We start from the raw sequence: 101,305 nt of genomic DNA on the forward strand, positions 1-101,305 counted from the left end.
CACCGGCATCGAGCTCGCCCGGGCGATCGGGCTGACCCAGCGGGCATTCAGCCGCCGGTACCGCGGCGACATCGAGTGGTCGGTGAACGAGCTCTCCTCGCTCGCCCAGGCCCTCGGCCTGACGTTCGCGGAGCTCACGGAGCACACGCCGCTGGTGGCGGTCGGCCCGACGCCGACGCCGGGCGGTGATGATCGGTACGCCATCAGGGACTCGAACCCCGAACCCGCTGATTAAGAGTCAGCTGCTCTGCCAATTGAGCTAATGGCGCCCGGTGAAGCGAGAAGAACGATACCAGCGTGGGAGCCTCGGGAAAAATCGGCGGGGGCGGGTCGTCGACCTACAGCGACGCGAGGACCGCCTGGGCGGCGTTGTGGCCGCCGATGCCCGACACCGCCCCGCCGCGACGGGCGCCGGAGCCGCACAGCAGCACGGCGTCCAGGTTGGTCTGCACGCCCCACTGCTGGGCCGGGGTCTCCAGCCGCGAGCGGTTCGGTGCCCAGGGCCACTCGAGGTCGCCGTGGAAGATGTGGCCGCCGGGCATGGCCAGGTCCGCCTCGATCTCCTGGGGGATCTTGGCCTCGATGCACGGGTTGCCGTGGGCGTCGCGCGCCACGCACGTCTCGATCGGCTCCACGAGGTGCGCGTTGAGCGCGGCGATCGCGCGGGTGACCGCGGCCGCCTTCGCGGCGCCCGGGTCGACGTCGAAGAGGGACGTGGGGGTGTGCAGGCCGAAGTACGTCAGCGTGTGTCGGTCCTCGTCCGACGCGCCGAGGATCGACGGGTCGGTGAGCGAGTGGCAGTAGACCTCGCCGGGCAGTGTCGACGGCACCCGGCCCGCCGCGGCCTGGGTGTACGCCGTCTCCAGCCGGCTGAACTCCTCGGCGAGGTGCAGGGTCCCCGCGAAGGCGACCTCGGGGTCGCGACCCGAGCGGAGCTCCGGCAGCCGGTCGAGCAGGAAGTTGATCTTCAGCTGGGACCCCACCGGCTTGGCCGCCGGGTCCTCGGGCCCTCCGAGCAGGATGCCCAGCACCCAGGGTGCGACGTTGGCGAGCACGAACCGCGCCCCCACGGTGTGGTCGCGACCTCCGTCGTGCCAGGTCACCTCCGCGCCGCCGTGGCCGTCGGGGGAGGTCCGGATGGCACTGACGCCGGCCGAGGTGGCGATCTCGGCTCCGCCCTCGACGGCTGACCGGGCGAGCGCGTCCGTCACCGCGCCCATGCCGCCGACGGGGACCCGCCACTCGCCCGTGCCGTTGCCGACCAGGTGGTAGAGGAAGCAGCGGTTCTGGATCAGCGTCGGGTCGTGGAGCGAGGCGAAGGTGCCGATGAGCGCGTCGGTGCCGACCACCCCGCGGACCAGGTCGTCGCGGAAGCGCCGCTCGATCGCGGCCCCCAGCGGCTGCTCGACGACGTCGCGCCAGATCTCGGGGTCGACCCGATCGCGGATCGCGCGCTCGGTCGGCAGCGGGTCGAGCAGCGTCGGCGCGACGACCTCGGCGAGGCGGCCGACGCCGCTGTAGAAGTCGCTCCAGGCGGCGTACTCCTCGTCGCCGCCGGTCAGCTCGCGGAACGACGCCCGCGTCTGCTCGCCCTCGGACCGCTCCACGAGCAGCCCACCGGCGACGCCCTCGCGGATCCAGGGGGAGTACGACGCGGTCGTGCGTGAGGCCAGGGCGATGTCCAGCCCGAGGTCGGCCATCAGCCGCTCCGGCATCAGCGAGACCAGGTAGGAGTAGCGCGAGAGGCGGGTGTCGTGACCCGCGAACGCCTGGGCGGAGACGGCCGCGCCGCCGGCGTGGTCGAGCCGCTCCAGGACGAGCACGGACAGCCCGGCCCGGGCCAGATAGGCGGCGGAGACCAGCCCGTTGTGGCCGCCGCCGACCACGACGACGTCGTACTCCCGGCGGGCGCTGCTGCGGTCGATGTTCGTGTCGCTGGTCACCGACCCACGGTAGAGGACTAGCCCAGTGGACTAATCGGGGGCGACGAACCGCCAAAATGTGCCCCGGTCCCCAGGGTGGGGTGTGTTTGGATCGAGGCGACGTTCTCGCGCTCAGGAGGGTGCGCAACAACAGTGATTCGGTCCTCAGGAGTGCGTCTCGCGCTGCTGCTCCTGGCCGTCGGTCTCTTCGGGGCGACTGCGGTCTGGGCTGCCCCCGACGACGGATGGGTCATCGGCATCTGGCCGGTCGGCCTGGCGACCGGTGCTGCCCTGCTCGCGGGCCGCCGCCGGATCCTCGCCGTGCTCGCGGCCGTGCTGGCCCTCGCCTTCGTCACGATCGCCGTGGACCGACCGGTCGAGGTGGCGGCCGGGTACGCCGTCGGGATCGCCGCCGAGACCGCCCTCGTCTGGTGGCTCCTCACCCGCGGTCGGAGCGGCCCGGCGAGCCTGCGCAGCGACCACGACCTGCGGGTCTACCTCGGTGCCTCGATCGCGGGCGGAGCGGTCGCCGCCGTCGCCGGTGCGCTCACCGCCGTCCTGGCCGACTGGGGCGCCCCGGGGCTCGTCGCGCTGGCCCTGGGCGCCGCCCACCTCGCCAGCCAGCTCTGCCTGATCCCGCTCTTCTCGCTGCTGCCCGACCACGGCGCTTCGGCGGGTACGGGTGAGCGCGTCCTGCAGTGGGTCTCGATCGTCGTGGTCACGCCGCTGGTGTTCCTGCCGCACGACTTCCCGTCGCTGGTCTTCCTGGCGGTGCCGATCCTGGCCTGGAGCGCCTTCCGGATGGCGCCCGTCGAGGCGCTGCTGCAGATGATCGCCGTGCTGGCGTTCGCCATCTCCATGACCACCCTCGGGCTGGGGCCGTTCGCCGAGGTCCCGTCCGAGTACGGCATGTCCGTCGACGCGCGCGGCATCCTGCTGGCCACCTTCGCGACCACCTGCGCGGTCATCGTCGTACCCCTCATGCTGCGAGCCGGCGTCCACATCGAGACCGCCAGGAACGCGGCGGCCGAGCGGGACCGGATGCGCAACGTGGTCGACGGCACCCAGGGCGTGGCGATCATCGGCACCGACGACGCCGGGCGGATCACGCTGTTCAACCCGGGTGCCGAGCGGCTGCTGGGCTACAGCCGGTACGAGGTCATGGGCCTGCCCACCCGCTTCCTCCACTCCGACGAGGCGGTCGCCCGCAAGGCCGACGAGCTGGGCGTCGAGCACGACTTCTCGAAGGTCGCCCACACGATCATGGACCGCGACCTGGTGGCCACCGAGATGGGCTTCCTGCGCAAGGACGGCGAGGAGCGCAGCCACGCGATGACGCTGTCGCGGATCGCCGACGAGCGCGGTCACGTCATCGGCTACGTCAGCACCTCGGAGGACGTCACCGAGCGGCTGCGCACCCAGAGCGCGCTCGAGCAGGCCGTGGAGCGGCTGCGGGAGGTCGACGCCGTCAAGGACGCGTTCGTCTCCAGCGTGAGCCACGAGCTGCGGACCCCGATCACCAGCATCCTGGGCTACCTCGAGATGCTCGAGGACGGCTCGTACGGCGACCTCAACCAGGCGCAGCGCGACGCCGTACGGCGCGTCTCGAGCAACAGCGACCGGCTGCTCGGGCTCATCGACGACCTGCTGACCCTGTCCCGGGTCCAGGACTCCGGCCTCGGTGGTGCCGAGCGGGCCTTCGACCTGCGCACCGCCGTCGAGGGCGGCTACTCGGTGGTGGCGCCGGTCCTGAAGTCGCGCCGGCTGGAGATGCGCCTGGACCTGCCCGAGGAGCCGGTGCCGTTCCACGGCGACCGGGACCTCATGGAGCGGGTCGTGGTCAACCTGGTCGGCAACGCCGTGAAGTTCACCCCCGACGACGGCGCGGTCGCGGTCGAGCTGGAGGTGCTCGGCGACTTCGCGGAGCTCAGCGTCGCCGACACCGGCATCGGCATCCCGATCGCCGAGCAGTCCCGGCTGTTCACCCGGTTCTTCCGCTCCGAGCTGGCGCAGAAGAACGCCATCCAGGGCAGCGGCCTCGGGCTGTCCATCGCCCGCGGGATCGTCGAGAAGCACGGCGGCTCGGTAGCCGTGACCTCGGCGGTCGGGGAGGGCACCACGTTCCGGGTCCGGCTGCCCGTCGTCACCTGAGGAACCCCGTGAGTTAGGGTCACCTAACATGGCTCGGATCTACCGCGACGCCCAGGGCGTCCCTCACGTCCGGGCCGCCTCGCTCGCCGACCTCGCCTTCGCCCAGGGCGAGGTCACCGCCCGGGACCGGGCGTGGCAGCTGGAGTTCCTGCGCCGACGCGCCACGGGTACGACGGCCGCCGCCTTCGGACCGCACGCGCTCGCCTGGGACCGGTTCGCCCGGCGTACCCGGATCGTCGACACCGCCCGGCGTGCCCATGCGGCGCTGTCCCCGGAGAGTGGGTCGTTCGTGGCGTCGTACGTCGACGGGGTGAACGCCGGCCTGCGCGCCGAGGCGCCGGAGTTCGAACGCGTCGGCATCGGGGCCGACCCGTGGGAGGAGTGGACGCCGCTGGCGGTCTTCCTCGCCCAGCACCTGCTCTTCGCCAGCCTGCCGGGGAAGCTGTGGTCGCACCGCGGCCGCGCGGTGCTCGGCGAGGACGCGTCGCTGCTCTCCCACGAGGGTCCGCTCGGTAGCGGCAGCAACGCCTGGGCCGCAGCCGGCGGTCGCACCGCGAGCGGTCTGCCGCTCATCGGCGGCGACCCGCACCGGGTCATCGAGGCGCCCGGCGTCTACCAGCAGGTCCGGCTCTGCTGCGAGGACCCGGAGGACGCGTTCGACGTCGTCGGCTTCGCCTTCCCCGGGGTGCCCGGCGTCCAGCACTTCGCCCACGCGGGCCAGGTGGCCTGGGCGATCACCAACGCGATGGCCGACTACCAGGACGTGTACGCCGAGCGCCTGCGCCGTACGTCCGGGGGCGTGGAGGCGCTCGGTCCGGAGGGCTGGGAGCCCGCGGCGGTCGATGCCGATCAGATCGAGGTCGCCGGCGCTCCGGCGGAGGAGCTCGAGGTCGTCGTCACCGCGCGTGGCCCCGTCTTCGAGGGTGGCCCCGACGACGGCTCCGGCCTCAGCCTCCGCACGGCGTCGCTCGTGCTCGGGGACCTCGGCTTCGACGCGCTGCTCCCGCTGCTGCGGGCGCGGACGGTCGACGACGTCGACCGGGCGCTGGACACGTGGGTCGAGCCGGTCAACAACGTCGTCGTCGCCGACACGGCAGGCGCGGTGCGGTACCGGATCGCCGGCCGCATCCCGGACCGCGACGACGCGAACCGCCGCGGCGTCGTCGATGCCGCCGACCCCGGCGCCGCGTGGCGCGGCTGGCTCACCGACCTGCCCCGCCACGACGTGCCGAGCGACGGGCACGACGTGACCGCCAACGAGCGCCGCGGCCCGGAGAGCGACCCGATCGGCACGACCTTCGCGCCGCCGCACCGCGCCCGGCGGCTGCACGAGCTCCTGGACGGTCGCCGGGACCTGACCGTCACCGACTTCGCCGGCTTCCTCGACGACACCCTCGCGCCGTCGGCCCTCGCGCTGCGTGAGCTGGTCCGCGACGCGGAGCCGTCCGGTCCGGGTGCGGTGGTCCGGGCCGAGATCCTCGACTGGGACTGCCGCATGGACGCGACCTCGGTCGGCGCCGCCGCCTTCGCCGCCTGGCGCAGCGCGCTGGTGGTGCGGCTGGCCGCCGAGCCGGTCTTCGCGCCGCTGCTCGAGGAGGCGCACGACCGGGTGTTCGCGCCGTGGCTGGACGCCGCCGGGCGGATCGGCCTCGCGCTGGAGACGCTGTACGACGCGGGCGCGCCGTACGGCATCGACCTGCGGGCGCACGCGGGCGCCGCGCTCGACGACGCCGCCGGGCACCCTGCGACGTGGGGGACGACCCACGTGGTCACGCCCGCCCACGCCTTCGACGTGGCGAGCCTGGATCTCGACCCGCCACCGGTGCCGCCGCTGCCGGTCTCGGGCGACATCGACTGCGTGCGCTGTACCGGCTCGGTGCCCGGGCTGACCGACGCCTGCTTCCGCGGCTCGGTCGCCCGCTACGTGTGGGACCTCGCCGACCGGTCGAGGTCGGCCTGGGTCGTCCCGCTGGGCGCCCACGCCGACCCCCGCAACCCGCACCACCACGACCAACTCCCGCTCTGGGCGGCTGGCGAGCTCGTGCCGGTCGTCATCGACTGGGACCAACTCTCGGAGGAACCATGACCCTGCTCGCCGACCTCACCGTCGACCGCTTCGACCCCGCCCGCGACAGCGAGCTGCTGCACTCCTGGGTCGTCGCGGACCGGGCGCGCTTCTGGATGATGCAGGAGCACACCGTCGAGGAGGTCCGCGAGATCTACACCTGGCTCGACGAGCAGCCGACCCACCACGTCTACCTGGTCCGTCGCGACGGCGAGCCGGTCGCGCTCTACCAGGACTACGAGCCGACCGCCGAGGAGATCGGCAGCCGGTACGACGTCCTGCCCGGCGACCTGGGCGTGCACTTCATGCTCGCCGAGGCCACGGTCGCCGAGCCCCGGTTCACCGCCACCGTGGTCGGCTTCCTGCTGGCGCGGGTCTTCGCCGACCCCGCCGTGCAACGGCTCGTCGTCGAGCCGGACGTTCGCAACGCCAAGGCCGTCGCGCTGGTGAAGCGGCTCGGCTTCGAGCTCGGCCCCGTCGTGGAGCTGTCCACCAAGCCCGCGCAGCTGGCGTTCCTCACGCGGGCGGCGTACGCCCAACGGCTGCAATTGCAGCCGTAGAACACGTTGGAGCGGCCCGGCCCGGTGCTACGGCCGCAATTGCAGCCTCCGGACACCCCGCCGCGACCCGCCCTACGAGCCCAGCGTCTTCTCGAAGAACGCCTCGGCATACGGGTTGTCGTTGTACCGCTCGATCTCCCGGTAGCCCGCCCGCTCGTACACCGCGACGGCCTCGGTGAGCGTCCGGTTGGTGTCGAGGCGGACGACGTCGTACCCCAGCTCGCGCGTCTCGGTCTCCAGACGCCGCAGCATCCGCGAGCCGAGGCCGGCGCCGCGCCAGGCGTCGTCGACCCACATCCGCTTGATCTCGCCGACCCCGTCGGCGATCCGCTGGACGCCGCCGCAGGCGACCGGGGCGCCGTCGCTGACCGCGACCACGAACGTCCCGGTGGGTGCCGCCATCGACGACACGTCGTCGGTGGGGCCGGGATCGAAGCCGCCCGGGAAGCGGCGGTCGAGCTCGTCGAAGTAGCGCCCCATCGCGAGCCGTGCCGGGGGAGCGGTCGGATCGACGGCGTCGAGTGACACCGTCGCCGCGCGGACCAGGAGGTCGGCGGTCGCGAGGGCGTCGGTGAGCCGGCTGCGCTGGCGCTCGGTGAGCGGCGCGAGGAGCCGGGCGGCGAGCTCCTCGGAGCGGTCGTCCAGCGTCCGCAGGGTACGGCGACCCGCCGGCGTCGGCGTGACCCTCCGCTTGCGCCGGTCGGCGGGGTCGGCCGCGACCGTGACGAGCCCGTCGGCCTCGAGCCGGCGCAGCACCCGGCTGAGGTAGCCGGAGTCGAGTCCGAGCCGCGCGCGCAGCTCCTGGACGCCGCAGCCCTCGCCCGCCTCGAACAGCACCCGCGCCGTCCCGAGTGGAATTCCGAGCCCCAGGAACGACTCGTCGAGCGCCCCGATGCGCTGGGTGTAGCTGCGGTTGAACCGGCGGAGGACGGCGGTGGCGTCGGACATGTCTCTGACTGTAGTCAGACAATCCCGGAAGGTCACTAGGATCGGGGTGTGGCGACGACACTCCCGCTCTGGCTCGACACCCCGCTCCGCCCGGCCCCGCGCCCGCCGCTGACGGGGGAGCACGAGGTCGACCTGCTCGTCGTCGGCGGCGGATTCACCGGTCTCTGGACCGCCCTGCGCGCCGTCGAGCGAGCCCCGGGCACGCGGGTCCTGCTCGTCGAGGCGGACCGGATCGCCGAGCACGCCACCGGCCGCAACGGCGGGTTCTGCGAGGCGAGCCTGACCCACGGGGAGAGCAACGGCCGTACCCGCTGGCCCCAGGAGTACGACGTCCTGCACGAGCTCGGCCTGCGCAACCTCGACGCCATCGAGGAGACGGTCGGCCGCTACGACATCGACTGCGGCTTCGTCCGCGGCGGCGCGCTCGCCGTCGCCACCCGTCCACACGAGGTCCAGCACCTCGAACCCGGCACCCCCGGCTTCCTCGACCGGGCGGAGATCCGCGCGCTGGTCGACTCGCCGACGTACCTCGCCGGACGGCACACGCCCGACGAGTGCGCGCTGGTCGATCCCGCGCGACTCGCATGGGGACTGGCCGACGCCGCCGAGCAGCAGGGCGCGGTCCTCGCGGAGGGCACCCGACTGCTGACCCTGACGGCGCAGCGCGACGGGGTCGAGGCGACCACCGGCGGCGCGACGGTGCGTGCCCGGCGGGTGGTGCTCGCGACCAACGTCTTCCCCGGGCCGCTGAGGCGGCTGCGGTACGCCACCGTTCCGGTCTACGACTACGTGCTCGCCACCGAGCCGCTCACGGACGACCAGCTCGCCGCGATCCGCTGGGACCCGGCGGTCGGCATCTCCGACTCGGGCAACCAGTTCCACTACTACCGGATCACCCCGGACCGCCGGATCCTCTGGGGCGGGTACGACGCGATCTACCACTACGGCCGCTCGATCGAGACCCGGCACGAGGACCGCGCCGCCACCTACGACACGCTTGAGCGCAACTTCGCCGCGACCTTCCCGCAGCTCGCCGGGATCCGGTTCACCCACCGCTGGGCCGGCGTGATCGACACCTCCACCCGCTTCTGCGCCTTCTTCGGTACGACGCACCGCCGGCGCACGGCGTACGCCGCCGGCTTCACCGGTCTCGGCGTCGGTGCTTCCCGGTTCGCCGCCGACGTGCTGCTCGACCTCCTCGACGGCCGCCCGACCGAGCGGACCCGGCTGCGGATGGTGCGCCGCCGCCCGATGCCGTTCCCGCCCGAGCCGCTCGCCTGGATCGGCATCCAGCTCACCCGCTGGTCGCTCGCGCGCGAGGACGCCACCGGCCGCCGCAACCTGTGGCTGCGCACCCTCGACCGGTTCGGCCTCGGCTTCGACTCCTGAGGCGTGTTCGTCGGTCGAGTGGCGAGCGCCAGCGAGCGCATCGAGGCCCGGGCGGCCGCGACGACCGCCGGGTCACGGAGCGCAGTAGACCGATCGTCGCGCCGTGACGCCGTCGACGGTGAGCGCGACGTCGTAGGTGACCCCACTGGGCAGATCCGGCCACACGCTGCCCGCGGGGTCCTGAAGTCCTCGCGGGGGAACCGTCTGGTCGAAGTGGATCTGACCATCCAGTCGGGTCGTCACACGATGGGGCTCGAAGGAGACCAGCATCAGGTCGCCGGCGTCGTTGCGCAGGGTCAGGGCGGCCTGGATCCGTGTCCGTCGGGTGCGAGGGTCGCACGCCGCCTCGATGTACAGGCCGATGACCGGCACGAGGAGGTGGACGACCGTGCTGCTCCCGTCCTCCCTGGTGCGGACGGCGTCGAACATGAAGACCCCGTTCTCGGTGGGGACGCCGGACAACGTCCCGTCGGCGGCCAGGCTCAGCCCTCGCGGGAGCGAGTTGGGATCCACCGTCCAGGTGCCGGTCCCCGAGAAGCCTGCTTCCAGCGTCGTCCAGTAGCTCGGCGTGGTGCCGGCGCCGGTCTGCACCATCAGTGCGTCCGGCGTCCTGAGGTACTGGGGCTCGGCGACGCGGAGCGTGAGCCGCTTGGTGGCGGTGTTGCCGAACCCATCGGTGAAGGACACCGTGAAGGTCGACGTCGACGCCAGGGTCGGCAGCCCGGAGATCGTGCCGGTGTCGGGGTCCAGGTTCAGTCCCGCCGGGAGCGTCCCGTCCGTCACCGCCCAACGGCCGTGGCGGTTGTCGGCCGTGGCCAGGCGCTGCTGGTAGAAGGTACCGGGGGTGCCGTCGGGGAGAGCGGAGGTGGTGATCTCCGGCCCATATCCGGGTGGCGGTTCCCAGGCGATGCTGCCGGAGGCGATCTGGTAGTCGGGTGGTTCGAGCACCAGCAGTCGTTCACTCTCCCACCCGAGTGGACCGGCGTCGATCGAGGCGTAGCCGCGGATCCTGCCCTTCAGCGACCAGTCCAAGGAGCCCGCGCGACTGCCTGCCTGCAGGTTCGCCGAGGCGATCAGGGAAGCCGGCAGCGACGCCTTCGGCCCGGCGAGGCCATAGGCCTTGACCGAGATCTCCGGAGTGAGGCTTGCCGTGGCCTCGACCTCACCGGAGAACGTCGGCGGTCGGTAGGAGATCGTGGGGGAGGGCGGGTCGAAGACCTTGCTCACGGTGCCGCGGTGGTAGGACAGCCCCGCGGCCGCATGGGCTTCCTGGTGCCAGTGCGTGCCGAAGTCTCCGGTCGCCTTCACGTCAGCACCGACGAGGACGTTGAGCTCGGGGACCAGGACGAGCGGGAACACGCCACCGATCGTGACCGTGATCGCGGGGAGGGGACGGTGCAGCAGTGTCTGAGGGGCGAAGGCGCACTCTCCGCTCCCCGTCACCGTGGCCGAGATGTCCGCCGACTGGTCGACCCGGGCGACGACGTGTGCCTCCTGGAGGCCGTGATCGGCGATCACCATTCCGAAGTCCAACGTGGGGTTGATCGTGAACGTGGCCGCCAGCTCACCGGACAGCCCGGCAGAGCAGCTGATGTTCTTGGTCAGACGCCTGTTCTCGACGGTCTTGGCGACGGTGAGCGCTCGAGCGGACGCAGGGGCCGAGGCCGTCGTCAGAGCGTCACTGATGCTCACTCCGGTCGGGTCCAGTCGGACCCAGTCCGGACCGGCGCCCCCGGCGGGTACTCGTCCGAACCCTCCGTGCGGCAGATGGGAGGTGATGCCGACAGCGCCGACGTCGCCCTCGCAGAGAACGAAGATGCTGCCGGAGCAGTTCGAGACGGTGCTGGCCGCGTGTGCTCGCGCTCGGGCGAGTCGCTGCGGGGTCTCCATCTCGACGTTCGTACGACGATCGTGCGGTCCCAGCGCCAGCAACGACCGGGCGTTGCGGAGGCGTTCGGCGACGACCGCGCGCGCTGCCGAAGCCGCTGCCTCGGTGAACCGGATCTGGATGACCCCTCCGGGGAGCGTCTCCACGCCGGCGATCTCGGACGGGTCGAGCACCGCCGTGCTGTCCGGGATGCTCACGCCGTAGTCGATGGTCAGTGTCCGCGCCTGTCCCGCCCGGACGGTGGCTCGCTGCGTCGGGTCCACGGCATGGATCGTCTGCGCGCCTTGGGCGACCGGATCGGCGGCGACCTCCCACGCGCCGAGGGCAGCATCTGGGAACACCGTGGTCCGGTCGATGGTGCGAACCTGCCCGTGGGGCGAGGTGACGGTGACGGCCGCTCCGGACGGCGCGTCGACGAGCACGACGCGCAAGGACGCGGGTTGCGGATGCCCGGCAGGAGGGGCGACGGGCGGCGGCTTCGGGGACACGCGCAGCTTGACGGAGGCGCTGACGACCTTCTTCGCGACGCTCCCTGCCCGGGACTTGTGCCGGGGCAGCACCGCTCGGTAAATCGCTGTCCGAGGGGGTGCGATCAGTCGGAGGGTGAGCTTGCCTCGACGCGAGATCTTCCCGGACGCGACCGTCTTCCATCTCGCCTGCGCGCGGACCTGGAGGAGTGCCGGGCGGCGCTGGCGGGAGGGGGATCCGATCCTCGCTTTCAGCCGGCTCCCGGCTGTCACCGTGCTCCGGGACAGAGCGAGGGAGACTCCGCGCCTGGTGCGCTCCGTCGCCGCGGCTGACTCCGTCAGGCTTGTCATGCCGATCCCACCGGACTCGACCGCCTCGACCGTCGGCGATCTTGTGGGTTCGCCGACGGCTTCGGCTCGCGACGTGACGTCCAACGAGGCCACCATCGCCACTGCTGCGATGCCGGCGATCGACCTGCGAAGAACGCCCGCACGCGCGCGGTCGTGTGCCCTGTCGGTCAACGCTTACCCCCACGCCTCGGCCGAGATCTCCGGGCCAGTATGTCGTCGGGCCGACGGCCATGTCAGCGCATTGCCAGCACGGGAGACGACGGGTCTGTACGCATCGTCGCGCGAGGACGCCACCCGTCGCCGCCACCCGTGGCTGACCCCTCATCGCCGACCCGGCGTGAATGTGGTGCCGACCCGGCGCGAACTCGCGCCGGGTCGGCGGAATGCATCGAGCCCCTGACCTGTCTCCAGGTCAGGGGCTCGGATGTCTGGGGTGAGTAACGGGACTTGAACCCGCGACATCTGCGACCACAACGCAGCGCTCTACCAGCTGAGCTATACCCACCATGTCGGTCCGGCGGGCCGGACCGGAGAGAAGTCTAGGGCAGTCATCCCTCAGTCGTGGAATCGGGACCCGTGAGGCCGGTCAGCGAGCCGCCGTGCTTCTCGGCGATCGCCCGAGCGGTGTCGCTGTCCGGGCCGGGGGAGGGCTGGAAGACGGCCTCGCGGTAGTAGCGCAGCTCCTCGATGCTCTCCTGGATGTCGGCGAGCGCGCGGTGGTTGCCGCGCTTGGCCGGGGCCTGGAAGTACGCCCGCGGGAACCAGCGCCGCGAGAGCTCCTTGATCGAGGAGACGTCGACGATCCGGTAGTGGAGGAACTGCTCGAGGGTCCCCATGTCCCGGGCCAGGAAGGAGCGGTCGGTGGCGACGGTGTTGCCGGCCAGTGGCGGGCGGCTGCCGTCGGGGCAGTGCTCCTTGATGTAGGCCAGGGTGCGCTCCTCGGCCTCGGCCATCGGGACGCCGTGCTCGAGCTCGGCGAGCAGCCCGGACTTCTCGTGCATGGAGCGCACGAAGTCGCCCATCTGGTCCAGCGCCTCGGCGGGCGGCTTGATGATGATGTCGACGCCCTCGCCGAGCACGTTCAGGTCGAAGTCGGTGACCAGGGCGGCAACCTCGATGAGGGCGTCCGCCCCGAGGTCGAGCCCGGTCATCTCGCAGTCGATCCAGACCAGTCTGTCGTTCACGAGGAGCCACCCTAGGTCATCGAGAGTCGGGACTTTCGCCTCTCAGTCCCGACTCAGGCTCTGCCCCTAGGCTCGTGCCCGTGAAGGAGTGGATCGGCCTGGCCGCGCGACTGGTGATCGGTGGCGTGTGGATCTGGGCGGGCGCGCTCAAGCTGGGCGACTCCTACCAGAGCGTCCAGGCGGTGCGCGCCTACGACCTGCTCCCGGAGAGCCTGGTGGAGCCGGTGGGCTACCTGCTCCCGGTGCTGGAGGTCGTCGTCGGTGCGGCCCTCGTGCTCGGGGTGCTGACCCGGGGCGCGGCCGTCATCTCGGCCGTGCTGTTCGTGGTCTTCATCATCGGCATCGCCAGCGCGTGGGCCCGCGGGCTGCAGATCGACTGCGGCTGTTTCGGCGGCGGCGGCTACAACCCTGACGCCTCGTCGCAGTACCCGTGGGAGATCGCCCGCGACGCCGTCCTGCTGGCGGGCTCCCTCTACCTCGTCCGGTGGCCGCGCACGCGGTTCGCCCTGGACGGCCTGCTGTTCCGTCCCCTGACTCCCGTCAACTGACCCGCCCGCAAGAACCCAGGAGCGAGACCCGATGTCGAAGAAGAGTGCCCAGGCGAGCCGCACCGAGCGCGCGGCGGCCGCCGTACGGGAGCAGCAGCGCGAGGAGGCCCGCCGCCGCAACCTGATGGTGGGCGGCGTCGTCGGCGTGCTCGTCGTGGCCCTGGTCGCGGGGTTCTTCTGGATGCGCTCCAACGACTCCACGAACGACGTCTCGGCGCCGGCCGCGGGCTCCGAGCACGGCCTCACCTTCGGCCCGGACGACGCGCCGCACGAGGTGATCATCTACGAGGACTTCCACTGCGTGCACTGCGCGGACCTCGAGGAGCGCTCCAGCGACGACCTGACCGCGTCCGCAGAGGCCGGCGACGTCCGCGTCGAGTACCGCCCGGTCAGCTTCCTCACCGAATACTCCCTGCGGGCGGCCAACGCGTTCAAGGTCGTGCTCGACGAGGCCGGACCCGACGTGGCCAAGCGCTACCACGATCTGCTCTTCGCGAACTACGACGAGGCCTCCGGGAGCGAGGACGGTCTCGACGACGACACCCTGGTGAGCCTGGCCGTCGACGCGGGCGCCGACGAGGACGCCGTACGCCCCGGCATCGAGGGCCTCGCGCAGCAGGAGTGGGTCGACGCGGCCACCCAGGCGGCCACCGACGCCGGAGTGCGGGGTACGCCGACCGTGCTGCTCGACGGGGAGCCGGTCAGCGGCAGTGCCGAGGACATCGCCAATTCGCTGCGGGAAGCCCTCGGCTGACACGCTGCCGCGGGTGAGCAGGAGCATCGGCGACTTCATCCGCGGCCTCCCGAAGGCCGAGCTGCACGTGCACCACGTCGGGTCCGCCTCCCCGCGGATCGTCCAGGAACTGGCCGAGCGCCATCCCGGCACGGTGCCGACCGACCCCGACGAGCTCCGCCGCTTCTACGAGTTCCGCGACTTCGCCCACTTCATCGAGGTCTACCTCTCCGTCGTGGCGCTGGTGCGCACCCCGGAGGACATCCGCTACCTCACCTACGAGATCGCGCGCGAGATGGCGACGGAGCAGCAGCTGCGGTACGCCGAGCTGACGTGTACGCCGTACACCTCCGTGCGCCCGGACGACGACACGCTCGGCATGCCGATCGAGGCCTACTCGGAGGCCCTGGAGGACGCCCGGGTCGCCGCCGAGCGGGACTTCGGTCTGGTGCTGCGCTGGATCTACGACATCCCGGGGGAGTCGGGGCTGCCCGCGGCCGAGGCCACGCTGGACTACGCCCTGCGCCACGCTCCCGAGGGCCTGGTGGCCTTCGGGCTGGGCGGTCCCGAGATCGGGGTGCCGCGCCCGCAGTTCCAGCCGTACTTCGACGCGGCGCGAGCGGCCGGACTGCGCAGCGTCCCGCACGCGGGCGAGACCACGGGGCCGGAGACGATCTGGGACGCGCTGCGACTGCTGGGCGCGGAACGGATCGGGCACGGCACCTCGGCCGCCCAGGACCCGGAGCTGCTCGCGCACCTCGCCGCGACCGGCGTACCCCTGGAGGTGTGCCCGTCCTCGAACATCGCGACCCGGGCGGTGGCCACGCTCGAGGAGCACCCGATCCGGGCGTTCCGCGACGCCGGTGTGACCATCTCGATCGGCTCCGACGACCCGCCGATGTTCGGGACGACGCTGAATCGGGAGTACGCGATCGCCGCCGATCTGCTCGGCCTCGACGAGGACGGCGTCGCGGACCTCGCCCGTGCCTCCGTGCGGTCCTCCTTCGCCCCGGACGACGTCAGGACGCGGGTGCTCGGCGAGATCGACGCGTACGCCGCCGGCTGACGCTGGCCAGGACCCTGGCCAGGACGCAGCAGGCCCCGCACACTCATACTGTGCGGGGCCTCGTCCTTCCTACCGCGTCGGGCCCGTCCGATCGGGGAGGCGCGGCGCGCTCCCGCATGTGAGGATGCGCGCATGTCCCAGTCCCGACCCGTCCGCGTGGCGGTGGTCAACGACTACGAGATTGTCGTGGCCGGTATCGCCTCGCTGATCGCGCCGTACGCCGACCGTGTCGCCGTCGTCGAGCTCGACGCCGGCCTGCCCGTGGTGAGCGACGTCGACGTGATCCTCTACGACACCTTCGCCCAGGTGCAGGGCGACGGCGTCGACCTGGAGGACCTGGTGCGCGACAGCACCGCGCGGGTGGCGATCTTCAGCTGGAACACCGACCGGGACCTGGTCCAGCGGGCGCTGGCCCGGGGCGCGGCGGCGTACCTCTCCAAGGAGCTGGGCGCCGACCAGATCGTCGAGGCGCTGGAGCAGGTGCACGCCGGCGAGCTGGTCGTGCCCGCGAGCGTCGGGCACATCGAGCACGTCAACGGTCGGTGGCCCGGGCACGAGTTCGGCCTGACCGCGCGGGAGGCGGAGGTGATCGCGCTGATCACCCAGGGCCTGAGCAACCAGGAGATCGCCGAGCGCTCCTACCTCAGCATCAACTCGGTCAAGACCTACATCCGCACGGCGTACCGGAAGATGGGCGTGAGCCGGCGCGCCCAGGCCGTGGGCTGGGGCGTGCGGCACGGCTTCGAGCCCGACCGCGGCCGGAGGATCAGGCCGGAGGCGTGAGCGCCGTGTGCCGGGTGCGCAGCACGTAGTCCTTCGCGGGTCCCGTGCTGTGCCAGGTGACGGTCCAGCTCCGCCCGTCGGGGGCGACGTCGATGCGGCCCCGGTAGTGGTCCGGCGAGCAGGGGTGGTCGACCTGCTCACCGACCGTCCAGGGGTGGAAGACCCGGCCGTCGGAGAAGTGCACGACCCAGTCCCCGGTCACCTCACGGCGGACGTCGAGGGTCCGCTCGACCGGCACCTCGTGCCCCGTCCAGCGCATGGTGCCCTCCTCGCTCCACCGGACGTGGTCGTCCGCGAGCTGCGTGAGGGTGGCCGTCCCGTCGACCTGTCGCGTCTCACCGGCGAGGCGGTCGTCGACCTCGCGGCTCAGTGCCCAGATGCCGAGCAGGTCGGTGGGCGCGATGCTCTCTGCCACGTCCTCGACCCTCTCACGACCGGCCGTCGCCCTGGATTACGCTCCGGGGATGAGCAGCCCTGTGCGCGTCGCCGTCGCGAACGACTACGCCGTCGTCGTGGCCGGGGTAGCGGGCGCGCTGGCGCCGTACGACGACCGGGTCGAGGTCGTCGAGCTCGACAGCGGCGTCCCGCTCGTGACGCCCGTCGACGTGCTTCTCTACGACACCTTCGGCCAGGTCCAGGCGGACGGCATCGACGTCGAGGAGATCGGCGGCGGGCTGGCCACCCGGGTGGTGGCGTTCAGCTGGAACGTGCAGCCCGAGCTGGTCAAGCGCGCCTTCGAGAGCGGGGTCTCGGGCTACATCGCCAAGTCGGTGACGGCCGAGGAGCTCGTCGAGCTGATCGAGCGGGTGCACGCGGGGGAGCAGGTCGCTCCGGACGTCGACGAGGCGGAGGAGACCTTCGGGACCTGGCCCGGCCGGGAGTTCGGCCTGACCGGCAGGGAGGCCGAGGTGCTCGCGCTGATCACCCAGGGCTACAGCAACGACGAGATCGCCCGGAAGGTCTACCTCGGCGTCAACACCGTCAAGACCCACATCCGCAAGACCTACCGCAAGATCGGCGTCAGCCGGCGGGCGGAGGCGGTGCTGTGGGGCATCGACCACGGGATGCGGCCCGACCGGGAGCGGCGGATCCGCGAGCCCTGAGCCCGTGGCCGGTGCTCCCGAAGTCGACCAGGTTGATCGACTATCCTCGGTGTCATGACCGTCCAGGCCGTGCCGATCCCGTCGTACGACGACGTCCGCGTCGTCGTCCCCGCCCCCGATGCCGGTCCCGGCAACTGGGCGGGGGCGGCCAGTGCCGTCCTCGTCGACGGCGTGTTCTGGCTGACCTGGCGCGTCCGGCGTCCACTCACCGACGGCCGCGGTGTGGCCGTCCAGGTTGCGCGGTCGCTCGACGGCGAGACCTTCGAGGTGGTGACCGAGGTACGCCGCGAGGACTTCGGCGCCGAGTCCTTCGAGCGGCCGGTCCTGGTGCCCGTGCCGGGCGTCGGCTGGCGGCTCTACCTCTCGTGCGCCACGCCGGGCTCGAAGCACTGGTGGGTTGACAGCCTCACGGCCTCGACGGTCGAGGGCCTGTCGACGGGCGAGCGGGCCGTGGTGCTCGCGGGGGACGACCGGGTCGCCGTCAAGGACCCCGTCGTCGAGCCCTCGCCCGACGGTGGCTGGGACATGTGGCTGTGCTGTCACCCGCTCACGGACCCGGGCCACGAGGACCGGATGACCACGCGGCACCTGACCAGCCAGGACGGCCTGGCGTGGACCGACCGGGGCGAGGTGCTCGCGGGCCGGCCCGGGCACTGGGACGCACGTGGCGCGCGGGTCACCGCCGTCGTCGGCCGCGACCCGCTGACCGTGCTGTACGACGGCCGCGCCGACGCCGCGTCGAACTGGTACGAGACCACCGGGCTGGCGCGCTGGGACGGTGAGCGCCTGGTGGCGGACGACGCCGTGGGCGCGATCGTCTCGCCGCACTCCGACGGGGCGTTCCGCTACGCCGCCGCGGTCCCGCTACCCGACGGGCGCACGCGGTTCTACGTCGAGGCCGCGCGCCCCGACGGCGCGCACGACCTGGTCACGCTGGTTCGCTGACCGCCTGCCGGCGCTCGAGGAACGAGCCGCGGCTCTCCCGCGAGAGCCAGTCGCCGAAGTCCTCGCCGGTGAGCTCGGCCAGCAGCGCGATGTCGTCGGCGAAGTGGGGGAGCAGCCGCTCGCGGGCCGCCGCGTCCAGCTTGGGTCGGTGGGCCTCGGGACCGCCGCTGAGCCCCGCGACCAGGGGCACGCTGGCCCGGCGCCACACCTGGGGCGGCGCGAACCGCCCGAGCTGCGCGCCCGCCCGCACGACCGGTCCCAGCACGCGGGGCCGCCAGCCGGGCTCGACGTACGCCCGGGCGTTGTCGCGGGGGATCTCGTCGACCAGGCCCGGCGTGATGCCGAGGAAGGCGCAGGTCCGGTCGACCGCGGCGCGGGGGTCCTCGACCAGCTCGCGGTAGCGCAAGACCAGCACCCGCTCGCGGTCGACGTGGCGGTAGAGGTGCTGGAGCTGCTCGCCGTACCGCCCGAGGCCGGTGTAGCGCCAGAACGGCGCCCAGCCCGCCGCCATCCGGTCCTGCTGGCGCGCGAAGGCCTCCTCGAAGTCGCCGACCGGCTCCAGGCCGTCGCACCACAGGTGCATCCAGTTGCTGTAGGCGCGGTCGATCGGGTCGCGCACCACGGCGATCAGGCGTACGTCGGGCAACCGCTCGGCGATCCTCAGGTGGGCGCTGCGGCTCCACAGGTAGAACGGGGTGCTCTCCCCGCGCAGCTGGTCGGGACCGGCGCCCTCGAAGAGCCGTTCGTACTGGTCCCAGCGCCAGACCCACTCCTGCTGCGAGTGCCGGTCGCCCGGCCCGCGCCAGTCCGGTGGCGGCGCGTCGTCGCAGAGGAAGTACTTGGGCTCCTTCGGCGTCGTCGTGAACACCTCGGGGTGCTGCCGCAGGGCGGCGTGGAGCGCGGACGTCCCGGCCTTCGGCGCGCCGATGACGAGGAAGTCGGGCCGGGGACTCCGGATCATTCCCCGAGTGTACTTACTTGATCTATCTGCATGACTTTTGTCTGGACCGGACCTGCGGCGGCGTCACGCCGAGCGCGGGGCGTACATGATCACCGCGACGCCCACCAGGCACACCAGCGCGCCGGCGACGTCGTACCGATCGGGGCGGAAGCCGTCGAAGGCCATGCCCCACGCCAGCGAGCCAGCGACGAACACCCCGCCGTACGCCGCCAGGATCCGGCCGAAGTTGGCGTCCGGCTGGAGCGTCGCCACGAATCCGTAGATCCCCAGCGCGATGACTCCCGCACCGATCCAGGCCCAGCCCCGGTGCTCGCGCACGCCCTGCCAGACCAGCCACGCGCCGCCGATCTCGGCCACCGCGGCCGCGAGGAACAGGGTGATCGAGCGCAGGGTGTCCATGGGCGGCATCGTCCCAGGTCTCCGGGTCGGTCCTGCGGGACGACCCGGCTTCACGCATGGCGCCCCCGACAGGATTCGAACCTGTGACCGGCGGATTAGAAGGCCGCTGCTCTATCCAGCTGAGCTACGGAGGCGGAGGATCGGATTTAAAGTTGGTAGAACCGTCGGGATAACACCCGTGGGGTCCACTGACGTGCTGAGCCGATCCGCGGGTCAGTCTAGGGGGCTCACGGGTGCTCGCTGCTGCGCCCGGCTCAAATTCCTCTGCGCGACCCAGCAACCGACGGCTGGGAACTACGATGCGGGTCTCGGCTCCGACCGCTGGGCGGGCAGGGCCGCGACTGGGACCCCATGGGACGTCCAGATCTGGATCTGGCGGACCTAGTGGCCAGGTATGCCAGCCTTCCCGCCCGCCGGGTGGACGCCCGCCCTGGTCCAGGTTTGGGCTGCTCGCTTGGATCTACGCGGCGTTGTGGCGAGAACTTGAAGGCTCTGCGACACCGGCTGCCGGCGCACGGGAGACGCCGGCTCCCGATAGAGTCCGTCGACGAGCAGGCCCTGATCCCGACCAACTCGTACGAAAGGGGCACGACGGAAGGGGATGCAGCGTTGCCAGCGTCAGTCGGGCAGCAAGCCGCCGCCCTGTTCTCAGCGGCGACCTTCAGGCCAGTACTGGCAGGGAGACCTACAGAACGCATCGACCGCCTCGTCGAGAGTCTTCGTTCTGAGATCACCCCCAGCGCGAAAACCAACGGCGAGGTAATTGACCAAGCATACCGGCACCTCGCGGCGCAATACCGGAGTGAGTACGTCTACAAGAACCTGATTGCGAGCAAGATGCTCGTGGGGCGCCATCGAGCGGCCAATGCCGCACTCATTCATGAGTTTCGCGTAGGTGATGCTGTAGCCGATTGCGTCATGATCAACGGCGCCGCCACAGTATATGAAATCAAGACGGAGTTGGATAACCCCGACAAGTTGGTTCGTCAACTGGCCGAATATTTCCGTGCCTTTCGGTTGGTGAATGTCGTCGTTCATTCCTCGGACGCTGACAGGTACTTGTCTCACCTGGCGCACGACCCGACGGGCATCATCGTGGTCGGATCCAGGCGGCGGCTCTCCATTGCGCAAGAGGCGAAGCCGTTCGACGGCGAACTGGACACGCGAGTGATGTTCAACGCCCTCAGGCAGAGCGAGGCCGCCTATGCTCTCGCCGCCTGCGGCATCGAACCACCAGAGGTGCCCAATGGGGTGCGCTACTCCCAGTACCTAGAGCTCGCTAGCTCGATCCCGCCATCCGTGTTCCAGGTGGCCTTCGCGGCGGCGCTCAAGATCCGGCGCATCAAAGCGGTCGAACTTCTGAGAGAACCGCGGTACGAGACTCTACGATCTCTCGTAGTCCAATTGAACCCGACGCCGCAGCAGGAACAGCGTTTGCGCGCGTGGCTGACGAGAGACGTGCGATAGCTATGTACACCCCATACCTGCGTGGCAAGCAGTACGAGCTGCTGGCACTGAAGGAGCGAGCTGGACTCCTCGGCACAAGCGGCTCGATCGTCCCCATCATCGAGCCAGTCAGAGAGCCCGACGGCGGGCTGGACCGATGCCTGAACTCTTTGCGCGAAGCTGCGGTCGAAGTCGTCCTGGTCGCCAACCCCCGGGTCGGGGCATTGTCCGGTGCTGGGATAGCGACCAGCCTGAGTGAGTATGTGCAGCATCAGCGCGACGTGCGGTGGAACTTCGGACTTCTAATCGACGAGTCCACGGACGTCCGCGCACTATTAGCCCAGTATGACGCGTTGCTGCCAGCGGAGTCGGAGCTTACGCTAATTCATCGTGGAGTTAGCAGTGATCCGGACTTCCTTCGCAGTGAGAGCCGTCGGCTCGGGCGCAAGTACGACCTCGTGGACGACTCCTTGCGGCAGCGACATTTTCGACAGTTCCTAAGGGAGTCGATTGGGATAATTCTGCACGACGGATTCCGCGCAGAGGAGCGAAACTCGGGCTATTTGGCGCGCGAAGAAGGCGTGTTCACTGAAGACAATCTTTATTTTCGCGAGGAAGGTTGGGGCGGATTCGGCGACTACCTAACAATAGGTTCAGGATGGACCGAAGGTGGGTTCACTCCCAGGGCTGTCGCTATCCACTGGACCTATCAACCAAGTCCAGGCGCCCCAATCATGATTCGCCACTTCACCTCCCAGTCGAACGGCGACACTGCAAATGTCGGCGGGAAGTTTCTCGAGGCGTGCAGTAAACTTGTTCGCTTTTTGGATGAGCGCGATCTACGTGGACCGGCGGCGAACACCATGCGTCAACACCTAGAATCGCAGACTTACCCGGGTCTTGGCATCGTCAAGAAACTCTCCGTTCAGAATCACCTCGAGTTGATGGCTGCCGTTCTCGCGGGCTCGGCATGAGAGCCTGCCAAGCTTGCTTCGCAGCGTCTACGTGGACAGCCAATGCATCGCCCCCGGAATCGTCACCAGCCAACTGCGACTTCGGGCACGGGTACTCGGCGCAGACGTGGCCGACAACCGCTTGGGTCGACAGCATCAGCGGGCTCCTGGCCGTCTACCAAGACTCGTCCGACGCTGACGCCGAGGAGATCGAAGACTGCATACAACGGGATTGGGGCATATTCAGCCTGTCCCCGGAACATGTCAGAGCGTTCCTTTCGTCCGCCGTCCCCGGGCATCGACTCCTGGCAGAGGGAGTTCGAGCTCGACTGAAGACCGCTGGTGGCGAGACCGCCGGCACGGACCATCTGACTTCATGGTCCGCATTCTCAGAAGAGATTCGTAAGCGGAATCGCTACTTCCCGAAGACCGTGCCGGATCTCTCGCTACTTGCACAAGTCCTCGGTGACAGCGTCTGCCGTATCGACGTGGACATCGACCTCTACCGAGGGCGCCTCTTCGAAGGGGAGGCGCCGACAATGTCGGAAATGGGAGCCCCGCCGGCAGAAAAGGCGGCGGCGGGGAGGGCGAACCCAGTCGGCATTCCCTATTTGTATCTTGCGTACTCGCGAGAGACATGTCTATACGAGGCGCGGGCGACCACACTGTCGAAGTTGGCGGTCGGGCGCTTCCAGCCGACGAGGCAACTAAGCGTCCTCAACCTGGCGGACATCGAACCGCCTGATTTCTTTTCGCTGTTCGAGGTTGAGTCGATCGAAGCTCAGATATCTCGGGCCGCATATCATCGCTATTTGACTTCTCTCGGCGAGGAGTTGCGAAAACCGATCCGGTCGTCCGACCGTTTGACGGACTACATTCCAACTCAGTATCTGTGCGAGATGGCGAAGTCGATTGGCTTGGACGGAGTGCTTTATTCGAGCTCGCTTGACCCCGCAGGTCGCAACCTAGTTCTATTCGACGTCCAGTCCTGTGAATGTGTCGCCGAACCCGAGATCATCGAAGTGACCGCAGTGAGTTTGAACTGGCACATGGTCCCGTCGCTGTAGGCGCCACGCACCAAACGGAATCTAAAATCGACTTCTGTTTGCGTCTCTCTTCTTGCTTCGTCCGCTGCCGTGGATTCGGAGTACTAGCTAACGTTCAGGCGGCGCGGGCGACGGCGGCCCCGCGGTCGTAGAGGTGGCTGGCCTTGACCTTAGCGATGATTTTGCCGCGGGGGTCGAGGACGTGGACCTTACCTTCGCAGAGCATGTCTTCGTTAATGGTGTTCTTGAAGTCTCTGAGCATGTTGTGGGTCTTGCCGCCGTGAATCTTCTTGGCTGCCTTGAAGCTCTCGGTCTGGCGCAGGACGCGGTAGGGGCGGGTGAGGGCGAGGCTCTTGGCCTTCACATCGACGTCGGCGACGCCGGCGCGACGAAGGAAACGCTCGATGGCGGGTTTGAGCGACGCAGAGCCTTTCTTCGTGCCGGGGGCGCCGCCGGTGTAGGTCAGCCGCTGGGGTCCGTCGGGCATGCCGGCGAGGACCCGGGCGAGGGCGTTTGCGCTGTGTTCTTCGAGTTCGATAGTGCGCGGGGGCCAGCCCCAGACGGCCTAGGCCCTGATGGTGTGGGGCGTGTGACGGTCGTCGAGCTGGTTGGTGGTGAGGTCGCAGCTCTCCATGGTGCGGATGCCGGCTTCGGCGATTAGGTAGGCGGCGATGGGCAAAGGCAGCACCATCTCGCAGAGATCCCGCCACCGCGCTTGAGGTGCACTCTCCGGCCGATGAGCGCGCGCTAAACGACCCGAGTCAGACGATTCGATTCCCCACCTTGCGTGCTCAGGACTACGCAAAGGACGGTCATCCTCGGCCTATGCCACGTCAGGCGGTTCAGGGCGCTCGGGCGGCTCATCAGGGGCGGCGTGCTCCGCAGGCAACTGTCTCAAGGTGTCTCTGATCTGCTCTTGCACCGCCCCCACGGAGACACCGAACATGCCCTTCCCGGACTGGAGCAGGTCGATGATCTCTTCACTGCTCGTCGTCTCGTAGACGGATTGGCCGTCGCTCATGAGCGTCACGCGCTGTAGAGCCTGAGTCGGATGCGCTCGCAGGTGAACGACGGCTGTCCGGATCTGTTGCAGGCTGATCCCTGCATCCAGAAGGCGCTTGATGACCCGCAGCAGAACGACGTCCAACTCGCTGTAAAGGCGCTGCGAGCCCGGCGCTCCTCGCGCTGGCCTTACGGTGGGTTCGACCAGACCGGTGCGTGCCCAGTAGTCGAGTTGCCGGTAGGTGATGCCAGCCGCGTTGCAGGCAGTCGGCCCGCGATAGCCGAGGTCTTGGCCGGAGGACGGGCCTTGCTCGACCGGGCGGTGGGCGAGTTGGCCTTGCCAGTCGATAGGGCCTTGCAGTGCATCGCGACGTCTCTCTAGCGCCAGGTGGGGTGCTTCGCCGCTCTCTTCGGCCTTTTCTACGTCGTTCAGGGCAACTTCGATGGCTTGGTTGACGCCGATCTCTCGCCCGGCATCGAAAGCCTCCGCTACGACCTCCTCGTAGCTTGCGTCGAGTTTGGTGCCTGCGATCTCAAGGTTCAGTGGCACGCGCTGGATGAACCCCAGGAGGCAGAACACGCCACCGAACGCGATCAGGGCGGCACTGGCCGCGCCGGTCCCGACGGTGAATGTCGCTGCGATCCCCGTTGCGAAGAGGGCTCCGCCAATCGTCCAGCACACGACCACTTCCCGCCGAGACAAGGGCCTGGACGTGACCCTGCGCTTGGGCGCCGGATCCGGAGCATCATCGACCATGCCGTGCAAAGTACGGGAGGATGTCTGGATGGTGTAGGTGAAGCGGCGTGCAGGCTTGGCCATCGGCATCCGGACGCACGCTTCTGCGGCCGGGAGTGCGGTCCACTGTCGCTAAAGCTGCGACAAGAACAATTTGCCCGAAGCGGTTCCACGGAAGCGCGCGCAGCCGGGGCGCCGAGAGTTGGCGGGGAGGGAAAGACCGGCTGAGCACTCGGACCCGCGTTCCTAGCTGAAAGGCGACCTTGCGGAGACAGCCCCTCGTGAGCTGCTCTGCCCTCTCCGGCTCCGCTCGGGCCCGGCGGCACTGTCAGGTCCGGGAGCCTGATCAGGTCGTCGATGATGCCCCGCACGAGGCCACCCGCGTAAGCAACGGTTCTCACGAGCGGGTAGCCGGTCGCTACCGAGCCGGGACCGAACGTGACCGTCACGGTCTCGGTGAACCCGGCGGGACGGGGCGCCCGTTTGGGCTCTGCGCTTCGATCACCACTTCGCCGGGCCACCATGCGGGCTGATCCTCGCCGATCCAGTCGACGACTCCGCCCGCAATGACCTGAATCTCGCGGTGCTTGCCGTGATTCCACAACTGGTGGAGCAACAGCACGCTGCTCGGATGGAGATGGGGTTGCTCACCTCGGATGAACTCCCGAACCGGAGGTTTCAGCCAGCGAATGGCCCTCTCATCCGTAGGTGACAAGGTTTTGTCCTCGGTGATCGGGAAGTAGCAGGCGGAACAACTCGTTGCAGTACTTCGACGCGAAGGCCTTAGAAGCAAGGAGGCCCAGGTCCCGACGAAGTGCCCCAGTCCGTAAGTCAAAGACAACAGGCGTCGGTAGAGCCACACTGACCAAGTGACTCGAACTGACGTTGACAACGCCCCCGACGACATGCGCATTGTCGGCATCGAGGCAGTGGCCCCGGAGTGGGTGGAAAGGGTCATCGAGCTCGGCGACGCCAACCGGGACCGCCTAGGTCCGATGCCCTATTCCGGCTTCAGGGAGGCGGCAACGAACGGCAACATCGTCCTGGCCCTCCGAAACGACCCCGACGGGACCGAAACCCTGGCCGGCTACTGCCTGTATGCCCCCACAGTCCGGGCCGACTGGTACGCCCGAATCGCGCACCTGTGCCTGACGGACGACGCGCGGGGTTCTGGCGTAGCTCGACGACTCATCGACGCGGTGATGGACCGTTGTCCTGATCGGCTCGGTCTGCGGTTGAAGTGCCGAGACGACTGGGAGGCGGCAAAGAAGTGGCCGAGCCTCGGATTCGAGCCCGTGCGCCGGAGAACGGGTCGAGGCAAGACCCGAGAGCCGATGACGGAGTGGGTCAAGCAGAACGATTCAGTCGCGAACCTGTTGTCGCTGCCGGGGGAAGACCCTGATCAACTTCTGGCCGGGGTCGACAACAACGTGTTCTGCGACCTGTACGGCACCTCATCGAAGCGGCGGCAGCGGTTCTCGGGCACCGTCGCACTCCTGGCTGCATCAGAGCAGATTCGTCTTGCGAGGCCGTTCACGCTGACCCAGGAACTGAACAGAACCGCGAACGAGCGTGAGCGGGACGCTCTGTTGCACACTGCGGCCGCGAGCGGGATGAAGGTCCTCAACGGTGACCGCGCCGAGATCCGGGAGCTTCGCGACGAACTTCTGAGGGCCGTACCCGTCGACGTTCTTGTCAACGACGACAGTCTGAGCACAGACGCGTTGCTTCTGGCCGAGACCATCGTTGGGGGTGCGGACTTGTTCGTCACCCGTGACAAGAACATTGTCACCTACCTCGGACCGACGGCCGCCGAGGGGAGAGACTTCGCAGTCCTGTATCCCGACGAACTTCCAGCGTTCATCGACCGCCGGGCCGACGCTGCCAGCTATTTACCCGCGCAGCTGGAAGAGACGCAGTTCCAGGTGACGCGAGGGGACGCTGCGACCTGGAACCCAGAGAACCTCAGCAGCCTCCTCGACAACGAATCAGGCGAACGGAAGGTCAGCTTCAGGGCCCTCATCAAGTCACTCGCGGAACGGACCGCCGGGACCGACGGCCGCCAGGTGATGCTCACCCCCACTGGAGACGTCCTCGCCATCTGGTCCGCCGAACCAAATGACTCCACCCTGGAGGTGTCGCTCCTTCGCATCCAACGTGGACCACTGCTCCCCACGATCGCCCGCCAGATCTCCCGAACCCTGCGCCGGAGAGCTGCAGCATCAAATCTCACCACCATCCGACTTACCGACACGCATCTTCCCGCAGCCATCGCCAGCGAACTCGACCGAGACGGTTTCAGAACCGACCCCGCGACCAACAGCCCAGTCGCAACAGTCCTCACAACCATCGGCACCTGGGCCGAGGTCCGGACTGCCGCCGAAGCAGTGCCCGAGTCTGGCTTCGTCCTTCCTGCCCGCCTCGGATCGACAGCAGAAGCATCAGAGTACGAACGGCTCCTCTGGCCCGCCAAGGTCCTCGATTCCGACCTGCGGACCTACATCGTGCCCATCCGCGGAGTCTTCGCCGACGACCTTCTTGGACACGTACCAACTCTCCTTGCCCGACCCGCCGAGCTCGGCCTGTCCCGCGAGCACGTCTATTACCGCAGCGGACAAAGCCGACCCGCGGCCCCTGGTCGCATCCTGTGGTACTCCAGCGCCCGCGACCAAGAGCTCGTCGCTTGTTCCAGGCTCGTCGAGAGCGTCACCGGTAGCCCCGAGGTCCTCCACCGGGAGTTTGCCAACATCGGCGTCTTCGCCCTTCAGCAGATCCGAGCGATCGCAGACAAACGCGGCAAAGTGAACGCCCTACGCTTCTCCGACACCGAAATCTTCGCCCGCCCCATCCCCCTAGCACGGGTCCAGGAACTGTCGGGAGGCACTGCTAAGTTGACGCTTCAGTCGCCATCCCCGGTCGACTCCGCGTGGTTCAAGAGGCTGTACGAGGAGGGGGTTCGCCGATGAGAGTCCTCCGAGTCGCCCAAGGAACCGTGAAGGCAATCGAGGCCAGCCTTCGGTCGGCGACCGCCTCCACCGAACGCGAACGTCGGACGACGGGCAAGGCAAGAACTGCACCGGCCGCGACTGAGTACGCAGTCGAAGAAGTGCCTGAGCGATCACTCTTCATCTCTGTGAAGCCGCGGTACGCGGACGCCATCCTCGCGGGCACCAAGACCGTGGAACTACGCCGCACCCGACCCAACCTGCCTGACGGTTCCCTCGTCATCCTGTACTCCTCCACGCCGACCCGCGCTGTCGTCGGCTGGGCACACCTCACCGGCGTACGCGTAGGCACCCCGACCGAAATCTGGGCCAAGTACGGCACCAAAGCAGCCATCGACGAGCCCGACTACGACGCCTACTTCGACGGTACCGATCAAGCCTTTGCTCTCGAACTGAACAGCGTTGTCGCCGCCGTCCAACCCATCCCACTCGACACCATCCGTTCCATCGGCATCCAGCCCCCGCAAAGCTGGCGATACGTCCCAGCTGACGTCACCACCCAAATCCAGGCATCAGCACTCGCCTGAGCCGCAGGTCCGGAGGGACAGTTGGCAGCCTGGTCTTCATCTACCTTCCAGCAGCAGACGGTCGGTTCGTGTCCTTGAGTTGGCCGATCCAACCGTGAAGGCCGCCGGCCGAGACGCCTGGAGCGAGTCGACCGCGGCTCCTGACAAGCCTCGGCTGCAGGTCAGGCGCCTCCAAGCCGTCATCCCGATCAGTCGGCGTGGTGCGACCTGACAGGCCCGTCGCTCGCTGGAGCAACAGGGGCGGACGCGCCTCGCGGCCGGCATCAGGCACATGTAGCAACGGCCGCGTTCCAGATTTTCCGCAATGGCGTTCCCCATTCGAAGTAGGAACCCAACCGAACTGGATCGTTCTCGCAGGTCAGAACTGGATTTCCTACGCTCCTCGGAGGCGGGACGGCAGACAATACCGGCGACGGAACCGCTGGTACGACGGTCCTGGGTTTTGGTGCGCAGCGGGCCGATCCCAGGTCCTGCGGGCGCCTCGGTAGGCTCCCGTCGATGTCGCGCATCCTGCTCCGAGCCGGGAAGAGCCCGTTCCAGGTGCTGAGTCCCGAGCGCAGCCTCGCCGTCGGGCGGGTGGGGGTGTTCGGCGCGAACTCCGGCAACCTGCTGTTCTCGTCGGCGGTGCACCGCACGGTGAGCGTGCCGGGGGCGGAGGTCGTCACCGACGGGTTCGTGCTGCAGAGCCTCAAGCGCGTCCCGCGCACCGCGGCGTACGTCGACGAGCGCTTCGACCAGCTGGTGCTGCCGTTCGCGAACGCGTTCCGTGCGGGCTTCACGCGGCAGCTCGACACCTACTCCGACCTCATCGAGCGGCTGCGCGTCCCCGTCGTGGTCGTGGGGGTCGGGGCGCAGATGGGCTTCCACGCCGACCGACCGGAAGCGGGATCCGACCTCGACGCGTCGGTGAGCAGGTTCGTACGTGCGGTGCTCGACCACTCCGCGTCGATCGGCGTACGCGGGGAGCGCACGGCGGCGTACCTGGCGCGGCTGGGGTTCTCGGCACCCCACGTCGACGTGATCGGCTGCCCCTCGCTGTTCACGGACGCCGACGGCTTCCGGGTGGAGCCGCGCGAGGTGGACGCGTCGAGTCGCATCGACCTCACCTACACCTCGGGGCTGGAGTCGCTCGTCGAGCGCAGCGCCGCCGACTACCCGCGCCTGGAGTTCGTGGCCCAGGAGCACCACCGGCTGCGGCTGCTCCTGCAGGGCCTCGATCCCGAGGGGTACGACGGCCGCGGACTCCTCGGCTCGGGGCACCGTCTCTACCGCGAGGACCGCGTCCGCTTCTTCGTCGACGCCCGCACCTGGGTCGACCACCTGCGCGACTTCTCCTTCGCGTTCGGCACCCGCATCCACGGCTCGATCGCGGCGATCCTCGCGCGCGTGCCGGCCGTCGTGCTGTCGTACGACTCCCGCACGCTGGAGCTCGCGCAGTACCACGGCATCCCGTACCGCGACTTCCACGCGCTCCCCGACGACGTCACCGTCGAGGATCTCGTCGCCGGCACCGACTACTCCGCCTTCAACGCCCGGTTCCCCGAGCTGGCGGCGCACTATCGAGCGTTCCTCGAGACGAACGGCATCGAGCACATCTGGTCGCCCGGCGCCGCGAACCCGGAGTACGACGCCCGCCTCGCGGCCCTCGACCTGCCCGGCCCCGTCGGCGTGGCCGGCGCGTCGGACCGGACGCCTCCCCTCGAGCCGATCGGGCACAGCGCCGTCTCCGAGCTCGTCGCGCTCCGCCGGGCGGAGAAGGCTCCCTGACTGCGCAGGGAGGCTTGACATTCCCATAAAAGGTGAAGGATCTTTCACCTGTTATGAGAACGAGTCCACCGGTGCTGCTCCCGATCCTGCGGTCCCAGCTCCAGGGCGAGGTGCTGGCTCTGACCTACCTCAACCCTGACGCCGAGTACAGCATCACGGAGCTGGCGAAACTCATCGGGGCGAGCGTCAAGAGCACCCACCACGAGGTGTCCCGTCTCGTCGACGGAGGGCTGCTCCTCGACCGCAGGCTGGGCACGTCCCGGATGGTGAAGGCGGCGCCGGACACGGTGCTGGCCCGACCGTTGACCGATCTCCTGGCTGTCACCTACGGGCCGCTTCCTGTCCTGACCCGGGCTCTCGCGACCGTGCCCGGGATCGACCTGGCGTTCATCTACGGCTCCTGGGCGGCGCGCTACCACGGTGAGGCTGGCCCGGTGCCCGCAGACGTGGACGTCCTCGTCGTCGGGACTCCGGATCGTGACGACCTCGACGATCAGGCGCACGAGGCCGAGCGGATCCTCCGGCGCGAGGTGAACATCCGCAGGGTCCGACCTCAGGCCTGGTACGAGTCGGACGACCCGTTCCTGAGCACGGTGCGGACGCGACCGATGGTGCCTCTCGCGATCAAGGCCGATGGGAGTGACCAGTCGTGAGGTGGAACCAGGGTCGGAACGAGATCGAACAGATGCTCACGAACGGCGAGCTGGAGCGGGTGCCGCCGAGTCGAGCGCACGCAGACCGGTTGATGGCGCAAGCGGGTCGGCACGTCACGTCGGCAGAGACGATCTGCGAGTCGGATCCCGAGGGTGCCTACGACACGCTCTACGACGCGGCGCGCAAGTCCCTGTGGGCCATCCTGGCGAACGAGGGACTGCGACCGACGACCAAGGGCGGTCACCTGGCGGCGTACCAGGCGGTCCGGGCGCAGCTGGATCCGCCCTTGGGCCAGCAACTGCGCCCGTTCGATCGAATGAGACGTCACCGCCGCGACGCCGAGTACCCCAGCGTCGACACCCCCGAGCTCACCGCAGACGACGTCCGCGACGACCTGCCTCTGGTGCGGTCGATCCTGGAGATCGCCGGGGGAGTGCTCGACACCATGCCGGTGTACTGACCGGCAGGTACGACCGAGGTCGGGTTACGAACCGCTCGACCGGTCGGGCCATGCCCTCTTTCGGGGAACTCCCCGCCCGATCCCCGCCTCACCCCGTCCCGGCGGCGCAGTCTCCGAAGAACGGAGCGGCTGACCGGACGGGGGCGGGATGGGACGGGGGGATCCTGAGGACCGCCGACGCGACCGCAAGGCGCTGGTGGGGCTGCTGATCTGCGCGGGCGCCATCGCCCTCGTCGTGTCGGGCACGCTCGTCTGGGCGCAGTCGAAGATCCCCGACGTCCGGCACACCGAGCCGGCGTTCGTGGGACTGGAGAACCGGCCGCCGCGCGCGCCGGGCCCGGCCGGGGAGGCCGTCAACATCCTGCTGCTGGGCACCGACCGGCGCTCCGACGTACCGACGACCGGCGACGCGGCCGAGGCCGAGGCCTGGGTGGCGGGGGAGCAGCGCTCGGACACGATGATGCTGGTCCACGTCGCCGCGGACCGGCGCTCGGTCCAGGTGGTCTCGCTGCCGCGCGACTCCTGGGTGCCGGTGCCCGGGCACGGTCGCGCGAAGATCAACGCGGCGTACTCGCTGGGCGGCCTCCCGCTGGCGGTGGAGACCGTGGAGACGCTCACCGACGTGCGCGTGGACCACGTCGCGGTCGTGGACTGGGACGGCTTCCGTGCCCTCACCGACCTGGTGGGCGGCGTCCGCGTGCAGGTGCCCGAGACGGTGACGGACAGCATCCGCGGGATCACCTGGACGGCGGGCGAGCACCTGCTCAACGGCGAGCAGGCCCTCGCGTACGTCGGCCAGCGCTATGGGCTGCCCGGCGGGGACCTGGACCGCGTCCAGCGCCAGCAGGCGGTGCTGCGCACCCTGATGCAGGACAGCCTGCACGCGGAGATGCGCTCCGATCCCGACCAGGTGGCCCACTTCGTGTCCGCGGTCCTCGAGCACGTCGCCGTCGACGAGACCTGGTCGCTGGCGGGGATCCTCGGGTTCAGCGCCTCGCTGCGCAACCTGCGCAGCGCCGACATCCGCTACCTGACCGTCCCGGTCGCCGGCCTCGGCATGGTGGGGGACCAGTCCGTCGTGCACCTGAACCGGCGGCTGTCCGAGCAGCTGTGGACGGCGATCCGCGACGACGTGGCCGGGTCGTGGCTGGACGCCCACGCCGACCTCGAGACGGGGGACCGGATCCGCTGAGCGCGCTCCCGGTCCCCGTCCCGGCCGGGAGAGGTCAGCGGCGGACCTTCACCGCCACGGTGGTCTTGCTCGCCGCGACGGTCGCGCTGCCGGCGTACGACGCGGTGTAGCGGTGCTTGCCGGGCCGCTGCCTCTTCAGCGTCAGCGTGGCCCGGCCCGCCTTCAGCGTCGCCCGGCCGACGACCCGCGATCCGTCGCGCACCGCGACCTGTCCGCTGACGCCGGGCGCCGCGACCTGGACCGCGAGCCGCACGGTCCGGCCCTTGACCTTCCCGGTGGCCCGGGTCGTCGAGGCGTGCTGCGCTCGGGCGGTCGGGGCCGAGAGCGCCGTCCCGGTGAAGCCGGATGTCTCGCCCGCGTCGTCGGGGGCCGAGGCGGAGACCCGCAGCCGCAGGGTGGACCCGGCGTCCGCGGCCGTCACGACGTACGACGGCCCGGTGCCCACCACCGTGCTGCCGCGCAGCCACTCCACGCGGAACGACATCCCGGCGGCGAGGTTCCAACGGCCGGTGCTCGCGCTCAGCCTGCGTCCGACGAGAGGGGCGCCGCCGATCGCGGGGCTCGTGCGAGCCCGCAGCGAGGAGTCGAGCGCGACGTCCGCGACGGCGAACTCGCCCGGCCGGGGCACGACCAGCCGGGCCTCGGCGGGCGTCGACGCGTCGGCGTACCACTCGCTCACGTGGCCGTCCCAGCTGGTGAAGCTCAACAGGTAGGGGACCCCGGGGCGCAGCTCGTCGATCGAGTACCGACCGCCGTAGTACGTGCTCTCCTCGTCGACGTAGCGGCCCGAGACGTCGTTCACCGTCACGGTGACGTCGTCGAGCGGCTGGCCGGCCGCGTCGGTCACGACGCCCCGGATGCCGCCCCACGGGCGCACGGTCACGTCGATCCCCTCGGTGACCTGGCCCGGGGTGACGGAGACGGGCGTGGCCGTCCGGGACGTGGTCCCGCCGTGCCAGGCGTCCTGGAAGGGCAGCTCGACGTCCTGGGTGCGCGAGTCCTGGACCTCGATCTTGTACGACCGCGGTCCGGTCCGGTCGAGCTCCGTGAAGTAGTAGCGGCCGTCGCGGTCGGTGACGGCCCACCCGGCCTGGCTCTGCGGCTCACCGTCGGAGAGCAGCCCGTAGGCGCGCACCTCGACGCCCATGGCGGGGCGGCCCTCCTCGTCGCGGACCACGCCGGTCAGGTCGTACCCGGCCGGGGCCGGGCGGACGCCGCCCGAGAGTCGGGCGTCCGGGACGGTCACGGCAGCGCTGCCGGCCACGGTGACCGGGGTGCTGGCGTCCCCGGTCGCCGCGTCGCCGAGCCACTCGGTGCCGTACTCGCTGTACTCGTCGGCGAAGCGCAGCCGCCACGATCCGTCGTGGAGCCGGGGTACCGCGTACGCACCCGAGCGGTCGGTGTAGTCGCTGGTGACCGTCCGGCCGTCGACGTCGTACGCCGTCACGAGGACGCGGCGCAGCGGCTTCCCGGCGTCGTCGGCGACCCGACCGCTGATCGATCCGCCCGCGGTGACCGTCAGGTCGCCCACGGAGACGTCCGCGGTCCGGTCGAAGGCGATGGTGCTGGCGGCGGCGTGGCTCGGAGAGTCGGCGACCCACTCGGCGGCGTACCGCTCGCGGTAGTCCCAGAGCTGGATCTTCCAGTCGCCGGCGGGCACGGAGAACCGGAACGTGCCGTCCGGGCGGGTGCCGTAGCTGTAGGCGCCGCCGTGCGGTGCGTTCGCGGCGAACGCCCGGACCTCCATGCCGGCGACCGGCCGGCCCGCGGCGTCCACCACCCGGCCGGTGATCGCCGGGGGCGACTCCAGCACGACCGGGTTCAGAGTGACGTCGGTGTCGGTCACGGTCACGGCCGTCGACGTGTTCCAGTCCTGGGTGTCGTCGTAGTACTCCCAGCGGCTCGAGTCCTGCGCGTCGACGACGTGAAAGCGGTACTGGCCCGGGGCGAGGGCCAATTGGATCCTGCCGTCGACGATCGGGTCGGCGAGGAAGGTGTTCCAGTAGGTGCCGGTCAGGCGGGACACCGAGACGGTGCCCTCGACAGGGCGGCCCTGGCCGTCGGTGACGGTGCCGGTCACGGCGTGCTTGCCGGGCTCGGTCTCGGCGACCGCGACCTGGGCGGGTGCCAGCGCGGCGGAGGCGCCGAGCACGCCGGAGAGGGCGAGGGGGATGAGGAGTCGTCGTGCGTTCACGGCGGGGAGGTTGGCACGGCACGCGTCCCGCGCGCTCGATCATTTCGTCCCGTTCGACCGGGCGATCCCGCCGGGACCCCCTGTCCGCCCAGGTCAGGGCAGGTGCCGGCCCATCCACTCCTCGACGTCCGCGGAGGTGCGGGGAAGCGCCGCGGAGAGGTTGCGGCTGCCGTCGTCGGTGACGAGGACGTCGTCCTCGATCCGGATGCCGATGCCGCGCAGCTCCTCGGGGACGAGCAGGTCGTCCTCCTGGAAGTACAGGCCGGGCTCGACGGTCAGCACCATGCCCGCGGCGAGGTCACCCTTGGCGTACGCCTCCGGCGCGGCCCGGCCGCAGTCGTGCACGTCCATGCCGAGCATGTGGCTGGTGCCGTGCAGGGTCCAGCGCGCGTAGGTGCGGTTGTCGGGGTCGAGCGCCTCGGTGGCCGGCACGGGCAGCAGGCCCATGCCCTCCAGCCCGTGGGCCAGCACGGTCATCGAGGCCCGGTGGATGTCCGCGAAGGGTACGCCGGGACGCACCGCGTCGATGCCGGCCTGCTGGGCGGCGAGGACCAGGTCGTAGAGGTCGCGCTGGACGCCGGTGAACGTGCCGTCGACCGGCAGCGTGCGGGTGACGTCGGCGGTGTAGAGCTGGCGGCCCTCCACCCCCATGTCGAGCAGCACCAGGTCGCCGGGCGTGATCGCGCCGGAGTTCTCGGTCCAGTGCAGCGTCGTGGCGTGCGAGCCGCCGCCGACGATCGAGTCGTAGCCGATGTCGTTGCCCATCGCCCGCGCCCGGCGGAAGAAGGTCCCCTCGATCCAGCGCTCGCCGTACTCCAGGACCTGGGTCCACTCGCGGACGCTGTCCTCGAAGCCCAGCGTGGTGACGTCGCAGGCCTGCTGGAGCTGCTCGATCTCCCAGTCGTCCTTGACCAGCCGCATCTCCGAGACGACGCGTGCGAGGTCGTCGTCCAGCCCGGCGTCGGCGGCCAGCAGCCGGTCGACGTGGGTCGACACGCCGCGGTGCACGCGCGTCTTCGGCGGCGCAGAGCGGCCGAGGTCGTCGGCGAGCCGGTCGACGTGGCGGACCTCGATGCCGAGGGAGTCGGAGAGCTCGCGGGCCGAGGGGCGGCGTCCAGCCCACAGCTCGCCGTACTGCCGGTCGCGGAAGAACTCGTCGGTCTCGCGCGAGGAGCGCGGCCGGGCGTAGAGCACGGCCTCGCCGTCGGTGAGCACCAGGACGGCGTCGCTGGTCTGGTTGCCCGTGAGGTAGGTGTGCGCGGTGTCGGAGCGGAAGCGGTAGTCGGTGTCGTTGGCCCGGGGCTTGTAGGTGCCGGCGGGCAGCACCAGCCGCTCGCCCGGGAACAGCCCCGCGAGCCGGCGGCGGCGCTCGGCCGCGCGGTCGGCGACGGCCTGGCGGGGGAGGTCGAGCTCCCGGTCGCCCCAGCCGGTGCGCATGAACCGCGAGTAGGCCTCGGGGACGGCGGGGTCGTGCGACTCGGTCTTCGGCTCGGTGCTCTCGGGCGTCGTCTGGTCGCTCACCCTCGACACTGTACGCCGGGCAGCACGCGCTCCGACCTGCTCGAACGTTAGGCTGCGCCCGTGCCAGGAGCCCGTCGAGACAGCATCGCCTTCACGGTTCTCGTGACCGTGTTGGTGATCGGCGGCGCCGGCGTGATGCTGCTGGTGATCGCCCTGTCCGGCGCACCCGGGACGCTGCTGCTGGCGACCGCGCTGGCCGCGCTGCCCGTCATCCCCCTGGTCTGCTGCTACCTGTGGCTCGACCGCTACGAGCCCGAGCCCCGTCACCTCCTGCTGGCGGGACTGCTGTGGGGCGGCTTCGTCGCCACCGCCGCCGCGATCCTGATCCAGGGTGTCGGCGGCCTCGTCGCCGGCTTCAGCGAGGACGCCAGCCTCGCCGTGGTGGCGCCGGTGACCGAGGAGCTCAGCAAGGGCGCGTTCCTCGTGCTGCTCCTGTGGTGGCGCCGGGCCGAGCTCGACGGGGTGCTCGACGGCATCGTGTACGCCGGCATGGTCGGCATCGGCTTCGCGTTCACCGAGAACATCCTCTACCTGGCGGCGGCGTACAACGGGACGGACGGCACCGGCCCGGGCGGCACCGAGGCGCTGACCGCGACGTTCGTCGTCCGGTGCCTGTTCAGCCCGTTCGCGCACCCGCTGTTCACGACGTTCATCGGGATCGGCGTCGGCGTCGCGGTCGCCTCGCGCAGCAAGGCCGTCCGTTTCCTCGCGCCGCTGCTCGGATACCTCGTCGCCGTGGTCACGCACGGGATCTGGAACGGGGCCACGATCTTCGGCTTCGGCAGCTTCGCGCTCGTCTACCTCGTGCTGATGCTCCCCGCCCTGGTGGGCCTGGCCTGGTTGGCCGTCTGGGCGCGGCGCTCCGAGCGCCGGATGCTCGCCGCCGCGCTCGACGACGCCGCACGCCGGGGCCTCATCCCCGGCACCGACATCGGCTGGGTCGTCGACCTCCGGGCCCGCAAGCTCGCTCGCGCCCACGCCCGTCAGGTCGCCGGCCCGAGCGCGGAGCGCGCCATGCGGGACTACCAGCAGGCGGCCATCGAGCTCGGCTTCCTGCACCATCGCTTCCTGCGCGGGACGCCGCCACCTGACTTCGCGGTCCGCGGACAGGACTACATCGCGAGGATCGGGGCCACGCGCCCCTTCATCGCCTTCCCCGGACAGGTGGTACCCACCCGATGACCGCTTCTGAGGAGACCACGGGCACCGGCGCGCAGATGCTGACCGCGCTGGTTCGGCTGCGCGGCGCGCTGCAGGCCGCCGAGCTGCCGCTCGAGGTGCCCGGCGTCGACGAGCAGCGGGCGTCGCGCTCGCAGTTGGTCGACCAGCTGGAGGACTACGTCATCCCGCGGGTGATGACGGTCGAGGCGCCGCTGCTCGTCGTCGTCGGCGGCTCCACCGGCGCCGGCAAGTCGACCCTGGTGAACTCGCTGGTGGGACGCCGGGTCACCGAGCCCGGCCTGCTCCGACCGACCACGCGCTCGCCCGTGCTGGTCCACCACCCCGCCGACGCCGAGTGGTTCGGCCAGGACCGCCTGCTGCCCGACCTGCGTCGCGTCGCGAACCCGACCAACGACCACGACGCCCTGCAGCTGGTGGCGGCCGACACCATCCCGCCCGGCCTCGCCATCCTGGACGCGCCCGACGTCGACTCCGTCGAGGAGCCCAACCGGATCCTGGCCGGCCAGCTCCTCGCCGCCGCCGACATGTGGCTCTTCGTGACCTCGGCCGCGCGCTACGCCGACCAGGTGCCGTGGGAGCACCTCAACGCCGCGGCGCAGCGCTCCGCGGCGGTCGCGATCGTCCTGGACCGCACTGCTGCGGACGCCGTCCAGACGGTCTCGACCCACCTGGCCCGGATGCTGGCGAGCCGGGGCCTGAAGGACTCGCCGCTGTTCATCGTCCACGAGGGACCGATCGACGAGGACGGCCTGCTCCCCGCCGACTACGTCGCCGACATCCGCGGCTGGCTCGCGTCCCTCGCGGTCGACACCGGCGCCCGGGACGGCGTCGTCCGGCAGACCCTGGAAGGGACCATCCGCTCCATCACCCGCACCACCCACCCCGTCGCCGACGCGGCCGCCGACCAGGTGGTCGAGCTCGCCGCGCTGCGCGCCGACGTGGCGGCGGCGTACGACGACGCGGCGACCGCGCTGGCGACCAGGTCGGGCGACGGGACCCTGCTCCAGGGCGAGGTGCTCGCGCGCTGGGAGGACTTCGTCGGCACCGGCGAGCTGCTGCGCAGCCTCGAGGACAAGGTCGGCTGGCTGCGCGAGCGGGTCGTGAACGCCGTCAAGGGCAAGCCGCAGCAGGCCGAGCGGGTGACGGTCGCCATCGAGTCCGGGCTGGAGAACCTCATCCTCTCCGAGGCCGAGGCCACCGCCGCCGCGATCGCCGAGCGCTGGCGCGCCCGGCCCGCGGGCGCCGGCGTGCTGGCCGGTGCGCCCGAGCTCGACCGGGCCTCGCGCGAGCTGCGCCGTACCGCCGAGCGCGCCGTGCGCGAGTGGCAGCAGGACGTCACCGAGCTGGTCCGGATCGAGGGCTCCGGCCAGCGCACCGCGCGCTTCCTGGCGTACGGCGTGCAGGGCCTGGCCGTGGCGCTGATGGTCTCGGCGCTGGACCAGGCGTCCACGCAGCCGTCCTCCGAGGCCGGACGGCGGCTCCTCGAGGCGGTCTTCGGTGCCGAGTCGGCGGCCGGGCTGGTGGCGCGGGCGCGCGACACCCTGGAGTACCGGCTCGGCGACCTGGTCGAGGTCGAGCGGCGGCGCTGGACGGCCGCGCTCGACGCCGTTCCGGTCAGCGCGGACGCCGACGCCCAGCTGCGCCAGGCTGCCCGTCGGGTCGACGACGTCCGCTTCGCGAGGGCCGCACGCAGCGGAGGGGGCACCGAGTGAGGTGCTCCGCCCGCGAGGAGTCCGGGCCGAGCCTCTAAGGTGAGGCCACCACTGTCGTACCTGGGTTGGAGAAGATGACGTCCTTGCTGGAGGGTGCGAAGGAGCTCTTCATCCGGGGCACCGACATCGGCGCCCGGATCGAGGGCCTGGAGTCCGCGGCCCGTGCCGCGGCCGGCCGGCTCGACGAGAAGCTGGTGACCGAGGCGGGCGGCGTCGCCGATCGCTCCGCCGGCCGGCTGAAGCTGTCCGCCGAGCACACCGTCGTCGCCATCGCCGGCGCGACCGGATCCGGCAAGTCGTCGACGTTCAACGCGCTGACGGGCCTGGAGCTGTCCGCGGTCGGCGTACGCCGTCCCACCACGTCGTGGGCCACGGCCTGCGTGTGGGGGAGCGACGGCGCCCGCGAGCTCCTCGAGTGGCTCGGCATCCCCGACCGGCACCAGACGACGCGCGAGTCGATGCTCGACACCCGCCGCGAGGACAACTCCCTCGACGGCGTCGTCCTGCTCGACCTGCCCGACCACGACTCGACCGAGGTCTCGCACCACCTCGAGGTCGACCGGCTCGTGGCCCTGGCGGACCTGCTGGTGTGGGTCCTGGACCCCCAGAAGTACGCCGACGCCGCGATCCACGACCGCTACCTCGAGCCGCTGAAGACCCACGACGAGGTCATGGTCGTGGTGCTCAACCACATCGACTCCGTGCCCGAGGAGCGCCGTCAGGCGATGCTCGACGACGTACGCCGGCTGCTCGACAACGACGGCCTCGCCAAGGTCCCGGTGATCGCGATCAGCGCCCGTCAGGGGATCGGCCTCGACGAGCTCCGCGCCGAGATCGGCCGCCGGGTCGCCGAGAAGAAGATGACCCGCACCCGCATCGAGGCCGACATCAAGGCGGCCGCCGGCCGTCTCGACGAGGCGAGCGGAAACGGGCCCGTCCGGCCGCTGTCGGCCGAGCGTGCGGCGTCGTTCCAGCAGGCGCTGGGCGAGGCCGCCGGCGTGCCGACGATCGTCGAGGCCGTCGAGCGCTCGACCCGGATCCGGGCCGTCCGGGCGACCGGCTGGCCCGTGGTCTCGTGGATCTCCGGTCTGCGCGGTGACCCGCTGAAGAAGCTCGAGCTCGACCTCGGGGAGTCGGCCGGGCGCCTCTCCGGCAGCGCCACCGCCGCTCCGACGTCGGTCTCCGTGCAGCGCGCGCGGGTCGACACCGAGGTCCGCGCGCTCGCCGACGACGCCTCCGCGGGCCTCGGCGCGCCGTGGGCCGCCGCGGTCCAGCGGGCAGCCGTCTCGCGCATCCCCGAGTTGGGTGACCGGCTCGACGCCACGCTCGCGGCGACCGACCTGAGCCGCAACCGGCTGCCCGGGTGGGTCGGCCTCGTCCGGGTCCTGCAGTGGCTGCTCCTGCTCGGGGCGATCGGCTGCGGGGTGTGGGCGGTGCTCGACGCCACCGGTGTCACGGGTGCCGCACCGGAGGTCGGCGGCTTCGGCGTACCTCTCGTCGCCGCGGTGGCCTGCCTGGTGGTCGGCATCGTGCTGGCCCTGGTCTGCCGCGGAGCGGTCGCCGGCGCGGCGCGCGAGCGTGCCGAGGCGGTGCGCACGCGCCTGGAGGGCTCGATCTCCGAGGTCGCCACCGAGCTGGTCGTCCGACCGGTCGAGCAGGAGCTCGCGGCGTACGCCGAGCTGCGCGCGGGAGTCGACCGGGCGCTGCAGTAGCCGGTCGTCGGGTCTCGCTCGGGCCGTCTTCCGTCCACAGGAGTCGCTCCTGCGGTGTCGTCCCCAGGGTCCTCCCGATCGCCGTCGGCTGTCGGTGCGGCACCGAAGGGTCGGTGCCACCCACGGCCGCGACGGGCGGCTGCGACCAAGGAGAGCCCCATGACCGACACCTTCGTGACCCTGCACGGCTGGCTCGGCGGCGACGTGCAGGTCCGCCAGGCCGGAGACGCCCAGGTGGCGAGCTTCCGGCTCGCGTGCACCCCGCGCCGCTACAGCCGCCGCACCGAGACCTGGAGCAACGGCCCCACCCAGTGGTACTCCGTGAACGCCTGGCGCGTCCTCGGCGAGAACTGCCGCGACTCGCTGCGGCGCGGTGACCCGGTCGTCGTGCACGGCCGCCTCGAGGCCCAGGTGTGGGTCAACAACGCCGGCGTCGAGGTGACCTCGTTCGTCGTCGAGGCCACCAGCGTCGGCCACGACCTCAACCGCGGCGTCAGCCGCTTCGCCAAGACCGTCCGTGCGGAAGCCTCCGGGGGTGGGACGGCGGCGCCGTCCGGCGCCCAGGAGCACGAGGCGGACGAGCCTCGCGAGGAGAGCACGGCGTCCGCGGCCTGAGCGGCCGGCGACGGCCGGGGCACCCGCTCCGGCCGTCGCCTCGAGGAGCAACTAGGCTCGGGGACCATGGCGGAATATGTCTTCACCCTGCGCAACGTGCGCAAGGCCCACGGCGACAAGGTCGTCCTCGACAACGTGACCCTGTCGTTCCTGCACGGAGCGAAGATCGGCGTCGTGGGACCCAACGGCACGGGCAAGTCCTCGCTGCTGCGGATCATGGCGGGCCTCGACAAGGCCAACAACGGCGACGCGATCCTCGACCCCGGCGCGACGGTGGGCATGCTCCAGCAGGAGCCGCCGCTGACCGAGGGCAAGACGGTCCTGGAGAACGTCGAGGAGGCGGTGGCCGAGACCAAGGCCAAGATGGGCCGCCTCGACGAGCTCTACATGATGATGGGCGACCCCGACGCCGACCAGGACAAGGTCGCCGCCGAGGCGGGCGACCTGCAGACCGAGCTCGACGCGGCCAACGTGTGGGACCTCGACAGCCGTCTCGACCAGGCGATGGACGCGCTGCGCTGCCCGCCGCCGGACGCGATCGTCGACAACCTCTCCGGTGGTGAGCGCCGCCGGGTCGCGCTGTGCAAGCTGCTGCTCCAGCAGCCCGACCTGCTGCTCCTCGACGAGCCCACCAACCACCTCGACGCCGAGTCGGTGCAGTGGCTCGAGGGTCACCTGAAGACCTATCCGGGCGCCGTCCTGGCCATCACCCACGACCGGTACTTCCTCGACAACGTGGCCGAGTGGATCCTCGAGCTCGACCGGGGCAAGACGCACCCCTACGAGGGCAACTACTCGACGTACCTCGAGACCAAGAAGGAACGGCTCAAGATCGAGGGGCAGAAGGACGCCAAGCGCGCCAAGATGCTCGAGAAGGAGTTGGAGTGGGTCCGCTCCAACGCCAAGGCCCGCCAGACCAAGAGCAAGTCGCGACTCGCGCGGTACGAGGAGATGGCGGCCGAGGCCGACCGGATGCGCAAGATCGACACCTCCGAGATCAACATCCCGGCCGGTCCCCGGCTCGGTGACGTCGTCCTCGAGGCCGACCACCTCACCAAGGGCTTCGAGGGCCGCACCCTGATCGACGACCTGTCGTTCTCGCTGCCCCGCGCCGGCATCGTCGGTGTCATCGGCCCGAACGGCGTCGGCAAGACCACGCTTTTCCGGATGATCACCGGCACCGAGCAGCCCGACGGCGGCACGCTCAACGTCGGCCAGACGGTGAAGCTCTCGTACGTCGATCAGAGCCGCGGCGGCATCGACCCGGAGAAGAACGTCTGGGAGGTCGTGTCCGACGGCCTGGACTTCATCAAGGTCGCGAACTTCGAGATGAACTCGCGCGCCTACGTCGCCTCGTTCGGCTTCAAGGGTCCCGACCAGCAGAAGAAGGCCGGGGTCCTCTCCGGTGGTGAGCGCAACCGTCTCAACCTGGCCCTGACGCTGAAGATGGGCGGCAACCTGCTGCTCCTCGATGAGCCCACCAACGACCTCGACGTGGAGACCCTGTCCTCCCTCGAGGACGCGCTCCTGGACTTCCCGGGCTGCGCCGTCGTCACGTCGCACGACCGGTGGTTCCTCGACCGCATCGCCACCCACATCCTCGCCTGGGAGGGCAACGAGGAGAACCCGGCGCAGTGGTTCTGGTTCGAGGGCAACTTCGCGGCGTACGAGGAGAACAAGATCGAGCGCCTCGGCATCGAGGCGGCCCGCCCGCACCGGGTCACCCACCGCCGCCTCACCCGCGACTGACCCACCGCACCAGCCCCCGCCGAGTCGGCAGTAGTTGCGCGTCGAGTCGGCAGAAGTTGCGCGTCGAGTCGGCAGAAGTTGCGCGCCGAGTCGGCAGTAACTACTGCCGACTCGGCGATGTGGGCTGTTCTGCTCGGGACGCTGAACGGGTCTCGACCCGCGCGTCACGGCTTCGCAGGCTCAGCCGTGGCGCTCGCTCGACCCGCTTCGGTGCGAGCCGCTGGCGCGTCTCGCCTCAGCGCATCTCCATCTCGGGATGACCGGCGACGAGGTTGTCGGAGACGGCGTCCATGACCCGGCCCAGGGCGGCGAAGTCCTCGCCGGGGACCAGGTCGACGAGGTGGGCGCGTACGCCGGCCACGTGGATGTGCGCGGCCCGCTCGAGCAGGTCGCGGCCCTGGTCGGTGAGCCCGCAGACGATGCCGCGTCCGTCCTCGGGCGAGTTGGTACGGCGGACGAGCCCGGCGTGCTCCATCCGGCTGACCGTGTGGGTGACCCTGCTCCGGCTGTGCGCGAGCGCGTCGGCGAGCTGCGCCATCCGCATCCGGCCGTCGCGCTCGGAGAGCCGGACCAGGATCTCGTACTCGACCAGCGACAGGTCGAAGGAGCGGCGCAGGTCGTCGTCGAGGCGGTCCAGGAGCAGCGTCGTACCCATCAGGTACGCGCGCCAGGAGCGTTGCTGTTGGTCGTCGAGCCACCGGGTTCCCGAGCTCGTCGGTGTATCTGCCACCCGTGGAGTCTATGTCCGAGTGTCCCCGGCGGCTGGTAGACCGTTCTCGTGACGGAGCAGCGGATCGACCGGAGGCACGTGCTGCGGTTCCGCGCGCGAGCCCAGGACCTCACCCGCTCGGGCGAGGCGGGCGACACCCGGGTGCTCGACCTGGGCGTGCAGGACACGGGTCCGGACGGCTCGCGCTGGGCGCTGGAGCTGCGGGGTGTGCGCCCCGACCCGGACGACCTCGTCCTGGCCTGGACCCTGCGCGGTGCGCCGCATGCCTACCGGCGCTCGGAGGCGGCGGAGGTCGCGGCCGCCACGGCTCCGCTGAGCGAGGCGGACGCCGCGAAGCGGGTCTTCGACGCCTCGCGGCCGCTGAAGGCCGCCGGCATCCCCGTGCTCGACGCACTGGCCCACGTGGCCGACGAGATGAGCGAGATCGTGGGCGATGGCGCCGTGGTCAAGGGCGAGATGTCGAGCGCGTTGTCCGCGCGCCTCGACGCGCCGTACCTCCGTGAGTGCAGGCCGTGCCAGGCGATCCACACCTACGAGCAGCCGTTCCGGCTCGCGGCGCTGCAGGCCGGTCTCGAGCTCGAGCCCGGCACGTCACCGCCGGTGCTGCGCCGGATCCCGGGGTGGCGAGGCCCCGCCGCGCAGGTACCGACCCACCTCGACCCGATCCGCGCCGTACTGCGGCTCCTCGGCCCGTCGGACCCGAAGCTGGTGGCGGGCTACCTCGACGCGCCGGTCCGCGAGGTGAAGGCGCACTGGCCCAGCGACGTCGTGCCCGTCGAGGTCGACGGCGCGCGGCTGGACGTGCTGGCCGAGGACCTCGACGCGCTCGCCGACCCGGGGGAGGCCTCGGGAGTGCGGCTGCTGGGTCCGTTCGACCTGTTCCTGCAGGGGCGCGATCGGGCGCTGGTCGTGCCCGACGAGAGGTCCCGCAAGGACCTGTGGCGCACGCTCGGCCGCCCCGGCGGGCTGCTGGCGGGCTCCGAGGTGGTGGGGAGCTGGCGGCCGCGCTCGGCAGGCAGGAAGCTTCGTCTCGCCGTCGACGTCTGGGACGGCGGCGACCGCCCGGCCGGACTGGACGAGCAGGCAGAACGCCTGGCCACCTTCCGGGGCCAGGCGTTCGCGGGGTACGTCAGCGACTGATCAGATCAGCTCACGCCCGCTCCAGGATCATCGCCATGCCCTGACCGCCGCCGACGCACATGGTGATCAGCCCCGTGGTCTTGTCGTGCCAGTCGAGGCTGTTCAGCATCGTGTTCTGCAGGCGCGCCCCCGTCATGCCGAAGGGGTGCCCGACGGCGATCGCGCCGCCGTTGACGTTCAGGCGGTCGAGGTCGATGCCGAGGTCCTGGTACGACGGCACGACCTGGGCGGCGAAGGCCTCGTTGATCTCGACCAGGTCGATGTCACCGATGCTCATGCCGGCGTGCTTCAGCGCGTTCTTGGTGGCCTCGACCGGGCCGAGCCCCATGATCTCGGGGGAGAGGCCCGAGACGCCCGTGGAGACGATCCGGGCGAGCGGGGTCAGCCCGAGCTCGGCGGCCTTCGTATCGGACATGATCACGACGGCGGCGGCGCCGTCGTTGAGCGGGCAGCAGTTGCCGGCGGTCACGACGCCGTCGGGGCGGAAGACCGGCTTGAGCTGGCTGGCGGCCTCGAGGGTGACGCCGGCCCGGGGACCGTCGTCGGCGCTGACGACCGTGCCGTCGGGCGTGGTGACCGGGGTGATCTCGCGCTCCCAGAACCCGGCCGCGATGGCCTTCTCGGCGAGGTTCTGCGAGCGGACCCCGAACTCGTCGAGCTCCTGGCGGGACAGGCCACGCAGCTTGGCGACGTTCTCGGCGGTCTGGCCCATGGCGATGTAGGCGTCGGGGAGGAGGCCGTCCTCGCGGGGGTCGTGCCAGTCGGGGGTGGTGGTGCCGTCGCCGGTCGCCGTCGCCTTCGTGCGCTCCTCGGCGTCGGCGAAGAGCGGGTTCTTGGTGTCGGGCCAGTGGTCCGAGGTCCCCTTGGCGAACCGGGAGACCATCTCGACGCCCGCCGAGATGAAGATGTCGCCCTCGCCGGCCTTGATCGCGTGGAAGGCCATCCGGGAGGTCTGCACCGACGAGGAGCAGTAGCGGGTGATCGTCGCGCCCGGGACCTGGTCGAGACCCATCAGCACGTTGACGATGCGCGCCATGTTGTTGCCGGACTCGCCACCCGGCAGGCCGCAGCCGAGGTAGTGGTCGTCGATCGTCGTCGGGTCCAGCCCGGGGATCTTGTCGAGCGCGGCCTGGATGATCGTCGCGGAGAGGTCGTCGGGCCGCAGGTCCTTCAACGACCCCTTGTTCGCGCGGCCGATGGGCGAGCGGGCGGCGGAAACGATGACTGCCTCGGGCATGGATCACTCCTGGTGGACGACTGCGCACGACGGCGCACGACTGCGGACGAGTGGGTCGCTGGTCACCATAACGGCACCCGGAGCGCGCCGACCGCTGCTCACTCGAGTGCCAGGGACCCCAGGGTCTGCTCGAGCGCCCGGCCCAGGAACCCGGCGCGATCGGCTGCGGGACGGAGCAGCGCGGCCAGCAGGATCCCGTCGAGGGACGCGACCAGCCAGGCGGCCCGTTCCGGCCCGTGGTCCTTCCCGCGCGCCCGGAGGATCCCGTCGACGACGTCGACGAGGCCGTCGCGCGCCGCCGCGAGGACCGCCGCGAGCTCGGCGTCGCGGGTGGCCTCGATCGTCAGCTCCTGCCGGGCGAGCAGCATCTCCGGGTGCTCCAGCCACCCCAGGAACATTCGGGCCACGCCGTCGACCTGCCGGGTCGTGTCGCCGTCGTGGGGCAGGCCGGCGAGCTCCGCAGCGAGACGGTCGACGTCGGCGGCCAGGTTCGCGGCGACGTACTCGGTCAGCGCGGTGAGCAGCGCCCGGCGGGTGCGCAGGTACGCCGAGCAGGTGCCCTGGGGGAGCCCCGCCTGCCGGTCCACCGCGCGGTGCGTGAGGCCCCGGAGTCCCTGCTCCGCGAGGACCTGCAGTGCGGCGTCGAGCAGCGCGCGGCGGCGCGGACTGAGCTCGGCGGGGCGGTCGGGCATCTCGCGGCTCCGGTGGTCGGACGTGTGGGCGGGGACACTACCGCGCCTCTTGCGCGGCCGGACCCTCCGGCGTAGTTTCTACAGATGTAGAGATTCTACAGATGTAGAAAGGACTCGTCATGTACGACATCGCCACCCCCGCTGTCCTCACCTTCCTCGTCGGCTTCGCCGTCCTCGCCATCGCCGGTCTCGTCGCCCTGGCCGCCGGCGGCACCGCGCTGGTCGCCGAGCTCCGCGGCGAGCGCCGGGTCCGCGTCGCCCGCCACGAGAGCATCGCGACCCACTACCTCGGTCTCGCCCGCAGCCACTGAGCGGCGCCGGCGCCCGCTCTGGCAGCATCGGAGGGTGCGCCATACGTACGAGTGCCCTCTGCGGTGGGCCGACATGGACCTGCTCGGGCACGTCAACAACGTCGTGTACGTCGACTACCTCCAAGAGGCCCGCGTCGACATGCTGCGCACCCACCGGCCGGCGCGTCCGGCCGGTGAGCTGGTCGACGGCCTGGTCGTCGTCCGGCACGAGGTGCAGTACCTGCGCCCGCTGACCTTCAGGTTCCGGCCCGTCCTCATCGAGTGCTGGGTCACCGAGATCCGGGCCGCGTCGTTCACGATGGCCTACGAGATCTACGACGCCGACCCCGAGCAACCCTCCGGGCGGACGGTGTACCTGCGGGCCAGCACCGTGCTCACGCCGTACGTCTTCTCCGAGGAGCGGCCGCGGCGACTGAGCCGCGACGAGCGGGCCGTGCTGACCGACTTCCTCGAGCCCGTCGAGCCGAGGCCCCGGCCCGAGCCGACACCGCTGCGCACCAGCGACACCGGGCACTACGCCGTCGCGGTGCGCTTCTCCGACGTCGACGTCTACGGCCACGTCAACAACGTGAAGTACTTCGAGTTCCTCCAGGAGGCGCGCATCGCGCTGATGTCCCGGCTGTGGGGCGAGGATTGGGGCGCCGCCGGCCGGGCACAGGTCGTGGTCGCGCAGGTCGACGTCGACTACCGGGTGCCGATCCTCTTCCGCCCCGAGCCGTACGACGCCTGGACGTGGATCACCCACGTGGGCCGGACCTCCGCGGTGGTCGAGTCGGAGATCCGCGACGGATCGGTCGTGCTCGCGCGGGCCCGCGTCGTCCTGGTCTTCTTCGACCCGGCGACCCAGCGGGCGACGGTCCCGGTGCCGGCGGTGCGGGACCCGCTCGTCGCCTTCGCCGAGCTCGGGTCCTGAGCCCCGCCTACTCCAGCGTGTTGACCATGAACTGGGCGGCGTGTGTCGCGTAGTCCCAGAACTGCGCGTCCTGCTCGGGCGTCAGGTCGGCGGCGTCCAGGCCGGCCCGGAAGTGCTTCAGCCAGTGGTCCTTGGCCTCGGGGGTGACCGCGAACGGCGCGTGCCGCATCCGCAGGCGCGGGTGGCCGCGCTGTTCGGAGTACGTCGACGGGCCGCCCCAGTACTGCACCAGGAAGTCGCGGAAGCGCTCCTCGGCCGGCCCGAGGTCCTCCTCGGGGTACATCGGGCGCAGCGCCTCGTCGCCCGCGACGCCCTTGTAGAACGTCGCGACGATCAGACTGATCGTGTCGTAGCCGCCGATCTCGTCGTAGAAGGTGCTCACACGTCCATTCTCGCAACGGCCCCAACCGGGGGCGACGGCGGCGTGCAAGACTCGCGGCGTACGCACGTCAGCACATCCACGAGGAGTGATCTGCAGATGCCCACCACCCGTCAGGCGACCACGAACTGGGAAGGCACCCTCTTCGAGGGCTCCGGCAAGGTCACGCTCGAGTCGTCCGGGATCGGCACGTACGACGTGTCCTGGCCCTCGCGCGCCGAGGCCGCGAACGGCAAGACCAGCCCCGAGGAGCTCATCGCCGCCGCGCACTCGTCCTGCTTCTCCATGGCCTTCTCCAACGGCCTGGCCAAGAACGACACCCCGGCCACCTCGCTGAAGACCACTGCCGAGGTCGAGCTGACCCCCGGCACCGGCATCACCGGGATCAAGCTCACGGTGGTCGGCACGGTCGACGGCATCTCCGAGGAGAAGTTCGTCGAGCTGGCCCAGGCCGCCAAGGAGGGCTGCCCGGTGAGCCAGGCGCTCGCCGGCACCACCATCACCCTGGACGCTTCGCTCGCCTCCTGAGGAACCCGCACGCACAACGCCGAGCCGGCGTGAGTGTGGCACCGACCCGGCGCGAACTCGCGCCGGGTCGGCACCACACTCACGCCGGCTCGGCGGTTTCCGGGGGGAGGGTCAGGAGGTGGGGGAGTCCTCGGACTCCGCTGCGGCCCTGGTCTCCTCGCGGTGCCAGACGACCCGCTGTGCGAAGGGGATCTCGATGCCCTCGTGGTCGAAGCGGGCCTTGATCCGCTGACGCAGGGCACGGGCGACGCTCCACTGCTCGTTGGGCAGCGTCTTGATCAGCACCCGCAGGTGCACCGCGTCGGCGGCCAGCAGCTCGACGCCGGTCACCTCGGGCTCCTCGATCACCACGCCCCGGAACTCGTCGTCGTTCCACAGGTCGTGGGCGATCTCGGCGAGCACCTTCTGGACGCGGACCAGGTCCTCGCCGTACCCGACGGAGACGTCGACGACGGCGCGGGACCAGTTCTGGCTCATGTTTCCGACCCGCATGATCTCGCCGTTGGGGACGTACCAGACCGTGCCGTTGAGGTCGCGCAGCCGGGTCACCCGCAGGCTCACGGCCTCGATCGTCCCGGTGGCCTCGCCGACGTCGACCACGTCGCCGACGCCGTACTGGTCCTCGACGATCATGAAGATGCCGGACAGGAAGTCCTTCACGAGCGACTGGGCGCCGAAGCCGAGCGCGAGGCCGATGATGCCGGCGCTGGCGATGATCGGGGCGATGTTCACGCCCAGCTCGCTGAGCACCATGGTGCCGAACATGGCGACGAGGACGCCGGTGATGATGCTCTTCAGCAGGTCGCCCATGGTCTTCGCGCGCTGCACGCGCCGCGTCGAGGTGGTCACGTCCCGGGCCAGCGAGCCCTCGCCGCCCGACGGGCGGTGCCGGGTGAACCGGCCGCCCATCCGGTTCGGGAGCACGCCCTCCTCCGCCCGCAGGACCAGCCGGTCGACGAGCTTGTGCAGGACCCAGCGGATGATGAGGCCCAGCAGGACGAGGCCGGTGATCGCGAGCGGCGTGCCGATCAGCACGTCGGCGACCTCGGCGACGGTGTCGTTGCCGGTCCAGTCGAGGGCCGCGTTGCAGACCTGCTCGCCGTCCGCGCAGGGGTCAGTGGTCAGCGCAAACATGCGCTCCAGTATTCACATCGGGCAAGGGTGGGCCGAACCGTCCGTGTGCTCGCGAGCACCGACCGATATCCTGCTCGCGTGAGCACCCAGCCCGTGACCTCCCGCACCGTCGCCACCGTCCGTCGTACGACGATCCTCCTCGGCAGCTCGGCCGCGCTCCTCGCGCTCGCCGGCCCCGCGAGGGCGGACGTCGCGGAGGGGTGGTCGGACCCCGCGCCGGTCGACGGCGTCGAGGCCCTGCTGCTGCTCGGTGGGATCCCGCTCGCCCTCGGTCTGATCATCATGGCGATGGTCTACGTGCCGGCGATGGTCCGCGGGGAGCGGATCGCCCCGAACGCGCCGCTGGTCGAGAACCAGTGGATCGGCGGCCCGCGTCAGGGCACCGCCGAGCTCGCGGCCCCCGACGGCGCCGACTCCCAGGCGGGTGGAGCCAGTGCCCGCTGGTGACCCGTTCACCAAGTCCGAGCGCTTCGCGCTCGACGACGCCATCCGCAAGGCCGAGCAGCAGAGCCGGCTGGAGTTCTCGGTGTTCGTCGGGAACGCGGAGGGCGACCCTCGGGCGTTCGCGACCAGCCTGCACAACTCGCTGGTCGTCCCGACGCGCAGCATCCTGATCATGGTGGACCCGACGCGACGGGTCCTGGAGGTGGTCACGGGCGGCTTCGTCCGCCGTACCCTCTCCGACGCCGAGGTCGAGCTGGCCGTGCTCGCGATGCAGTCCGAGTTCGTCGAGGGTGAGCTCGTCGGCGGCCTGCTGCGCGGCATCAGCCTGCTCGCCGAGCACGCCCGCGCCCCCGAGACGCTGCACGCCGGTCCCGAGCAGGGCTGAGCCGGAGCCGACCCGTTCCGGGCAACGGCCGGTCAACAGTCTCGCCACGGTCTTGCCACGCCCGATCCACACGGGCGTGATCGGGCTCACAATCGATCCGTCGGCGCGGACGGACCGCGTTCGACCCTCAGATCCCGTCCGGTCCCGCCGGAGGAGCGCGTGCCCGAGCTCGTCCTCGACAAGCGACGCCGGCGGCGGCCCCGCCCCTGGCGTGTGCTCGTCGCCGTGCTCGCGGTCCTGGCGGCCCTCGGCGTCCTCGCCCTGGTGCTCCCGGAGCCGTTCGGGGGCCGGCTGAGCGGGGCCACGGTCGCGGGCAGCTCGATGGCGCCGACCTACGAGGACGGTGACGTCGTCGTGGTCTGGCGCGCCGACGACTACCGGCCCGGCGCCGTGGTCGCGTACGCCGTCCCCGCGGGCCAGGTGGGCGCGGGCGGCACCGTCGTGCACCGGGTGATCGACGAGACCGCCGCGGGCTACCGCACCCAGGGCGACCACAACCTGCGCCCGGATCCCTGGGTGGCGCCCGACGGTGAGATCCGTGGCCGGGTCGTCTGGTCCGTGCCGAACGGGAGGGTCGTGCTGCCCCGGGTCGCCGGGGCGTCGGCGCTCGTCGCGGTCGCCGCGCTCGTCGTCCTGGTGGTACGCCGGGTCAGGCGGCGCCACCGAGCCGCGCCGTCCCTCCCGACCCGCCCGGACTGACCACGGGGGCAGTCCGGACGGGTGGGACGGGTGTCAGGACCGGGCGTCGAGCTCCTGGGCGGCCAGGGCACGCGCCACGTCGGCGCGTCCTTCGCGCACGTACCGCTTCGCGCCGGCGGGAGCGGGGGAGGACTCCAGCCACGCGTCGACCCGGTCGAGGAGCTCGCGGCTGGCCAGCGGCTTCGGGAAGATGAACTCCAGCGCCTTCGCCGCGCGGTGGGTGCCGAGCTGGTCCCAGGCGGACTCGGCGGCGGCGAGGTACCGCTCGACGTACGGCGCGAGCACGGCGTCCTGCCGCGGCCGCTGGAACGACAGCACCACCGAGAGCGCCGTCTCGTTCGGGGTGGACGGGTCCTCCATGGCGATCCGCCAGGCCTCGGCCTTGGTCTCGGCGGTCGGGATCGCGGCCCGGGCGCCCGCGGCGTGCTCCTTGCCGGAGATGGTGTTGTCCTGCGCCAGCTCGTCCTCGATCCGGGAGCCGGCCCGGTCGTTCGCGGCCAGGCCGGTGATCAGCGACCAGCGCAGGTCCTGGTCGACGGCCAGCCCCTCGAGGACCAGTCCGCCGTCGAGCAGCGCCTCGAGGTCCCCGATCGCCTGCTCGCTGTGGGCCGTGGCGGCGTAGCTGCGGACGAAGGTGAGCTGCTGGTCGCTGCCCGGCTCGGCGGCCAGGGCCAGCTCCCGCAGGCCGGACTCCCAGCGCGCGGTCAGCTCGGCGCGCCGCGCCGGGGCGGAGTACGACGACACCGTCTGCGCGGCGTACGTCGGGATCCGGCTCACGCCCCAGGCGTCGGTCTCCTGGCCGATGTTGGCCAGCACCAGCTCGACGAAGTCCGTCGCCCGCAGCTCGGCGTCGCGGGTCATGTCCCAGGCCGCGCCCCAGATCAGCGCGCGGGCCAGGGAGTCGTCGAGCTTCGAGAGCCCGGCGACGGCGGTGGCGAGCGAGCGCTCGTCGAGGCGGATCTTGGCGTAGGTGAGGTCGCCCTCGTTGAGCAGCAGCAGGTCGGGCTGCCGGACCCCGGCGAGCTGCGGCACCTCGGTGCGCTCGCCCTCGACGTCGATCTCGAAGGAGTCGCGTCGGACCAGCTTCCCGCCGGCCTCCTCGCCGGCCCAGTCGTAGAGACCGACGCCGATCCGGTGCCGGCGCAGGGTCGGCCAGTCGGGGTGCGCGGACTGGAGGACGGCGAAGCCGGCGAACGTGCCGTCCCCGGCGAGCTCGAAGGACGGGGTCAGCGTGTTCACACCCGCGGTCTGCAGCCACTCGGTGGCCCAGCCGCTGAGCTCGCGGCCGGAGGCCCTCTCGAGCGCGGCGAGCAGGTCGGTGTACTCGGCGTTGGCGAACGCGTGGTCCTTGAAGTACTGCCGCAGCCCCGCGAGGAACGGCTCCAGACCGACCCAGGCCACGAGCTGCTTGAGTACCGACGCGCCCTTGGCGTAGGTGATCATGTCGAAGTTGACCTCGACCGCGTGCAGGTCGTGGTTGTCCGCGGCGATGGGGTGCGTCGAGGGCAGCTGGTCCTGGCGGTAGCCGGTCTGCTTGCGCGCGTTGGTGAACCCGGTCCAGGCGTCGGTGAACTCCGAGGCCTCGACCTCGGCCCAGTAGCAGGCCCACTCGGCGAACGACTCGTTGAGCCAGAGGTCGTCCCACCACTTCATCGTCACGAGGTTGCCGAACCACATGTTGGCCATCTCGTGCAGGATCATCGAGGTGCGGAACTCGTAGAACGACTGCGGCTGGCGCGAGCGGGGGAGGTACTCGTCGCGGATGGTCACGCAGCCGGCGTTCTCCATCGCGCCCATGTTGTACTCCGGCACGTAGAGCTGGTCGTACTTCCCGAACGGGTAGGGGAAGTCGAACTGCTCCTCGAAGAACGCGAAGCCCGCCTTGGTCAGCTCGACCAGCGCCTCGCGGTCGAGGTGCTCGACGAGCGACTGGCGGCAGTAGTGGCCGAGCGGGATGTCGCCGTGCTTGCCGTGGTAGACGTCCTGGACCTCGTGGTACTCGCCCGCGACGACCGCCGTGATGTACGTCGACATCGGCTGCGTGGGCTCGAAGCTCCACAGCGCGACCCCGTCGGAGACCGGCGTCGGCTCCGGGGTGGGGGAGTTGGAGACGACCTTCCAGTGCGCCGGCGCGGTCACGCGGAACGTGAACGGGGCCTTCAGGTCGGGCTGCTCGAAGGTGGTGAAGACGCGTCGGGCGTCAGGAACCTCGAACTGCGAGTAGAGGTAGACCCGGTCGTCGGCGGGGTCGACGAAGCGGTGCAGCCCCTCGCCGGTGTGGGAGTAGGTGCAGTCGGCGCGCACGACCAGCTCGTTGTCGGCCTGCAGGCCACTCAGCGTGATGCGGCTGTCGGCGTACGCCGTGGCCGGGTCGATCGACTCTCCGTTGAGCGTGATCTCGTGGATCGTCGCGTCGACCAGGTCGGCGAAGGTCGCGGCACCGGGCTCGGTGCTCGTGAAGCGGATGGTGGTCGTCGACCCGAAGGTCGTGGCGCCGGTCGTGAGGTCCAGGTCGATGGAGTACGACACGACGTCCAGGAGGGCGGCGCGGGTGGCGGCCTCGTCCCGGGTGAGGTTGGTTCCAGGCATGCGCTGCATCCTGCCACCGGCCCGGCGCGCGGACCCAGCGGCCACCCTCGGCGCCGGCGCGTCCGGCATGTGGACAGTCCGGATGGCGACCATCGCGAGGCCCGATTCGCCGGAAAGTCTCGGCGTGTCGCGTGGACAAGCAAACGAATTACATGATTGTAGTTCTCGTTCGGCGTGTCGCGCTTGACTTTTTTCACTATGGTTCTCCCGTGCATCACCAGTCACAGGAGCCACGGCGGTTCCACCTCACCGCCGCGATCGGCCTGCTCGCACTGCTCGGTGGCCTGCTGGTGCTGCCCTCGGCGCCGGCCACGGCGGCCTCGACGTACCTGTGCACCGGCTACTCCGGGTGCGCCAACGCCGGCTACTCCCACGCGGGCTACCGGGCCGCGCGCACGACCATGTACTGGCAGATGTACGCCGGTCACAACTGCACCAACTACGCGGCGTACCGCGTGGTGAAGAACGGCATGCCGAACAAGCGGCCGTGGACGGGCAACGGCAACGCCAGCAACTGGGGCGTCGCGATGGCGCGGATCACCGACACCAAGCCGATGGTCGGCGCGATCGCCTGGTGGAAGGCCAACGTGCCGGGAGCCGGGTCCAGCGGCCACGTCGCGTACGTCGAGCAGGTCGTCTCCGCCTCCGAGATCGTGGTCTCGGAGGACAGCTGGGGCGGCGACTTCCACTGGCGCCGGATCACCAAGAGCGGCAAGGGCTGGCCCAGCGGGTTCATCCACTTCAACGACAGGGTCCTCGCCTCGACGAGCCCGCCGACCGTCGCCGGCACCCCGAAGATCGGGACCACCCTCTCGGCGAACCAGGGCGCGTGGAACCCGGCCGCGACCTACAGCTACCAGTGGGCGGTCGAGGGCAAGCCGATCGCCGGTGCGACGGCCCGGACCTACACGCCCACCGCGGACGTGCTGCGCAAGCCGCTGAGCGTGACCGTGACCGCAACGAAGAACGGCTACCAGCCCGGCCGGGCCGTCGCCAGCACGGGCGCCGTGGCCCCGGGCTCGATGGCCAACCCCGTCGCTCCGGTCATCAGCGGCACCCCGCAGGTCGACGAGGTCCTCCAGGTCTCGCTCGGCACCTGGAGCCCGGCCCCCGTCACCAAGGGCGTGCAGTGGTACGCCGACGGCGTGGCCATCCCGGGTGCGAAGAGCTGGTCGCTGCCGCTGACCCAGGCCTTCATCGACAAGCGGATCACCGCCGAGGTCTCGGCGCGCGCGACGGCGTACAACCGGGGCACGGTCAGGACCGCCGCGACCACGCCGGTCCTCGCGGGCGTGATCCGGGAGGTCACGCCGTACACCCTCGCGGGGGCGGCGGGCCACGGCCGGGTGCTGACGGTCAGGCCGGGCACGCTCGAGCCCGCCGACTCCACCGCGACGTACACGTGGCTGCGCGACGGGGTGCCGATCCCGGGCGCGACCGGTGCGACGTACCGGCTCGCCGCGGCCGATGTCGGCAAGCGGGTCACGGTGCGCCTCGACGTCGTACGCCGCAGTTTCCGCAGCCTCAGTCGCGTCATGACGGTCGGCAACGCGAAGGTCACGACCCGACCGACGGTGAAGGTCAAGCCGGTCGGGAAGCCCGGCCGCGCGATCGTCACCGTCCGGCTGCGGGCGCCGGGGATCGACCCGTTCACGGGGCGCGTCTCCGTCCGGATCGGCTCGCGCACCGAGGTGGTGCGCATCGTCGACGGGAGGGCGCGGGTGGCGTTCACCGGCCTGCGTCCCGGGGTGCAGAACATCCAGGTCCGCTACACGGGCACGAAGGTGATCAAGTCGGTCAAGGGCAAGAGCAGGGTCCGGATCCCGAAGGGCTGAGCCGTCCGGCAGACTGACCGCGTGCGGGACACCCGTCGGGACCTCGTCCCGCTTCGCGAGGCGACCCGGGCGTGGTTCCGGATCTCGCTGCAGACCTTCGGCGGGCCGGCGGGCCAGATCGCCGTCATGCAGCGCGAGCTCGTCGACGAGCGGCGCTGGCTGGGCGAGCGGCGGTTCCTGCACGCGCTGAGCTACTGCATGCTGCTGCCCGGACCGGAGGCCCAGCAGCTGGCCGTCTACTCGGGCTGGCTGCTCAACGGCTGGCTCGGCGGGCTCATCGCGGGTGTGCTGTTCGTGCTGCCGGGCGTCGTGGCCCTGCTCGGCCTGTCGTGGCTGTACGTCGCCCACGGTGACAGCGTCATCGTGACCGGCCTCTTCCTCGGCCTGGCCCCGGCGGTGCTGGCCGTCGTGGTCCAGGCCGTGATCCGGATCGCCGGCCGCGCGCTGCGGCGGCGGAGCCTGGTCGCCCTGGCGGTCGCGTCGTTCGTCGCCATCGCCGTGCTCGGCGTCCCGTTCCCGCTCGTCGTCCTGGGCGCCGGCATCGCGGGTTGGCTGATCGGCCGCCATGGGGCGCTGGAGGAGCAGTCCGAACCCGACGACGGACCGCCGCCGCTCGTCCCCGACGACGCCCTGCACCACGTGGCACCGACCTGGCGCCGCAACGCCTGGGTGCTCGGCCTCGGGTTGGCGGTCTGGGTGGCCCCGGTGCTGGTCGCGGTGCTGCTCACCGGACGGAACAGCGTCTACACCGACCAGGGCGTGTTCTTCGGGGGCCTGGCACTGGTGACCTTCGGCGGCGCGTACGCCGTGCTGTCGTACGTCGCCCAGTCGGCGGTCGAGACGTACGGCTGGCTCTCCGCCAACGAGATGGCCAAGGGGCTCGCGCTCGCCGAGTCCACGCCCGGGCCGCTGATCATGGTCGTGCAGTTCGTGGCGTTCCTCGGCGCCCACCGCGATCCCGGCGGGATCGACCCGTGGGCGGCGGCGGTGATCGGGTCGCTGCTGACGGTGTGGGTGACCTTCGTGCCGAGCTTCCTGTTCATCTTCCTCGGTGCGCCGTACGTCGAGCGGCTCCGCGGCAACCGCGCCCTCGCGGCGGCCCTCGCCGGCGTCACGGCGGCGGTGGTCGGCGTGATCGCGAACCTGGCGCTCTACTTCGCGGTCCACACGCTCTTCGCGGAGACCTCGCGGATCGGCGGCGAGCATCTCGGGCTGCTCGTGCCCGTGTGGTCGTCGTACGTCTGGCAGGCGCTGGCGGTCGCGGCGATCGCCCTCGTGCTCGTCCTGCGGCTGCGCTGGTCGGTGCTGCGCACCCTCGGCTGCTGCGCGCTGCTGGGGCTCGCGCTCCAGCTGACGACCTGAAGGAATCGGCACCTCGGTCCGGTTGTTGACTGTGACCATGACGAAGACCAACGCCGACTTCTGGTTCGACCCGCTCTGCCCGTTCGCCTGGATCACCTCGCGGTGGATCCTCGAGGTCGAGAAGGTGCGCGACATCGAGGTCACCTGGCACCTGATGAGCCTGGCCTACCTCAACCAGGACAAGGACATCTCCGACGAGTACCGCGAGCTGCTCAAGGACGCCTGGCAGCCGGTGCGCGTGGTGATGGCCGCGGAGCAGCAGCACGGCAAGGAGGTGCTGGCGCCCCTTTACACCGCGCTCGGCACCCGCAAGCACGACCAGGGCGGCACCTACGACCGCGCCACCATCGAGGCCGCGCTCACCGACGCCGGCCTGCCGACCTCGCTGGCGGACGCGATGGACGACTCGTCGTACGACGACGCGATCCGCAAGTCGCACCACCTCGGGATGGACCAGGTCGGCGACGAGGTCGGCACCCCCACGATCGCCATCGAGGGCACGGCGTTCTTCGGCCCGGTGCTCTCCTCGATCCCGCGCGGCGAGGAGGCGGGGAAGATCTGGGACGGTGCGGTCGCGTTGGCGTCGTACCCGTACTTCTTCGAGCTCAAGCGCTCGCGCACCGCACCCCTCGACTTCAGCTGAGTCGCCGAGTGCCGCAGGATGGGGCGGCATGCGGCTCTCGGGAATCGCCCTGTCCATGCTCACCGTGCTCGCGCTGCTGAGCGCGCCACCCGCCGTCGCGCACGGCCCGGCCCCGGAAACTCCCGCGGTCGGGGCGGTGCGCGTCGAGCCGTTCTCGATGGTCGGCGTCAGCTGGCGTGGCGGCGGTACGCCGGACGCGGAGATCCGCACCCGGAGCGCCGACGGGTGGAGCGGCTGGACGCACCTGCACCCGCTGACCGACGGCCCCTCGGCCGCGGCGGCCGAGGCGACCGGCGTGCGCGGCACCGAGCTGCTGTGGGTCGGGCCCTCGGACGCCGCCCAGCTGCGCACCACGGGGCCGGTCCCGGCCGGCCTCGACCTCGTCCTCATCGACCCGGGCACCCGGCCCGCCGACAGGGCGAAGGCTCCCGCGGCGGCCGGGGCCGCCCGGGTCGCCGCGCGGACGAGGGCGAAGCCCGACCGGGCGCCGCGCCCGCGCATCTACGCGCGCAGCGACTGGGGCGCCGACGAGGGCCTGCGCAACGGGTCGGTGCGCTACACCAACCGGCTCCGGCAGGTGCACGTCCACCACACGGCGACCGGGAACGGCTACTCGCGCAAGGACGTGCCCGCGCTCATCCGCGGCATGTACCGCTACCACACCCAGACCCTCGGCTGGTTCGACCTGGGCTACAACTTCCTGGTCGACCGGTTCGGCCGGGTCTGGGAGGGCCGCTCGGGCGGCCCGTCGAAGCTGGTGCAGGGGGCGCACACGCTCGGCTTCAACCGACGCTCCGTCGGCATCGCGGTGATCGGCAGCCACGACGACAACCGCGCCTCCGACCGGTCCCTGCTGATGGTCGCCCGCCTGGCCGCGTGGAAGCTCGACCGCTACGGCCGCCGGGCGACCGGCACGGTCGTGGTGGGCTCCGACGGGAGCGACAAGTACCGGCCGCGCCAGCGGGTCCGGCTGCCGGTGATCGACGGGCACCGCGACACGAACGACACCGCCTGCCCCGGCGACCGGATCTACCGCCGGCTCGGCGAGATCCGGCGCGTGGCGCAGCGGCGGATCAACCGCTTCTAGGAGCTGGTCACCGCGACCGACGTCGCCGCGGTCGCGGCGGCGATGGCCGCGATCGAGGCGCTGATCGCGTCGCGGACGGCCTTCGCCGCCCACGCCCCCTCGGCGACCGCCTTGGCCCGCTTGCGGACCTCGCGTGCGGGCAGGCCCTGGTGGTCGACGACCTTGTGCGCCCTGTCGATCGCCGACAGCAGCGCCACCAGGGCACCGGTCCGCTGGTCGGGCTCGACCCCCTGGACGAGCGTCGCGGCGAGGCGGCGTCGTACCTCCTCCTCGTGGCGGGAGTCGGCCGCGGGCCAGCGGGTTCGTGGGAACAGGCCGAGCACCTTGCTCTCGCGGCGTTCCAGGAGGCCACGCTCGACCAACCGGGCGGCGAGGGTGTCGCGCGCGCCCTTGCCGAGCCGGTCGACCAGCTCCTGCGCCGAGCGCGGCTTCTCCGCGACCACGTCGTACGCCGCCCGCAGCGCCGCGTCCTCCGGCGGGTGCCCGGTGACGTGGACCTTCGCCGAGCGCCACACGCCCTGCTTCTCCTCGACCTCGGCGGCGCCGGTGGTCGCGAGCTCGATCAGCAGCGCGCCGCCCAGGACGGTCTGGGGGTACGCCGTGCCGTTCAGCGCCCCCGACTCGTCGTCCAGCAGCAGCAGGAGCAGGTCCTCCGCGATGAGCGTCATGTCGGCAACCCTAGGATCATCGCCATGACCCACGTCCTGTCCGCCGTCGCCTGGCCGTACGCGAACGGCCCGCGCCACATCGGCCACGTGGCCGGTTTCGGTGTGCCCTCCGACGTCTTCAGCCGCTACATGCGGATGGCCGGCCACGACGTCCTCATGGTCTCCGGATCCGACGAGCACGGCACGCCGATCCTGATCGCCGCCGACGAGGCCGGGCTGACCCCGCAGGAGCTCGCCGACCGCAACCACCGGATCATCGCCGAGGACCTGGCCTCGCTCGGCTGCACCTACGACCTCTACACGCGCACGACGACCCGCAACCACCACGCGGTGGTGCAGGAGCTGTTCCTCGGCGTCTACGAGAACGGCTACTTCGTCGAGCAGACGACGCACGGCGCGATCTCGCCGTCGACCGGCCGCACCCTGCCCGACCGCTACATCGAGGGCACCTGCCCGATCTGCGGGTACGACGGGGCGCGCGGCGACCAGTGCGACAACTGCGGCAACCAGCTCGACCCCGCCGACCTGAAGAACCCGCGCTCGAAGATCAACGGCGAGACGCCGGAGTTCATCGAGACCCAGCACTTCTTCCTCGACCTGCCGGCCCTGGCCGACGCGCTGAAGGAGTGGCTCGACGAGCGCGAGGCGACCGGCCTGTGGCGGCCCAACGTCATCCGGTTCAGCCAGAACATCCTGAAGGAGATCCGCCCGCGCGCCATGACGCGCGACATCGACTGGGGCATCGCCGTACCTCTGGACGGGTGGCGGGAGAACCCCACCAAGAAGCTCTACGTCTGGTTCGACGCGGTGATCGGCTACCTGTCCGCCTCGATCGAGTGGGCGCGCCGCTCCGGTGACCCGGAGGCGTGGCGTCAGTGGTGGAACGACCCTGAGGCCCTGTCGTACTACTTCATGGGCAAGGACAACATCACCTTCCACAGCCAGATCTGGCCCGCCGAGCTGCTGGCCTACTCGGGCAAGGGCTCGCTCGGCGGCACGCCGCGGCAGTACGGCGAGCTGAACCTGCCGACCGAGGTCGTGTCGTCGGAGTTCCTGACGATGGAGGGTCGCAAGTTCTCCTCGTCGAAGAAGGTCGTCATCTACGTCCGCGACCTGCTCAGCCGCTACCAGGCCGACGCGTTCCGCTACTTCGTCGCCTCCGCCGGCCCGGAGAGCCAGGACTCCGACTTCACCTGGTCGGAGTTCGTCCGCCGTACCAACGACGAGCTGGTCGCGGGCTGGGGCAACCTGGTCAACCGCACGGCCAACCTGATCGCCAAGAACTTCGGCGAGATCCCGCCGGCGGGCCCGCTCACGGCGGAGGACGAGGCCGTGCTCGCGGTCGCCGAGAACGCCTTCGGCGTCGTCGGCGACCTGATCGCCCGGCACCGCCAGAAGCAGGCCGTCGGCGAGGCGATGCGGGCGGTCGCGGAGGTCAACAAGTACGTCTCCGACACCGAGCCGTGGAAGATCAAGGACGACCCGGAGCGCCTCGGCACCGTCCTCCACGTCGTCGCCCAGTGCGTCGCCGACCTCAACATCGTGCTGGCGCCGTTCCTCCCGTTCGCGGCCAACGAGGTCGACCGCGCGTTCGGCGGCGCCGGCGACATCGCCCCGATGCCACGCATCGACGAGGTCGACGACCTCGACGGCGGCGCGCCGTACCCGATCATCACGGGGGACTACGCCACCGCGGTCACCTGGGAGCGCCACCCCATCAAGGTCGGCACCCCCGTCGCCAAGCCCACCCCGATCTTCACCAAGCTCGACCCCAAGATCGTCGACGAGGAGCTCGCCCGCCTCGCCTGACGCCGGTCGAGGTGTGAGGCGCCAGCGCCGCCCCACCCCCACGCTGGTCGAGGTGCGAAGGACGAAGTCCTGAGCCTCGAAACCCGGCGAGCCGAGAATCAGCACCAGGTACGACGGGCGCCGACCGTGACGCTGGTTGAGGTGTGAAGGACGAAGTCCTGAGCCTCGAAACCCGGCGAGTCGAGAATCAGGGTTGGGTACGGCGCTGGGTTGCGGTCTCCGTCCAGCACGCGGCTGCTTCAAGGATCACAGAGATAACGGGGTCACCGTGGGCGGCACTCGTCGTACCTGGTCGCGGTCACCTGCGGGTTGGCGGCTGCTTCGGGTCAACCGCTGTGGTCACCGCTGCGGAGAACCCGTACGACGACGCGTCAGTGACGCTGGTTGAGGTGCGAAGGACGAAGTCCTGAGCCTCGAAACCCGGCGAGCCAAGAGACGGCGCCGAGCGAGCGCACCCGTGGCTGTGGGCGAAGAACGCGGGCTGTCGGTGCCCGCGCCTACCATCTTCGTATGGCCACTCGGGAACTCCACGACTGCGACAACGCATCCGCGTTGCTCGCCTACGTGGGCACCCGCCGCACCGTCGCAGCGCGAGCCGAGGCCGACCAGCTCGCCGCCGCCGTCGCCTGGGCCGGCATGCACGCCACCGACTCGCACGACGAGGCCGCGACCCTGGTCCCGGGCGCCGAGGACGCGCTGACGATCGCCGGCGAAGGCGCCCCGCTGGTCGCGGAGTTCTGTGTGTTGGAGTTCGCCGCCGCGCTCGGGCTCTCCTCCGATGCTGGCCGGATGTATCTGGGTGAGGCGGTCGAGCTGGCCCACCGCCTCCCGCGGCTCTACGCCAGGGTCCAGTGCCTGGACCTGCCGGTGTGGAAGGCGCGACGGATCGCCAAGTCCACCGTGGACCTCCCGATGGCTGGTGCGGCGTATGTCGACGCGCATCTGCAGGCGGTGGCGCACAAGGTGTCGATCGCCCAGCTTGACCGCACGGTCGAGGAGGCGCGGGTCCGCTTCGACCCCGACGAGGCCGAGGCTCGCCGGATCGCGGCCCAGGAGGGACGGCACTTCGACATCGAGACCCGCCAGGTCTCCTTCGACGGTTGCGTCGACGTGCACGGCACGTTGGATCTGGCTGACGCGCTCGATCTGGAGGACGCGGTCGCGCGGCGGGCGCATGACCTCAGTGCCCTGGGTCTGGACGCGCCGTTGGACGTCCGCCGCTCCATCGCGGTCGGTGACCTGGCTCGCCGTCAGCTCTCGCTGGACCTCGCGGCCGCCGACCCCGAGGATCGGCCCAGGGCCCGCCAGGTGCTGCTGCACGTGCACCTCTCCGAAGCAGCGCTCTCTGGTGGTAGCACGGATCTGGATCTGGCGCGGGTGGAGGAGACGCGCTCCTTCGTGTCGGCCGAGCAGGTCAAGTCCTGGTGTGCGAACCCGGACACGCAGGTGGTCGTGAAGCCGGTCATCGACCTGGCCGAGCACGTGCACGTGGACGCCTACGAGGTCCCGGATCGGCTCCGTGAGCGTCAGGTCCTGCTGCAGCACACGTGCGTGTTCCCCTGGTGCCAGAGACGAGCCCGCCGCGCGGACTGCGACCACATCGACCCCGCCGCCCGTGGCGGACCGACGTGCGACTGCAACATCGCCCCGCTGTGTCGACGACATCATCGCGGCAAGACGCACACGAGGTGGCGCTACGACAAGGTCGACGACACGTCGTTCGTGTGGCGAAGTCCGAACGGACTGCTCTTCCGGCGCGACCACCACGGCACGACCGAGATCCAGCCTCGACCCTGACGGCTACCAGCCCTCGGGGCCTCGGGCGCGCCCGAGGGCCAATCCACCCATTCGGCGGACAGCGGGGCCGCCGCTCTCGCACACTCCTGGTTCACCACCTGGAGGAGTCCCATGCAGCAGCACGCCCAGCGCACGCCCCGAAGCATCGCCACCGTCCTCGGGCTGGCGCTCGCCGCCACGCCGCTCGTCATCGTGACCACGTCGACGACGGCCGAGGCCGCGAAGCCCCGGACGTTCGCGAACTGCGACGCGATGCACCGCGTCTACCCGCACGGCGTGGGCAAGCCGGGGGCGCGGGACAAGACCTCCGGCAAGCCGGTCACGAGCTTCAAGCGCAGCAAGGCCCTCTACAAGGCCAACAAGAAGAGCGACCGCGACAAGGACGGGATCGCCTGCGAGAAGGCCTGAGCCGGGGAGCCGGCTCAGTCGGTGAGCGAGCGCGAGCCGGCGACGTCGTACTCCGCCACGGACGCGGCGAGCAGCGCTGCCTGCTGATCATCGGAGGGACCCGAGCCGCGGAAGGCCTCGACGTCGGCACCGCGTCTCCCAGCGTTCGTAGACGTTGACCCGTCCGTCGTCGAGCAGGTCGGGCGAGACGGCGAAGTCGAGGCACCCCGGGGCGGAGCGCGCGAGCTCGACCACGTGGCGGCAGCCGTCGACGTACGACGCCCGCTCGGCCGGGTCGACGATCAGATGGCCGGAGACGATGAGCATGCGGTTGCTGACCTGGCTGCGTCACCAGACTCATCGCACGCGGAGTGGGCGACGACCGGCCCGCCTGCTCGGACGGCGACGGTCGGCTCTCTAGACCAGTGCAACGCCCAGCCGGTCCGCCGCGTACGGGTGATGTGGAGACCGCGGAGGAGCCCAGCGTGACGTCCGAGGTGCCGCCCGACTTCGAGACCTGGGTGAGTGCGCGCGGGCCGGCCTTGCAGCGCTTCGCCCACCTCGTGACCGGGGCCTCCGACGCGCCGGACCTGGTCCAGGAGGCGCTCTCGCGTGCGTACCCGCGTTGGGCGGAGCTCGCCCGCACCGACACCGTCGAGGCGTACGTCCGGCGCAGCATCGTCAACGCCTCGGTCTCCGGCTGGCGCAAGACCCGGCGCCTGGTCGCCGTCGAGGACACCGAGCCGCACGTCCGCACGGCCGGCCCCGACCCGGCCGTCGCGGTGACCGACGCCGACCACGCCTGGCGGCTCTGCGCCGAGCTCCCCGTGACCCAGCGTGCCGCGGTCGTGCTCCGGTTCTACGAGGACCTGTCCTTCGCCCAGATCGCGCTGATCCTCGACTGCCCGGAGAGCACGGCTCGCTCCCACGTCCATCGCGCCGTCGCCGCGCTCCGCACCCGGCTCGAGCAGGAGAACACCGATGACTGAGGACCGCGCCGAGCAGGCCTTCCGCGACGCCTTCGCCCAGCACGCCGACGACCTGGTGACGCCTGGGCTGTCCGCCGTACGCCGGCGGCGCCGGTGGCCGGTCGTGGCGGCCGCCGTCGCGGTGCTCGCGCTGGTCGGCGGTGTCGGGATCGTGGCGGCCCTGCGGGAGGATCCGGTCACCAGGCCGGCGAACGAACCTGCGCCCGCGCCGGAGAAGGCCGACGTGCTTCCCGCAGCGCCCGACGGCTGGCGCTGGGCGACGTGGCGCGACCTCGCGGTGCAGGTCCCGGCGTCCTGGCGGGATGGTGGGGAGCCGAAGGGGGACTGGTGCGCGGATCGACCGAGCCTGCCGGTGAGTCACGCCGGCCCCTACGTCAGCCGTGGGAACTCCACGGTCACACTCGCGATCGGGTGCGGTCCCGAGGAGGAGCCGGCTCCCGAGGTCTTCGGGCCGGCCCCGCTCCGGCTGATGCAGCCCCACCTGACCCTGACCGAAGCTGGCGAGATGCCCGACGGCGATACCAGCCATCGTGGCTGGGTGGCTTCGTTGCACACCGTCGGCGGCGTCCAGCTGCGCCTCTACCTCGACGACACCGACCCGGCCTCGGCGCGGATCGCCCGGCGGGTGCACGCCTCCACCCGGACCTTCTCCACCGACGACCACGGGTGCGACGTGACCTCGCCGGTCCAGGCGGAGGCGCCGGTTCGGCCGGCCGAGGCCTTCGATGTCGCCACCGTGGCGCGGGTCGACTCGATCTCCGTGTGCCAGTACGACCGGCTCCGCGGCCTCGACGCCCCCGCGCTCATGGGCTCGCGCCGGGTCGAGGGCTCCGAGGCGGATGCGCTCCTCGCGGCCATCCAGGCGGCTCCCCTCGGAGGCGGCCCCGATCGGCGCAGCTGCCCGGAGGACGCGTACGGCGACGACGCGCTCGCCGTACGCCTGCACCACGACGGGACGACGGACGACCTGCACATGTACTACGACAGCTGTCGCGACAACGGGTACGACGACGGGACCTCCCGCCGCGAGCTCACGGCCGGTAACTGCTCCGCGCTGTTCGACGGACCCGTGGTCGCCCTGGTCTACATGTCCGAGCTCCATCGGCGCTGCGGGCGCCGGTAAGACGCTGCCCTAGTCTTCCGGCCATGCCCGCCGAGATGTACCTCCCGACGTTCTACGTCGCCCAGAAGTTCGCGATGACCTCCAACCAGTACCGCATCTTCGCTGCCAACCCCGACGGCAGCTTCGGGCAGCTGATGGGCTTCGCGCAGCAGAAGCGGATGGCGTTCAAGGAGGAGGTCACGTTCTACGCCGACGAGGCCAAGACGCGGGCGGTCTTCAGCTTCAAGGCGCGCAAGCGGATCGACCTGAACGCGGGCTACGACATCTTCGACGAGCGGGGCACGCAGCTCGGGTTCTTCCGCAAGGACTTCGGCAAGAGCCTGATGCGCTCGACCTTCCACCTCGAGGGTCCGGGGTACGCCGGCTCCGGGCAGGAGCGCAGCCAGGGCGTGGCGATCATCCGCCGGTTCACCGACCTTCCGTTCCTGCCGATCCACTTCGACTTCGTCGACCCGGGCGGCCAGGCGATCCTCGGGGTCGAGCGGCAGGGCTCGGTGCGCGACAAGTACACCGTGCACGTCCCGCACCCGGAGGTCGACTTCCGGGTCGCCGCCTCCGTCGCGGTCGGCCTCGACGCGCTGATGCAGCGCTGATGCTGTTCCCCGAGGCCCGCCGGGCGATCGAGTACGCCGCGGGCGACCTGCCCGTCTTCGACCCGTCGTTCGACATCGCGGCGGAGCGCGAGCGAGCCCGCGCGGAGGCGCTCGCCGCGCCGCGTGAGGACGTCAACGAGGTCCGCGACCTGGACGCCGACGGGGTCCCGTGCCGGCTCTACCGGCCGGCCGGCGCGCGGCCCGGCGTCGTCGTCCACCTGCACGGCGGCGGGTTCGTCCTCAACGACGTCGAGGTGCACGACGCGAGCGCCCGCCGGCTGGCCAACAGGTCCGGCCTCGCGGTCCTGAGCGTCGAGTACCGTCGTCCGCCCGAGCACCGCTTCCCGGCCGCGCCCGACGACGTCGACACGGTCCTCGGCTGGCTCGACCGGCACGCGCCCGAGCACGACCTCGGCGGTCCGGCGTACGCCCACGGCGACAGCGCGGGCGCCAACCTCGCGCTGGTCGCGGCGTTGCGCCATCCCGGTCGGTTCGCCGCCGTCGCGCTGATCTACCCGTTCCTCGACCCGACCGCGTCGTTCGAGTCCTACGAGAGCGCCGCCGACGGCTTCGACCCGCGCGAGGCCGCCTGGTACTGGGAGCAGTACGCCGGCCCCGGCGCCGACCTGACGGACCCGGACCTGGCCCCGTTGAACTCGGACCGCCTCCACACCCTGCCGCCGACGCTGGTCGTCACCGCCGAGCACGACCCGCTCCGCGACGAGGGCGAGCACCTCGCGCGGCTGCTCGCCGAGGCCGGCGTCGAGGTGACCGCGACCCGCTACCTCGGACAGGTCCACGGCTTCTGGCGTCACGACGCGGTGTTCCCCGCCGCCGAGCCGCTGATGCGGCAGGTGGCCGGCTTCCTCGACCTCCATGTCGGGTCCGCGCGAGGCGACTGAGAGAATCGCGCCCATGCGCGTGCACCTGGGCTCCGACCACGCCGGCCTCGACCTGAAGGACCACCTGGTCCGCTGGCTGACCGACCACGGCTACGAGCCGGTCGACCACGGCCCGTTCGTGTACGACGCCCTCGACGACTACCCGGTCTTCTGCCTGCGGGCGGCCGAGGCGGTGGCCGCGGAGCGCGCCGCCGGGCAGGACAGCCTCGGCGTCGTCATCGGCGGCTCGGGCAACGGCGAGCAGATCGCCGCCAACAAGGTCGTCGGCATCCGCTGCGCCCTGGCCTGGTCCGAGGAGACCGCCGCGCTGGGTCGCGAGCACAACGACGCCAACATCGTCTCGGTCGGCGGCCGGATGCACTCGCTCGACGACATGACCCGCTTCATCGAGGTCTTCCTCACGACCGACTTCACGGGCGAGGAGCGCCACGTGCGTCGCATCGGCCAGCTCGGGTCCTACGAGCAGACCCGCGAGCTGCCCGCGCTGCCGGAGTCGGCCGTCGGTCGCGGCCCCGATGCCTGAGGGGCACACCCTCCACCGCCTCGCGGGTGAGCTCACCCGCACCTTCGCCGGTCGCGTCGTACGGGTCGGCAGCCCCCAGGGCCGGTTCGCCGACTCCGCCGCGCTCCTGGACGGCCAGGTGCTCGAGGGCGCGGAGGCCTGGGGCAAGCACCTGTTCGTCGAGTTCCCAGCGGAGCGGTTCGTCCATGTCCACCTGGGTCTGTACGGCAAGTTCGACGTCCACGACGGCGTCGAGGAGGGCCCCGACCCGGTCGGACAGGTGCGACTGCGGATCGTCCGCTTCCAGACCACGGGAGCGGCGGCGTACGCCGATCTCCGCGGCGCCACCGCCTGCGAGCTGCTGACCGCCGAGCAGCGGGACGCGATCGTCGCCCGCTCCGGTCCCGACCCGATCCGCCCGGACGCCGACCCGGACCGCGCCTGGGAGCGGATCCGGCGCAGCCGGGTCACGATCGCCGGGCTGCTCATGGACCAGGCGGTGCTGGCCGGCGTCGGGAACGTCTACCGCGCCGAGGTGCTGTTCCGGCACCGGATCGACCCCTTCCGCCCCGGCAACACCCTGCGCCGCCCCCAGTGGCAGGCCATGTGGGACGACCTGGTGGAGCTGATGGCCGAAGGTGTGCGCACCGGCCGGATCGACACCGTGCGCCCCGAGCACACGCCCGAGGCGATGGGCCGCCCGCCGCGCAAGGACGACCACGGCGGCGAGGTGTACGTCTACCGCCGCCACGCCCAGCCCTGCCTGGTCTGCGGTACCGCGGTGCGGACCGAGGTGCTCGCCGGGCGCAACCTCTTCTGGTGCCCGCGCTGCCAGCGTCGGCACCGGCCCCGGCAGTAGGGTTGTGCGCACCCACCGACCACGAGGACCGGCGATGAACGCGGCGTACGACACCCTTCGGCCGGCCCGTTCCACCGCGCTGGGCCGGCGTTGGCGCGCGTCGTACCGCGGCGGCTTCGTGCGCGAGTACCGCCTGGTCGCGGCCCTGATGCTCCTCACGCTGCTCATCAACATCGGCGTCGCCTACGCGCCCGCGGCGTTCCCCTTCACCGCGCTCATGGTCCCGCTGCTGGTGGGCAGCCTGCTGCTCGGCCCGCGTCAGCTCCAGTGGTTCGTGATCTGGGTGATGCTGATGCTGATGGTCGCCCTGCTCAACCAGGAGACCCTGACCGCCCGGATCGTCGGGGCGACGGCCATCCAGTTCCTGATGGGCTTCATCGTGCTGCTGGCCTCCTTCCGGCGGACCCGCCTCGGCGTGGGCGGCGTGATGGGGGAGTCGATGCTGGTCGACCTGCGCGACCGGATCCTCAACCAGGGCGGCATCCCCGACCTCCCGCACGGCTGGTACGTCGAGTCCGCGCTCCGCTCCGCGGGAGGTACGCCGTTCGCGGGCGACTTCATGGTCGCCACCCAGCCCGTGCCGGAGCGTCTGGAGGTCGTCGTGGTCGACGTCTCGGGCAAGGGGGAGCAGGCCGGCACCCGGGCGCTGCTGCTCTCCGGCGCGTTCGGCGGTCTGCTCGGCGCGCTGCCCCCGGACCAGTTCCTCGGGGCGGCCAACGACTACCTGCTCCGTCAGGACTGGGAGGAGGGGTTCGCCACCGCCGTCCACCTCAGCCTGGACCTGCGCAGCGGCGACTTCGAGATCCGCACCGCCGGGCACCCACCCGCCGTGCACCGGGTGAAGGGATCGGGACGGTGGTCGGTGCTGCAGACCGAGGGGCCGATCCTCGGGCTGATGGTCGACGCCCGGTTCGGATGCGCGAGTGGCACCCTGAGCCAGGGCGACGCCGTGCTGCTCTACACCGACGGGATGGTCGAGGAGCCGAGCCGCGACATCGATCTCGGCATCGACCGGTTGCTGGGGGAGGCGGAGGGCCTGCTGCGCGGCGACTTCACCGGTGCGGCCGCGCGGCTGGTCGACGCCCTCGGGTCGCGCAACGACGACCGGGCGATGCTGGTGGTCAACCGGACCTGAGCGGACCCGGGGGAGCCGGGCCGTTTGGGGCGGAGCCGGGCTCGTGTGGCAGGATCTGTCCGATTCCCGGTGGCCGTCACGACGGTCTCCGGAGTCCGCGGGGGCGCAGCCCTCGTGCGCGCGGATGTAGCTCAATGGTAGAGCCCCAGTCTTCCAAACTGGCTACGCGGGTTCGATTCCCGTCATCCGCTCCAGGCGGCTCGTCGGGCAACCGGTGGGCAACTTGGCGGGGCGTAGCGTAGTGGCTAGCGCGCCTGCTTTGGGAGCAGGAGATCGCAGGTTCGAGTCCTGTCGCCCCGACGTACCACCCCACCATCCACCAGCAGTAGGAGAAGACCTGTGAAGAGCGCCGTCGAGACCTTGAGCCCCACCCGGGCCAAGCTGACCGTCGAGGTGCCCTTCGAGGAGCTCAAGCCGAGCCTCGACGCGGCGTACAAGCAGATCGCCCAGCAGATCAACGTCCCCGGCTTCCGCCGGGGCAAGGTGCCCCCGATGGTCATCGACCGCCAGGTCGGGCGCGGCGCCGTGCTGGACCAGGCCATCAACGACGCGCTCCCGAAGAAGTACGTCGAGGCGCTGCAGGCCAACTCCCTCGAGCCGCTCGCGCAGCCCGAGGTCGAGGTGACCAAGCTCGAGGACAACGAGGTGCTGGAGTTCACCGCCGAGGTGGACGTGAAGCCGACGATCGAGCTGCCGGGCTACGAGGGTCTGGCCGCCGAGGTCGAGGACGCCGTCGTCACCGACGAGGACGTCGACCAGCAGATCCAGTCCCTCCGCGAGCGCTTCGCCACCCTGGCGGACGTCGAGCGCCCGGCCGCCGACGGCGACTTCGTCGTCCTCGACCTCAAGGCGACGAAGGACGGCGAGGTGCTCGAGGGTGCCGAGGTCGCCGGCATGTCGTACCAGGTCGGTCGGGGCGGCATGCTCGACGGACTAGACGAGGCCCTGACCGGCATGTCCGCCGGCGAGGAGAAGACCTTCTCCTCCGAGCTCGTGGGCGGCGACCTGGTCGGCGAGGCCGTCGAGGTGCTGGTCGCCGTTTCGCAGGTCCAGGAGCAGGAGCTCCCCGACCTCGACGACGACTTCGCGCAGCTGGCCTCGGAGTTCGACACCGTCGCCGAGCTGAACGACGACATCCGGGTCCGCCTCGCCAACGGCAAGCGCCTCGAGCAGGCCGCCGCCGCCCGCGACGCCGTCCTGGAGGTGCTGCTCGACCAGGTCGAGGTGCCGCTGCCCGAGACCATCGTCGCGGACGAGCTGAACGCCCGCCGCCAGAACGTCGAGCAGCAGCTCGCGATGGCCGGCATCACCATGGAGAAGTACCTCGAGGACGAGAACCAGACCGTCGAGGAGTTCGAGGCCGACCTCGAGCGCCGGGTCCGCGACGCCGTCGCCGCCCAGTTCATCCTCGACGAGATCGCGAAGAAGGAGGAGCTCGGCGTCGACCAGCAGGAGCTCTCCCAGCACCTCGTCCGCCGCGCCCAGCAGTCCGGTCAGGACCCGCAGGAGTTCGCGAACCACATGTTCGAGCACAACCACATCCCCGACCTCGTGCAGGAGATCCTGCGCGGCAAGGCGCTGGCGACGATCGTGGAGTCCGCGGTCGTCAAGGACGCCTCGGGCAACGCGGTCGAGCTGAAGAACCTGCGCCCGGACGGCACCATCGGCGAGCCCGAGGCGGAGGCCGCCGAGGCTGCCGAGGGCGACGAGACGGCCGACGAGAAGGCCTGAGGCCGGCCCACCGCTTCAGAGGGCCGAGCCGGCGCGAGTTCGCGCCGGCTCGGCCCTTTCGCTTTGGTCCGGTCGCCTCCGGGGCGGGGAAATCCGCTGTTGGCGAACAGCCCGGGATTGTCCGTGGAAGTGTCGGCCCCACGGGCTAGGGTCGCTGCGTGACCCAGTACTCCAGCGACTCGCTCGACCACCGGATGGGTGGTGGCGGCCTCAACGTCCTCGACGACCACATCTACCAGCGTCTCCTGCGTGAGCGGATCGTGTTCCTGGGCTCGGAGGTGCGCGACCAGAACGCGAACGCGATCTGCGCCCAGCTGCTGCTGCTCTCCGCCGAGGACCCCGAGGCGGACATCTTCCTCCACATCAACTCCCCGGGCGGCTCCGTGGACGCCGGCATGGCGATCTACGACACGATGAACTACATCCCGAACGACGTCGCCACGGTCGGCATGGGCCTGGCCGCGTCGATGGGCCAGTTCCTGCTGTGTGCCGGCACCAAGGGCAAGCGCTACGCCCTGCCCCACGCGCGGATCATGATGCACCAGCCCTCCTCGGGCATGGGTGGCTCCGCCTCCGACATCAAGATCCAGGCCCAGCAGTCCCTGCACATCAAGAAGGTGCTGCTCGACCTGATCGCCGAGCACACCGGGCAGCCGATCGAGCAGGTCATCGCCGACGCCGACCGCGACCGGTGGTTCACCGCCGACCAGGCCCTCGAGTACGGCCTGGTCGACCAGGTCATCAAGAGCGCCCGCGAGGCCGCCGACGACGGCCGCCCGGCCCACAAGAAGGACTGACCCATGGCTGACATCACCGCGCCCGGCGGCCTGGCGCCCACCGGCCCCGCCGCCAACTACTACATCCCGCAGTGGGAGGAGCGGACGTCGTACGGCTTCCGCCGCATCGACCCCTACGGCAAGCTCTTCGAGGACCGCATCATCTACCTCGGCACGCCGATCTCCGACGACGTCGCCAACGCGGTCATCGCGCAGCTGATGTGCCTGGAGTCGATGAACCCCGACCAGGACATCCAGATCTACATCAACAGCCCCGGCGGCTCGTTCACGGCGCTGACGGCGATCTACGACACGATGAACTTCATCAAGTGCGACGTGCAGACGGTGTGCATCGGTCAGGCGGCCTCGGCCGCGGCGATCCTGCTGGCCGCCGGCACCCACGGCAAGCGCCTGGCCCTGCCGAACAGCCGGATCCTGATTCACCAGCCCTACACCGAGGGCACGTTCGGCCAGACCTCCGACATCGAGATCCAGGCCAACGAGATCCTGCGGATGCGCGAGCTGCTGGAGAAGATGATCAGCGACCACACCGGCCGGGACGCCGACCAGGTCAGCCGCGACATCGAGCGCGACAAGATCCTGACGGCGGACGCCGCCGTCGAGTACGGCCTGATCGACTCGGTCGTGGAGTCCCGCAAGGGCACTCCGGCGCTGAGCCGGTCCTGATCATTGCCCCGTGTCGGCCCCCGCAGGGGGCCGGCTCGGGGTACCGTCGTGAACAGTTTTTTGCACCTTGTCGAGTGGAGGATGACCTGCCGTGGCACGTATCGGTGACGGTGGCGACCTGCTGAAGTGTTCGTTCTGCGGGAAGAGCCAGAAGCAGGTCAAGAAGCTGATCGCCGGTCCCGGCGTCTACATCTGCGACGAGTGCATCGACCTGTGCAACGAGATCATCGAGGAAGAGCTGAGCGAGGGCACCGAGGTCAGCCTCGACGAGCTGCCCAAGCCCAAGGAGATCTTCGAGTTCCTCAACTCCTACGTCATCGGGCAGGAGCAGGCGAAGAAGTCCCTCGCGGTCGCGGTCTACAACCACTACAAGCGGGTGCAGGCCGGCCTCCAGCCCGTGTCGGGCAAGCACAGCAAGGAGGAGGTCGTCGAGGTCGCCAAGTCGAACATCCTCGTGATCGGCCCCACCGGCTGTGGCAAGACCTACCTCGCGCAGACGCTGGCGCGGATGCTCAACGTCCCGTTCGCGATCGCCGACGCCACGGCGCTGACCGAGGCCGGCTACGTCGGTGAGGACGTCGAGAACATCCTGCTGAAGCTGATCCAGGCGGCCGACTACGACGTCAAGAAGGCCGAGACCGGGATCATCTACATCGACGAGATCGACAAGGTGGCCCGCAAAGCGGAGAACCCCTCGATCACGCGCGACGTCTCCGGCGAGGGTGTCCAGCAGGCGCTGCTGAAGATCATCGAGGGCACGACCGCCTCGGTGCCGCCGCAGGGCGGGCGCAAGCACCCGCACCAGGAGTTCATCCAGATCGACACCACGAACATCCTCTTCGTGGTGGGCGGCGCCTTCGCCGGCCTGGAGCACATCATCGAGCAGCGGGTCGGCAAGAAGACGCTCGGCTTCACCGCCGAGGTCCGCGGCCAGGCCGAGAAGGAGGCCGAGGACCTGCTCGCGCAGGTACGCCCCGAGGACCTCACCAAGTTCGGCCTGATCCCCGAGTTCATCGGCCGGCTGCCGCTGATCGCCAGCGTCACCAAGCTCGACCAGGCCGCCCTCGTGCAGATCCTCACCGAGCCCCGCAACGCGCTGGTCAAGCAGTACCAGAAGCTCTTCGACATCGACGGCGTCGACCTGGAGTTCAGCGACGACGCCGTCGCGGCGATCGCCGACCAGGCGATGGAGCGCGGCACCGGGGCGCGTGGTCTGCGCGCGATCATCGAGGAGGTCCTCCTCCACGTGATGTACGACGTCCCCTCCCGCGGCGACGTCGCCAAGGTGGTCGTGACCCGCGAGACGGTCGTCGACAACGTCCCGCCCACGCTGATCCCGCGGGAATCGAAGCCGAAGAAGAAGTCTGCTTGATCCAAGGTCGGCGAAGCCGCCCTTGATCAAGCAGACTTCTTGATGGTGGTCGAGCGAGGCGCACGGCTGAGCCTGCGAAGCCGTGACCGCCGTGTCGAGACCCATCTGGTCTCGCGTGCGCCACTGCTCTGATCCTTCGACCGGCGCCGAGGGTCTCGATACGCTCGCTGGCCCTCGCTACTCGACCAACGAGATGGCCGCTCGCTACTCGACCAGCGAGTGAGCCGGCGCGAGGGGTCGCTCGACGCCCGGGGCGAGCAGGGGAGTGGCGATCTGCCACATCTCCTCGGTCAGCGGCGTGGGGCGCAGGGTCTGCGGGTGGAGGTTGACCAGGACCCGGCTGCCCTCGGCGTGCCGGACCGTGTGGTCGGCCGAGAGCACCTCGAAGCGGTAGGTCACGCTCGACCGGCCGGCGCGGTCGACCCAGAGGTGCACGTCGACGTCCTGCACGCCCACGACGGGCAGGTGGTAGGTCAGCTCCAGGGCGCGGATCACCTGCACGGAGACGGTGGGGTCGGTGACCCAGCCGGCGTCGGTCCAGTAGTCGAGGACCGCGTGGTCGAAGAGGACGGCGTACCCGGCGTGGTGCAGCATCCCGAACCCGTCCAGGTCGTCGAGGTAGACCCGTTTGCGGATGACGACGCCCGCGGAGGTGTCGAGGGTGGTCATGTGCGCTCCCAACTATGCGTTCGATCGGTCGTATTGTCGGAAGCGTACGGCGCCCGCGATCTTTGCGTCCAGTCGGACGTATAGTTCGGGCATGAGCGGTGAGCAGTCGGACGGGCGACGGGCGCGTGGGGACGCCACCCGGCGGCGGGTCGCCCACGAGGCGGCGATGGTCGCCACGGTCGAGGGGCTCGACGCGATCACCCTCGGGTCGCTGGCCGAGCGCACCGGCGTCAGCAAGAGCGGCATCCTCACCGTCTTCGGCAGTCGCGAGGCGCTCCAGGTCGCGGCGGTCGCGCAGGCCCGGCACATCTACGTCGAGGCCGTCGTCCGCCCCGCGTGGGGACGGGAGCCCGGCTCGGACCGCCTGTCCGGTCTCGTCGAGGCGTGGCGGGAGTACGTCCGGGCGGAGGTCTTTCCGGGCGGCTGCTTCGTGGCGGCGACGACCGCCGAGTACGGCCGCCGGTCCGGCCCGGTCGCCGACGCGGTGCGCGGGCTCAAGCGCGAGTGGCTCGACCTGCTCGAGGCCGAGCTCGCTGCGGCCGGGTCGCAGCAGCCCGTCGACGACGCGTTCCGGCTCGACGCCTACCTCGACGCCGGCAACACCCGGCATCAGCTCTGGGGTTCGTCGTCGGACCTGACCGAGGTCGACCGGGCCTGTCGGCTGGCGCTCGCGGTGATCCCCGCGGACGTCTGAGCGGCGCACTGGTCTGGACCAATCGGCGTTCGGAGGGTCCCCAGGTCGCGTTGACTGGGGTCGGGGGCCGTCTGCCGACCACAATGTCCGAGACGGTGATCATGGGTCGGGGAGAGGTGTGGGGACAGTGAGCAAGGAGCATCGACGGCCGCTGCTGGCGTTCGTCGTGCTGCTGGTCGCCTGCGTGATCGTGGTCGTGACCGGGTTGCGGAGCGAGGCGTTCCGAGGTCTGCTCGGCCGGGGTACGGCGCCCGTCGTCGTCGCCGGCAGCACGCTCATGCCGGACGTCCGTCCCGACCCTTCGCGCTCGGCGCCCACCGAGACGCGGCGCGGCGTCGCGCCCGAGCCGTCCGTGCCCCCGCGCGCCTCCACGCCGGCGCCGCACGCCGAGCGGGCCCCGGCCCCGACGCGGCCGCCGCGGGCGAAGAAGCCCAGTCGAGACTCCACGCGGTCGAACCTGTCGTCGGCACCGGCCGAGACGGCTCCGGCAACGGCGGTCCCGCCGCCGGCCGCGAGCACCGGTTCCCCGTCCCCGGCGGGTCCGAGTCACAGCCACGACCACGATCACGGCGACCGAGGCCACAGCGGCGACCGAGGCCACAGCGGTCCGCAGGGCAGCGGCAAGCAGGCCGGGCCGAACCGCGGTGCCGGACGTGGCGACGACCGGAACACCTCAGACCACGGGTACGGCGGCGACGACGATCGCGGGAGCCACGGCCATCGTGACCGCGACGCCCGCCATCGGGACGACTCGCGCCGGGGTGACCACGACCGCTGGGGTCACCACCGGGGCGACCGTGACCGCCGGGGCGACTCGCACCGCGGCGACCGCGGCCGGGGCGAGCACCACCGAGGCGACCGCGGGCACGGCCGCGACCACGGGGGACGCGGCCGCTCCTGAGCCTCAGGCCCGGAGGGCTCAGCCCTCGGGCGTGACCTCCGCGAGCTCGGCCTGGACGTCGAGTTCCTGGCCGGCGTCGTCGGCGACGGTGAACACCAGCTCGCCGGTGATCTTGCCGGTCCGGCGCAGGTCGTCGGCGGCCAGCTCGGCGGCCCGCACGAGCGCCTCCGGGCCGGTCACCTCGACGCGCGACAGCTCCGCGCGCATGGAGACCTTGGCCTGGGACTTCGCGCCCCGGATGCCGACGAGCACGGCCGCGACCGCGTCGACGGTGCTGGGGTCGGCAGCGGCGGCCGAACCGAGGTCGAGCTCGGTCGGCCAGGAGGCCCGGTGGATCGAGCCCTCCTGCCACCACGACCAGACCTCCTCGGTGACGTACGGCAGGAACGGCGCCAGCAGCCGCAGCTGGACCTCCAGCGCGATGGCCAGCGTCGCCTTGGCCGAGTCGGTGGCCAGGCCGCCGTCCTCGTCGTACGCGCGCTCCTTGACGAGCTCGAGGTAGTCGTCGCAGAACTCCCAGAAGAACTTCTCGGTGGTCTCCAGCGCGGTGGTGTAGTCGTAGGCCTCGAACGCGTCGGTGGCCTTGCGGATCACCAGCGCGAGGCGGCCGAGCAGCGCGCAGTCGACCGGCTCGGAGACCGCGAAGGGCTGCAGCTCGGTGGCGCCGACGCCGCCCAGCACGAACTTGGAGGCGTTGAGGACCTTCATCGCCAGCCGGCGGCCGACCTTCATCTGGGTCTCGTCGAAGGGCGAGTCCAGGCCGGGACGGGCCATCGCGGCACGCCAGCGGACGGCGTCCGCGCCGAACTTGTCGAGGATCTCGGTCGGGACCACGACGTTGCCCTTGGACTTGGACATCTTCTTGCGGTCCGGGTCGAGGATGAAGCCGGAGACCAGTGCGTGCGACCAGGGAGCCGTGTGGTTCTCGAAGTGCGCGCGGACGACGCGGGAGAACAGCCAGGTCCGGATGATGTCGTGCGCCTGGGTGCACAGGTCCATCGGGAAGACCCGGTCGAACAGGTCGCCGTCGGACTCCCAGCCACCCGCGATCTGGGGGGTGAGCGAGGAGGTCGCCCAGGTGTCCATCACGTCGGGGTCGCCGATGAAGCCGCCGGGCTTCCCGCGCCGGTCCTCGGCGTACCCCTCGGGGGCCATGGTCGAGGGGTCGATCGGCAGCTGGTCCTCACGGGGGAGCAGCGGGTGCTCGTAGTCGGGCTCGCCGTCCTCGTCGAGGGGGTACCAGACCGGGAACGGGATGCCGAAGAACCGCTGGCGCGAGATCAGCCAGTCGCCGTTGAGGCCGCCGACCCAGTTGTCGTAGCGGTGCTTCATGTGGCTGGGCACCCACTGGATCTCGGTGCTGCGCTCGAGCATCTCGTCGCGGAGCGCGGCGTCGCGACCGCCGTTGCGGATGTACCACTGCCGGGTGGCGACGATCTCGAGGGGCTTGTCGCCCTTCTCGTAGAAGTTCGTCATCCGCTGGGTGGGCTTCGGGTCGCCGTCGAGGTCACCGCTCTCGCGGAGCTTCGCGACCACGGCCTCACGCGCGGAGAAGGCGGTCTTGCCCTTCAGCTCCTCGTACGCCGCCGCGGCGGGCTCGTGCGCCAGCCACTCCGGGGTCTCGCGCGAGAGCCGGCCGTCGCGGCCGATCAGCGTGCGGACGGGCAGGTCGAGCTCGCGCCACCACGTGACGTCGGTCAGGTCGCCGAAGGTGCAGCACATGGCGATGCCGGCACCCTTGTCCATCTCGGCCGCGGGGTGGGCCAGGACGGGGATCTCGACGCCGAAGACCGGCGAGGTGACCGTGGTGCCGAAGAGCGGCTGGTAGCGCTCGTCGTCGGGGTGCGCGATCAGGGCCACGACGCTGGGGATCAGCTCGGGACGGGTGGTCTCGATGTAGACCGGCTCACCGGACGGCTGGTGGAAGGCGACCCGGTGGTAGGCGCCGGCGTACTCGCGCGCCTCGAGCTCGGCCTGGGCGACGGCGGTCTGGAAGGTGACGTCCCAGAGGGTCGGCGCCTCCTGGAGGTAGGCCTCGCCGCGGGCGAAGTTGCGCAGGAACGCGCGCTGGCTGACGGTCTGCGCCTTCGGGCCGATCGTCGTGTAGTGCTGCTTCCAGTCGACCGACAGGCCGAGGGTGCGCCACAGCTGCTCGAAGACCTGCTCGTCCTCCTCGACCAGCTGCTCGCACAGCGCGATGAAGTTCGGCCGGCTGATCGGGATCTGGCGCTTCGGGTCCGGCTTCTCCGGCGGGGTGAAGTCGGCGTCGTACGGCAGGCTCGGGTCGCAGCGGACGCCGAAGTAGTTCTGCACGCGGCGCTCGGTCGGCAGGCCGTTGTCGTCCCAGCCCATGGGGTAGAAGACGGTCTTGCCGCGCATCCGCTGGTAGCGGGCGATCAGGTCGGTGTGGGTGTAGGAGAAGACGTGTCCGACGTGCAGGCTGCCGCTCACGGTCGGCGGCGGCGTGTCGATCGAGTAGACGTTCTCCCGCGGCTGGGTGCGGTCGAAGGCGTAGGTGTCGTCGGCCTTCCAGCGCTCGACCCAGCGCCCCTCGAGTCCCTCGAGCGCAGGCTTGTCCGGTACGGCGACGGCGCGTGCTGCGTCGGGCGTCTCGGGGGCCTGGTCGTGCTGGGTCTCGGTCATAACCCGAAATCCTAGAGTGGCCGCGCTCACCTGCGAAAACCGGTTGTCCCGGTGCCTAGCGTGGACCCCGTGACCCGAGTCCGGCTGACCCCCGATCCGCGGGCCTTCCTGGCCGTCGCGGGGGACTGTCTCGCGGCCGATCCGGTGGGCACCACGCTGGTCGCCACGGTGACCGCGCGGGCGGTCGCCGACGACGAGCGCGGCGTGGTGCCGGGGCCGCACCCGCGCTGGTGGCTGAGCGTCCACGACGACGACGGGCGCGTGGTCGGGCTGGCGATGCGGTCCGCGCCGTTCGCTCCCTTCCCGGCGTACCTGCTGCCGATGCCGGAGGACGCGGCCGTCGCGCTGGCCCGGCTGCTCCACGAGCGGGGCGAGTCGCTCGCCGCGGTGAACGGCGCCCTCGGCCCGGCCCGCGCGCTCGCCGACGAGACCGTCCGGCTGAGTGGCGGGACGGTGAGCGTGCAGGAGCGCACCCGGCTGTGGGAGCTGGGCGAGCTCGTCGACCACCGGGCGCCCGGCCGGCTCCGGGTCGCCACGGCGGACGACGTACCGCTGGCGACCGCGTGGTGGAACGCCTTCGGGGAGCTCGCCGACGAGATGGCCGGCCGGGTCGGCTCCTCCCACGCGTCGGAGTCGCTGACCGAGGAGCAGCTGGCGGCGCGGGTCGAGGCCGGTCTGGTGTGGCTCTGGGAGGACCCGGACGGCGAGGTCGTCCACCTGACCCACCACAACCTCCCGGCGTACGGCGTGGTCCGCATCGGCCCGGTCATCACGCCGCGCGAGCACCGGCGTCGCGGCTACGCCAGCGCGGCGGTCGCGCAGGTCTCGGCCCGGCTCCGGGCCGAGGGGCACCGGGTCTGCCTGTTCACCGACCGGGACAACCCGACCTCGAACCGGATCTACGCCACGATCGGATACCGGCCGGTGGTCGACACCGCCAGCCTGGTCATCACCAGGTGAGGACCGCCTTGATCACCTTGCCGTCGTGCAGGTCGGCCACGGCGTCGTTGATCTTCTCGAAGGGGTACGTCGCGATCAGGTGGTCGACGTCGAACGTGCCCGCGGCCCGCATCGCCAGCAGCCGCGGCACCATCTCCAGCGGGTCGGACTCGCCCTCGATGGAGCTCATCACCCGCTTGCCGTTCTGGAGCAGGTCGACGGCGTCGAGGACGTACTCCTCGGGGCCGAGTCCGAGCGCGACCAGCGTGCCGCGGCGTGCGAGCGCCTGCTGGGCCTGCTTGACCACGGCCGGGACCGCCGTCGTGTCGATGCCGTACGTCGCGCCGCCGCCCGTGAGCTCCTTGACCCGGTCGACCACCGAGACCTCGCCCAGCTCCGCCGGGTTCACCCCGATCGCGCCGTAGTGCGCCGCGGACTCCAGCCGGCTCGGGGTCAGGTCGACGGCGACGATCGTGCCGACGTTCTGAGCGGCGGCGGCCGCGATCGCGGCCAGGCCGACCGCGCCGACCCCGAAGACCACCAGGCTGTCGTCCGCGCCCGGCTGCAGCAGGTTGAGCACGGTGCCGGCGCCGGTCTGGAAGCCGCAGCCGTACGGCGCGGCCAGGCTCAGGTCGAGGTCCTTGTCGACGACGACGCAGTTGTCGGCGTACGCGATGGCGTGGCGCGAGAACGAGGACTGGCCGAAGAACGAGCCGAAGACCGGCGAGCCGTCGCGGGTGTACGTCGTCGAGCCGTCCATCCGCATGCCCATGTAGTTGATCATCAGGCTGGAGTCGCAGTAGCCGACCAGGCCGGCCTGGCACGAGGAGCAGGTGCGGCAGGAGCGGAAGCTCAGCACCACGTGGTCGCCGACCTCGATCCCGGTCACGTCGGGGCCGACCGCCTCGACGACGCCGGCGCCCTCGTGGCCGAAGACGTTGGGGAACATCTCCGCCGGCAGCATGCTCTTCATCGTCACGTCGGTGTGGCACAGGCCGGTGGCGACGATCCGCACCAGTACCTCGTCGGCGCGCGGCCCCTCCAGCTCCACCTCCTCGAAGGTGAAGTCCTGCCCCTGCCCGTTGACGATCGCGACCGTGGTCCTCATGACCGCCAACCTAGAACCTGTTTCAGTTCCTGTCAGCCCCCGTACGGATCGGTGGAGCGTCGGGCGAAGCGGCCGCCGCCGGGGCCGAGCCCTAGACTCGGGGCGAGATGAGCGACGAATCCGCACCCCGCCTGGCCCAGACCTTCGAGGAGGTCGAGGACGCGCTGTTGTCGCGCTGGCCCGAGACCCGGCTCGAGCCGTCCCTCGACCGGATCCGTGCGTTCACGCAGATGCTCGGCGACCCGCAGGCGGCGTACCCCGTCATCCACCTGACGGGCACCAACGGCAAGACCTCCACCTCGCGGATGATCGACGCGCTGCTGCGGGCGCTCGACCTGCGCACCGGCCGGTTCACCAGCCCGCACGTGGAGCGGATGAGCGAGCGCATCTCCGTCGACGGCGAGCCGCTGGACGACGAGGCGTTCGTCCGGGCGTTCAACGACGTCGCGCCGTACACGCATCTCGTCGACGCGTCCGAGGAGCACCCGCTCTCCTTCTTCGAGACCGTCGTCGGCATGGCCTTCGCCGCGTTCGCCGACGCCCCCGTCGACGTCGCGGTGGTCGAGGTCGGCATGGGCGGCTCGTGGGACGCCACCAACGTCGCCGACGGCCGGGTCGCCGTGGTGCTGCCGATCGCCGTCGACCACGCCAAGTACCTCGGCGGCACGCCCGCCGCGATCGCCGTCGAGAAGGCGGGGATCATCAAGGAGGGCGCGTACGTCGTACTCGCCCAGCAGGAGCCCGAGGTCGCCGCCGTGCTGCTCGAGCGGGCGGCCGAGGTCGGCGCCACCATCGCCCGCGAGGGGATGGAGTTCGGCGTGGTCTCCCGGGTGCCCGCGGTCGGCGGCCAGGTGGTGGCCCTGCAGGGCCTCCGGGGTCGGTACGACGACGTCTTCCTGCCGCTCTACGGCGCCCACCAGGCCCAGAACGCCGCGGTCGCGCTCGCCGCGGTCGAGGCCATCGCGGCGAACGGCGAGCCGCTGGACGAGGAGCTCGTCCGCCAGGCGTTCGCGGAGGTGACCTCCCCGGCGCGGCTGGAGATCGTGCGCCGCTCGCCCACGGTGGTCCTCGACTCGGCGCACAACCCCCACGGTGCCGAGGCCTCCGCCGCCGCGATCGAGGACTCGTTCACGTTCTCGCCGCTGATCGGCGTCGTCGGCGTGATGGGCGACAAGGACGCCGAGGGGCTGCTCGCGGCCCTCGAGCCGCACCTCGCGCACGTCATCTGCACCCAGAACTCCACGTCCCGCTCCCTGCCGGCCGAGCAGCTGGCCGCCGTCGCCCGCGAGATCTTCGGCGAGGACCGGGTCAGCGTCGAGCCGCGGTTGGACGAGGCGATCCACGCCGCCGCGACCCTGGCCGAGGCGGGGGAGGCCTTCGGCTCCCCGCTGGGCTCGGGTGCGGTGCTGGTCACCGGCTCGGTGGTCACCGCCGGGGAGGCGCGCACCCTGCTGCGCCGCCCCGCTCACCGGCCGGGCGGCCGTCAGGAGGGTCGGGCATGAGCAACGAGCGGGAGCGCTCGCCACGGCGGGGCATGTGCGCCGCCATCCTGTGTCTCGAGGCGATCGCCCTCGGGCTGACCACGCCGGTGCTGGTGACGGTCGCCGACGTCGGGCTCGGCACCTCACTGGTCGTCGGGCTGGGCCTGGCCGTCCTCTGCCTGTTGCTGGCCGGCATGCTCCGCAAGGAGTGGGCGTACGCCGCGGGCTGGCTCGTCCAGGTCGCCGCGGTCGGCCTCGGGTTCGTGATCCCGCTGATGTTCGTGCTCGGCGGCATCTTCGCGCTGCTGTGGGGGACGGCCGACTTCCTGGGCCGCAAGATCGAGCGGGAGCGGGCCGCGGCGTACGCCGCCTTCGACCAGATGGTCGACCCGCCGGCCTGATCAGCCGACCGGCACCGGGGTGGCGGACCGGCCCAGGGCCACGTCGGCCAGCGCCCGGGCATGGGCCTCCGCGCTGTCGATGAGGGGCAGCGGGCTGTCCTCAAGGCCGACCAGCAGGCCGATCTCGGTGCAGGCCAGCACGACGGCGTCGGCTCCCTGGGCGGCGAGTCCGCGGATCACGTCGACGTACGCCTCCCGCGAGGCCTCGCGGATCACCCCCTGGGTGAGCTCGTCGAAGACGACCGTGTCGACGAGTCCGCGCTCCGCCGCCCCGGGCACCACCGTCGCGACGCCGTGCCGGGCGAGCCGCTCGGCGTAGAAGTCCTCCTCCATCACCCAGCGGGTGCCGAGGATCCCGAGCGTGCGCCAGCCGTGCCGGCCTGCCTCCGCGCCGACCGCGTCGCCGATGTGGAGGAGCGGGACGTCGAGGGCCGCCTCGACCTGCGGCGCCACCTTGTGCATCAGGTTGGTGCAGATGGCGACGGTGCTCGCCCCGCCGGCGACGCACCGGCGGCCGGCCTCGGCCAGCAGGCCGGCGGCCCGGTCCCAGTCGCCCGCCAGCTGGCAGGCGCGGACCTCGGCGAAGTCGAGCGACTGCAGCGCGATGCGCGCGGACGCGTGCCCGCCGTGCTCGGCCGCGACGGCCTCGTTGATCAGGCGGTAGTACGTCGCGGTCGAGTGCCAGCTCATGCCGCCGATCAGCCCCAGGGTCTCCATGCCGTCCAGCATGGGCATCGCGGAGGCTGGTAGGAAGACTGTGATTGCCGGTGGCTTCTCTTAGCGGTTCTAATGGGGGGTGTGGATCCTCGCCGCGTCCTGCTCTTCCGCACCGTCGCCCGCGCCGGCTCGCTGAGCGCCGCCGCGCGCGACCTCGGCACGACCCAGTCGGCGGTCAGCCAGCAGCTGCGGCAGCTCGAGCGGGAGGCCGGCGGCCCGCTGCTGGTGCGCACCGCCCGCGGCACCAGCCTCACCGAGGCCGGCACCGCCCTGCTCGCCCGCGCGGACGCCGTCCACAGCGCGCTGCACCAGGCGGAGGAGGAGCTCGGGGCGCTCGCCGACCTGCGCGCGGGGACGGTCCGGCTCGCGGCGTTCCCCTCGGCCGCCGCGACCCTGGTGCCGCCCGCCGTGCGCGCGCTGCACGCGGACCACGCGGGCGTGCAGGTGACCCTCGTCGAGACCGAGCCGCCCGAGGCCTGGTCCGCGGTGCTGGCCGGCGAGGTCGACGTCGCCCTGGTCTTCGCGTACGACGGCCCGCCCGTCGACGACGGGTCGCTGGCGTGGGTCCCGCTGCACGTCGAGCCGATGCACCTCGTGCTCCCGGCCACCGGCCGCGTGCCGGCGCGGATCGGCACCGGGTGGCTGGCCGAGCAGGGGTGGGTGGCCGGCTGCGAGCGCTGCCGTCAGCACCTGCTGGACCGCTGCCGGACGGCCGGCTTCGAGCCCCGGCTGCTGCACGAGAGCGACGACTACGTCGTGGTGCAGAACCTGGTCGCGCACGGGCTCGGCGTCACCGTGCTCCCCGACCTGGCCCTGCGCGCCTTCCGTCACCCCGAGGTCGTCGTACGACGCTCGCGAGCGTTCGGCGAGCGGCACGTCGGGATGGTGCACCGGCCGGGGGCCGAAGGGGTGCCGGCGATCCGCGCCCTGATGGAGCGGGTGCAGGCGGTGGCGCGCTCTTAGCTCTCGAGCCCGCGCACCAGAGCGGCGAGCGCGGCGTCGAGCTCGGCGTCGGTGCAGCCGCCGAAGCCGACCACCAGCCCGTGCCGCACCTGGCCGCGGCAGTAGTCCGTGAGCGGCGGCACCTCGAAGCCCGCCCGTCGGGCCGCCGCGATCGCCCGGCGGGTCGCGTCGGGCGGCAGCTCGACGGTCGCGTACATCCCGGCGACCGGTCCCCGCGGCAGGGCGTACGGCGCCAGGGCGCTGGCCACCCGCGCGGCCCGGTCGGCGTACACCCGGCGCGCGGAGCGGACCACCTTGTCGACGTACCCGTCGCGCAGCAGGGAGAGGAACGCGCGCTGCACCGGCCAGGACGCCGTGTCGTGGGTGATCCGGCGGGTCCGGTCGAGCGCGTCGAGGAGGTCGGGCGGCGGGACCAGCCAGCCCAGCCGCATGCTCGGCGCGACCGACTTGCTGGCGGTGCCGAGGTAGGCGACGCGGTCGCGGTCGAGGCTGGCCAGGGCGGGCACGGGCGCGACGTCGTACCGGAACTCGGAGTCGTAGTCGTCCTCGACGACGACGGCGCCCGCCGTCCGGGCCGCGTCGAGGAGGTCGAGCCGGGCGCTGCCGGGCATGGTCGGGCCGAGCGGGTGCTGGTGGGCGGGGGTGACGTACGCCGCCGCGCAGCCGCTCAGGTCCGTCACCGGCTCGAGCGCGGGGACGTCGCGGACCTCGCGGCCGGCGAGCCGGGCGGTGGCGACGGCCGAGCGGTAGCCCGGGTCCTCGATCGCCACGGCGCCCGGCGGCAGCTCGCCCAGCAGGTGGCGCAGCCCGTCGGTCGTGCCGGCGGCGACCAGCACCTCGTCGGGGTCGCACTCCAGGCCGCGGGTCCGGCCCAGACGCGCGGCGAGCTCCACGCGGAGCTCGGGCAGGCCGCGCGGGTCGTCGTACCCCCGGGGCGGACGGGCGGCGGCGACGTCGCGCCAGGCGCGGCGCCAGGAGGCGGCGTACCGCGGGTCGATCCAGGGGGTCCCGGCGTCCAGGCGGACCAGCCCGGCGTCCGCCGGCGGGGGAGTACGACGCGCCCGGGCCGGCCGTCCGAGCGGGCTGCCCGCGGAGACGAACGTGCCGCTGCCGTGCCGTCCCTCCAGCCAGCCCTCCGCGACCAGCTGGCCGTAGGCCTGCTCGGTGACGGCCCGGGCGACGCCGAGCTCGGTCGCCAGCGCACGGCTGCTCGGGAGCCGGTCGCCCGCGACGAGCCGGCCGTCGGTGACCTGGCGGCGGACCTGGTCGGCCAGCTGGGTGCCGAGCGGCCGCGCGTCGGCGCGGTCGAGGGTGACGGCGAGGGTGGTCACGAGTGTCCTGTCCAAGTGGCTGGAGATTGGCCCGTGTGTGCGGGCCACTTGTCGACCAGCATGGTGTCATGACCACCGCGCAGCTCTCCCCGACCGACCGCACGACCGTGACCCGCGGGCGCAACCGCATGGTGTCCGACCGCGACGAGCTGCACCGGTTCCTCGCCGACGCCCTGGTCGCCCACCTCGGCGTCGTCGTCGGCGACCACCCGCTGGTGCTCCCGACGGCGTACGCGGTCGACCTCCACGGCCCGGACGAGGGCGGCAGCCTCTACGTCCACGGGTCCGTCGCCGCCGGCTGGCTGCGGCAGGCCGCCGGCGCCACGGTCTGCGTGACGGTGACCGAGCTGGACGGCCTGGTCGCGGGCCGCTCGGCGTTCCACCACTCGATGAACTACTGCTCCGCGGTCGTGATCGGGCCGGCGCGCGTCGTGGACGACGAGGCGGAGCGGGCGCGAGCGCTGGACCTGATCGTCGACCACATGGTCCCCGGACGCGCCGCCACGCTGCGCGCCAGCACCCGCAAGGAGCTCGCCGCGACGGCCGTGCTCGCCGTACCGCTGCACGAGGCGTCGATGAAGGCGCGGGCCGGCGGCCCGGTCGACGAGCCGTCCGACGTCGAGGCGGGGGTGTGGGGCGGGCACATCCCGCTGCGCCGCGTCTCCACCGGCGCGGTGTCGGGGGAGGACTCGCACGACCGGGTGCCGGACGACGTGGCCCGACGCGCGGCGTCGTACTCCGCCCGATAGCCTCGCGGCATGACCCAGCGCACCCTGGTCCTGCTCAAGCCCGACGCCGTCCGCCGCAGCCTGGTCGGCGAGGTCGTCCGCCGCATCGAGGCGAAGGGCTACTCGATCGTGGCGCTCGACCTCCGGACCGCCACCCCCGAGCTGCTCGCCGAGCACTACGCCGAGCACGAGGGCAAGCCGTTCTACCAGCCCCTCGTCGACTTCATGCTCTCCGGGCCGGTCGTCGCGCTGGTGCTCGAGGGGGAGCGCTGCATCGAGGGCTTCCGCTCCCTGGCCGGCACCACCGACCCCACGACGGCCGCGCCCGGCACCATCCGCGGCGACCTGGGTCGCGACTGGGGCCTCGCCGTCCAGCAGAACCTCGTGCACGGCTCCGACTCCGAGGAGTCCGCCGCCCGCGAGATCGGCATCTGGTTCCCCACCCTCTGACGCCGAGTCGGCAGAACTTGCGCGTCGAGTCGGCAGAACTTGCCGTCAGGTCTGACGTGAACTTCTGCCGACTCGACGTGGGTCGTCACAGGAGTCACGGGAGTCACAGGCGTCTCGGCGTGGCGTCCCGGATCGGGGCCGCCTGAAATCTAGGCTCGCTCGCAGGGCCGAACCGTCGCGTGTGGGGGAGGCCTCACTTCCCCGACGTACGACGCACCCTGCGAGGCACCGGCATGGCGAACAGCTTCTTCGGCCGCGACATGGCCGTCGACCTCGGCACCGCCAACACGCTGGTCTATGTCCGCGGCAAGGGCGTGCTGCTGGACGAGCCCAGCGTCGTCGCCCTGAACGACAGCACCGGCGAGATCCTCGCCGTCGGCCACGAGGCGAAGCGGATGATCGGCCGTACGCCGGACAACATCGCCGCCATCCGGCCCCTGAAGGACGGCGTGATCGCCGACTTCGAGGCGACCGAGCAGATGCTGCGCTACTTCATCCACCAGGTGCACCGCCGGCGGTACTTCGCCAAGCCGCGGATGGTCATCTGCGTCCCGAGCGGCATCACCGCGGTGGAGCAGCGCGCGGTGAAGGAGGCCGGCTACCAGGCCGGCGCCCGCCGGGTCTACATCATCGAGGAGCCGATGGCCGCGGCGATCGGCTCCGGCCTGCCCGTGCACCAGGCCACCGGCAACATGGTCGTCGACATCGGCGGCGGCACCACCGAGGTCGCCGTGATCTCCCTCGGTGGCATCGTCACCAGCCTCTCCATCCGCACCGCCGGCGACGACCTGGACCAGGCGATCGTCGCGTGGATGAAGAAGGAGTACTCCCTCATGCTCGGCGAGCGCACCGCCGAGGAGGTCAAGATGACCCTCGGCTCGGCGTTCCCGCTGCCCGACGAGCCCGAGGCCGAGATCCGCGGTCGCGACATGATCTCCGGGCTGCCGCGCACCGTCGTGGTCTCCAGCGCCGAGGTCCGCCAGGCCCTCGAAGAGCCGCTGCACGCCATCGTCGACGCCGTCCGCGCGACCCTCGACCAGACCCCGCCCGAGCTGGCCGGCGACATCATGGACCGCGGCATCGTGCTGACCGGCGGCGGCGCCCTGCTGCGCGGCCTCGACGAGCGGCTGCGCCACGAGACCGGCATGCCCGTCCACGTCGCCGAGGAGCCGTTGAGCTCGGTCGCCCAGGGCGCCGGCCGCTGCGTCGAGGAGTTCGAGGCGCTCCAGCAGGTGCTGGTCTCGGAGCCGAGGCGCTTCTGATGGCCCTCGATCAGCGGAGCAGGCTCGACCGGCGCGAGCAGCGCTGGCGCAGCACGGACCGGCTCGACGGCGACCGACGGCGACCGCCGACGTCCCTCGTGGTCGCGCTGGTCCTCGCCTGCCTGAGCCTGATGATCCTCGACGCCCGCGGCGGCGACGGCTCGCCCGTGGAGGGCGCCCGCCGGATGGTCGGCGAGGTCGTCGGACCGGTCGAGAGCGGCACCAGCACCGTCCTGCGACCCTTCACCTCGGTCCCCGACTGGTTCCGCACCCGCGACGGGATGAAGGACGAGATCGCCGACCTCGAGGCCGAGAACGCCCGGCTGCGCGCGGAGGCCAACCGGGCCGACTACGACCGCAACCGCCTCCAGGAGTACGACGGCCTCACGGCCGCCGCCTCCGACCTCGGCTTCGCGCTGGTGCCGGCCCGGGTGGTCGGCCTCGGTGCCTCGCAGTCGTTCTCCGACACCGTCACCATCGACGCCGGCTCGGACTCCGGGCTGCGCGCCGACATGACGGTGCTCAACGACGACGGGCTGGTCGGCCGGATCCTGCGGGTCACCCGCACCACCGCGACCGTGCTGCTCCTCGTCGACGCCGACTCGGTGGTCGGCGGCCGGATCGGCCGCAGCATGCAGGTCGGCTTCCTGCACGGCCGCGGCTCGATCGGCGACGACGCCCGCCTCGACCTCGAGCTGGTCGACGAGTCCGTCGTCCCGACCGAGGGCGACTCGGTCGTCGCCTGGGGCAGCGAGGGCGGCGCGCCGTACGTCGCCGGCGTCCCGGTCGGCAAGGTCACCACCGTCTACTCCAACCTCCGCGACTCCTCGCAGCGCGCGGTCATCGAGCCGTACGTCGACTTCGGCGCGCTCGACGTCGTGGGCGTCGTCGTGCCCTCCGGCAGCAGCAGCGACCGCTCCGTCATCGAGGCCGACGGGAGCCTCGAGTGAACGGCGTCCGCGCCCTGGTCGCGCTCGCCGCGGTCACGGTCGCGCTGATCCTGCAGGTCACGCTGTTCCCGCACATCGCCTGGGCCGGCGTGGTCCCCAACCTGTGCCTGCTGGTGGTCGTCGGTTCCGCGCTGATGCGCGGCACCCAGTTCGCGATGCTGCTCGGCTTCGGCGCCGGCGTGCTGCTCGACCTGGCCCCGCCCGCCGACCACCTCGCCGGCCGCTGGGCGCTCGCCCTGGTCGTCGTCGGGTACGTCGCCGGCCGGATGCGTCCCGACGTACGTCCCACCGCGACGGCGGTCGTCGCCACCGTCGCCGCCTGCTCGTTCGTCGGCACCTCGGTCTTCGCGATCTCCGGCCTGGTCCTGCGCGACACCTCGGCAGGCGTCGGGGAGCTGCTCGGGGTGATCGGCATCGCCGTGCTCTGGGACGTGCTGCTCACGCCGCTCGTGCTGCCGCTGGTGACCACGCTGTTCCAGCGCCTGGAGCCCGACCGGGCCTACGCGCGATGAGGGCCTGCTGATGGCCGCCTCCGCCGAGGGGTCGCGCCGCAGCCGGCTCCGGCTGGTCGTCGTCCAGGCCCTGGTCTTCTCGCTCTTCGCGACCCTGCTCGCTCGCCTGTACTACCTGCAGGTCGTCACCGGCGACGAGTACACCGCCCAGGCGGCCTCGCAGTCGGTCCGCGAGGTGGTGGTGCAGCCGCAGCGCGGCCTGATCGTCGACGCCCAGGGCCGGCCGCTGGTCACCAACCGCACCTCCTGGGTGGTCTCGGTCGACCGCACCCTGTTCGGCAGGATGGGCGAGGAGCGGCAGCGCCAGCTCCTGAAGCGGCTCGCCGACGTCGTGGGCGTCCGGGTCGCGCGGATGGAGCGGGCGCTGGTCACCTGCGGCGAGGAGGGATCCGTCGCGGGGGAGTGCTGGAACGGCTCGCCGTACCAGCCGGTCCCCGTCGCCACCGACGTCGCACAGGACGTCGCCCTGCGCGTGCTCGAGCAGCCCGAGGACTTCCCGGCGGTGCTCGCCGAGCAGCAGACGGTGCGCGCCTACCCGCGCCCGTTCGGGGTCAACCTGGCCCACGTCCTGGGCTACCTCAGCCCGATCACCGAGGACGAGTTCGACCGGGCCGAGGCCGACGAGGACACCTCGCTCAACGGCGCCTCGACCGTCGGCCGCGCCGGCGTCGAGCAGCAGTACGACGCCTGGCTGCGCGGCATGCCCGGCTACCAGCGGGTGGCCGTCGACTCGATGGGTCGGGTGCTGGGCGACGACAGCGAGGTCGAGGCGGAGCCCGGCAGCACCCTGGTCACCTCGATCGACGCCAAGGTGCAGGGCGTCGTCGAGAAGCAGCTCGCCGACACCATCGCGCGCGCCCGGGCGACCCGCGACCCGGTCACCAAGCGCAACTACGTCGCCGACTCGGGGGCGGCGGTCGTGCTGGAGGCGAAGACCGGCCGGGTGGTCGCGATGGCCAGCCAGCCGACGTACGACCCCGAGGTCTGGGTGGGCGGGATCTCCAAGAAGCAGCTCGCCCGGCTCTACTCGGAGGACGCCGGCACGCCGCTGCTCGGCCGTGCGACCCAGGGCCAGTTCGCGCCGGGGTCGACGTGGAAGCCGTTCATGACGGCGGGCGCGCTCACCCACGGCTACTCCACCGACAGCCGGCTGGCCTGCTCGTCGGGCTTCCAGGTCGGCAACCGGGTCTTCAAGAACTACGAGTCCGGCGCGTACGGCGTGATCGGCTTCGACAAGGCCCTCGAGGTCTCCTGCAACACCTTCTTCTACCGGATCGGGTACGACTTCTGGCGCCGCCTCGGCTCGGACGTCGACGACGTGAACGCCAAGGACCCGTTGGTCAGCGAGGCCAAGAAGTTCGGCTTCGGCGCCGAGACCGGGCTCGACCTGCCGGGCGAGGCCTCCGGCCGGATCGCCGACCGCAAGTGGAAGCGCGCCTACTACGAGTCCATGAAGGACTACTACTGCGGCATCTCGGAGAAGTCACAGGACGGCAAGACCAGCGACTTCGTCTACAAGTTCGCGCGCGAGTTCTGCATCGAGGGCTTCGCCTACCGCGCCGGCGACGCGGTGAACTTCGCCATCGGCCAGGGCGACACGATCGTGACGCCGCTCCAGCTCGCCCGGGCGTACGGCGCCCTCGCGAACGGCGGCACCCTCTTCGAGCCGCGGGTCGGCAAGGCCGTGGTCGGCCCCGACGGCGAGGTGATCAAGAAGATCCGGCCGAAGAAGGCGGGCACGGTCGGGTTGCCGAAGAACGTCCTGTCCTACATCGACCAGGCCCTCCAGGGCGTCTCCCGCCAGGGCACCATGTCCTGGAAGCTCACCGGCTTCCCCCTGGACGACGTCCGGGTCCGCTCGAAGACCGGCTCGGCCGAGGTCTACGGCAAGCAGTCGACCTCCTGGGTCGCGTCGTACTCCGACGACTACGTCGTCGTGATGATGGTCAGCCAGGGCGGCACCGGCTCCGGGACGACGGGCGAGGCGATCCGCGCGATCTACGAGTCGCTGTACGGCGTCGTCGGCGACAAGGTCGTCCCCGGCAAGGCCGCCATCCCCGGCACCACGGCCCCGGCAGGTCTCCCGGAGTTCACCGACGACGGCTCGATCGTGCCCCCGGTCCCGACCAGGAAGGGCGAGCGATGAGCACCTCCCGCGCACCCCGCATCGACTGGCTGCTGATGCTGGCCGTCGTCGGCCTCGTCACGATCGGCACCCTGCTCGTCTGGTCGGCCACCTCGGCACGCGACGACCTCACCGGCGGCGACCCCACGGCGTTCCTGCGCAAGCAGGTGGTCAACGTCGCCATCGGAGTGGTGCTGCTCCTCGTGGTCATCGCCGCCGACCATCGCTGGGTGCGGCTGGTGGCGCCGCTGGTCTACCTGGCCTCGATCGCGGGCCTCGTGTTGGTGCTCGTGATGGGCACCACGGTGAACGGCTCGAAGTCGTGGCTGATGGTCGGCGGGATGTCGATCCAGCCGGCGGAGTTCGCGAAGCTCGCCGTCGTGATCGGCATGGCGCTGGTGCTCGCCGAGCGCGCCGCGGGGCAATGGCGGGCGCGGGTCGGACTGACCGACGTCGTGCTGATGCTCGTGGTGGCCGGGGTGCCGGCCGTCCTGATCATCCTGCAGCCCGACCTCGGGACCATGCTGGTCCTCAGCGCGACGGTCTTCGGCGTGCTGGGCGTCTCCGGGGCGCCGCGTCGCTGGCTCCTCCTGCTCGCCGGCGGCGTGGTCACCGCCGCGGTCGCGGCGGTCTCCGCCGGCCTGCTGAAGCCCTACCAGGTGGACCGCTTCCTGGCCTTCACCAATCCGGACCTCGACCCCCAGGGTGCGGGCTACAACGTGGAGCAGGCCCGGATCGCCATCGGGAGCGGCGGGCTGTTCGGCAAGGGCCTCTTCGACGGCTCCCAGACGCGCTCGGGCTTCGTGCCCGAGCAGCACACCGACTTCATCTTCACCGTCGCCGGCGAGGAGCTCGGCCTGGTCGGCGCGGGCCTGATGATCGCGCTGCTCGGCATCGTGCTGTGGCGGGCGCTGCTCATCGCCCAGCGCACCGACGACGTCTTCGGCCGGGTCGCCGCCGCCGGCATCGCCTGCTGGTTCGGCTTCCAGGCGTTCCAGAACATCGGCATGTGCCTGGGCATCATGCCGGTCACCGGCGTACCCCTGCCCTTCGTGTCGTACGGCGGCAGCTCGATGTTCGCCGGCATGCTCGCCGTCGGGCTGCTCCAGAACATCCACCTGCGCACCACGACGCCCGCCCCCACGCGCTACGTGATGGCCGAACGGCGGCCGGTGCGCCTCGTCGGCTCGCGCTGAGTCGTCCGCTAGCCGTGTCCGTGCGGGGCGACGACCGCCCGCCCGGAGAGCTCGCCCGCCTCGAGGCGCCGGTACGCCTCGAGCGCGTCGTCGAGCGGGAAGACCTCGACGTCGGGCGTGATCGCGCCGCTGCGGTAGAGCGCGACCACCTCGTGCAGCTCCTCGATGGTGCCCCAGTAGGTGCTGGTGAGCTCGACCTCGTACGGCACGCCGTAGAAGTTCCACTCGTAGGCACCTCCGGCGATGCCGACGACCGTGACTCGGCCCTGCAGCGCGACGCTGCCCATGGCCAGCGCGATGGTGGGCGCCACCCCGACGAAGTCGAAGACGGCGTCGACCCCGCGACCTCCGGTGAGCTCACGGATCGCCGCCGCCTGGTCGGGGCCGCCGGGCACCGTGACCGCGCCGGCGTCCTCGGCGCGGCGCATCGCGTCCGGCTTGGTGTCGGTGGCGATGACGGTGGTGCCGGTGAGGGCGCGGATGATCTGCACGGCGAGCTGGCCGAGGCCGCCCAGGCCGATGACCAGGGCGGTGGCACCGCCCCGTTGCAGCACGGGCAGCGACTTCTTGATCGCGTGGTACGGCGTCAGCCCGGCATCGGACAGCGGCGCGGCGGCGACCGGGTCGGCGTCGCCGAGCGGGACCAGGTTGCGGGCGGGCACGGTGACGTACTCCGCCATGCCCCCGTCGCGCCCCAGCCCGACGGCGAGGTGCGGCATCGTCGCGGCGTTCTCGCAGTAGGTGTCCTGCCCGCGCGAGCACGCCGGGCAGTGCCCGCAGCCCATCGGTCCGTAGACGAGGTACGCCGCGCCGATCTCGATCCCCACGCCGACGCCCGGGCCGATCTCCTCGACCCAGCCCGAGTTCTCGTGGCCGAGCACGAACGACGGCCGCAGCTGGGCCGGGCCGTGCTCCTTGCTGAACTCGCGGAAGACCGCGACGTCCGAGTGGCAGGCCCCCGCCCCGGCGACCTTCAGCAGCACCTCGCCGGCGCCGGGCACGGGCCTGGCCACGTCGGCGAGGACGGGCGGGGACTGGTACTGCTCGAACACCACTGCGCGCATCGGATCACCTCTCCTCGAGGACCCGGCCAGGCGACCGACTCCGAGACCTGTCGTCCGGATCGACGGTACTCCCGGTCCAGACATCTATTCACTTGGTGAATAGATCGAGTGCATAGTGGCGCGCATGACCCTCGCGACCGTTCTGATGGGCGTGCTCGCCTCCGGCCCGGCGCACGGCTACGACATCAAGCGCGTGCACGACGAGCGGTTCCCGGCGTCGAAGAAGCTGGCCTTCGGCCAGGTGTACGCCACGCTGGGACGCCTCGAGCGCGACGGGCTCGTGGAGAGCGTCGAGACCAGCCAGGACGGCGGGCCCGAGCGGACCGTCTACGCGCTGACCGCGAAGGGGGAGTGGCACCTCCGGGACTGGCTGGCGAGCACTGAGCCCGCCGGCCCGTACGTCGCCGACGAGCTGGTCCGCAAGACGGTCACCGCCGTGCACACCGGCGCCGACGCCGTCGACTTCCTGCGCCGCCAGCGGGCCGTGCACCTGGACGCCATGCGGGCTCTGGTGCGCGAGCGGGAGCGCAGCACGTCGGTGGGCGAGCGGATCGCCGTCGACCACGCCCTGATGCACCTCGACGCCGACGTCCGTTGGCTCGACGAGGCCCGCGAGCGGGTCGCGAACCACGACACGAGGAGCCACCGATGAGCCCCACGCCCGAGCCGCTGCTGAGCGGCCTGGAGCTGCGCAAGTCCTTCGGGTCGACGACCGCCCTGAACGGGGCCTCGATCGAGGTCCGGGCCGGCGAGATCGTCGCGGTGACCGGCCCCTCGGGGAGCGGCAAGTCCACGCTGCTGCACTGCCTCGCGGGTGTGCTGGTGCCCGAGGTCGGGACCCTGACGTACCGCGGTTCCCGGCTCGACCACCTGCCTGCCGACGAGCGCACCCGGCTGCGGCGCGTCGAGTTCGGCCTGGTGCTGCAGTTCGGCCTGCTGGTCCCGGAGCTGACCGCCCTGGAGAACGTCGCCCTCCCGCTCCTGCTCGAGCGGCGGCGGCGTACCGATGCCCGGGCCGCGGCGATGCACTGGCTGGACCGCCTCGGGGTCGGGGACGTGGCGCAGTCGCGGGCGGACCAGATGTCGGGTGGGCAGGCGCAGCGGGTCGCCATCGCCCGGGCGCTGGTCACCGGCCCCCAGGTGGTCTTCGCCGACGAGCCGACCGGTGCGTTGGACACGCTCACCGGGGAGCGGACGCTGGAGGTGCTGCTCGGAGCGGTCCGGGAGACCGGAGCCGCGCTGGTCGTCGTCACCCACGACAACCGGGTGGCCGCGCACGCCGAGCGCGAGGTCGTCCTGCGCGACGGCACGACGGAGCATGCCGGGGCCTCGCGATGAGGCCCCTGGCCGTGACCCTCGCGCTCGCCGGGGGCTGGGGACGTGCGGCGCTGGTGGCCGGCGCGACCGCGCTCGTCAGCGGACTGCTGCTGGTCGCGATCGCGATGGCGCGCCTGTGGGAGCAGCCCGCCTGGACGGGCGACGAGTGGGTGCTCGGCGCGGTCCGCGACCCCGGCACGCGCCCGGGCGCGATCCTCGGCGTCCTGGTCCTGACGCTCCCGCTGGTGCTGCTGCTCGACCAGGCGGTCCGGCTCGGGACCACCGCGCGCCGCCGTCGCTTCGCCGCGCTGTCGGTGGCTGGCGCGACCCGGCGCGACCTGCGCCGCTGGGGCGCCGTCGAGGTGGGACTGCCGGCCCTGCTGGGCGGCGTGCTCGGCGTGCCCGTGTGGTGGCTCCTCGGTCGGATCCACACGCTCGAGGGCACCACGCTCGTGCCGACCTCGGTGGGTCCGGGTCCCTGGGCGGTGGTGGCGATCCTGCTGACGGGTGCGTACGGCGCGCTCGTCGGCATCCGGCTGGGGTCCCGGGTCGACCTCGACGTCGCGCGCCGGGCCGGGGGCGACCGGCCACCGCGACCCTGGTCGGCGCTGCTGATCGTCCTCGCCCCGGCACTGCTGGTCGTCGCGGGCGACTCCGACCCGGTGTCGCTCGCGATGGTCCTGCTCCTGGTCGCCGGCATCGCGGGGCTGGCGCCCTGGACGGCGTACGTCGTCGCCCGGGCGATCGCGTCCCGCACCGCTCGGCCCGCCCTGCTCCTCGCGGCGCGCCGGCTCCAGGCCGACCCTCGTCCGGCCGGACGGGCCGCCGCCTCGGTGGGCGCGGTGGGCCTGACGGCGGGTGTCCTCGCGGTCTTCGTGCCCGACGTCCTCGCGACCCAGACGTACGACGAGGGCTACTACCTCGGCCCCGCGCTGGTGGCGGCCGTGGGCGCCGCCGTCGCGCTGGTCGCGATCGCGGTCTCGCTCGCGGTGCACCTGACGGAGTCGGTGCTGGAGCGCCGGCGCGAGATGGCGGCCCTGGTGGCCACGGGCGTACCGATGTCGGTCGTCAGCGAGTCCCAACGCCTGGAGTGCCTGGTCTCGACCGTCCCCCTGTCGGTCGTGGGCTCGGCCCTCGGCGGGATCGGGTACGCCGCGTGGGCCGGAGGAGATGGCCTGTTCGTCCTCCCGGCCGTCCTCGTCACAGGAGCGGCGTGCGCGCTGGCCTGCTGGCTGGTCAGCCTGGTGCTGCGGCCCTGGCTGCTGGAGGCGCTGCAGCCCGAGCACCTGCGCACGACCTGAGCGCCGGGTGGATCAGGGCTGGATCGTCAGGAACACGAACGCCGCGAGCAGCACCAGGTGGACCACGCCCTGCATCGCCTTCGCGCGACCCTGGGCGACGGTGAGGATCGAGACCGCGACCGTCAGGAACAACAGCACCAGGTGCGTCGGCTGGAGGCCCAGCTCGAGCGATCCGTCGAGCCAGATGGAGGCGATCGCGATGGTCGGGATGGTCAGGCCGATGGAGGCCATCGCCGAGCCGTAGGCGAGGTTGAGGGAGATCTGGACGCGGTCGCGCCTGGCGTTGCGGACCGCCGCGATCGACTCGGGGGCGAGCACCAGCAGGGCGATGACGACGCCGACGACGCCGTACGGGAAGCCCAGGCTCTTCACGCCGCTCTCGATGGTGGGGGAGAGCATCTTGGCCAGGCCGACCACGGCGACCAGGGCGACCACGAGCAGGCCGAGGCTGAGCCAGGCCTCACGGGCCGGCGGCGGGTCGGCGTGGCCGTCGCCGTCCTCGTCGAGGAGCCCGGTCACCAGGCCCTGCTCGTCGCTGCTGACCGGGAGGAAGAAGTCGCGGTGGCGGACGGTCTGGGTGAAGACGAAGGCGCCGTACAGCACGAGCGAGGCGAGTGCCGCGAACGCGAGCTGGCTGGCGGAGTACTCCAGGCCGCGGCCGGAGGTCGTGAAGCTGGGCAGCACCAGGGTCACGCCCGCGAGCACCACCACGGTCGACAGCGCCGAGCCGGAGCCGGAGGCGTTGAAGCTGACCAGGTGGTGGCGCAGCGCGCCGACCAGCAGCGCGATGCCGACGATGCCGTTGAGGGTGATCATCACCGCCGCGAAGACGGTGTCGCGGGCGTAGGTGCTGGTGCCGTCGCTGCCGCTGGTCATCAGCATGACGATCAGCCCGACCTCGATCACGGTGACCGCGACCGCCAGGATCAGCGAGCCGTACGGCTCGCCGACGCGGTGCGCGACGACCTCGGCGTGGTGCACGGAGGCGAGGACCGCGCCGACCAGGAAGGCGGCGATGAGGGTGAGGACGACCGGGTGCTCGTGGTTGGTCCAGGTCGCGACGAGGAGCGCCATCGCCGCGAGCGGGACGGCGACCGTCCACTGGAACCTGCCGCGGACAGCCGATGCGCTCATGCGGTGAACCTCATGTGCAGCACCCTACGGAGCCGTCGCCGCCACGGCCGACGAGCGGCACCGCCGTGGACGGCGCCTCGGGTGCCGGGGCTTTCGTGGTGACGGCGAGGTCGCCGTACGCTGGGACTTCCCGTCGTACGAGAGGTCTGTCATGCCCGCCCCTGAGTCCGTCTTCCCTCGGCTCGAGCCCCTCCTCCCGTCGGTCTCGAAGCCGATCCAGTACGTCGGCGGCGAGCTGAACTCGACCGTCAAGGAGTGGGACTGCGCCCCGGAGGGCGAGACCGTCCGGTGGGCGCTGATGTACCCCGACGCCTACGAGGTCGGGCTGCCGAACCAGGGCGTGCAGATCCTCTACGAAGTGCTCAACGAGCGGGACTGGATCGTCGCCGAGCGCACGTACGCCGTGTGGCCGGACATGGAGGCCGTGCTCCGCGCGGGCGACGAGCAGGGTCCGATCCCGCAGTTCACCGTCGACGCCCACCGTCCGGTGCGGTCCTTCGACGTCTTCGGCCTGAGCTTCTCCACCGAGCTCGGCTACACCAACATGCTCACCGCGCTCGACCTCGCGGGCATCGCGCTGCACACTGCCGACCGCACCGACGAGGACCCGATCGTGCTGGCGGGCGGGCACGCCGCGTTCAACCCCGAGCCGATCGCCGACTTCATCGACGCCGCCGTCCTGGGCGACGGCGAGGAGGTCGTGCTGGCAATCTCGGAGGTGGTCCGCGACTGGAAGGCCGAGGGCCGCCCCGCCGGCGAGATGCCCAGCGCCCGTGACGAGCTGCTGCGCCGGCTCGCGGTCAGCGGCAACATCTACGTCCCGCGCTTCCACGAGGTGTCGTACGCCGCCGACGGGGCCATCGAGGCCGTCGTCCCCACCGTCCCGGGCGTCCCGCACCGGGTGCGCAAGCACACCCTGATGGACCTCGACGCCTGGCCGTACCCCGCCAAGCCGCTGGTCCCGCTCGCGGAGACCGTGCACGAGCGGTTCTCGGTGGAGATCTTCCGCGGCTGCACCCGCGGCTGCCGGTTCTGCCAGGCCGGCATGATCACCAGGCCGGTGCGGGAACGGTCGATCACCACGGTCGGGAAGATGGTCGAGTCCGGGGTCGCGGCGACCGGGTTCGCCGAGGTGGGCCTGCTGTCGCTGTCCAGCGCCGACCACAGCGAGATCAACGAGATCGCGGTCGACCTGGCCGACTGCTACGAGGGCTCCAACGTCGGGCTCTCGCTGCCGTCTACCCGGGTGGACGCCTTCAACGTGACGCTCGCCGACGAGCTTTCGCGGAACGGGAAGCGGTCCGGGCTCACGTTCGCGCCCGAGGGCGGCTCGGAGCGGATGCGGGCGGTCATCAACAAGATGGTGACCGAAGACGACCTGATCAGGACCGTGACGACCGCCTACTCGTCGGGGTGGCGGCAGGTCAAGCTGTACTTCATGTGCGGCCTGCCGACCGAGACCGACGACGACGTGCTGGCCATCGCGGACCTGGCGAAGCGCGTGATCGCGGCTGGCCGTCAGGCGACCGGGCGCCGCGACATCCGGTGCACGGTCTCGATCGGCGGGTTCGTGCCGAAGCCGCACACGCCGTTCCAGTGGGCGGCGCAGTGCCCGCCGGAGACAGTGGACGCGCGGCTGCGCGCGCTCGGGGCGGCGCTGCGCGCCGACCGGGCCTACGGCAAGGCGATCGGGTTCCGCTACCACGACGGCTCGCCGTCACTGGTCGAGGGGCTGCTGTCCCGCGGCGACCGCCGGGTGGGGCGGGTGATCCTGGCGGCGTGGCAGGACGGGGCTCGTTTTGACGGGTGGAGCGAGTACTTCTCGTTCGAGCGCTGGACGGCCGCCGCGGCCCGCGCGCTCGGCGGGGAGCCCGTCGACCTGGACTGGTACACGACGCGGGAGCGCGGCTACGCCGAGGTGCTGCCGTGGGACCACCTGGACTCCGGACTGGACAGGGACTGGCTGTGGCAGGACTGGGAGGCCGCCCTCGACGCCGGCGAAGTGGAAGATTGCCGGTGGACTCCGTGTTATGAGTGTGGGGTATGCCCGGCGATGGGTACGGAGATCCAGACGGGTCCGACGGGGGAACGGTTGGACGGCCGGCGCATGCTGCCCGTGCTGACGAGTGGGAGATGACGGTGGCTAAACCTGCACCGCGCGGCGCGGCGCCGCCACCTGCGGTGCAGCACCTGCTCATCCGGTATGCTAAGCGTGGAAAGATGCGTTTTGCCAGCCACTTGGATGTGGCGCGTGCCTTCGAGCGAGGCGTGCGACGGGCCGGACTGCCCGTGGCGTACTCGGCGGGGTTCACGCCGCACCCCAAGATCTCCTACGCGGGAGGAGCCCCGACCGGGGTCGCGAGTGAGGCGGAGTACCTGAGCCTCGCGCTGACCACCCGGAACGAGGCGGGCACCGTCGAGGAGCGGCTGAACGCGGCGCTGCCTGATGGGATAGACGTGATTGCTGTCACTGAGGATGCCGGGGGGTTGCCGGCGAGCCGGCTAACGGCGTCCGAGTGGCAGGTGATTCTTCCCGGCCTCACACCGGACAGCATGACTCCGGTGGTACAGAAGTTTCTCGCCCTTGAGCACGCTCAGGTGGAGCGTCTCACCAGCAAGGGCTTGCGGCGAATGGATGCAAGGTCTGCCGTGGTCACGCTTGACGTGCACGGACTTGAAGACGACGGTGCCGCCGACGACAACGCTGTCGGCCGCGGCGCTGATCATGAAGCGGGCACGGCGTTGCGGATGGTTGTCCGGCACACCGCTCCGGCGGTCAGGCCGGACGACGTGCTCACCGCGCTACGCGAGGTTTCCGACGTGGTCCCTGCCGCGCCACCGCTGATGACGCGGCTTGCGCAGGGATCACTCGGCGAATCCGGGGTGGTCGCACTATGACCGCCTCGGAGATCAAAAATGCACACATGTCTGGGCGCATCGCGCGTGCTCGTTTCCCGCGCTGCCCAGGCGAACGAACACTACGAGCCTCTGTGCGGCGCGCCGCGCTTTCGCGCGCGCCCGGAGGCCTGACTGGAGATTGCCCGA

The 101,305-nt window shown here is 71.3% G+C and carries 95 protein-coding genes and 5 tRNA genes; 69 read left to right on the forward strand and 31 right to left on the reverse strand.

Annotated elements, in window-relative coordinates; all coding sequences use genetic code 11:
- The first annotated feature begins 7 nt into the window (after nt 1-7).
- Nucleotides 8-235, forward strand: coding sequence for a helix-turn-helix domain-containing protein (locus VMF51_RS25905; protein ID WP_414689486.1), 228 nt, complete (start codon nt 8-10; stop codon nt 233-235).
- Here VMF51_RS25905 and VMF51_RS19220 read toward each other — a convergent pair.
- A tRNA-Lys gene (locus tag VMF51_RS19220) sits at nt 197-269 on the reverse strand. The two genes, VMF51_RS25905 and VMF51_RS19220, sit on opposite strands and share 39 nt — an antisense overlap.
- A 69-nt stretch (nt 270-338) precedes the next feature.
- A complete protein-coding gene (locus VMF51_RS19225) occupies nt 339-1,943 on the reverse strand; it encodes an NAD(P)/FAD-dependent oxidoreductase (protein WP_325476077.1) in 1,605 nt (534 codons plus the stop codon).
- Between the two features lie 150 nt (nt 1,944-2,093).
- Between VMF51_RS19225 and VMF51_RS19230 the strand changes: the two genes are divergently transcribed.
- From VMF51_RS19230 to VMF51_RS19240, 3 genes are read left to right on the forward strand one after another with little or no spacing between them, the layout of a single operon-like run.
- Entirely contained in the window at nt 2,094-4,073 is a 1,980-nt protein-coding gene (locus VMF51_RS19230) for an ATP-binding protein (RefSeq protein ID WP_325476078.1), read from the forward strand.
- 28 nt (nt 4,074-4,101) lie between these two features.
- Nucleotides 4,102-6,159, forward strand: coding sequence for a penicillin acylase family protein (locus tag VMF51_RS19235; RefSeq protein WP_325476079.1), 2,058 nt, complete (start codon nt 4,102-4,104; stop codon nt 6,157-6,159).
- On the forward strand, nt 6,156-6,698 hold the full coding sequence (locus VMF51_RS19240) for a GNAT family N-acetyltransferase (protein WP_325476080.1): 543 nt from the start codon (nt 6,156-6,158) through the stop codon (nt 6,696-6,698). Before VMF51_RS19235 ends, VMF51_RS19240 begins: the two co-directional genes overlap by 4 nt.
- 72 nt (nt 6,699-6,770) lie before the next feature.
- Here VMF51_RS19240 and VMF51_RS19245 read toward each other — a convergent pair whose 3' ends face one another.
- Complete coding sequence (locus tag VMF51_RS19245; RefSeq protein ID WP_325476081.1) at nt 6,771-7,646, reverse strand: helix-turn-helix domain-containing GNAT family N-acetyltransferase; 876 nt, start codon at nt 7,644-7,646, stop codon at nt 6,771-6,773.
- A 48-nt stretch (nt 7,647-7,694) separates the two neighbouring features.
- Between VMF51_RS19245 and VMF51_RS19250 the strand changes: the two genes are divergently transcribed.
- A complete protein-coding gene (locus VMF51_RS19250) occupies nt 7,695-9,035 on the forward strand; it encodes an FAD-dependent oxidoreductase (protein WP_325476082.1) in 1,341 nt (446 codons plus the stop codon).
- A 72-nt stretch (nt 9,036-9,107) separates the two neighbouring features.
- Here VMF51_RS19250 and VMF51_RS19255 read toward each other — a convergent pair whose 3' ends face one another.
- The 3 genes from VMF51_RS19255 to orn form a co-directional block, all read right to left on the reverse strand.
- Entirely contained in the window at nt 9,108-11,483 is a 2,376-nt protein-coding gene (locus tag VMF51_RS19255) for an Ig domain-containing protein (protein ID WP_325476083.1), read from the reverse strand.
- A gap of 687 nt (nt 11,484-12,170) precedes the next feature.
- Nucleotides 12,171-12,246 (reverse strand) — tRNA-His (locus VMF51_RS19260).
- Between the two features lie 43 nt (nt 12,247-12,289).
- The gene (gene orn / locus VMF51_RS19265) at nt 12,290-12,925 is read right to left on the reverse strand and encodes an oligoribonuclease (RefSeq protein ID WP_325476084.1); all 636 of its coding nucleotides are present in this window, start codon (nt 12,923-12,925) and stop codon (nt 12,290-12,292) included.
- A gap of 80 nt (nt 12,926-13,005) precedes the next feature.
- Here orn and VMF51_RS19270 point away from each other — a divergent pair, with 80 nt between their 5' ends.
- The 4 genes from VMF51_RS19270 to VMF51_RS19285 all read left to right on the forward strand — a co-directional run bounded on the left by VMF51_RS19270 (nt 13,006) and on the right by VMF51_RS19285 (nt 16,055).
- Nucleotides 13,006-13,473 (forward strand): MauE/DoxX family redox-associated membrane protein, encoded by a 468-nt coding sequence (locus tag VMF51_RS19270; RefSeq protein ID WP_325476085.1) that lies wholly within the window; start codon nt 13,006-13,008, stop codon nt 13,471-13,473.
- Nucleotides 13,474-13,504: 31 nt separating this feature from the next.
- The gene (locus VMF51_RS19275) at nt 13,505-14,227 is read left to right on the forward strand and encodes a DsbA family protein (RefSeq protein WP_325476086.1); all 723 of its coding nucleotides are present in this window, start codon (nt 13,505-13,507) and stop codon (nt 14,225-14,227) included.
- A 13-nt stretch (nt 14,228-14,240) separates the two neighbouring features.
- Nucleotides 14,241-15,272, forward strand: a complete 1,032-nt coding sequence (locus VMF51_RS19280) for an adenosine deaminase (RefSeq protein WP_325476087.1) — start codon at nt 14,241-14,243, stop codon at nt 15,270-15,272.
- A gap of 132 nt (nt 15,273-15,404) precedes the next feature.
- Nucleotides 15,405-16,055 (forward strand): response regulator transcription factor, encoded by a 651-nt coding sequence (locus VMF51_RS19285; RefSeq protein ID WP_325476088.1) that lies wholly within the window; start codon nt 15,405-15,407, stop codon nt 16,053-16,055.
- On the opposite strand, the gene VMF51_RS19290 is transcribed toward VMF51_RS19285, so the two are convergent.
- Nucleotides 16,039-16,470, reverse strand: coding sequence for a DUF6314 family protein (locus VMF51_RS19290; RefSeq protein WP_325476089.1), 432 nt, complete (start codon nt 16,468-16,470; stop codon nt 16,039-16,041). The genes VMF51_RS19285 and VMF51_RS19290 overlap by 17 nt on opposite strands.
- 49 nt (nt 16,471-16,519) lie before the next feature.
- Between VMF51_RS19290 and VMF51_RS19295 the strand changes: the two genes are divergently transcribed.
- Both VMF51_RS19295 and VMF51_RS19300 read left to right on the forward strand, forming a co-directional pair.
- Entirely contained in the window at nt 16,520-17,158 is a 639-nt protein-coding gene (locus VMF51_RS19295) for a response regulator transcription factor (RefSeq protein ID WP_325476090.1), read from the forward strand.
- A gap of 54 nt (nt 17,159-17,212) precedes the next feature.
- Nucleotides 17,213-18,103 (forward strand): hypothetical protein, encoded by an 891-nt coding sequence (locus VMF51_RS19300; protein WP_325476091.1) that lies wholly within the window; start codon nt 17,213-17,215, stop codon nt 18,101-18,103.
- On the opposite strand, the gene VMF51_RS19305 is transcribed toward VMF51_RS19300, so the two are convergent.
- The 3 genes from VMF51_RS19305 to VMF51_RS19315 all read right to left on the reverse strand — a co-directional run bounded on the left by VMF51_RS19305 (nt 18,087) and on the right by VMF51_RS19315 (nt 19,597).
- The gene (locus tag VMF51_RS19305; RefSeq protein ID WP_325476092.1) at nt 18,087-19,064 is read right to left on the reverse strand and encodes a sulfotransferase; all 978 of its coding nucleotides are present in this window, start codon (nt 19,062-19,064) and stop codon (nt 18,087-18,089) included. The genes VMF51_RS19300 and VMF51_RS19305 overlap by 17 nt on opposite strands.
- Before the next feature lie 63 nt (nt 19,065-19,127).
- The gene (locus tag VMF51_RS19310; protein WP_325476093.1) at nt 19,128-19,463 is read right to left on the reverse strand and encodes a YnfA family protein; all 336 of its coding nucleotides are present in this window, start codon (nt 19,461-19,463) and stop codon (nt 19,128-19,130) included.
- A gap of 57 nt (nt 19,464-19,520) precedes the next feature.
- Nucleotides 19,521-19,597: transfer RNA gene (locus VMF51_RS19315), tRNA-Arg, on the reverse strand.
- Nucleotides 19,598-20,072: 475 nt separating this feature from the next.
- On the opposite strand from VMF51_RS19315, the gene VMF51_RS19320 reads away from it, so the two are divergent.
- From VMF51_RS19320 to VMF51_RS19330, 3 genes are all read left to right on the forward strand, one after another.
- Nucleotides 20,073-20,930 (forward strand): sce7726 family protein, encoded by an 858-nt coding sequence (locus VMF51_RS19320; RefSeq protein WP_325476094.1) that lies wholly within the window; start codon nt 20,073-20,075, stop codon nt 20,928-20,930.
- Nucleotides 20,906-21,883 carry a sce7725 family protein gene (locus tag VMF51_RS19325; protein ID WP_325476095.1) on the forward strand — a complete coding sequence of 326 codons (978 nt, stop codon included), beginning with the start codon at nt 20,906-20,908 and terminating at the stop codon, nt 21,881-21,883. Before VMF51_RS19320 ends, VMF51_RS19325 begins: the two co-directional genes overlap by 25 nt.
- Before the next feature lie 467 nt (nt 21,884-22,350).
- Nucleotides 22,351-22,929, forward strand: a complete 579-nt coding sequence (locus VMF51_RS19330; protein WP_325476096.1) for an RES family NAD+ phosphorylase — start codon at nt 22,351-22,353, stop codon at nt 22,927-22,929.
- A gap of 94 nt (nt 22,930-23,023) precedes the next feature.
- On the opposite strand, the gene VMF51_RS19335 is transcribed toward VMF51_RS19330, so the two are convergent.
- Nucleotides 23,024-23,395, reverse strand: coding sequence for a hypothetical protein (locus VMF51_RS19335; RefSeq protein WP_325476097.1), 372 nt, complete (start codon nt 23,393-23,395; stop codon nt 23,024-23,026).
- A gap of 336 nt (nt 23,396-23,731) precedes the next feature.
- The gene (locus tag VMF51_RS19340) at nt 23,732-24,298 is read right to left on the reverse strand and encodes a MerR family transcriptional regulator (RefSeq protein ID WP_414689487.1); all 567 of its coding nucleotides are present in this window, start codon (nt 24,296-24,298) and stop codon (nt 23,732-23,734) included.
- A gap of 1,217 nt (nt 24,299-25,515) precedes the next feature.
- Between VMF51_RS19340 and VMF51_RS19345 the strand changes: the two genes are divergently transcribed.
- The 6 genes from VMF51_RS19345 to VMF51_RS19370 all read left to right on the forward strand — a co-directional run bounded on the left by VMF51_RS19345 (nt 25,516) and on the right by VMF51_RS19370 (nt 32,251).
- Entirely contained in the window at nt 25,516-27,612 is a 2,097-nt protein-coding gene (locus tag VMF51_RS19345; protein ID WP_325476098.1) for a GNAT family N-acetyltransferase, read from the forward strand.
- A gap of 26 nt (nt 27,613-27,638) precedes the next feature.
- Nucleotides 27,639-28,178: an ASCH domain-containing protein gene (locus VMF51_RS19350; protein WP_325476099.1), complete on the forward strand. Its 540-nt coding sequence runs from the start codon at nt 27,639-27,641 to the stop codon at nt 28,176-28,178.
- 498 nt (nt 28,179-28,676) lie between these two features.
- Nucleotides 28,677-29,945 carry a polysaccharide pyruvyl transferase family protein gene (locus VMF51_RS19355; protein WP_325476100.1) on the forward strand — a complete coding sequence of 423 codons (1,269 nt, stop codon included), beginning with the start codon at nt 28,677-28,679 and terminating at the stop codon, nt 29,943-29,945.
- Between the two features lie 71 nt (nt 29,946-30,016).
- Nucleotides 30,017-30,598 carry an ArsR family transcriptional regulator gene (locus tag VMF51_RS19360; RefSeq protein WP_325476101.1) on the forward strand — a complete coding sequence of 194 codons (582 nt, stop codon included), beginning with the start codon at nt 30,017-30,019 and terminating at the stop codon, nt 30,596-30,598.
- A gap of 32 nt (nt 30,599-30,630) precedes the next feature.
- Nucleotides 30,631-31,059, forward strand: a complete 429-nt coding sequence (locus VMF51_RS19365; protein WP_325476102.1) for a hypothetical protein — start codon at nt 30,631-30,633, stop codon at nt 31,057-31,059.
- Nucleotides 31,060-31,207: 148 nt separating this feature from the next.
- On the forward strand, nt 31,208-32,251 hold the full coding sequence (locus VMF51_RS19370; RefSeq protein WP_325476103.1) for an LCP family protein: 1,044 nt from the start codon (nt 31,208-31,210) through the stop codon (nt 32,249-32,251).
- Between the two features lie 34 nt (nt 32,252-32,285).
- Here the strand turns inward: VMF51_RS19370 and VMF51_RS19375 are convergent, their stop codons facing one another.
- Both VMF51_RS19375 and VMF51_RS19380 read right to left on the reverse strand, forming a co-directional pair.
- Nucleotides 32,286-34,445 (reverse strand): carboxypeptidase regulatory-like domain-containing protein, encoded by a 2,160-nt coding sequence (locus tag VMF51_RS19375; RefSeq protein WP_325476104.1) that lies wholly within the window; start codon nt 34,443-34,445, stop codon nt 32,286-32,288.
- Between the two features lie 93 nt (nt 34,446-34,538).
- The gene (locus VMF51_RS19380; protein ID WP_325476105.1) at nt 34,539-35,966 is read right to left on the reverse strand and encodes an aminopeptidase P family protein; all 1,428 of its coding nucleotides are present in this window, start codon (nt 35,964-35,966) and stop codon (nt 34,539-34,541) included.
- 60 nt (nt 35,967-36,026) lie between these two features.
- On the opposite strand from VMF51_RS19380, the gene VMF51_RS19385 reads away from it, so the two are divergent.
- The 5 genes from VMF51_RS19385 to ettA all read left to right on the forward strand — a co-directional run bounded on the left by VMF51_RS19385 (nt 36,027) and on the right by ettA (nt 42,936).
- Complete coding sequence (locus VMF51_RS19385; protein ID WP_325476106.1) at nt 36,027-37,148, forward strand: PrsW family intramembrane metalloprotease; 1,122 nt, start codon at nt 36,027-36,029, stop codon at nt 37,146-37,148.
- A complete protein-coding gene (locus VMF51_RS19390; protein WP_325476107.1) occupies nt 37,145-38,860 on the forward strand; it encodes a dynamin family protein in 1,716 nt (571 codons plus the stop codon). The genes VMF51_RS19385 and VMF51_RS19390 overlap by 4 nt, the downstream gene beginning before the upstream one ends.
- A 74-nt stretch (nt 38,861-38,934) precedes the next feature.
- Nucleotides 38,935-40,572, forward strand: a complete 1,638-nt coding sequence (locus tag VMF51_RS19395; protein ID WP_325476108.1) for a YfjP family GTPase — start codon at nt 38,935-38,937, stop codon at nt 40,570-40,572.
- Nucleotides 40,573-40,731: 159 nt separating this feature from the next.
- Nucleotides 40,732-41,187 carry a single-stranded DNA-binding protein gene (locus tag VMF51_RS19400; protein ID WP_325476109.1) on the forward strand — a complete coding sequence of 152 codons (456 nt, stop codon included), beginning with the start codon at nt 40,732-40,734 and terminating at the stop codon, nt 41,185-41,187.
- 66 nt (nt 41,188-41,253) lie between these two features.
- Nucleotides 41,254-42,936 carry an energy-dependent translational throttle protein EttA gene (gene ettA, locus VMF51_RS19405; protein WP_325476110.1) on the forward strand — a complete coding sequence of 561 codons (1,683 nt, stop codon included), beginning with the start codon at nt 41,254-41,256 and terminating at the stop codon, nt 42,934-42,936.
- 235 nt (nt 42,937-43,171) lie between these two features.
- Here ettA and VMF51_RS19410 read toward each other — a convergent pair whose 3' ends face one another.
- Complete coding sequence (locus VMF51_RS19410) at nt 43,172-43,666, reverse strand: MarR family winged helix-turn-helix transcriptional regulator (protein WP_325476111.1); 495 nt, start codon at nt 43,664-43,666, stop codon at nt 43,172-43,174.
- A gap of 48 nt (nt 43,667-43,714) precedes the next feature.
- On the opposite strand from VMF51_RS19410, the gene VMF51_RS19415 reads away from it, so the two are divergent.
- On the forward strand, nt 43,715-44,806 hold the full coding sequence (locus VMF51_RS19415) for a DNA glycosylase AlkZ-like family protein (RefSeq protein WP_325476112.1): 1,092 nt from the start codon (nt 43,715-43,717) through the stop codon (nt 44,804-44,806).
- 10 nt (nt 44,807-44,816) lie between these two features.
- Here the strand turns inward: VMF51_RS19415 and VMF51_RS19420 are convergent, their stop codons facing one another.
- Both VMF51_RS19420 and VMF51_RS19425 read right to left on the reverse strand, forming a co-directional pair.
- Complete coding sequence (locus VMF51_RS19420; RefSeq protein WP_325476113.1) at nt 44,817-46,043, reverse strand: acetyl-CoA C-acetyltransferase; 1,227 nt, start codon at nt 46,041-46,043, stop codon at nt 44,817-44,819.
- A gap of 98 nt (nt 46,044-46,141) precedes the next feature.
- A complete protein-coding gene (locus tag VMF51_RS19425) occupies nt 46,142-46,735 on the reverse strand; it encodes a TetR/AcrR family transcriptional regulator (RefSeq protein ID WP_325476114.1) in 594 nt (197 codons plus the stop codon).
- Between the two features lie 119 nt (nt 46,736-46,854).
- On the opposite strand from VMF51_RS19425, the gene VMF51_RS19430 reads away from it, so the two are divergent.
- Both VMF51_RS19430 and VMF51_RS19435 read left to right on the forward strand, forming a co-directional pair.
- Complete coding sequence (locus VMF51_RS19430) at nt 46,855-47,046, forward strand: hypothetical protein (RefSeq protein ID WP_325476115.1); 192 nt, start codon at nt 46,855-46,857, stop codon at nt 47,044-47,046.
- Nucleotides 47,047-47,080: 34 nt separating this feature from the next.
- On the forward strand, nt 47,081-47,959 hold the full coding sequence (locus tag VMF51_RS19435) for an acyl-CoA thioesterase (protein ID WP_325476116.1): 879 nt from the start codon (nt 47,081-47,083) through the stop codon (nt 47,957-47,959).
- Nucleotides 47,960-47,966: 7 nt separating this feature from the next.
- Here the strand turns inward: VMF51_RS19435 and VMF51_RS19440 are convergent, their stop codons facing one another.
- On the reverse strand, nt 47,967-48,341 hold the full coding sequence (locus VMF51_RS19440) for a globin (RefSeq protein WP_325476117.1): 375 nt from the start codon (nt 48,339-48,341) through the stop codon (nt 47,967-47,969).
- 96 nt (nt 48,342-48,437) lie between these two features.
- Between VMF51_RS19440 and VMF51_RS19445 the strand changes: the two genes are divergently transcribed.
- Nucleotides 48,438-48,866 carry an OsmC family peroxiredoxin gene (locus VMF51_RS19445; RefSeq protein ID WP_325476118.1) on the forward strand — a complete coding sequence of 143 codons (429 nt, stop codon included), beginning with the start codon at nt 48,438-48,440 and terminating at the stop codon, nt 48,864-48,866.
- A gap of 111 nt (nt 48,867-48,977) precedes the next feature.
- Here VMF51_RS19445 and VMF51_RS19450 read toward each other — a convergent pair whose 3' ends face one another.
- On the reverse strand, nt 48,978-50,000 hold the full coding sequence (locus VMF51_RS19450) for a mechanosensitive ion channel family protein (RefSeq protein ID WP_325476119.1): 1,023 nt from the start codon (nt 49,998-50,000) through the stop codon (nt 48,978-48,980).
- A gap of 78 nt (nt 50,001-50,078) precedes the next feature.
- Here VMF51_RS19450 and VMF51_RS19455 point away from each other — a divergent pair, with 78 nt between their 5' ends.
- The 3 genes from VMF51_RS19455 (at nt 50,079) to VMF51_RS19465 (ending at nt 51,528) form a co-directional block, all read left to right on the forward strand.
- Nucleotides 50,079-50,447 (forward strand): hypothetical protein, encoded by a 369-nt coding sequence (locus tag VMF51_RS19455; RefSeq protein WP_325476120.1) that lies wholly within the window; start codon nt 50,079-50,081, stop codon nt 50,445-50,447.
- Nucleotides 50,434-50,829, forward strand: coding sequence for a DUF5130 family protein (locus VMF51_RS19460; protein ID WP_325476121.1), 396 nt, complete (start codon nt 50,434-50,436; stop codon nt 50,827-50,829). The genes VMF51_RS19455 and VMF51_RS19460 overlap by 14 nt, the downstream gene beginning before the upstream one ends.
- Nucleotides 50,830-50,988: 159 nt before the next feature.
- The gene (locus tag VMF51_RS19465; protein WP_325476122.1) at nt 50,989-51,528 is read left to right on the forward strand and encodes a signal peptidase I; all 540 of its coding nucleotides are present in this window, start codon (nt 50,989-50,991) and stop codon (nt 51,526-51,528) included.
- Between the two features lie 33 nt (nt 51,529-51,561).
- Here VMF51_RS19465 and pepN read toward each other — a convergent pair whose 3' ends face one another.
- The gene (gene pepN, locus VMF51_RS19470; protein ID WP_325476123.1) at nt 51,562-54,117 is read right to left on the reverse strand and encodes an aminopeptidase N; all 2,556 of its coding nucleotides are present in this window, start codon (nt 54,115-54,117) and stop codon (nt 51,562-51,564) included.
- A 209-nt stretch (nt 54,118-54,326) separates the two neighbouring features.
- On the opposite strand from pepN, the gene VMF51_RS19475 reads away from it, so the two are divergent.
- From VMF51_RS19475 to VMF51_RS19490, 4 genes are read left to right on the forward strand one after another with little or no spacing between them, the layout of a single operon-like run.
- A complete protein-coding gene (locus tag VMF51_RS19475; RefSeq protein ID WP_325476124.1) occupies nt 54,327-55,952 on the forward strand; it encodes a CHAP domain-containing protein in 1,626 nt (541 codons plus the stop codon).
- Between the two features lie 21 nt (nt 55,953-55,973).
- Nucleotides 55,974-57,314, forward strand: coding sequence for a chromate efflux transporter (chrA, locus tag VMF51_RS19480; protein WP_325476125.1), 1,341 nt, complete (start codon nt 55,974-55,976; stop codon nt 57,312-57,314).
- Between the two features lie 37 nt (nt 57,315-57,351).
- Entirely contained in the window at nt 57,352-57,957 is a 606-nt protein-coding gene (locus VMF51_RS19485; RefSeq protein ID WP_325476126.1) for a DsbA family protein, read from the forward strand.
- 28 nt (nt 57,958-57,985) lie between these two features.
- On the forward strand, nt 57,986-59,044 hold the full coding sequence (locus tag VMF51_RS19490; RefSeq protein WP_325476127.1) for a peptidoglycan recognition protein: 1,059 nt from the start codon (nt 57,986-57,988) through the stop codon (nt 59,042-59,044).
- On the opposite strand, the gene VMF51_RS19495 is transcribed toward VMF51_RS19490, so the two are convergent.
- A complete protein-coding gene (locus VMF51_RS19495) occupies nt 59,041-59,712 on the reverse strand; it encodes a GOLPH3/VPS74 family protein (protein WP_325476128.1) in 672 nt (223 codons plus the stop codon). The genes VMF51_RS19490 and VMF51_RS19495 overlap by 4 nt on opposite strands.
- Nucleotides 59,713-59,736: 24 nt before the next feature.
- Between VMF51_RS19495 and metG the strand changes: the two genes are divergently transcribed.
- The 3 genes from metG to VMF51_RS19510 all read left to right on the forward strand — a co-directional run bounded on the left by metG (nt 59,737) and on the right by VMF51_RS19510 (nt 63,726).
- Nucleotides 59,737-61,521 carry a methionine--tRNA ligase gene (metG, locus tag VMF51_RS19500; protein WP_325476129.1) on the forward strand — a complete coding sequence of 595 codons (1,785 nt, stop codon included), beginning with the start codon at nt 59,737-59,739 and terminating at the stop codon, nt 61,519-61,521.
- Between the two features lie 510 nt (nt 61,522-62,031).
- Entirely contained in the window at nt 62,032-63,318 is a 1,287-nt protein-coding gene (locus tag VMF51_RS19505) for an HNH endonuclease (protein ID WP_325476130.1), read from the forward strand.
- 111 nt (nt 63,319-63,429) lie between these two features.
- Entirely contained in the window at nt 63,430-63,726 is a 297-nt protein-coding gene (locus VMF51_RS19510) for an excalibur calcium-binding domain-containing protein (RefSeq protein ID WP_325476131.1), read from the forward strand.
- Between the two features lie 87 nt (nt 63,727-63,813).
- Here the strand turns inward: VMF51_RS19510 and VMF51_RS19515 are convergent, their stop codons facing one another.
- On the reverse strand, nt 63,814-64,032 hold the full coding sequence (locus tag VMF51_RS19515; protein WP_325476132.1) for an antibiotic biosynthesis monooxygenase family protein: 219 nt from the start codon (nt 64,030-64,032) through the stop codon (nt 63,814-63,816).
- Between the two features lie 158 nt (nt 64,033-64,190).
- Between VMF51_RS19515 and VMF51_RS19520 the strand changes: the two genes are divergently transcribed.
- From VMF51_RS19520 to clpX, 13 genes are all read left to right on the forward strand, one after another.
- Complete coding sequence (locus tag VMF51_RS19520) at nt 64,191-64,694, forward strand: SigE family RNA polymerase sigma factor (RefSeq protein ID WP_325476133.1); 504 nt, start codon at nt 64,191-64,193, stop codon at nt 64,692-64,694.
- Complete coding sequence (locus tag VMF51_RS19525; protein WP_325476134.1) at nt 64,687-65,817, forward strand: hypothetical protein; 1,131 nt, start codon at nt 64,687-64,689, stop codon at nt 65,815-65,817. Before VMF51_RS19520 ends, VMF51_RS19525 begins: the two co-directional genes overlap by 8 nt.
- A 23-nt stretch (nt 65,818-65,840) precedes the next feature.
- A complete protein-coding gene (locus VMF51_RS19530) occupies nt 65,841-66,410 on the forward strand; it encodes a hypothetical protein (RefSeq protein WP_325476135.1) in 570 nt (189 codons plus the stop codon).
- Nucleotides 66,410-67,312: an alpha/beta hydrolase gene (locus VMF51_RS19535; protein WP_325476136.1), complete on the forward strand. Its 903-nt coding sequence runs from the start codon at nt 66,410-66,412 to the stop codon at nt 67,310-67,312. Before VMF51_RS19530 ends, VMF51_RS19535 begins: the two co-directional genes overlap by 1 nt.
- A gap of 13 nt (nt 67,313-67,325) precedes the next feature.
- On the forward strand, nt 67,326-67,835 hold the full coding sequence (locus tag VMF51_RS19540) for a ribose-5-phosphate isomerase (RefSeq protein ID WP_325476137.1): 510 nt from the start codon (nt 67,326-67,328) through the stop codon (nt 67,833-67,835).
- Nucleotides 67,828-68,673, forward strand: coding sequence for an Fpg/Nei family DNA glycosylase (locus VMF51_RS19545; protein ID WP_325476138.1), 846 nt, complete (start codon nt 67,828-67,830; stop codon nt 68,671-68,673). The genes VMF51_RS19540 and VMF51_RS19545 overlap by 8 nt, the downstream gene beginning before the upstream one ends.
- 34 nt (nt 68,674-68,707) lie before the next feature.
- Complete coding sequence (locus VMF51_RS19550) at nt 68,708-69,808, forward strand: PP2C family protein-serine/threonine phosphatase (protein WP_325476139.1); 1,101 nt, start codon at nt 68,708-68,710, stop codon at nt 69,806-69,808.
- A gap of 120 nt (nt 69,809-69,928) precedes the next feature.
- Nucleotides 69,929-70,002 (forward strand) — tRNA-Gly (locus VMF51_RS19555).
- 33 nt (nt 70,003-70,035) lie between these two features.
- Nucleotides 70,036-70,108, forward strand: a tRNA-Pro gene (locus VMF51_RS19560).
- 39 nt (nt 70,109-70,147) lie between these two features.
- Nucleotides 70,148-71,539, forward strand: a complete 1,392-nt coding sequence (gene tig, locus VMF51_RS19565) for a trigger factor (RefSeq protein ID WP_325476140.1) — start codon at nt 70,148-70,150, stop codon at nt 71,537-71,539.
- Between the two features lie 194 nt (nt 71,540-71,733).
- A complete protein-coding gene (locus tag VMF51_RS19570) occupies nt 71,734-72,336 on the forward strand; it encodes an ATP-dependent Clp protease proteolytic subunit (RefSeq protein WP_325476170.1) in 603 nt (200 codons plus the stop codon).
- Nucleotides 72,337-72,339: 3 nt separating this feature from the next.
- Nucleotides 72,340-73,002, forward strand: a complete 663-nt coding sequence (locus VMF51_RS19575) for an ATP-dependent Clp protease proteolytic subunit (RefSeq protein WP_325476141.1) — start codon at nt 72,340-72,342, stop codon at nt 73,000-73,002.
- A gap of 91 nt (nt 73,003-73,093) precedes the next feature.
- A complete protein-coding gene (gene clpX, locus VMF51_RS19580; RefSeq protein ID WP_325476142.1) occupies nt 73,094-74,374 on the forward strand; it encodes an ATP-dependent Clp protease ATP-binding subunit ClpX in 1,281 nt (426 codons plus the stop codon).
- A gap of 204 nt (nt 74,375-74,578) precedes the next feature.
- Here the strand turns inward: clpX and VMF51_RS19585 are convergent, their stop codons facing one another.
- Nucleotides 74,579-75,043, reverse strand: coding sequence for an acyl-CoA thioesterase (locus VMF51_RS19585; protein WP_325476143.1), 465 nt, complete (start codon nt 75,041-75,043; stop codon nt 74,579-74,581).
- Between the two features lie 91 nt (nt 75,044-75,134).
- On the opposite strand from VMF51_RS19585, the gene VMF51_RS19590 reads away from it, so the two are divergent.
- Nucleotides 75,135-75,737 carry a TetR/AcrR family transcriptional regulator gene (locus VMF51_RS19590; protein WP_325476144.1) on the forward strand — a complete coding sequence of 201 codons (603 nt, stop codon included), beginning with the start codon at nt 75,135-75,137 and terminating at the stop codon, nt 75,735-75,737.
- A 99-nt stretch (nt 75,738-75,836) separates the two neighbouring features.
- Here the strand turns inward: VMF51_RS19590 and VMF51_RS19595 are convergent, their stop codons facing one another.
- From VMF51_RS19595 to valS, 3 genes are all read right to left on the reverse strand, one after another.
- The gene (locus VMF51_RS19595; RefSeq protein WP_325476145.1) at nt 75,837-76,184 is read right to left on the reverse strand and encodes a hypothetical protein; all 348 of its coding nucleotides are present in this window, start codon (nt 76,182-76,184) and stop codon (nt 75,837-75,839) included.
- 226 nt (nt 76,185-76,410) lie between these two features.
- Nucleotides 76,411-76,617 (reverse strand): hypothetical protein, encoded by a 207-nt coding sequence (locus VMF51_RS19600; protein WP_325476146.1) that lies wholly within the window; start codon nt 76,615-76,617, stop codon nt 76,411-76,413.
- Between the two features lie 39 nt (nt 76,618-76,656).
- Nucleotides 76,657-79,281, reverse strand: a complete 2,625-nt coding sequence (valS, locus tag VMF51_RS19605; protein WP_325476147.1) for a valine--tRNA ligase — start codon at nt 79,279-79,281, stop codon at nt 76,657-76,659.
- 69 nt (nt 79,282-79,350) lie between these two features.
- On the opposite strand from valS, the gene VMF51_RS19610 reads away from it, so the two are divergent.
- Nucleotides 79,351-80,241: a GNAT family N-acetyltransferase gene (locus VMF51_RS19610; protein ID WP_325476148.1), complete on the forward strand. Its 891-nt coding sequence runs from the start codon at nt 79,351-79,353 to the stop codon at nt 80,239-80,241.
- Here VMF51_RS19610 and VMF51_RS19615 read toward each other — a convergent pair.
- Entirely contained in the window at nt 80,231-81,328 is a 1,098-nt protein-coding gene (locus tag VMF51_RS19615) for an NAD(P)-dependent alcohol dehydrogenase (protein WP_325476149.1), read from the reverse strand. The two genes, VMF51_RS19610 and VMF51_RS19615, sit on opposite strands and share 11 nt — an antisense overlap.
- Before the next feature lie 107 nt (nt 81,329-81,435).
- On the opposite strand from VMF51_RS19615, the gene folC reads away from it, so the two are divergent.
- Together folC and VMF51_RS19625 are read left to right on the forward strand one after the other, a co-directional pair.
- Entirely contained in the window at nt 81,436-82,830 is a 1,395-nt protein-coding gene (folC, locus tag VMF51_RS19620; RefSeq protein ID WP_325476150.1) for a bifunctional tetrahydrofolate synthase/dihydrofolate synthase, read from the forward strand.
- Nucleotides 82,827-83,210, forward strand: coding sequence for a DUF4233 domain-containing protein (locus VMF51_RS19625; protein ID WP_325476151.1), 384 nt, complete (start codon nt 82,827-82,829; stop codon nt 83,208-83,210). Before folC ends, VMF51_RS19625 begins: the two co-directional genes overlap by 4 nt.
- On the opposite strand, the gene VMF51_RS19630 is transcribed toward VMF51_RS19625, so the two are convergent.
- Nucleotides 83,211-83,945 (reverse strand): aspartate/glutamate racemase family protein, encoded by a 735-nt coding sequence (locus VMF51_RS19630; protein ID WP_325476152.1) that lies wholly within the window; start codon nt 83,943-83,945, stop codon nt 83,211-83,213.
- A 63-nt stretch (nt 83,946-84,008) separates the two neighbouring features.
- Here VMF51_RS19630 and VMF51_RS19635 point away from each other — a divergent pair, with 63 nt between their 5' ends.
- Entirely contained in the window at nt 84,009-84,890 is an 882-nt protein-coding gene (locus VMF51_RS19635) for a LysR family transcriptional regulator (RefSeq protein WP_325476153.1), read from the forward strand.
- Here the strand turns inward: VMF51_RS19635 and VMF51_RS19640 are convergent.
- On the reverse strand, nt 84,887-86,221 hold the full coding sequence (locus VMF51_RS19640) for a PLP-dependent aminotransferase family protein (RefSeq protein WP_325476154.1): 1,335 nt from the start codon (nt 86,219-86,221) through the stop codon (nt 84,887-84,889). The two genes, VMF51_RS19635 and VMF51_RS19640, sit on opposite strands and share 4 nt — an antisense overlap.
- Before the next feature lie 68 nt (nt 86,222-86,289).
- Between VMF51_RS19640 and VMF51_RS19645 the strand changes: the two genes are divergently transcribed.
- The 7 genes from VMF51_RS19645 (at nt 86,290) to rodA (ending at nt 93,444) form a co-directional block, all read left to right on the forward strand.
- Nucleotides 86,290-86,970 (forward strand): pyridoxamine 5'-phosphate oxidase family protein, encoded by a 681-nt coding sequence (locus VMF51_RS19645; RefSeq protein ID WP_325476155.1) that lies wholly within the window; start codon nt 86,290-86,292, stop codon nt 86,968-86,970.
- Nucleotides 86,971-86,979: 9 nt separating this feature from the next.
- Nucleotides 86,980-87,399, forward strand: a complete 420-nt coding sequence (gene ndk / locus VMF51_RS19650) for a nucleoside-diphosphate kinase (RefSeq protein WP_325476156.1) — start codon at nt 86,980-86,982, stop codon at nt 87,397-87,399.
- Between the two features lie 233 nt (nt 87,400-87,632).
- Nucleotides 87,633-88,661 carry a rod shape-determining protein gene (locus VMF51_RS19655; RefSeq protein WP_325476157.1) on the forward strand — a complete coding sequence of 343 codons (1,029 nt, stop codon included), beginning with the start codon at nt 87,633-87,635 and terminating at the stop codon, nt 88,659-88,661.
- Nucleotides 88,661-89,611, forward strand: coding sequence for a rod shape-determining protein MreC (mreC, locus tag VMF51_RS19660; protein WP_325476158.1), 951 nt, complete (start codon nt 88,661-88,663; stop codon nt 89,609-89,611). The genes VMF51_RS19655 and mreC overlap by 1 nt, the downstream gene beginning before the upstream one ends.
- Nucleotides 89,608-90,123, forward strand: coding sequence for a rod shape-determining protein MreD (mreD, locus tag VMF51_RS19665; RefSeq protein WP_325476159.1), 516 nt, complete (start codon nt 89,608-89,610; stop codon nt 90,121-90,123). Before mreC ends, mreD begins: the two co-directional genes overlap by 4 nt.
- Before the next feature lie 10 nt (nt 90,124-90,133).
- A complete protein-coding gene (gene mrdA / locus VMF51_RS19670; RefSeq protein ID WP_325476160.1) occupies nt 90,134-92,269 on the forward strand; it encodes a penicillin-binding protein 2 in 2,136 nt (711 codons plus the stop codon).
- Nucleotides 92,266-93,444 carry a rod shape-determining protein RodA gene (gene rodA / locus VMF51_RS19675; RefSeq protein WP_325476161.1) on the forward strand — a complete coding sequence of 393 codons (1,179 nt, stop codon included), beginning with the start codon at nt 92,266-92,268 and terminating at the stop codon, nt 93,442-93,444. Before mrdA ends, rodA begins: the two co-directional genes overlap by 4 nt.
- A gap of 8 nt (nt 93,445-93,452) precedes the next feature.
- Here the strand turns inward: rodA and VMF51_RS19680 are convergent, their stop codons facing one another.
- Nucleotides 93,453-94,508 (reverse strand): NAD(P)-dependent alcohol dehydrogenase, encoded by a 1,056-nt coding sequence (locus tag VMF51_RS19680; protein ID WP_325476162.1) that lies wholly within the window; start codon nt 94,506-94,508, stop codon nt 93,453-93,455.
- Between the two features lie 124 nt (nt 94,509-94,632).
- Here VMF51_RS19680 and VMF51_RS19685 point away from each other — a divergent pair, with 124 nt between their 5' ends.
- From VMF51_RS19685 to VMF51_RS19695, 3 genes are read left to right on the forward strand one after another with little or no spacing between them, the layout of a single operon-like run.
- The gene (locus VMF51_RS19685) at nt 94,633-95,160 is read left to right on the forward strand and encodes a PadR family transcriptional regulator (protein ID WP_325476163.1); all 528 of its coding nucleotides are present in this window, start codon (nt 94,633-94,635) and stop codon (nt 95,158-95,160) included.
- A complete protein-coding gene (locus tag VMF51_RS19690; RefSeq protein WP_325476164.1) occupies nt 95,157-95,846 on the forward strand; it encodes an ABC transporter ATP-binding protein in 690 nt (229 codons plus the stop codon). Before VMF51_RS19685 ends, VMF51_RS19690 begins: the two co-directional genes overlap by 4 nt.
- The gene (locus tag VMF51_RS19695; protein WP_325476165.1) at nt 95,843-97,126 is read left to right on the forward strand and encodes an FtsX-like permease family protein; all 1,284 of its coding nucleotides are present in this window, start codon (nt 95,843-95,845) and stop codon (nt 97,124-97,126) included. Before VMF51_RS19690 ends, VMF51_RS19695 begins: the two co-directional genes overlap by 4 nt.
- Nucleotides 97,127-97,138: 12 nt before the next feature.
- Here VMF51_RS19695 and VMF51_RS19700 read toward each other — a convergent pair whose 3' ends face one another.
- Nucleotides 97,139-98,260, reverse strand: coding sequence for an ionic transporter y4hA (locus VMF51_RS19700; RefSeq protein WP_325476166.1), 1,122 nt, complete (start codon nt 98,258-98,260; stop codon nt 97,139-97,141).
- Nucleotides 98,261-98,411: 151 nt separating this feature from the next.
- Between VMF51_RS19700 and VMF51_RS19705 the strand changes: the two genes are divergently transcribed.
- Together VMF51_RS19705 and VMF51_RS19710 are read left to right on the forward strand one after the other, a co-directional pair.
- On the forward strand, nt 98,412-100,397 hold the full coding sequence (locus VMF51_RS19705) for a TIGR03960 family B12-binding radical SAM protein (RefSeq protein WP_325476167.1): 1,986 nt from the start codon (nt 98,412-98,414) through the stop codon (nt 100,395-100,397).
- Nucleotides 100,394-101,158: a TIGR03936 family radical SAM-associated protein gene (locus VMF51_RS19710; protein WP_325476168.1), complete on the forward strand. Its 765-nt coding sequence runs from the start codon at nt 100,394-100,396 to the stop codon at nt 101,156-101,158. Before VMF51_RS19705 ends, VMF51_RS19710 begins: the two co-directional genes overlap by 4 nt.
- The last annotated feature ends 147 nt before the right edge of the window (nt 101,159-101,305 follow it).

The organism is Nocardioides sp. (assembly GCF_035503875.1).
Taxonomy (GTDB): Bacteria; Actinomycetota; Actinomycetes; order Propionibacteriales; family Nocardioidaceae; genus Nocardioides.

Coding starts and splice junctions, on each gene's coding strand:
- VMF51_RS19615 (WP_325476149.1), bottom strand. CDS start 81,328: ATGAGGACCACGGTCGCGATCGTCAACGGGCAGGGGCAGGACTTCACC.
- pepN (WP_325476123.1), bottom strand. CDS start 54,117: ATGCCTGGAACCAACCTCACCCGGGACGAGGCCGCCACCCGCGCCGCC.
- VMF51_RS19655 (WP_325476157.1), top strand. CDS start 87,633: ATGGCGAACAGCTTCTTCGGCCGCGACATGGCCGTCGACCTCGGCACC.
- VMF51_RS19425 (WP_325476114.1), bottom strand. CDS start 46,735: ATGCCCGACCGCCCCGCCGAGCTCAGTCCGCGCCGCCGCGCGCTGCTC.
- VMF51_RS19700 (WP_325476166.1), bottom strand. CDS start 98,260: ATGAGCGCATCGGCTGTCCGCGGCAGGTTCCAGTGGACGGTCGCCGTC.
- VMF51_RS19245 (WP_325476081.1), bottom strand. CDS start 7,646: ATGTCCGACGCCACCGCCGTCCTCCGCCGGTTCAACCGCAGCTACACC.
- VMF51_RS19590 (WP_325476144.1), top strand. CDS start 75,135: ATGAGCGGTGAGCAGTCGGACGGGCGACGGGCGCGTGGGGACGCCACC.
- VMF51_RS19685 (WP_325476163.1), top strand. CDS start 94,633: ATGACCCTCGCGACCGTTCTGATGGGCGTGCTCGCCTCCGGCCCGGCG.
- VMF51_RS19370 (WP_325476103.1), top strand. CDS start 31,208: ATGGGACGGGGGGATCCTGAGGACCGCCGACGCGACCGCAAGGCGCTG.
- VMF51_RS19365 (WP_325476102.1), top strand. CDS start 30,631: ATGCTCACGAACGGCGAGCTGGAGCGGGTGCCGCCGAGTCGAGCGCAC.
- VMF51_RS19395 (WP_325476108.1), top strand. CDS start 38,935: ATGACGTCCTTGCTGGAGGGTGCGAAGGAGCTCTTCATCCGGGGCACC.
- VMF51_RS19445 (WP_325476118.1), top strand. CDS start 48,438: ATGCCCACCACCCGTCAGGCGACCACGAACTGGGAAGGCACCCTCTTC.
- VMF51_RS19310 (WP_325476093.1), bottom strand. CDS start 19,463: ATGGACACCCTGCGCTCGATCACCCTGTTCCTCGCGGCCGCGGTGGCC.
- VMF51_RS19235 (WP_325476079.1), top strand. CDS start 4,102: ATGGCTCGGATCTACCGCGACGCCCAGGGCGTCCCTCACGTCCGGGCC.
- ndk (WP_325476156.1), top strand. CDS start 86,980: ATGACCCAGCGCACCCTGGTCCTGCTCAAGCCCGACGCCGTCCGCCGC.
- valS (WP_325476147.1), bottom strand. CDS start 79,281: ATGACCGAGACCCAGCACGACCAGGCCCCCGAGACGCCCGACGCAGCA.
- VMF51_RS19295 (WP_325476090.1), top strand. CDS start 16,520: ATGAGCAGCCCTGTGCGCGTCGCCGTCGCGAACGACTACGCCGTCGTC.
- VMF51_RS19335 (WP_325476097.1), bottom strand. CDS start 23,395: ATGCCCGACGGACCCCAGCGGCTGACCTACACCGGCGGCGCCCCCGGC.
- VMF51_RS19535 (WP_325476136.1), top strand. CDS start 66,410: ATGCTGTTCCCCGAGGCCCGCCGGGCGATCGAGTACGCCGCGGGCGAC.
- folC (WP_325476150.1), top strand. CDS start 81,436: ATGAGCGACGAATCCGCACCCCGCCTGGCCCAGACCTTCGAGGAGGTC.
- rodA (WP_325476161.1), top strand. CDS start 92,266: ATGAGCACCTCCCGCGCACCCCGCATCGACTGGCTGCTGATGCTGGCC.
- VMF51_RS19400 (WP_325476109.1), top strand. CDS start 40,732: ATGACCGACACCTTCGTGACCCTGCACGGCTGGCTCGGCGGCGACGTG.
- VMF51_RS19530 (WP_325476135.1), top strand. CDS start 65,841: ATGCCCGCCGAGATGTACCTCCCGACGTTCTACGTCGCCCAGAAGTTC.
- VMF51_RS19390 (WP_325476107.1), top strand. CDS start 37,145: ATGACCGCTTCTGAGGAGACCACGGGCACCGGCGCGCAGATGCTGACC.
- VMF51_RS19570 (WP_325476170.1), top strand. CDS start 71,734: ATGGGTGGTGGCGGCCTCAACGTCCTCGACGACCACATCTACCAGCGT.
- VMF51_RS19575 (WP_325476141.1), top strand. CDS start 72,340: ATGGCTGACATCACCGCGCCCGGCGGCCTGGCGCCCACCGGCCCCGCC.
- VMF51_RS19240 (WP_325476080.1), top strand. CDS start 6,156: ATGACCCTGCTCGCCGACCTCACCGTCGACCGCTTCGACCCCGCCCGC.
- VMF51_RS19285 (WP_325476088.1), top strand. CDS start 15,405: ATGTCCCAGTCCCGACCCGTCCGCGTGGCGGTGGTCAACGACTACGAG.
- metG (WP_325476129.1), top strand. CDS start 59,737: ATGACCCACGTCCTGTCCGCCGTCGCCTGGCCGTACGCGAACGGCCCG.
- VMF51_RS19695 (WP_325476165.1), top strand. CDS start 95,843: ATGAGGCCCCTGGCCGTGACCCTCGCGCTCGCCGGGGGCTGGGGACGT.
- VMF51_RS19645 (WP_325476155.1), top strand. CDS start 86,290: ATGACCACCGCGCAGCTCTCCCCGACCGACCGCACGACCGTGACCCGC.
- VMF51_RS19525 (WP_325476134.1), top strand. CDS start 64,687: ATGACTGAGGACCGCGCCGAGCAGGCCTTCCGCGACGCCTTCGCCCAG.
- VMF51_RS19630 (WP_325476152.1), bottom strand. CDS start 83,945: ATGCCCATGCTGGACGGCATGGAGACCCTGGGGCTGATCGGCGGCATG.
- VMF51_RS19495 (WP_325476128.1), bottom strand. CDS start 59,712: ATGACGCTCATCGCGGAGGACCTGCTCCTGCTGCTGCTGGACGACGAG.
- VMF51_RS19690 (WP_325476164.1), top strand. CDS start 95,157: ATGAGCCCCACGCCCGAGCCGCTGCTGAGCGGCCTGGAGCTGCGCAAG.
- VMF51_RS19550 (WP_325476139.1), top strand. CDS start 68,708: ATGAACGCGGCGTACGACACCCTTCGGCCGGCCCGTTCCACCGCGCTG.
- VMF51_RS19545 (WP_325476138.1), top strand. CDS start 67,828: ATGCCTGAGGGGCACACCCTCCACCGCCTCGCGGGTGAGCTCACCCGC.
- VMF51_RS19420 (WP_325476113.1), bottom strand. CDS start 46,043: ATGCCCGAGGCAGTCATCGTTTCCGCCGCCCGCTCGCCCATCGGCCGC.
- VMF51_RS19355 (WP_325476100.1), top strand. CDS start 28,677: ATGTCGCGCATCCTGCTCCGAGCCGGGAAGAGCCCGTTCCAGGTGCTG.
- VMF51_RS19510 (WP_325476131.1), top strand. CDS start 63,430: ATGCAGCAGCACGCCCAGCGCACGCCCCGAAGCATCGCCACCGTCCTC.
- VMF51_RS19305 (WP_325476092.1), bottom strand. CDS start 19,064: ATGATCCGGAGTCCCCGGCCCGACTTCCTCGTCATCGGCGCGCCGAAG.
- VMF51_RS19540 (WP_325476137.1), top strand. CDS start 67,326: ATGCGCGTGCACCTGGGCTCCGACCACGCCGGCCTCGACCTGAAGGAC.
- VMF51_RS19430 (WP_325476115.1), top strand. CDS start 46,855: ATGTACGACATCGCCACCCCCGCTGTCCTCACCTTCCTCGTCGGCTTC.
- VMF51_RS19505 (WP_325476130.1), top strand. CDS start 62,032: ATGGCCACTCGGGAACTCCACGACTGCGACAACGCATCCGCGTTGCTC.
- VMF51_RS19300 (WP_325476091.1), top strand. CDS start 17,213: ATGACCGTCCAGGCCGTGCCGATCCCGTCGTACGACGACGTCCGCGTC.
- VMF51_RS19275 (WP_325476086.1), top strand. CDS start 13,505: ATGTCGAAGAAGAGTGCCCAGGCGAGCCGCACCGAGCGCGCGGCGGCC.
- VMF51_RS19450 (WP_325476119.1), bottom strand. CDS start 50,000: ATGTTTGCGCTGACCACTGACCCCTGCGCGGACGGCGAGCAGGTCTGC.
- VMF51_RS19705 (WP_325476167.1), top strand. CDS start 98,412: ATGCCCGCCCCTGAGTCCGTCTTCCCTCGGCTCGAGCCCCTCCTCCCG.
- ettA (WP_325476110.1), top strand. CDS start 41,254: ATGGCGGAATATGTCTTCACCCTGCGCAACGTGCGCAAGGCCCACGGC.
- VMF51_RS19485 (WP_325476126.1), top strand. CDS start 57,352: ATGACGAAGACCAACGCCGACTTCTGGTTCGACCCGCTCTGCCCGTTC.
- mreC (WP_325476158.1), top strand. CDS start 88,661: ATGGCCCTCGATCAGCGGAGCAGGCTCGACCGGCGCGAGCAGCGCTGG.
- VMF51_RS19710 (WP_325476168.1), top strand. CDS start 100,394: ATGACGGTGGCTAAACCTGCACCGCGCGGCGCGGCGCCGCCACCTGCG.
- VMF51_RS19490 (WP_325476127.1), top strand. CDS start 57,986: ATGCGGCTCTCGGGAATCGCCCTGTCCATGCTCACCGTGCTCGCGCTG.
- VMF51_RS19625 (WP_325476151.1), top strand. CDS start 82,827: ATGAGCAACGAGCGGGAGCGCTCGCCACGGCGGGGCATGTGCGCCGCC.
- VMF51_RS19515 (WP_325476132.1), bottom strand. CDS start 64,032: ATGCTCATCGTCTCCGGCCATCTGATCGTCGACCCGGCCGAGCGGGCG.
- VMF51_RS19680 (WP_325476162.1), bottom strand. CDS start 94,508: ATGCGCGCAGTGGTGTTCGAGCAGTACCAGTCCCCGCCCGTCCTCGCC.
- VMF51_RS19585 (WP_325476143.1), bottom strand. CDS start 75,043: ATGACCACCCTCGACACCTCCGCGGGCGTCGTCATCCGCAAACGGGTC.
- mrdA (WP_325476160.1), top strand. CDS start 90,134: ATGGCCGCCTCCGCCGAGGGGTCGCGCCGCAGCCGGCTCCGGCTGGTC.